The sequence below is a fragment of the Streptomyces sp. NPDC087263 genome (assembly GCF_044744645.1).
Classification (GTDB): Bacteria; Actinomycetota; Actinomycetes; order Streptomycetales; family Streptomycetaceae; genus Streptomyces.
Genome location: NZ_JBIUYT010000013.1, coordinates 121,567 through 233,629, shown reverse-complemented (window position 1 = coordinate 233,629; position 112,063 = coordinate 121,567). Strand labels below are relative to the sequence as shown.

Annotated in this window: 112 protein-coding genes and 5 pseudogenes (1 of these 117 cut by a window edge); 49 read left to right on the top strand and 68 right to left on the bottom strand. The window is 67.7% G+C overall.

Features of this window, described 5'->3' with window-relative positions; translation table 11 throughout:
- The first annotated feature begins 82 nt into the window (after positions 1-82).
- Positions 83-1,108: a chitinase gene (locus tag ACIPC1_RS35195; RefSeq protein ID WP_402524618.1), complete on the top strand. Its 1,026-nt coding sequence runs from the start codon at positions 83-85 to the stop codon at positions 1,106-1,108.
- A gap of 1 nt (position 1,109) precedes the next feature.
- Here ACIPC1_RS35195 and ACIPC1_RS35190 read toward each other — a convergent pair whose 3' ends face one another.
- The 4 genes from ACIPC1_RS35190 to ACIPC1_RS35175 form a co-directional block, all read right to left on the bottom strand.
- A complete protein-coding gene (locus ACIPC1_RS35190) occupies positions 1,110-1,556 on the bottom strand; it encodes an imidazolonepropionase-like domain-containing protein (RefSeq protein WP_402524616.1) in 447 nt (148 codons plus the stop codon).
- 7 nt (positions 1,557-1,563) lie between these two features.
- Positions 1,564-2,763 carry a cyclic dehypoxanthinyl futalosine synthase gene (mqnC, locus tag ACIPC1_RS35185; protein ID WP_402524614.1) on the bottom strand — a complete coding sequence of 400 codons (1,200 nt, stop codon included), beginning with the start codon at positions 2,761-2,763 and terminating at the stop codon, positions 1,564-1,566.
- 99 nt (positions 2,764-2,862) lie between these two features.
- Positions 2,863-3,756, bottom strand: coding sequence for a prepilin peptidase (locus ACIPC1_RS35180; RefSeq protein ID WP_402524611.1), 894 nt, complete (start codon positions 3,754-3,756; stop codon positions 2,863-2,865).
- Positions 3,753-6,737 (bottom strand): BTAD domain-containing putative transcriptional regulator, encoded by a 2,985-nt coding sequence (locus tag ACIPC1_RS35175; protein ID WP_402524608.1) that lies wholly within the window; start codon positions 6,735-6,737, stop codon positions 3,753-3,755. Before ACIPC1_RS35175 ends, ACIPC1_RS35180 begins: the two co-directional genes overlap by 4 nt.
- A 339-nt stretch (positions 6,738-7,076) precedes the next feature.
- On the opposite strand from ACIPC1_RS35175, the gene ACIPC1_RS35170 reads away from it, so the two are divergent.
- Complete coding sequence (locus ACIPC1_RS35170) at positions 7,077-7,733, top strand: hypothetical protein (RefSeq protein ID WP_402524606.1); 657 nt, start codon at positions 7,077-7,079, stop codon at positions 7,731-7,733.
- Complete coding sequence (locus ACIPC1_RS35165; RefSeq protein ID WP_402524603.1) at positions 7,733-8,788, top strand: hypothetical protein; 1,056 nt, start codon at positions 7,733-7,735, stop codon at positions 8,786-8,788. Before ACIPC1_RS35170 ends, ACIPC1_RS35165 begins: the two co-directional genes overlap by 1 nt.
- Positions 8,789-8,839: 51 nt before the next feature.
- On the opposite strand, the gene ACIPC1_RS35160 is transcribed toward ACIPC1_RS35165, so the two are convergent.
- Complete coding sequence (locus ACIPC1_RS35160) at positions 8,840-9,013, bottom strand: hypothetical protein (protein WP_402524600.1); 174 nt, start codon at positions 9,011-9,013, stop codon at positions 8,840-8,842.
- Between the two features lie 161 nt (positions 9,014-9,174).
- Complete coding sequence (locus ACIPC1_RS35155; protein WP_402524598.1) at positions 9,175-10,206, bottom strand: LuxR C-terminal-related transcriptional regulator; 1,032 nt, start codon at positions 10,204-10,206, stop codon at positions 9,175-9,177.
- A gap of 102 nt (positions 10,207-10,308) precedes the next feature.
- Here ACIPC1_RS35155 and ACIPC1_RS35150 point away from each other — a divergent pair, with 102 nt between their 5' ends.
- The 3 genes and pseudogenes from ACIPC1_RS35150 (at position 10,309) to ACIPC1_RS35140 (ending at position 11,460) form a co-directional block, all read left to right on the top strand.
- Positions 10,309-10,770, top strand: a complete 462-nt coding sequence (locus tag ACIPC1_RS35150) for a cupin domain-containing protein (protein WP_402524595.1) — start codon at positions 10,309-10,311, stop codon at positions 10,768-10,770.
- A gap of 109 nt (positions 10,771-10,879) precedes the next feature.
- Positions 10,880-11,248: pseudogene (locus tag ACIPC1_RS35145) on the top strand (Scr1 family TA system antitoxin-like transcriptional regulator); the annotation flags it as partial.
- A gap of 8 nt (positions 11,249-11,256) precedes the next feature.
- Entirely contained in the window at positions 11,257-11,460 is a 204-nt protein-coding gene (locus tag ACIPC1_RS35140) for a DUF397 domain-containing protein (RefSeq protein ID WP_402524593.1), read from the top strand.
- Positions 11,461-11,783: 323 nt separating this feature from the next.
- Here ACIPC1_RS35140 and ACIPC1_RS35135 read toward each other — a convergent pair whose 3' ends face one another.
- From ACIPC1_RS35135 to ACIPC1_RS35125, 3 genes are all read right to left on the bottom strand, one after another.
- Positions 11,784-12,269, bottom strand: a complete 486-nt coding sequence (locus ACIPC1_RS35135; protein WP_402524591.1) for a hypothetical protein — start codon at positions 12,267-12,269, stop codon at positions 11,784-11,786.
- A gap of 92 nt (positions 12,270-12,361) precedes the next feature.
- A complete protein-coding gene (locus tag ACIPC1_RS35130; protein WP_402524588.1) occupies positions 12,362-12,679 on the bottom strand; it encodes a hypothetical protein in 318 nt (105 codons plus the stop codon).
- Between the two features lie 415 nt (positions 12,680-13,094).
- Positions 13,095-13,994, bottom strand: a complete 900-nt coding sequence (locus tag ACIPC1_RS35125; RefSeq protein ID WP_402524586.1) for an alpha/beta fold hydrolase — start codon at positions 13,992-13,994, stop codon at positions 13,095-13,097.
- A gap of 57 nt (positions 13,995-14,051) precedes the next feature.
- On the opposite strand from ACIPC1_RS35125, the gene ACIPC1_RS35120 reads away from it, so the two are divergent.
- Positions 14,052-14,660 (top strand): TetR/AcrR family transcriptional regulator, encoded by a 609-nt coding sequence (locus ACIPC1_RS35120; RefSeq protein ID WP_402524583.1) that lies wholly within the window; start codon positions 14,052-14,054, stop codon positions 14,658-14,660.
- A gap of 292 nt (positions 14,661-14,952) precedes the next feature.
- On the opposite strand, the gene ACIPC1_RS35115 is transcribed toward ACIPC1_RS35120, so the two are convergent.
- Entirely contained in the window at positions 14,953-15,567 is a 615-nt protein-coding gene (locus tag ACIPC1_RS35115) for a TetR/AcrR family transcriptional regulator (RefSeq protein ID WP_402524581.1), read from the bottom strand.
- Positions 15,568-15,673: 106 nt separating this feature from the next.
- Between ACIPC1_RS35115 and ACIPC1_RS35110 the strand changes: the two genes are divergently transcribed.
- Positions 15,674-16,096: an ester cyclase gene (locus ACIPC1_RS35110; RefSeq protein WP_402524579.1), complete on the top strand. Its 423-nt coding sequence runs from the start codon at positions 15,674-15,676 to the stop codon at positions 16,094-16,096.
- Between the two features lie 86 nt (positions 16,097-16,182).
- Positions 16,183-16,380: pseudogene (locus ACIPC1_RS35105) on the top strand (IS701 family transposase); the annotation flags it as partial.
- A gap of 124 nt (positions 16,381-16,504) precedes the next feature.
- Here the strand turns inward: ACIPC1_RS35105 and ACIPC1_RS35100 are convergent.
- Positions 16,505-16,837 (bottom strand): type II toxin-antitoxin system PemK/MazF family toxin, encoded by a 333-nt coding sequence (locus ACIPC1_RS35100; protein ID WP_144314455.1) that lies wholly within the window; start codon positions 16,835-16,837, stop codon positions 16,505-16,507.
- A 209-nt stretch (positions 16,838-17,046) separates the two neighbouring features.
- Between ACIPC1_RS35100 and ACIPC1_RS35095 the strand changes: the two are divergent.
- The 3 genes and pseudogenes from ACIPC1_RS35095 to ACIPC1_RS35085 all read left to right on the top strand — a co-directional run.
- Positions 17,047-17,930, top strand: a pseudogene (locus ACIPC1_RS35095) (IS701 family transposase); the annotation flags it as partial.
- Positions 17,931-17,963: 33 nt separating this feature from the next.
- Positions 17,964-18,107: a hypothetical protein gene (locus ACIPC1_RS35090; RefSeq protein ID WP_402524733.1), complete on the top strand. Its 144-nt coding sequence runs from the start codon at positions 17,964-17,966 to the stop codon at positions 18,105-18,107.
- Between the two features lie 57 nt (positions 18,108-18,164).
- Positions 18,165-18,503, top strand: coding sequence for a hypothetical protein (locus ACIPC1_RS35085; protein ID WP_384374309.1), 339 nt, complete (start codon positions 18,165-18,167; stop codon positions 18,501-18,503).
- A gap of 15 nt (positions 18,504-18,518) precedes the next feature.
- On the opposite strand, the gene ACIPC1_RS35080 is transcribed toward ACIPC1_RS35085, so the two are convergent.
- The 23 genes from ACIPC1_RS35080 to ACIPC1_RS34970 all read right to left on the bottom strand — a co-directional run bounded on the left by ACIPC1_RS35080 (position 18,519) and on the right by ACIPC1_RS34970 (position 39,238).
- Positions 18,519-19,193 carry a hypothetical protein gene (locus ACIPC1_RS35080; RefSeq protein ID WP_402524576.1) on the bottom strand — a complete coding sequence of 225 codons (675 nt, stop codon included), beginning with the start codon at positions 19,191-19,193 and terminating at the stop codon, positions 18,519-18,521.
- 1 nt (position 19,194) lies between these two features.
- Complete coding sequence (locus ACIPC1_RS35075; RefSeq protein ID WP_402524574.1) at positions 19,195-19,866, bottom strand: hypothetical protein; 672 nt, start codon at positions 19,864-19,866, stop codon at positions 19,195-19,197.
- Positions 19,863-20,225, bottom strand: coding sequence for a hypothetical protein (locus ACIPC1_RS35070; RefSeq protein WP_402524572.1), 363 nt, complete (start codon positions 20,223-20,225; stop codon positions 19,863-19,865). Before ACIPC1_RS35070 ends, ACIPC1_RS35075 begins: the two co-directional genes overlap by 4 nt.
- A gap of 44 nt (positions 20,226-20,269) precedes the next feature.
- Positions 20,270-20,944, bottom strand: coding sequence for a hypothetical protein (locus ACIPC1_RS35065; protein ID WP_402524570.1), 675 nt, complete (start codon positions 20,942-20,944; stop codon positions 20,270-20,272).
- Between the two features lies 1 nt (position 20,945).
- Positions 20,946-21,617: a hypothetical protein gene (locus tag ACIPC1_RS35060; RefSeq protein WP_402524568.1), complete on the bottom strand. Its 672-nt coding sequence runs from the start codon at positions 21,615-21,617 to the stop codon at positions 20,946-20,948.
- Positions 21,614-22,978 (bottom strand): putative T7SS-secreted protein, encoded by a 1,365-nt coding sequence (locus ACIPC1_RS35055; protein WP_402524566.1) that lies wholly within the window; start codon positions 22,976-22,978, stop codon positions 21,614-21,616. The genes ACIPC1_RS35060 and ACIPC1_RS35055 overlap by 4 nt, the downstream gene beginning before the upstream one ends.
- On the bottom strand, positions 22,975-23,286 hold the full coding sequence (locus ACIPC1_RS35050; RefSeq protein ID WP_402524564.1) for a hypothetical protein: 312 nt from the start codon (positions 23,284-23,286) through the stop codon (positions 22,975-22,977). The genes ACIPC1_RS35055 and ACIPC1_RS35050 overlap by 4 nt, the downstream gene beginning before the upstream one ends.
- Positions 23,287-23,339: 53 nt before the next feature.
- Positions 23,340-23,807, bottom strand: a complete 468-nt coding sequence (locus tag ACIPC1_RS35045; RefSeq protein WP_402524561.1) for a pilus assembly protein TadG-related protein — start codon at positions 23,805-23,807, stop codon at positions 23,340-23,342.
- Positions 23,804-24,274 carry a TadE/TadG family type IV pilus assembly protein gene (locus ACIPC1_RS35040; RefSeq protein ID WP_402524559.1) on the bottom strand — a complete coding sequence of 157 codons (471 nt, stop codon included), beginning with the start codon at positions 24,272-24,274 and terminating at the stop codon, positions 23,804-23,806. Before ACIPC1_RS35040 ends, ACIPC1_RS35045 begins: the two co-directional genes overlap by 4 nt.
- Positions 24,274-24,729: a TadE family protein gene (locus ACIPC1_RS35035; protein ID WP_402524557.1), complete on the bottom strand. Its 456-nt coding sequence runs from the start codon at positions 24,727-24,729 to the stop codon at positions 24,274-24,276. The genes ACIPC1_RS35040 and ACIPC1_RS35035 overlap by 1 nt, the downstream gene beginning before the upstream one ends.
- Before the next feature lie 83 nt (positions 24,730-24,812).
- Positions 24,813-25,064 (bottom strand): hypothetical protein, encoded by a 252-nt coding sequence (locus ACIPC1_RS35030; RefSeq protein WP_365439153.1) that lies wholly within the window; start codon positions 25,062-25,064, stop codon positions 24,813-24,815.
- Between the two features lie 49 nt (positions 25,065-25,113).
- Complete coding sequence (locus ACIPC1_RS35025; protein WP_384374329.1) at positions 25,114-26,043, bottom strand: type II secretion system F family protein; 930 nt, start codon at positions 26,041-26,043, stop codon at positions 25,114-25,116.
- Entirely contained in the window at positions 26,040-27,023 is a 984-nt protein-coding gene (locus ACIPC1_RS35020; protein WP_402524729.1) for a type II secretion system F family protein, read from the bottom strand. Before ACIPC1_RS35020 ends, ACIPC1_RS35025 begins: the two co-directional genes overlap by 4 nt.
- Before the next feature lie 2 nt (positions 27,024-27,025).
- On the bottom strand, positions 27,026-28,339 hold the full coding sequence (locus ACIPC1_RS35015; RefSeq protein ID WP_384374332.1) for a CpaF family protein: 1,314 nt from the start codon (positions 28,337-28,339) through the stop codon (positions 27,026-27,028).
- The gene (locus ACIPC1_RS35010) at positions 28,336-29,199 is read right to left on the bottom strand and encodes a hypothetical protein (RefSeq protein WP_384374335.1); all 864 of its coding nucleotides are present in this window, start codon (positions 29,197-29,199) and stop codon (positions 28,336-28,338) included. Before ACIPC1_RS35010 ends, ACIPC1_RS35015 begins: the two co-directional genes overlap by 4 nt.
- A 20-nt stretch (positions 29,200-29,219) precedes the next feature.
- Positions 29,220-29,924 (bottom strand): hypothetical protein, encoded by a 705-nt coding sequence (locus ACIPC1_RS35005; protein ID WP_402524552.1) that lies wholly within the window; start codon positions 29,922-29,924, stop codon positions 29,220-29,222.
- A gap of 1,140 nt (positions 29,925-31,064) precedes the next feature.
- Entirely contained in the window at positions 31,065-31,388 is a 324-nt protein-coding gene (locus ACIPC1_RS35000; RefSeq protein ID WP_402524549.1) for an SMI1/KNR4 family protein, read from the bottom strand.
- 412 nt (positions 31,389-31,800) lie between these two features.
- The gene (locus tag ACIPC1_RS34995; protein ID WP_402524547.1) at positions 31,801-32,340 is read right to left on the bottom strand and encodes an SMI1/KNR4 family protein; all 540 of its coding nucleotides are present in this window, start codon (positions 32,338-32,340) and stop codon (positions 31,801-31,803) included.
- A 59-nt stretch (positions 32,341-32,399) separates the two neighbouring features.
- Positions 32,400-32,786, bottom strand: a complete 387-nt coding sequence (locus tag ACIPC1_RS34990; protein ID WP_402524544.1) for a hypothetical protein — start codon at positions 32,784-32,786, stop codon at positions 32,400-32,402.
- 212 nt (positions 32,787-32,998) lie between these two features.
- Entirely contained in the window at positions 32,999-33,364 is a 366-nt protein-coding gene (locus ACIPC1_RS34985; protein ID WP_402524541.1) for an AHH domain-containing protein, read from the bottom strand.
- A 280-nt stretch (positions 33,365-33,644) separates the two neighbouring features.
- Positions 33,645-33,857: a bacteriocin immunity protein gene (locus ACIPC1_RS34980; protein ID WP_402524539.1), complete on the bottom strand. Its 213-nt coding sequence runs from the start codon at positions 33,855-33,857 to the stop codon at positions 33,645-33,647.
- Between the two features lie 27 nt (positions 33,858-33,884).
- Entirely contained in the window at positions 33,885-38,504 is a 4,620-nt protein-coding gene (locus ACIPC1_RS34975) for an RHS repeat-associated core domain-containing protein (RefSeq protein WP_402524537.1), read from the bottom strand.
- An 86-nt stretch (positions 38,505-38,590) separates the two neighbouring features.
- A complete protein-coding gene (locus tag ACIPC1_RS34970; RefSeq protein ID WP_402524535.1) occupies positions 38,591-39,238 on the bottom strand; it encodes a hypothetical protein in 648 nt (215 codons plus the stop codon).
- Between the two features lie 129 nt (positions 39,239-39,367).
- On the opposite strand from ACIPC1_RS34970, the gene ACIPC1_RS34965 reads away from it, so the two are divergent.
- Positions 39,368-39,694, top strand: a complete 327-nt coding sequence (locus ACIPC1_RS34965; protein WP_402524532.1) for a type II toxin-antitoxin system RelE/ParE family toxin — start codon at positions 39,368-39,370, stop codon at positions 39,692-39,694.
- A complete protein-coding gene (locus ACIPC1_RS34960; RefSeq protein WP_402524530.1) occupies positions 39,694-40,002 on the top strand; it encodes a helix-turn-helix domain-containing protein in 309 nt (102 codons plus the stop codon). Before ACIPC1_RS34965 ends, ACIPC1_RS34960 begins: the two co-directional genes overlap by 1 nt.
- 63 nt (positions 40,003-40,065) lie before the next feature.
- Here the strand turns inward: ACIPC1_RS34960 and ACIPC1_RS34955 are convergent, their stop codons facing one another.
- Positions 40,066-41,358, bottom strand: coding sequence for a multidrug effflux MFS transporter (locus tag ACIPC1_RS34955; RefSeq protein WP_402524528.1), 1,293 nt, complete (start codon positions 41,356-41,358; stop codon positions 40,066-40,068).
- A gap of 65 nt (positions 41,359-41,423) precedes the next feature.
- Between ACIPC1_RS34955 and ACIPC1_RS34950 the strand changes: the two genes are divergently transcribed.
- Positions 41,424-41,918: a MarR family winged helix-turn-helix transcriptional regulator gene (locus ACIPC1_RS34950; protein ID WP_402524525.1), complete on the top strand. Its 495-nt coding sequence runs from the start codon at positions 41,424-41,426 to the stop codon at positions 41,916-41,918.
- Between the two features lie 261 nt (positions 41,919-42,179).
- Here ACIPC1_RS34950 and ACIPC1_RS34945 read toward each other — a convergent pair whose 3' ends face one another.
- From ACIPC1_RS34945 to ACIPC1_RS34930, 4 genes are all read right to left on the bottom strand, one after another.
- Positions 42,180-43,145 carry a hypothetical protein gene (locus tag ACIPC1_RS34945; protein ID WP_402524523.1) on the bottom strand — a complete coding sequence of 322 codons (966 nt, stop codon included), beginning with the start codon at positions 43,143-43,145 and terminating at the stop codon, positions 42,180-42,182.
- A 53-nt stretch (positions 43,146-43,198) separates the two neighbouring features.
- On the bottom strand, positions 43,199-43,858 hold the full coding sequence (locus ACIPC1_RS34940; protein WP_402524521.1) for a hypothetical protein: 660 nt from the start codon (positions 43,856-43,858) through the stop codon (positions 43,199-43,201).
- 95 nt (positions 43,859-43,953) lie between these two features.
- Positions 43,954-44,367: a hypothetical protein gene (locus ACIPC1_RS34935; protein ID WP_402524519.1), complete on the bottom strand. Its 414-nt coding sequence runs from the start codon at positions 44,365-44,367 to the stop codon at positions 43,954-43,956.
- A 79-nt stretch (positions 44,368-44,446) separates the two neighbouring features.
- Entirely contained in the window at positions 44,447-44,674 is a 228-nt protein-coding gene (locus ACIPC1_RS34930) for a GntR family transcriptional regulator (RefSeq protein ID WP_384374378.1), read from the bottom strand.
- 470 nt (positions 44,675-45,144) lie between these two features.
- Here ACIPC1_RS34930 and ACIPC1_RS34925 point away from each other — a divergent pair, with 470 nt between their 5' ends.
- Positions 45,145-45,492 (top strand): hypothetical protein, encoded by a 348-nt coding sequence (locus ACIPC1_RS34925; RefSeq protein ID WP_402524517.1) that lies wholly within the window; start codon positions 45,145-45,147, stop codon positions 45,490-45,492.
- 244 nt (positions 45,493-45,736) lie between these two features.
- On the opposite strand, the gene ACIPC1_RS34920 is transcribed toward ACIPC1_RS34925, so the two are convergent.
- The gene (locus ACIPC1_RS34920; RefSeq protein WP_402524514.1) at positions 45,737-46,402 is read right to left on the bottom strand and encodes a hypothetical protein; all 666 of its coding nucleotides are present in this window, start codon (positions 46,400-46,402) and stop codon (positions 45,737-45,739) included.
- A 557-nt stretch (positions 46,403-46,959) separates the two neighbouring features.
- On the opposite strand from ACIPC1_RS34920, the gene ACIPC1_RS34915 reads away from it, so the two are divergent.
- The 14 genes from ACIPC1_RS34915 to ACIPC1_RS34850 all read left to right on the top strand — a co-directional run bounded on the left by ACIPC1_RS34915 (position 46,960) and on the right by ACIPC1_RS34850 (position 57,411).
- Entirely contained in the window at positions 46,960-47,367 is a 408-nt protein-coding gene (locus tag ACIPC1_RS34915) for a hypothetical protein (protein WP_402524512.1), read from the top strand.
- A gap of 36 nt (positions 47,368-47,403) precedes the next feature.
- Positions 47,404-47,562: a hypothetical protein gene (locus tag ACIPC1_RS34910; protein WP_402524510.1), complete on the top strand. Its 159-nt coding sequence runs from the start codon at positions 47,404-47,406 to the stop codon at positions 47,560-47,562.
- 284 nt (positions 47,563-47,846) lie between these two features.
- Entirely contained in the window at positions 47,847-48,353 is a 507-nt protein-coding gene (locus ACIPC1_RS34905; RefSeq protein WP_402524508.1) for a hypothetical protein, read from the top strand.
- Between the two features lie 277 nt (positions 48,354-48,630).
- On the top strand, positions 48,631-49,305 hold the full coding sequence (locus ACIPC1_RS34900) for a hypothetical protein (protein WP_402524506.1): 675 nt from the start codon (positions 48,631-48,633) through the stop codon (positions 49,303-49,305).
- Entirely contained in the window at positions 49,293-50,345 is a 1,053-nt protein-coding gene (locus ACIPC1_RS34895; protein WP_402524504.1) for a hypothetical protein, read from the top strand. Before ACIPC1_RS34900 ends, ACIPC1_RS34895 begins: the two co-directional genes overlap by 13 nt.
- 60 nt (positions 50,346-50,405) lie before the next feature.
- Positions 50,406-50,708 carry a hypothetical protein gene (locus tag ACIPC1_RS34890; protein WP_402524501.1) on the top strand — a complete coding sequence of 101 codons (303 nt, stop codon included), beginning with the start codon at positions 50,406-50,408 and terminating at the stop codon, positions 50,706-50,708.
- Position 50,709: 1 nt separating this feature from the next.
- Positions 50,710-51,981, top strand: a complete 1,272-nt coding sequence (locus ACIPC1_RS34885; RefSeq protein WP_402524499.1) for an enoyl-CoA hydratase/isomerase family protein — start codon at positions 50,710-50,712, stop codon at positions 51,979-51,981.
- Positions 51,982-52,052: 71 nt separating this feature from the next.
- Positions 52,053-52,967: a hypothetical protein gene (locus ACIPC1_RS34880; protein WP_402524496.1), complete on the top strand. Its 915-nt coding sequence runs from the start codon at positions 52,053-52,055 to the stop codon at positions 52,965-52,967.
- A gap of 52 nt (positions 52,968-53,019) precedes the next feature.
- A complete protein-coding gene (locus ACIPC1_RS34875; RefSeq protein ID WP_402524494.1) occupies positions 53,020-53,766 on the top strand; it encodes a hypothetical protein in 747 nt (248 codons plus the stop codon).
- Entirely contained in the window at positions 53,763-54,137 is a 375-nt protein-coding gene (locus ACIPC1_RS34870; protein ID WP_402524492.1) for a hypothetical protein, read from the top strand. The genes ACIPC1_RS34875 and ACIPC1_RS34870 overlap by 4 nt, the downstream gene beginning before the upstream one ends.
- Before the next feature lie 360 nt (positions 54,138-54,497).
- Complete coding sequence (locus ACIPC1_RS34865; protein WP_402524491.1) at positions 54,498-55,124, top strand: hypothetical protein; 627 nt, start codon at positions 54,498-54,500, stop codon at positions 55,122-55,124.
- Positions 55,121-55,423 (top strand): hypothetical protein, encoded by a 303-nt coding sequence (locus ACIPC1_RS34860; protein WP_402524489.1) that lies wholly within the window; start codon positions 55,121-55,123, stop codon positions 55,421-55,423. The genes ACIPC1_RS34865 and ACIPC1_RS34860 overlap by 4 nt, the downstream gene beginning before the upstream one ends.
- Positions 55,420-56,805, top strand: coding sequence for a putative T7SS-secreted protein (locus tag ACIPC1_RS34855; protein ID WP_402524486.1), 1,386 nt, complete (start codon positions 55,420-55,422; stop codon positions 56,803-56,805). Before ACIPC1_RS34860 ends, ACIPC1_RS34855 begins: the two co-directional genes overlap by 4 nt.
- Positions 56,806-56,811: 6 nt before the next feature.
- Positions 56,812-57,411, top strand: coding sequence for a hypothetical protein (locus ACIPC1_RS34850; RefSeq protein WP_402524484.1), 600 nt, complete (start codon positions 56,812-56,814; stop codon positions 57,409-57,411).
- Here the strand turns inward: ACIPC1_RS34850 and ACIPC1_RS34845 are convergent.
- Positions 57,394-57,945 carry a hypothetical protein gene (locus ACIPC1_RS34845; protein ID WP_402524482.1) on the bottom strand — a complete coding sequence of 184 codons (552 nt, stop codon included), beginning with the start codon at positions 57,943-57,945 and terminating at the stop codon, positions 57,394-57,396. The genes ACIPC1_RS34850 and ACIPC1_RS34845 overlap by 18 nt on opposite strands.
- A gap of 221 nt (positions 57,946-58,166) precedes the next feature.
- On the bottom strand, positions 58,167-58,472 hold the full coding sequence (locus tag ACIPC1_RS34840) for a WXG100 family type VII secretion target (protein ID WP_210881912.1): 306 nt from the start codon (positions 58,470-58,472) through the stop codon (positions 58,167-58,169).
- 246 nt (positions 58,473-58,718) lie between these two features.
- On the opposite strand from ACIPC1_RS34840, the gene ACIPC1_RS34835 reads away from it, so the two are divergent.
- Complete coding sequence (locus tag ACIPC1_RS34835; protein ID WP_402524479.1) at positions 58,719-63,278, top strand: FtsK/SpoIIIE domain-containing protein; 4,560 nt, start codon at positions 58,719-58,721, stop codon at positions 63,276-63,278.
- A 56-nt stretch (positions 63,279-63,334) separates the two neighbouring features.
- Here ACIPC1_RS34835 and ACIPC1_RS34830 read toward each other — a convergent pair whose 3' ends face one another.
- Positions 63,335-65,185, bottom strand: coding sequence for a protein kinase (locus tag ACIPC1_RS34830; protein ID WP_402524727.1), 1,851 nt, complete (start codon positions 65,183-65,185; stop codon positions 63,335-63,337).
- 65 nt (positions 65,186-65,250) lie between these two features.
- Positions 65,251-66,099 carry a menaquinone biosynthetic enzyme MqnA/MqnD family protein gene (locus ACIPC1_RS34825; protein ID WP_402524477.1) on the bottom strand — a complete coding sequence of 283 codons (849 nt, stop codon included), beginning with the start codon at positions 66,097-66,099 and terminating at the stop codon, positions 65,251-65,253.
- A gap of 357 nt (positions 66,100-66,456) precedes the next feature.
- Here ACIPC1_RS34825 and ACIPC1_RS34820 point away from each other — a divergent pair, with 357 nt between their 5' ends.
- A complete protein-coding gene (locus ACIPC1_RS34820) occupies positions 66,457-66,660 on the top strand; it encodes a cold-shock protein (protein ID WP_037627265.1) in 204 nt (67 codons plus the stop codon).
- A 116-nt stretch (positions 66,661-66,776) separates the two neighbouring features.
- On the opposite strand, the gene ACIPC1_RS34815 is transcribed toward ACIPC1_RS34820, so the two are convergent.
- Both ACIPC1_RS34815 and ACIPC1_RS34810 read right to left on the bottom strand, forming a co-directional pair.
- Complete coding sequence (locus ACIPC1_RS34815) at positions 66,777-68,870, bottom strand: acyltransferase family protein (RefSeq protein WP_402524475.1); 2,094 nt, start codon at positions 68,868-68,870, stop codon at positions 66,777-66,779.
- A gap of 271 nt (positions 68,871-69,141) precedes the next feature.
- The gene (locus tag ACIPC1_RS34810; RefSeq protein WP_402524473.1) at positions 69,142-71,046 is read right to left on the bottom strand and encodes an AMP-dependent synthetase/ligase; all 1,905 of its coding nucleotides are present in this window, start codon (positions 71,044-71,046) and stop codon (positions 69,142-69,144) included.
- Positions 71,047-71,515: 469 nt separating this feature from the next.
- Here ACIPC1_RS34810 and ACIPC1_RS34805 point away from each other — a divergent pair, with 469 nt between their 5' ends.
- Positions 71,516-72,808 (top strand): DUF6716 putative glycosyltransferase, encoded by a 1,293-nt coding sequence (locus ACIPC1_RS34805; RefSeq protein WP_402524470.1) that lies wholly within the window; start codon positions 71,516-71,518, stop codon positions 72,806-72,808.
- A gap of 222 nt (positions 72,809-73,030) precedes the next feature.
- Positions 73,031-74,029, top strand: a complete 999-nt coding sequence (locus tag ACIPC1_RS34800; RefSeq protein WP_402524468.1) for a hypothetical protein — start codon at positions 73,031-73,033, stop codon at positions 74,027-74,029.
- Positions 74,030-74,250: 221 nt separating this feature from the next.
- On the opposite strand, the gene ACIPC1_RS34795 is transcribed toward ACIPC1_RS34800, so the two are convergent.
- The 6 genes from ACIPC1_RS34795 to ACIPC1_RS34770 all read right to left on the bottom strand — a co-directional run bounded on the left by ACIPC1_RS34795 (position 74,251) and on the right by ACIPC1_RS34770 (position 78,395).
- Positions 74,251-74,910, bottom strand: a complete 660-nt coding sequence (locus tag ACIPC1_RS34795; RefSeq protein WP_402524466.1) for a TetR/AcrR family transcriptional regulator — start codon at positions 74,908-74,910, stop codon at positions 74,251-74,253.
- Positions 74,911-74,957: 47 nt separating this feature from the next.
- Positions 74,958-75,263, bottom strand: coding sequence for a DUF4229 domain-containing protein (locus tag ACIPC1_RS34790; protein WP_402524464.1), 306 nt, complete (start codon positions 75,261-75,263; stop codon positions 74,958-74,960).
- A 114-nt stretch (positions 75,264-75,377) separates the two neighbouring features.
- Positions 75,378-75,923 carry a GNAT family N-acetyltransferase gene (locus tag ACIPC1_RS34785; protein WP_402524462.1) on the bottom strand — a complete coding sequence of 182 codons (546 nt, stop codon included), beginning with the start codon at positions 75,921-75,923 and terminating at the stop codon, positions 75,378-75,380.
- A 13-nt stretch (positions 75,924-75,936) separates the two neighbouring features.
- Complete coding sequence (mqnE, locus tag ACIPC1_RS34780) at positions 75,937-77,100, bottom strand: aminofutalosine synthase MqnE (protein WP_402524460.1); 1,164 nt, start codon at positions 77,098-77,100, stop codon at positions 75,937-75,939.
- Positions 77,101-77,172: 72 nt separating this feature from the next.
- Positions 77,173-77,628, bottom strand: coding sequence for an Lrp/AsnC family transcriptional regulator (locus ACIPC1_RS34775; protein WP_384374448.1), 456 nt, complete (start codon positions 77,626-77,628; stop codon positions 77,173-77,175).
- Between the two features lie 83 nt (positions 77,629-77,711).
- On the bottom strand, positions 77,712-78,395 hold the full coding sequence (locus tag ACIPC1_RS34770; RefSeq protein ID WP_402524457.1) for a UbiX family flavin prenyltransferase: 684 nt from the start codon (positions 78,393-78,395) through the stop codon (positions 77,712-77,714).
- A 91-nt stretch (positions 78,396-78,486) separates the two neighbouring features.
- On the opposite strand from ACIPC1_RS34770, the gene ACIPC1_RS34765 reads away from it, so the two are divergent.
- The 4 genes from ACIPC1_RS34765 (at position 78,487) to ACIPC1_RS34750 (ending at position 82,287) form a co-directional block, all read left to right on the top strand.
- Positions 78,487-79,113, top strand: a complete 627-nt coding sequence (locus tag ACIPC1_RS34765; protein ID WP_402524455.1) for a rhomboid family intramembrane serine protease — start codon at positions 78,487-78,489, stop codon at positions 79,111-79,113.
- 117 nt (positions 79,114-79,230) lie between these two features.
- The gene (locus tag ACIPC1_RS34760) at positions 79,231-80,181 is read left to right on the top strand and encodes a helix-turn-helix domain-containing protein (RefSeq protein ID WP_402524452.1); all 951 of its coding nucleotides are present in this window, start codon (positions 79,231-79,233) and stop codon (positions 80,179-80,181) included.
- A 240-nt stretch (positions 80,182-80,421) separates the two neighbouring features.
- Complete coding sequence (locus tag ACIPC1_RS34755; protein WP_402524449.1) at positions 80,422-80,799, top strand: hypothetical protein; 378 nt, start codon at positions 80,422-80,424, stop codon at positions 80,797-80,799.
- Between the two features lie 156 nt (positions 80,800-80,955).
- Positions 80,956-82,287, top strand: coding sequence for a hypothetical protein (locus tag ACIPC1_RS34750; RefSeq protein ID WP_402524447.1), 1,332 nt, complete (start codon positions 80,956-80,958; stop codon positions 82,285-82,287).
- Positions 82,288-82,386: 99 nt separating this feature from the next.
- Here the strand turns inward: ACIPC1_RS34750 and mqnP are convergent, their stop codons facing one another.
- Together mqnP and ACIPC1_RS34740 are read right to left on the bottom strand one after the other, a co-directional pair.
- Positions 82,387-83,289: a menaquinone biosynthesis prenyltransferase MqnP gene (gene mqnP / locus ACIPC1_RS34745; protein WP_402524444.1), complete on the bottom strand. Its 903-nt coding sequence runs from the start codon at positions 83,287-83,289 to the stop codon at positions 82,387-82,389.
- 31 nt (positions 83,290-83,320) lie between these two features.
- Positions 83,321-84,772: a menaquinone biosynthesis decarboxylase gene (locus ACIPC1_RS34740; protein ID WP_402524442.1), complete on the bottom strand. Its 1,452-nt coding sequence runs from the start codon at positions 84,770-84,772 to the stop codon at positions 83,321-83,323.
- 88 nt (positions 84,773-84,860) lie between these two features.
- On the opposite strand from ACIPC1_RS34740, the gene ACIPC1_RS34735 reads away from it, so the two are divergent.
- Both ACIPC1_RS34735 and ACIPC1_RS34730 read left to right on the top strand, forming a co-directional pair.
- Positions 84,861-85,259, top strand: coding sequence for a PLD nuclease N-terminal domain-containing protein (locus ACIPC1_RS34735; protein WP_402524440.1), 399 nt, complete (start codon positions 84,861-84,863; stop codon positions 85,257-85,259).
- A 38-nt stretch (positions 85,260-85,297) separates the two neighbouring features.
- Positions 85,298-86,185 (top strand): annotated as a pseudogene (locus ACIPC1_RS34730) (LysR family transcriptional regulator); the annotation flags it as partial.
- Here ACIPC1_RS34730 and ACIPC1_RS34725 read toward each other — a convergent pair.
- Positions 86,088-87,092, bottom strand: coding sequence for a DMT family transporter (locus tag ACIPC1_RS34725; RefSeq protein WP_402524438.1), 1,005 nt, complete (start codon positions 87,090-87,092; stop codon positions 86,088-86,090). The pseudogene ACIPC1_RS34730 and the gene ACIPC1_RS34725 overlap by 98 nt on opposite strands.
- Before the next feature lie 156 nt (positions 87,093-87,248).
- The gene (locus tag ACIPC1_RS34720) at positions 87,249-87,668 is read right to left on the bottom strand and encodes a CoA-binding protein (protein WP_402524435.1); all 420 of its coding nucleotides are present in this window, start codon (positions 87,666-87,668) and stop codon (positions 87,249-87,251) included.
- A 90-nt stretch (positions 87,669-87,758) separates the two neighbouring features.
- On the opposite strand from ACIPC1_RS34720, the gene ACIPC1_RS34715 reads away from it, so the two are divergent.
- The 7 genes from ACIPC1_RS34715 (at position 87,759) to ACIPC1_RS34685 (ending at position 95,082) form a co-directional block, all read left to right on the top strand.
- The gene (locus tag ACIPC1_RS34715) at positions 87,759-88,415 is read left to right on the top strand and encodes a class I SAM-dependent DNA methyltransferase (protein WP_402524431.1); all 657 of its coding nucleotides are present in this window, start codon (positions 87,759-87,761) and stop codon (positions 88,413-88,415) included.
- Positions 88,415-88,633, top strand: coding sequence for a hypothetical protein (locus ACIPC1_RS34710; protein WP_402524428.1), 219 nt, complete (start codon positions 88,415-88,417; stop codon positions 88,631-88,633). Before ACIPC1_RS34715 ends, ACIPC1_RS34710 begins: the two co-directional genes overlap by 1 nt.
- A gap of 133 nt (positions 88,634-88,766) precedes the next feature.
- On the top strand, positions 88,767-89,459 hold the full coding sequence (locus tag ACIPC1_RS34705; RefSeq protein WP_402524425.1) for a carbon-nitrogen hydrolase family protein: 693 nt from the start codon (positions 88,767-88,769) through the stop codon (positions 89,457-89,459).
- 300 nt (positions 89,460-89,759) lie between these two features.
- The gene (locus tag ACIPC1_RS34700; RefSeq protein ID WP_402524725.1) at positions 89,760-90,257 is read left to right on the top strand and encodes a nucleoside deaminase; all 498 of its coding nucleotides are present in this window, start codon (positions 89,760-89,762) and stop codon (positions 90,255-90,257) included.
- The gene (locus ACIPC1_RS34695; protein ID WP_402524423.1) at positions 90,250-91,254 is read left to right on the top strand and encodes an isopenicillin N synthase family dioxygenase; all 1,005 of its coding nucleotides are present in this window, start codon (positions 90,250-90,252) and stop codon (positions 91,252-91,254) included. The genes ACIPC1_RS34700 and ACIPC1_RS34695 overlap by 8 nt, the downstream gene beginning before the upstream one ends.
- Positions 91,255-91,382: 128 nt before the next feature.
- Positions 91,383-93,491 carry a hypothetical protein gene (locus ACIPC1_RS34690; protein ID WP_402524420.1) on the top strand — a complete coding sequence of 703 codons (2,109 nt, stop codon included), beginning with the start codon at positions 91,383-91,385 and terminating at the stop codon, positions 93,489-93,491.
- 46 nt (positions 93,492-93,537) lie between these two features.
- Positions 93,538-95,082: an ABC transporter substrate-binding protein gene (locus ACIPC1_RS34685; protein ID WP_402524417.1), complete on the top strand. Its 1,545-nt coding sequence runs from the start codon at positions 93,538-93,540 to the stop codon at positions 95,080-95,082.
- Between the two features lie 145 nt (positions 95,083-95,227).
- Here the strand turns inward: ACIPC1_RS34685 and ccsB are convergent, their stop codons facing one another.
- From ccsB to hemL, 7 genes are all read right to left on the bottom strand, one after another.
- Positions 95,228-96,319 carry a c-type cytochrome biogenesis protein CcsB gene (ccsB, locus tag ACIPC1_RS34680; protein WP_402524415.1) on the bottom strand — a complete coding sequence of 364 codons (1,092 nt, stop codon included), beginning with the start codon at positions 96,317-96,319 and terminating at the stop codon, positions 95,228-95,230.
- Complete coding sequence (locus tag ACIPC1_RS34675; RefSeq protein ID WP_402524413.1) at positions 96,316-98,217, bottom strand: cytochrome c biogenesis protein ResB; 1,902 nt, start codon at positions 98,215-98,217, stop codon at positions 96,316-96,318. Before ACIPC1_RS34675 ends, ccsB begins: the two co-directional genes overlap by 4 nt.
- Positions 98,218-98,220: 3 nt before the next feature.
- A complete protein-coding gene (locus ACIPC1_RS34670; protein ID WP_402524723.1) occupies positions 98,221-98,967 on the bottom strand; it encodes a cytochrome c biogenesis CcdA family protein in 747 nt (248 codons plus the stop codon).
- A 111-nt stretch (positions 98,968-99,078) separates the two neighbouring features.
- Positions 99,079-99,702, bottom strand: a complete 624-nt coding sequence (locus ACIPC1_RS34665) for a TlpA family protein disulfide reductase (RefSeq protein WP_402524411.1) — start codon at positions 99,700-99,702, stop codon at positions 99,079-99,081.
- A 66-nt stretch (positions 99,703-99,768) separates the two neighbouring features.
- Entirely contained in the window at positions 99,769-101,046 is a 1,278-nt protein-coding gene (locus ACIPC1_RS34660; RefSeq protein ID WP_402524409.1) for a hypothetical protein, read from the bottom strand.
- 200 nt (positions 101,047-101,246) lie between these two features.
- Positions 101,247-101,894, bottom strand: coding sequence for a histidine phosphatase family protein (locus ACIPC1_RS34655; RefSeq protein ID WP_402524721.1), 648 nt, complete (start codon positions 101,892-101,894; stop codon positions 101,247-101,249).
- Between the two features lie 92 nt (positions 101,895-101,986).
- Positions 101,987-103,306, bottom strand: coding sequence for a glutamate-1-semialdehyde 2,1-aminomutase (gene hemL / locus ACIPC1_RS34650; RefSeq protein WP_402524406.1), 1,320 nt, complete (start codon positions 103,304-103,306; stop codon positions 101,987-101,989).
- Positions 103,307-103,891: 585 nt separating this feature from the next.
- Between hemL and ACIPC1_RS34645 the strand changes: the two genes are divergently transcribed.
- On the top strand, positions 103,892-104,329 hold the full coding sequence (locus tag ACIPC1_RS34645; protein ID WP_402524718.1) for a hypothetical protein: 438 nt from the start codon (positions 103,892-103,894) through the stop codon (positions 104,327-104,329).
- 77 nt (positions 104,330-104,406) lie between these two features.
- On the opposite strand, the pseudogene ACIPC1_RS34640 reads toward ACIPC1_RS34645, so the two are convergent.
- Positions 104,407-105,649: pseudogene (locus ACIPC1_RS34640) on the bottom strand (tyrosine-type recombinase/integrase); the annotation flags it as partial.
- A 274-nt stretch (positions 105,650-105,923) separates the two neighbouring features.
- Between ACIPC1_RS34640 and ACIPC1_RS34635 the strand changes: the two are divergent.
- Entirely contained in the window at positions 105,924-106,229 is a 306-nt protein-coding gene (locus tag ACIPC1_RS34635) for a hypothetical protein (RefSeq protein WP_402524403.1), read from the top strand.
- On the opposite strand, the gene ACIPC1_RS34630 is transcribed toward ACIPC1_RS34635, so the two are convergent.
- The 4 genes from ACIPC1_RS34630 to ACIPC1_RS34615 all read right to left on the bottom strand — a co-directional run.
- Positions 106,131-106,952, bottom strand: a complete 822-nt coding sequence (locus ACIPC1_RS34630) for a hypothetical protein (protein ID WP_402524401.1) — start codon at positions 106,950-106,952, stop codon at positions 106,131-106,133. The genes ACIPC1_RS34635 and ACIPC1_RS34630 overlap by 99 nt on opposite strands.
- A 615-nt stretch (positions 106,953-107,567) precedes the next feature.
- On the bottom strand, positions 107,568-111,110 hold the full coding sequence (locus tag ACIPC1_RS34625; RefSeq protein WP_402524398.1) for a hypothetical protein: 3,543 nt from the start codon (positions 111,108-111,110) through the stop codon (positions 107,568-107,570).
- Between the two features lie 23 nt (positions 111,111-111,133).
- Positions 111,134-111,643, bottom strand: coding sequence for a hypothetical protein (locus ACIPC1_RS34620; RefSeq protein WP_402524396.1), 510 nt, complete (start codon positions 111,641-111,643; stop codon positions 111,134-111,136).
- Between the two features lie 343 nt (positions 111,644-111,986).
- Positions 111,987-112,063: the 3' end of a WbqC family protein gene (locus ACIPC1_RS34615; RefSeq protein ID WP_402524393.1), read on the bottom strand. 661 nt of this gene lie beyond the right edge of the window; only the last 77 of its 738 coding nucleotides appear in the window; its start codon lies beyond the right edge, outside the window — the gene reads right to left on this strand; its stop codon occupies positions 111,987-111,989.

The window sequence follows — 112,063 nt, the reverse complement described above, 5'->3', positions numbered from 1 at the left end:
GTCGGATGTGACACCTTTCCACTGCGGAAACGCGCTTTGTTTCCATCCTGAGACAGAAACCACGAGAGCGGGTGCATGCGCAATGAGGAGTTTCCTGAAGCCGGCCGCCGGGCTCGTCTGCCTGGTGGCTCTGGCCTGTGCGGGGTGCTCCTCGGGCGGCAACGACGGTTCGGGCGCGGCGACTTCGGAGCCCTCAGGGGCCGCGTCGACCCCCGCGCAGAGCGAGTCGTCGTCCACCTCGTACGCCCCTTATGTGAGCGCCACCGACGCCTCCGCCACGGACTCCGCCGGGTCCCCGACGACGTACAACCTGGCTTTCGTGATCGCGAACGGCAGCGACTGCACGCCGACCTGGAACGACACGTCCGCGATCGACGACGCGGCCGTGAAGTCCCGGATCTCCGCGCTCACGGAGTCCGGCGCGGACGTGCGCGTCTCCTTCGGCGGGGCGTCCGGCAAGGAACTCGCCGAGACCTGCGACAGCGCGTCCGCACTCGCCGCGGCCTACGGCGCCGCCCTCGACGCCGCCGGGTCGACCCAGGCGGACTTCGACATCGAGGGCGACGCGCTGACCGACTCCGCCTCGGTCGCGCTGCGCTCGGAGGCGATCGCCCTGCTCCAGAAGGAACGCACCGACCTCCAGGTCTCCTTCACCCTGCCCGTGATGCCCTCCGGCCTCGACGCCGACAGCCTGGCACTGCTGGAGTCCGCCAACGACAACTCCGTGGCGGTCTCCACCGTCAACATCATGACCATGAACTACGGCAGTTCGTACGACGGTGACATGGGCGACTACGCGATCACCTCCGCCGAGGCGGCCCACACCCAACTGGCGGACGTCTTCGGCCTCTCCTCGGAGAACGCCTGGCACGGCCTCGCCCTCACCTCGATGATCGGCGTCAACGACATCGACAACGAGACGTTCACGCTGTCCGACGCGGCACAGGTCCGGACGTTCGCCGAGGAACAGGGGATCGCCTGGGTCTCCGCGTGGTCGAGCTTCCGCGACCAGCAGTGTGAGGACGGCTCGTCGAGCGACGACGCGGCCACGGACTGCAGCGGGGTCGAGCAGAGTGCGGGGGCGTTCGCGGAGGCGTTCGCCGGATGAGCTAACGGCGCCGGTGCACCAGACGCCCCGCGCACACGGTGGCGACACACGCCCCGTCCTCGTCGAACACCGCGAGGTCGGCACGTCCGGTGTCGGCGATCGCGGCCTTCTTCGTCCGCGGGAGTACGGCGATGTCGTTGCGGGAGGCGGCGGTACGCAGGTCGGGTGCGTCGGCGAACTCCGCCAGTACGGCGGTGGCGCCCGACTTCAGTACGGCGTGCAGGCGTTCGCGCGGTGACGGCGCCTCGGGCAGCGGCCCCTCGTGGACGAGGGCCGGCCCGAGGACCCCGGGCCAGTGCCGCACCCGCGCCCCCGGAAACCGCTCGCGCAGCTCGTCGAGCGGGCCGACACCCGCGACCCGGTCGCCCTCGACGGCGACCCCGGCGTCCTTGAGCGGCTCGCCGTCCCAGGCGCGCCGCACCTCGTCGGCGGCGTGAATCGTCAACACGGCGAGGCTAGTTGGACGCGAGCAGCTTCAACTCGGGGTGTGCCGTGCCGCCCTCGATCGCCGTGGACGAGATGTGCGAGGCGACGCGATCGTCGACCGGGTCGTTCGCCGGGTCGTCGTGGACGACGATGTGCTCGTACGTCGTGGTCCGCTGGGCGGGCACGCGCCCGGCCTTGCGGATCAGGTCGATGATCTCCATGCGGTTGGAGCGGTGCTTGGCACCGGCGGAGGAGACGACGTTCTCCTCCAGCATGATCGAACCGAGGTCGTCCGCGCCGTAGTGCAGCGACAACTGGCCGACCTCCTTGCCGGTGGTGAGCCAGGAGCCCTGGATGTGGGCGATGTTGTCCATGAACAGCCGCGCGATGGCGATGATCCGCAGGTACTCGAAGAGCGTGGCCTGCGTCTGGCCCTTCAGGTGGTTGTTCTCGGGCTGGTAGGTGTACGGGATGAAGGCGCGGAAGCCGCCCGTGCGGTCCTGTACGTCGCGGATCATCCGCAGGTGCTCGATGCGCTCGGCGTTGGTCTCGCCGGTGCCCATGAGCATCGTGGACGTCGACTCGACGCCAAGGCCGTGCGCGATCTCCATGATCTCCAGCCAGCGCTCGCCGCTCTCCTTCAGCGGGGCGATGGCCTTGCGCGGCCGCGCGGGCAGCAGCTCGGCACCGGCGCCGGCGAAGGAGTCGAGGCCCGCGGCGTGGATCCGCGCGATGGCCTCCTCCGCCGACACCTTGGAGATACGGGCCATGTGCTCGACCTCGGACGCGCCGAGGGAGTGGATGACCAGCTGCGGGTACGCGGCCTTGATCGCGGCGAAGTGCTTCTCGTAGTACTCGACGCCGAAGTCCGGGTGGTGTCCGCCCTGGAACATGATCTGCGTACCGCCCAGCTCGACGGTCTCCGCGCAGCGGCGCAGGATGTCGTCGAGGTCACGCGTCCAGCCCTTGGCGGTGTCCTTGGGCGGCGCGTAGAAGGCGCAGAACTTGCACGCCGTGACGCACACGTTCGTGTAGTTGATGTTGCGCTCGATGATGTAGGTGGCGATGTGCTCGGTGCCCGCGTACCGCCGCTTGCGTACGGCGTCGGCGGCGACGCCGAGCGCGTGCAGCGGGGCGTCGCGGTAGAGGTCGAGCGCCTCTTCCGGGGTGATCCGCCCACCCTCGGCGGCACGGTCGAGGACGGACTGAAGGTCGGCCTTCTCGGTCACCGGGAGTGTCCCTTTCATCAGGGTGTGGACGGACCAAGCCAGACTACGCCAGCCCTCTGACAAGCCCGACGTCAGGCCGCGTACGCCGCGATCCCGGCATCAGGCGGCGTACGCCCCGATCAGGAGCCCGGCGTACGCCCCCGCGATCAGAAACGGCCCGAACGGGATCGACGTCTTGCGCCCCGCGCGCCGCGCCACGACAAGACCCACCCCGTACAGCGCCCCGAGCAGGAACCCGGCGAAGGTCCCCAGGAACACCACGCTCCACCCGTACCAGCCGAGCACCGCCCCGAGTCCGAGGGCGAGCTTCACATCCCCGAACCCCATGCCGTTCGGGTTGATGAGGAAGAGCACGAAGTACGCGCCGCCGAGCGCGAGCGCCCCGAACAGCGCGGTCAGCCAGTCCCCCGCGTGCTCGGGGACGGCCGCGGCCACCCCGAGCAGCACCAGGGCCGCCGCCGCGAGCGGCAGGGTCAGGGCGTCCGGCAGCCGCTGCACCTTGAAGTCGACCACCGCGAGCAGCACCCCGAGCGGCACGAGCAGCAGCCATGCGCCAAGTTCGGGGCGGGTGCCGGTGGCCGACGCGAGGGCGGCGCAGAGGAAGGCGGTGACCAGGGAGACGAGGGGGGTGTGGGGGCCGTACGACGGCGGGGTCGCGGTTCCGTACGAGGACCCGCTCGCGGTTCCGTACGAGGACCCGCTCGTGGTTCCGTACGAGGTCCCGTCCGCGGAGGCCGCCCGTTCCGCGTCTCCGGGCGCCGCACCCGCGGAGGCCGCCCCGGTGCTGCCGGGCGCCGCCCCCGCCGTACAGGCACCGCATCGCGCGAAGCCGAGCCAGCCCTTCGCGAGGCCCGTGATCGGGTGCCCGGCGGGGCAGCTGTCCCGCCATGTCTCATCCGGGTCGACCGCGAGCCGGTACGCGGCTCGGGGCAGCAGCAGCCCCGCCGCCGCGCCCCACACCGCGGCGAAGGCGGCGAGCGCCAGTTCGCTCATCCCACCGCTGCCACGCCACTGCGCCAGGTCGGCAGCAGCTCGTCGAGGAGTGCCTCCGTACGCGGCGGCACCCCGCGGGCGCCGCTGCGGGAGACGAGGTCGGCGGCGAGGCGCTTGAGGCGGTCACTGTCACCGGTCGCGTGCGTCGCGCGCAGCAGTTCGTTCCAGAGGCGTTCGTCCGAAGGAGCCGAGTTCAGGGAGGCGTTGAGGGCCTCGATGGCCTTCTCGGCACGCCCCTTCTCCAGGTGGAACTCGGCGAGCGCGAGCCCGATGTCCGCCACGAGCAGCGGGAGTTGGGCGTCGATGATCTCGTGGCTGAGCCAGCCGTACCGGCCCTGCGGGCGGTCGGCGAGCAGTGGACCGCGTACGAGCACGAGCGCGTCCGTGAGCAACCGCCCGCGCACCGCACGGCTGTTGACGCCCTGCCCCTGCGTCGCCTCGTGGTACAGCGAACGCAGCACATCCAGGTCGGAGACGACCGCCTTCGCGAGCGTGAGCCGCCCGCTCGCGTCGGTGCCGAGCCGCGGCGTGCCGTCCGGGTCGCTGCCCAGCCAGCTCCGCAGCCGCTCGACGAGCGCGTCGCGTACGTCGTCGGTGACCCCGCGCGGCCACAGCGCGGAGGACAGCACCCGCGGGTGCACCCCCTCGCGGTGCAGCAGCAACAGCGCCAGCGCCTCGTGCATCAGCGGGCTGCGCTCACCGTCGGGCGTCTCAAGACCGATGATCTCGTACGGACCCACAAGCCGTGCGTACACGGCCGGCCGCCCCTGCTCGCTGATGTCGACGAGGAACGGCGGCGCGGCGGCGTTGGTGCTCTCCCGCTCCGGGTCCGCCTCGACGAACAGCTCCACGACCGCCTGCTGCAAGGCCAACGGCAGTGTCTGCGCGTCGAGTTCGAGCCCGAGCAGCGGGGCGAGCAGCTTGCCCCCGGCGGTGATCTCCATCTCCCAGGCGGCGCCCGGCAGATCGCCGCTCTCGGTGCCGACGAGGTATCCGATGCCCAACCGGCTGGCGTCGGCGGCGAGTTCGGCGAGCCTGATGGCGTCCTCGCCCTGCGGTTCGGCCGCGAGCAGTACGAGGTGGGGGGCCCAACGGGTGTGCTGGGCAGGGCCCGTACGCCCGGTGAGGACGGAGTCGTGACCGGCGGCGCCCAGCGCGCCGCGGCGCTGCCGGGTCTCCGCCTCCATGGTCTCAAGCAGCGCCTCGATGTCGTCGAGGTGGCGCAGCCGGTTGGGCGCGAGCGGTGTGAGGTCCTGCCCGAACCCGACGAGCGTGATCGTCATGCGGTCGGACCAGCCGTTGGTGGCCAACTCGGCGGCCACGGAGGCGAAGACACCGGCGCGGTCGCGGTCACTGCCGCTGAGGGAGACGATCCCGGGGACGGACTCGAGGTTGAGCAGCAGCCGGGAGTCGTCCATGGTCCCGAGGCTGACGAGCCCCGGGTACGGAGCGGCGGTGTCGACATCCTCGTACCGCTCGGCGTCCGTCCGCGCCAGCATCCAGAACGTCTGGTCCTGCCCGAGCTGCCACGGCGCGGGCGGCTTCCCGGCCGGCTGGGCGAGCTGGAGGTGCAGATCGCCGTTGCCGCTGAGCCAGGCCGCGTAGACGGTCGGCAGCGGCCGCGACTCGGCGGCGAGCGCCGCGGCGAGCCCGCGCAACGACAGGTCAAGAAGGCGTACGCCTTCGGGGTCGGCGCCCACGAGCAGCGCGTCCTGCGCGTCCGCGGCGGAGCCTGTCGGAGTCGGCGGCTCCATCCCGCGGCGCCCGCCGACGGCACCGAGCGCCGACTGCCAGAGCGCCTGGCGGCGCCGGCGCCCGAGCGCACCGAGCAGCCCGGCGGCGAGCAGGGGCGCACCGACGAGGGCTTCGGGCAGCCCGAAGGAGAAGCCGCTGTCGTCGGAGGAGGCCTGAGCGGCGGGCGCGTGCTGCTGGCCGCTGCCGCCCTGGTCAGTGCCCTCGGGCCGCTGCTGGGGCACGTGGATGTGCGCGGTGTCGCGGTCGCCGGAGCCCTGCTGAGCGCCCTGCTGAGCGCCTTGCTGTTGGTCCGCTGCCCCGGTCTCTGCGTACTCCTGGATCTGCCGCTGGGCCGGCTCCGCGGCCTTGGGCGCCTCGTCGGGCATCTCGACGAGGTCGCCGCCGCGGGCGTCGGCGGGCATCTCCAGGATCCAGCCGGGCCGGATGAGACTCGCCTCCGACAGCTTGGAACCGTCGGGCTGCGTACGGTCCTTGTTGAGCTCGTAGATCTCCTTGTACCGGCGCCCGTCGCCCAGATGCCGTTCGGCGACCTCCCACATCGAGTCGTGGTGACGGCCCTCGGGCGGCTGGATCCGGTAGTACTTGGTGTCGCCCGCCGTGGCGGTACTGGCCCCGCTCTCTACGTGCGAGGCGGCGTTGGCGGCCTGCTCGGCGATGGCGGCGGCCGCGTTCGAGGCAGCCTGCTCCTGCTGCTGCCCGAACAGCCCGCCCGGCGTCTGCTGAGCGGCGGCGACGGTCCCCCGCTGGTTCCCCTCCATGCTGTGCCCGAGCTGCGAGAGTCCCGGCGTGAAGCTGGCCGCGGTGGCGCCCACGAGCAGCAGCGCGGCGACGAGCTGGCGCGCGAGCAACTGGCTGGGCCCGGAGCCCGGTACGCGGTTCGGCAACCCCACGCCCGACAGCGCGGCCTTCACCTCGACGAGCACGCAGGCGGTGAACTGGGCCCAGGCGAACCAGACGAGGACAGTCAGCACGTTGAGGAACGTGTCGACCGTGATCTCCTGCTGCAACCAGTCCAGCGTCGGAGCCCCGCTCGGTAGCGGCCACCCCATCTGCGTCGCCAGCGCGCCGGGCACCCCGACCAGCAGCACGACCAGGGCGAGGAACGCCCCGAACGCCTTCCCGAGGTCCCCGAACGTCCGACGACGCCGGGGCAGGGGCTGCGGCGTCCGATTCCTCGGACCCGGCGGGCTTCCCGTGGAGCTTGAAGAAGTGGTACGTCGGGCCATGGCGGGTGTCCTGGGGTCGTGTGTGGAGGGGGTGGGATAAGGGGGGCGTACTGAGCCTACTGAGATCTTATGTTTGGCGCGGAAGACCAACCAGGGGGTGGGTACCGCCACCCGGTACGTTTCCTCACCTTCTGTCCACTAAGCCCGAGTTGCCCGTCCATTCGCAACCTTCGCGCCGCCCACCCTCCTCACCATTCGCAACCGTCACACCACACTTCTCACGGCCCTCACACAATCCCCCACCACCGCACTGATCCCCTCTACCCACCCTTGATAGTTTCGTTCTCTGTCGCACACAGCCTCTGTCACACACAGCCGAATCACTGGGGGAGCAGGCCCGTGGCCCGTCGCACCATGACCACCGCCGCCATCGCGTTCACCGCGAGCACGGCCCTGTTGCTCACCGCCTGCGGCGGAAGCGACGACTCGTCCTCGGACGACATCAAGGGGGCGGACACGGGGACGAGCAGCCCGTCCGCCTCGACCTCCGCATCAGCGTCAGCGGCGTCCGACGTCAAGCGCCCCGAGATCACCCTGCCGAGCGACTTCAAGCTGACCTTTGAGGGCTGGACTAGCGGCGACGCCGTCGAGCAGGCGGTTCTCGACGACGCCAAGGAACAACTCCGCGCCGGGTACGCGGCCATCATCGCGAAGCAGCCCGACGGCGGTCCGGCCCTTGCCTTCTACGACACCGAATCCGGCCTTTCCCAGGACCGACAGTGGATCAAGACCTACTCGGACAAGGACCTCACGGTGTTCGGCGACCTGCCCGCCTTCGACCCCAAGGTCACCTTGGGATCGAACAAGACCAGCGCGTCGCTCAATTACTGCACCGACGAGAGCAAGGCGTACTCAAGGAACCGCGGAACCGGCAAGGTCGCCGGAAATCCCGCGGGCACGGACCCGGAGGTCTTTTACATCGCCTCCCTGGCCAAGAATTCTCAGGGCGTCTGGCAGAACGTGTCGACCCGCTCGGAGAGGGGCGCCTGCCAGTGATGAACAGCCGCTGCGGATGGCCGTCCTTCACCATTGCCTCACTGGTCACGATCCTCCTCGCGTCGACACCGGCCCATGCCATCGGAGACGGCGGCGCCAACGGATCGGTCGATGACAAGGGAAACATCGCCGCCTCCGCCTCCTCCCACACCCGGATCAAGGTCACCCGGGTGAGCGGCCCCACCGGCGGAAAGCAGGGCTCGCTCTCGTCCACCAACGTGAACTGGAAGCCACCGCCCTGCTGGTACGAGCCCGTCTTCACTCCCGCTCAGCTGAAGGCCTTCTCGGAGACCGGTGCCGACGGTGACGTCAGCCTCCGGCAGGCCTGGGACGGAACGAGCCTGTGGACGGACCACTTCAGGGACGAGCAGGACGCCCCCAACTATTTCGCCACACCGTCGACCGCCAACGGCTACAAGGACTACAACCTCGGCAAGGACGGCTACTTCTGGCGCGGAGTCGCTCCGGACCTGGCGAACGTCGACGACACGTCGCTGTGCGGTCAGCTCATGTTCTGGCAGGGCGCCGGCCAGATCCCCGACGTGCCGAACGCCCCCACGCCCAAGACCCTCGCCGAGTACGCCTACGACAAGATCAAGGTCCCCGAGACCGAGATCGAACTGAAGCCCGCCACCAAGTCCACGGTGAACCTGCCCACTTGGGTCTGGCTCGACAAGGGCACGTTCCAGGAGGTCAAGGTCCGCGCCGAGTTGCCGAACACGGGCCTCTGGGCGGAGACCACGGCGAAGCCGGTGAGCCTCCACCTCCAACCCGGCACGGGTGACGCCGAGACCCTCCCCGCCTCCGGCGAGTGCAGGATCAACGACGACGGCTCCATCGGCACCCCGTACACGAAGGGCGACGCCGACAAAACCCCGCCCTGCGGCCTCACTTACCTCCGCGCCACCGACGGAAAGCCGTACGAACTGAAGGCCTCCGTCACCTGGCAGATCACCTGGACCGGCTCCGACGGCACCGGCGGCAACCTCCCCGACGGCACCTTCGAGACGACCCAGGACATGAACGTCCAGGAGATCCAGTCGGTCAACCGCTGACGCGACTGGCCTCACGTCAGCCCGAACAAGCTCCTACCGGTCCCTCCCCGCTCATGCGACCTCACGGCGGAAAGAGCCGGTGCCGTCCTTCGAGGTCGGCAGCCGCACCAGCTCGCCGGTCAGCTCCAGCAGCCCGCACCACTCGGCCAGGCGCGCCAGCGGCTCCAGCCCGCCGTACGCAGTCAGATTCGGATCATCGAACCGCGCGGAGATCCGCGCCGCCACATGAGAAAACTGCCTCTCAGAAGTGCCCTGCCGGTCGTGCGTGCTGGAAGCCTGGAGAACTCCCATCATCACAGGCCGCGGGGCACTTCCTCGTTCCCGGCAACGTTACTGCCGGACATCAACCGGTGGATCCGGGCTGAGCCGTCCGCCGTAATCAGGAGTCACGGGGCGAACACGCGGCCGACCAGCTCCCGCCTGCTGTGTACCCCGGTCTTGGCGAAGATCGACTTGAGGTGTGCCTGAACGGTGTGCGGTGAGATGAACAGGCGCTCAGCGACTTCGTGCGTCCCGCACCCCTGCACCACCAGCTCGGTGAGCTCCCGCTCCCGTGCCGTCAGCCCATAGATGGCCGAGATCAGCGGAGCGAGGGACGGGGAAGGCGCGGCCTGCAGGATGACCGCGATCCGCTTCGGCGCACCGGCCATGGGCGACGCATGCACCTGCACCCATCGCCCGGAAACCCCGAGCGCCCTGGCACTCGCGCTGCCCTCCGGGCCGCGGGCCCGCTCGGCGGCGGCGAGCAGGGCGAAGGGAAGCGCGTCCCGTCCGGACACCCCCAGATGGCTCAGCTCTTCCAGCCATGTCCTGGCCGGTTCGGTGACCGACTCGACCCGCAGGTTCTCGTCCAGCAGAACCAGCCCCGGCCACAGTGTGACCGGATGGCCCGTCGTGCACGCACGGATCCCCGCGGCCCTGAGTCCACGGCCCAACAGGGAAGACAGGTCGTGTGCGAAATCCTGATCCACCTCGGTGAAGTCAGCCGGAGCCATCCGGAACAGCGCGAGGCATCCCCAGGCTTGACCTTCCACGACGAACGACACCCGCAACTCGCCTCGGATATTGTACGGCGCCAGCAACTCCCGGTAGCGCAGGCTGCGTTCCAACTGTCCGCCGGTCGCCGCGCTGAGCACACCACTGTGCCGAGGTTCCCTGGCCAGCTTGACGAACGAGTTGAAGTCGCTGCTGAGATAGGCGAACTTGGCAACGTTGGCATCGGGCGGCGGCATGTCGTGCAGGAAGTATCCGGTCTCCACCAGCGTCGCCGGGTCCACTGTGTGCCAGCAGGCGCCGTCGTTGGGCAGCGCCCGCGCCACCAACCGGTTCACTTCCACGAACAAGGTCGCCAGATCCAGTTCGGCCTCGCTGAGCCGCGCTATGCCTTCGACCGCGCGTGCCCGAGTTGCGTGGTTCACACCTCGATGGTCGCACATCATGGCTCCGCATGGACCCCCATAAAAGTGGTATAGGCAGAGTTGTCGCAGATCAGTAGCGTTTCCGTCAGAAAAGGGGGAACCATGACGATCAATTACGTCCGGGCCGGTGCAGGGCCCGCGGCCTGGGTCGCCGGCGACACGTACACCTTCAAGGCGACCACCGAGTCGACCGGCGGCGCGTTCGCGTTGCTCGAGGCATCCATCCCGCCCGGCGGCGGCCCGCCGCCGCATGTCCACACCAAAGAGGACGAAGCGTTCTACCTGCTCGACGGAGTCCTTGAGATAACGGTCGGCGAGGAGAAGCACCTCGTCCGAGGCGGCGACTTCATCTTTCTGCCGCGCGAGATCGTGCACTGCTTTACCAACCCGTCCGTCAACGCGGCTCGTGCGCTGATCCTGATCACGCCGGGAGGCTTCGAGAAGTTCTTCGCCGAAGCGGGCATCCCGGCCCGGCAGGGTGAGCAGTCTCCGCCGTTCAATCCGGACGACCTCGAGCGCCTCGCCGGACTGTCCGAGCAGCACGGCGCGCGCATCCAGATCTGAGGAGCTCCACATGAGCAGCGCACAAGACGTATTCGACGTGATCGACGCGATGGACGTGCAGGCGATGGGCAACCTGCTCGTCGGCGACGCGACCATGGGGTTCGGCAACGGCGCCCAACCCATTCCCTACAAGGCAGTGGTGCACGAAGCGGCACTGCGCATCAGGGTCGGCGACCGCGCCGCATGACGTGCGCAGCTCGACCGGGTCCTAGAACTCTCTGAAGCGGACCACGTGACCGTACGGGTCATCCCCTTCGGCCTGGACCGTTTCATCGATGCCGGAAGCGCGATGGTGTACGCGGGCGGCGCCGTCCCCAAGCTGGACACCGTCGTACGGGATGCACCGCATGGCTCGGCCATCGTCGATTCCGAGGCTCAACTCAGCAGCTTTCGAACGCTCTTCCGTAGAGTGGAGGGTGTGTCACTCGAACCCGCACGGTCGCGTGACTTCATCCACAGGCTGACGAAAGAACTGTGAGGCGCACGATGACGAACCCGCACAACTGGCAGAAGTCATCCTTCTCCGGCGGCGGCGACGGCAACGCCTGCGTCGAACTCACCACCAGCCCCGCCGCGGTCCACCTCCGCGAAAGCGACACCCCCACCACCCACCTCACCACCACCGCCGTTCCCCTCGCCCACCTTCTCCGGGGCATAAAGACCGGCACCCTCATCACACCCCCGGCGTAAGTACCCCGGAACCGGCCGAACCGCAGTCGCCTTCCCGGGCATGGGCGTCCCGTTGACGCAGAGGATTGATCCGCATACGCCCGACGAGAAGCTTTCAGAAGCCCCTCTTCGTCAGCAAGCGTTCACCCTTCGACCAGCGCACACCACCACACTGCGCCCTCGCGTACAGGTCCTGTCCGGCCAACTGTTGCTTCACTCGTACCAGTTCGCACCGAACCGAACCAGGCTGCGCCCTGGGGTGGCGGCCGCGAACAGCCACCCGGAGCCACCGAGGCGGTGCCATCTCAGGCACTCCGCCCGCGCGCAGCGATCGTTCTGGCATCTCACTGTAGATCCGATGGAAGATTTTGCCTCACCGCTGCATGAAAATCCTCCAATCGGTTGGACTCACCTTCAATAAGTTCGAGCAATTCATACGCGTATGACGCCGCGTCGATATTACGGCCGGACGAGATCTCTTCATAAAGAAGCCATGCGCCACTTCGAATAGTCTCCTGGCATTCTTCGGCAACGTCATCCTGCTCGCCGTTGGCCAGTGCATGGAGGACCAGCATCAACTGGCGCCGATGCTCGGCGGGGACCCCCCTCGTCAAGGCAGCCATGACGATCGACGCCGTTGCGACAGCAGGCTGCATTAGATTCGACTGCACGAACGCATGATTGTCAGCCCATCCTTCCCCTTCTCGATCTGGCGGAGGGCCCTCCAGCGATCGGAGGAAGTCCACCGGAATGTGCTCGCCGGTCCCGAGGCATCCACACGTCATACGCCCCCAGTCATGCCGGGCGATCTCTATACTCAAAATGTTCATGAATCCCACGTTAGCGCCCCCAGCTCCCGCCTTGCTCCGCCTGTATGCCGGGTATGAACTGGGTCGGATCGCAGAAAGTAGGGCAAGCTAGCTCAGCACCTAAGCCTGGCTACATCTCCTTTGATGGTGAGGAAGTAGTTCTCCAAATGCTCTCCACTGTCCGCGTCTTCGAGGATGAGACCCAGGTCGAGGATTTTTTTGACGACCTGCGCTGTCCGCAGACCGTCCGCATCGGGACGTGGAACTTCCGACAAGTCGTCGAAGTACGGTTTGACTGTCGCCCACACTTCTGTGGGTTCGAACCTGCAAACAAAGACAGGTTGATCCACCGCGAATTCACGGAGCGTTCCGAGAAGCTCATCGTCTCGCCAAATTCTCCAGACTGCACCCATGGCCCCCCTCTGCATCATGCGACTCACACTCATCGGCCACTGGGGACCCATCGTTCATTATCTCATCGAAGCTCGTGCCGGTAGGCCAGTATTTGACTATGACATCAGAGTTGACTCCGTGTCTGACGAGGAACTCAGAGCGCGATAAGCCAACCTCAGAGCATTCGGATCGAGATACGTCGAAACGGATACCGCTGGATAGAAGAGGCCTTTCGAGCTCGTAACAGGATCATGGGTGGGCCTTCTTGAGGCCTCTCCAGCAGATGAGGCGGCATGCCAGGGAGACGAAGGCGTCGTGGAGTTCGAGGCGTCGTTCCCCTCGGATGGCGAGGCGTTTGAACTGGTGGAGGAGGGCGAGGGCCTGCTCGACGACGTAGCGGAGTTTGTGGAGCTCCGCCTGTCGTTCGCGAAGTTCAGCCGTGTGGCGTGCCTGCTACCGGTTGGCCACGAGGAAGTTCTCCAGGATCTCGACAAACCGCGCCGGCTGCTCCTCAGCCGGGTAGTGGCCGCAGTCGTCAAGGACGACGCCCGTGACATCGTCGGCCGCCAGCCGCATCGTCTGGGCGGCATTCGCGCCGCTCCACAGCGCGCCGCCGACGGCGAGCACCGGCAGCGTCAGCCGGGTCTTGCTGCGCTGCTCGTTCTGCGCGATCGTCTCGTCCAGCGCCCGGTAGTACGCGAAGCTCGCCCGCAGTGCGCGAGGATCCGCGGTGATCGCGTCGACGTAGACGTCGACGGCGTACGCGGGGATCGCGGTCTGCGTGGCGGCCTTGGTGGCGAACTGCCAGCCGAAGAAGAGCCGTTCCCGTCCCCGGACCAGTTCCTCGTTGAGGTCGGTGAGCCGGTTGAAGCCGAACTGCCAGAGCTTCAGGTTGGCCGCGGCCGGGCCGAAGAACGGCGGGGACGGTGTGAGGCCGGGGATCACTGCTTCGAGGATGGCGAGCCGGCCCACCCGCTCGGGGTGATCGGCGGCGAGGGCGTATCCGGTCCACGTGCCGATGTCGTGGCCGACCACGTCGAACCGGTCGTGCCCGAGCGCGGTCATCAACGCGACCAGATCGGTGGCGAGCGTGCCGGCGTCGTAGCCGTCGTCGGGCTTGTCGGAGAGCCCGGCCCCGCGCGAGTCGACGGCGACGACGGTGTGCCGGCGGGCGAGCGCGGGCATCACTTCCCGCCAGGCGTACCAGGTCTGGGGCCACCCGCCGATCAGCAGCAGCGCCGGGCCGTCCCCACCGGTGACCGCGTGCAGCCGCAGTCCGTTCACCTCCACGAGCCGGCTGGTGAAGACGTCAAGGAATCCGTCAGGCAGCCGCAGCGAACTCAAGGTTGTCATGCCGGCGACCCTACCCATCTTTGAACGATCGGTACAAGATGTGTAGGCTGACCGACCATGGCAGGCCGCAAGCAATTCGACGTGGACGAGGCGCTACGACGTGCGATGCACGTCTTCTGGCGCTGGGGTTATTCGGAAGCCTCGATCGATCGCCTGACCGAGGGCACGGGCCTGGGCCGGGGCTCGCTCTACGGCACCTTCGGCGACAAGAGTGCCCTCTTCCGGAAAAGCCTCCAACGGTACGCGCAGACCTACCACGCGCTGTACGAGCAGGCTCTGTCCGGCCCCCACCCGAGCCCGAGCGCCGTTGTGGCCGCCTACCTGCAGGTCGCCCTGAACCGTATCGCCGACCCGACGGTCCCGGATGGCTGCCTGCTCACGGTGTCGGCAACGCAGTTCCCGGCGCTTGACGCGGAGGGTCAGGCGATGGTCCGCGCCATGATCGACGGTTTGCGGGCGATGCTGGAGCAGGCGTTGCTGGCGGCGGGGGCCGGTGAGCAGGAGGCGGTAGAGCTGGCGTTGTGCACGCTGGCGACGAACAAATCTCTGGCGGTGCTGAGCCGCGCCGGCTTCTCGGGCGAAGACCTGGCAACCGTCGCGGCAGCCGCCGCCAAGAATGCCAAGGCTGTGCCGAATCGACCGGCCGAACCCTCGGGGCCGCGATAGGCGGGAACGACTCCGTCACCCATGGATCTGCAGAGACCTTGGGGCAGCCGGCGGCTCGGCAGGAAGTGACTCGGCCCAGCCCTCATAGGGGCTGAGCCGACCCTGGCGACGAAATCGTCCCACCGGGGGAAGAGGCTGACCTGAGCCGCCTCGGTCTTGGGGCACTTGAAAGCCCCCCAGTACTCCCGTCGTAGATCACGATCTTCATGCCTGAGTGGCTCGCAGGAGCGGTCCAGAGTGCGTGTTTCCGGACGAGCACGCAGCGCGGAAGCCGGCGTCGCGCTTGCCGCTTTCAGCGGATGCTGCCGTCCGGCGTCGAGGGAGTGTCGGTGCCCTGTCTGACCAGGAGGACGAGTCGCTCTGCTTGAGTGGCGTCGGTGGTGGTCAGGGCGATCCCGTTGGCCAGGGCGAGTAGTTCCGAGGCGTTGAGGTCGGCGCGGACAGCGCCGACGCTTTGCGCCCGGGTCAGCAGTGCGGACGCGGCTGTGTGCATCGAGTGGTGCCAGCGGTCGAACAGCGCGGAGCGCTGGCCGGTGCGGTCGTCGGTGATCGACAGCGCCAGTTCCCGCTTGGCCGCCACGTGTGCGATGAAATCCTGAAGCCAGTCGAAGAGGGCGTCGCCGGGAGGATCCTCGGCCAGCAGGGACTGGCTCCGGGCGCAGAGTTCGGCCACTTCCTCGGAGTAGACGGCGATGATCAGTTCGCGACGCGTCGGGAAGTGCCGATACATCGTGGCGTTGCCGACGCCGGCCCGGCGGGCGATGTCGTCAAGCGGGGCGTCGACGCCGTGGTCGTGGAAGACGTCCCTGGCCGCGGCCACGAGCAGGTCGTAGTTGCGCTGAGCGTCCGCGCGACGACGACGCTGGGGTTCCGAGCGCGGCGCAGGTTCGGCGCTCTGCGATGGCATGACCCTCCTTGTTAATCGGGGACTTCCCCGGTTACGGTAGCCGAACACGGCAAGCGGGGAGTTCCCCACTTGTCGCCTCACGCGTCCCCCACCCGAGGAGATCTGCATGCCGCAGGGAGTAAAAGACACCGCACACCCAGGGCCGGGAGAGATCCACCGGCGCATCGTTGAGAGCTACGCGCAGGTCCTGGAAGGCCGGCTCGAAGACGCCCTGACGCTGGTTGGCCCGGAGGTCGTCGACCATCGAGGAGGCACGGAAGGCGATCACCGTGGACGCGACGCCTGGCGACAGAAGTGGGAGTCGATGGGCGCGGGCAGTGCATTTCACGACGTCTCGGTGACGATCGAGCAGAACGTCGTCTCCGGCGACACCTCCGTCAACCGATACACCAGCCGGGGCACCCACACGGAATCCGGCCGACGCTACGAGGTCCTCGGCATGGACATGGTCCGCGTCCGCAACGGCCGAATCGTCGAGCACTGGGCCCTGCGTGACGCCGACGCGATGCGCGACCAGTTGGGCCGGTGAAAGAACCTCCTGCGTCCGGCGGCCGGATGGTGCCCGCCGCGCCCAACGGGAAGCTCGCCCGCTGGCGGGAGGCGTTCGACAAGCTCATGGACCGTGTCGCGGGTCGGTTCGCCCGGGTCGAACCCCGGCGCAGGATGAGGAAGTTGGTGCTTGGACTGCTGTCCGACCTGCCGCGCAAAGACTGCTGGACCATCGCCGAGTGGGCCGGCGACACCACCCTGGACGGCATGCAGCACCTGCTGGGCAGGGCCAAGTGGGATGCCGATCAGATCCGCGACGACGTACGCAGCTAGTACTCCAGCCGTAGATCGTGATCTTGTGAGTGGGGGCACCGCTGATATGGCGCGGCCACCATTGACCATCTCGACGAGACCGGCCGCGCCATCGGCGGCGTCCATCCCTCTCTGCCTACTTGAGTCCACCGAGACGAAGAGCATCCTCGATCTCGCTGAGCTTCGCGGACGGCAGGACGCCCGCCTGCCCGGTCAGGTCTTCCCTGGCCAGGGTGACCAGCCAAGTGCAAGGGATGAGGTCAGGACGTGGAAGTGCGACTCTCAGGACGCCTTCGAGAGGCAGTCCTTCGGGGGCACCTACTGCCACCTCAACGGCCACGCCGCTGAGATCGGTGCCCGCGGGAGCGACGACCTGCATCGCCAAGAAACCGGACGCCTCTTCTCCCGACAGCAGCACGACTGCCCGCTGCTCGTTGAAATCTGCCCACCAGACTTCGCCACGTCGCATATGTCCTCCTGACACGGGACGGTGCGCCTGCGTCGCCCCATCGACCGCCGCCTACTCCAGGCACAGATCGTAATGTTGGCTGGTCAGGGCCGACGATAAGACGCTGCGGCCACCGTTGATCATCGTGAGTTGTGTGGACTGACGAAGAGACGGTGGCCGCAGGTCACAGCATAGAACCCGCCCGTTGGCAGGACGCGTTCGAGGGTCTGATGGGCCGGATCGCGGGGCGCTTCGCGCGGGTCGAACCCCGGCGCAGGGCGGCGCGGTTGGTGCTCGGTCTATTGGCCGACCTGCCACGCAAGAACTGCTGGACAATCGCGGAGTGGGCCGGCGAGACCACTCCGGACGGTATGCAGCACCTGTTGGGCCGGGCCAAGTGGGATGCCGATGCGGTACGCGATGACGTACGGGAGTCCGTGGTGGAGCATCTGCGCGACGACCGGGCGGTACTGGTGGTCGACGAGACCGGGGACGTGAAGAAGGGCACCAGCACGGTCGGGGTGCAGCGCCAGTACACCGGCACCGCTGGCAGGATTAAGAACTCCCAAGTCGCTGTCTACCTGGTCCACGCAGGTCAGCACGGCCACGCCGCAGTGGACCGGGAACTCTACGTTCCGCGCTCCTGGACCTTGGACCCCGACCGCTGCCGGGCTGCGGGCCTTGCCGAGGACACCGTCTTCGCCACCAAGCCGGAACTGGCTGCTCGCATGGACGCCGGCCACCAGGCCGCATGAGTTGCCGGCGACGAGGTCTACGGCGGTAACCCGAAGCTGCGTAGGCGCACTGGCGGAACGCGGCACCGGCTACGTCCTCTCGGTGGCCTGCTCGCACGAAGTCACCACCGGTGCAGGGAAGTTCCGTGCGGACACCTTGGCCAAGAAGGGTGCCCAAGCGGGCCTGGCAGAAGCTCTCCGCCAGGCCCGGGGCCAAGGGCCACCGTTTCTACGACTGAGCAGTCATCGACCTCGCCGACCCCCGCCCCGGGAGTCGGCAGCTGCTGATCCGCCGTAACCGCAGCACCGGCGAACTCGCCTACTACCGCTGCTACTCGCCCGCACTGGTGCCGCTGACCGTGCTGGTCAGAGTCGCTGGACCCGGCGCGCAGGGCGACACGCGTATCCTTCGCATGGCGCTGACCCAGACGTACATCCCCGTCCCGGGAACCACCGACCAGGCCGTCCTCGTCTCCGGGGCCAGCCCCGTACTGGACCTGGCCGAGGCCTTCCACGACATCTTCGATGCGGTGACCGGAACGTTCCGCTTCGTCTGACGAGTGACGGGCACAAGTCTTGACGATGCTTAACGACCGACCTTGGGGGGACCCGACATGGGCAACGGCAAGAGTGACCTCGCGCTCCCGCTGAGTGAGCTGGAGGATTACGGAAGTCGGCTGCGGTCCATCAAGACCCGGATGAACCGCACCAAGAAGCTCTTCGAGTCCTACAAGGAAGACCTCGGCGACAACACCGTCTACGACGCCCTCGACGACTTCGAGTCCGGCTGGGAGGACGGCCGCGAGGACATCACCCAGGCGCTCGACGCCCTCGCCGACATGTCCGACGCCGTCGTCCGCGAGTTCAAGAAACTCGACGACCAGCTCGCCAAAGACGTCTCGGAGGGCGTGAAGCAAGGGGGCGAGGGAGGAGACAAGGGCGGCGGCGCGTAAGCCGTCCGGAACGTCTCACATCCCCGGAGTACCCGATGCCGCCGAGTGCGGATCGGGCACGTGGACCCCTGCGCGACGGGCGCGGTCGAGGGCCTGCGGGGTGGCTCCGGCGGCTTCGGCGGGGATCGCCCAGTTGTAACTGCTGAGCTGGTGAATGACGTAGAGGCGACGCGGGCCGGGGGCGGCGATGACGGCGGCGAAGCGGGGATCTCCGGCGAACCAGATCTCCCGGACCTGGGCCTTGCGCTCAGGTGTGGCGCGGCGCCCCAGGCGTCCTCCCCACCAGACGGACCGCACGTGCGAATGCATGACCATCGTCACCAGTTGGCCCGGCGCCTCGGGGTCGGGAAACCTCAGCCAGGTATAGCCGGCCCGGACACCCGGAATGTTGCCGACACCGCTCTCCGGAGTCTCATGAACCTGCCAGGGATAGTGCCGCAGGAGGCGGCGCGTTCGGAATGCACCAATGATGTATCTGGGCTGTAGGAAGGCCCGATAGAACGAGTAGAGCATCGGGACGAAGAAGAACCACAGTGTCCAGGTGATCGACATGACCACATACCACGCCAGAAGGCCCATCCAAGCCACCGGCCACAGGATCTGACAGGCGATCGCGCAGATGACGAGCTTGGTCCAGGCCCGACGCGTTGCCGGATCCTCCCAGGCTGTGAGGTGCTGGGTGGGGGGCATGTCATTCCTCATCGGGTGTGTCCGGGAGCGGGTTGTCGAAGCTGACCATACGGGCGATGTCGAGGAGCAGGCTCCGGTAGTGGCGGGCCCGCTCGACCGCGGTCGTGGCCAGCGTGAGGATCGCGATCCGCCGGCCGTCGGGGCACGGTACGTAGGCGGTGACCTGAAGCAGTTGGCGGTGGGCAGCCAGACCTGCTTCCAAGGGCCCGGTCATGCGCGACTGTACGAGCGAGGCCGGACCACAAGGCAGATCGAGTGTCTCGATGTGTTCGGCGTCGTCGGCGCCTGCGGCGGCGCGGGCCGCGAGGACACTGCGCGGCGCCCAGTCGGTCACCCGCCAGGCGAGGGTGAACAGGGACAGCAGCAGACCCCCGTCGCCCTCGTCGTCCGCGTGCAGTCCGAGCGAGCAGTGGATTGTTCCGGTTTCCAGAAGCATCTGAGCCATCCGCCGCACCGGAGCGATCTCGGCCAGCAGCCGTTGCCGGGATGCTGGGTCGGGAAACACGTCCAACAGCGAGCTCAGTGTGCCGCCCGGACCCAGCTCTTCCGGACCGTTTCCTGCCTTCATCAGCTCTAGGAGCGGGAGGGCAACGAAGCCCGGGGGAAGCGCGAACCAGACGTCGGCCTCTTCGGCCCGAGCGGAATCGTCAATCAGATACGGCGCGGTACTCACGATGTTCCACCAGTCCCGACCAGCAGGAAGTGCAGAGCTCCCGCTGTCGCCGGGAGATCGACTCCCAGGGTTCGGGGACCGTCCAGGAAACCGGTGACCGCGGTGGTTACGTCATTGTCCAGACTCCCCACAAGGCTTCCGGCCACGCCTACAACAGCGGTTCCGGCGCCCAGCAACGTCGCGGGCTTGTCGATCTTTTCGACAATCGGAGCCAGCCGCCCTCCGAACACCCTGGGATGGGCCAGGAGGCTCGCCGCCCCTTCGGCGGAAGCGGCCTCGGCCTTGATCGAGTTCCCGATCGTCTTCGCCGACGTCCCGATTCCCGTCCCGGCCTGGATGATCCTTTGCCCGAGTGTCAACGGGGGGAGACAAGGGCGGCGGCGCGTAAGCCGTCCAGAACACCTCACATCCCCCGAGTACCCGATGCCGCCGAGTGCGGATCCGGCACGTGGACCCCTGCGCGACGGGCGCGGTCGAGGGCCTGCGGGGTGGCTCCGGCGGCTTCGGCCGACATGCTTTTGCCGTAGCTCGGGCGCTGGTGAATCACGTAGAGGCGTCGGGGGCCCGGCACCGCGATGACGGCGGCGAAGCGGGGGTCGCCGGCGAACCAGACCGTCTTGGCCTGGGCGGTCTTCTCCGTGCTGAAACCGCGCCCGAGGCGTCGCCTCCACCATGCGGACCGAATGTGCACACGCAGGACAACCGGCACCATCTCATCCGATCGCTCGGGGTGAGGGAAACTCAGCCAGACGTCACCCGCGGTCGTGTCGGGAATCGTGCCGATGCCACTCTCCGGCGCCTCGAACACCTGCCAGGGATATTCCTGCAGGATGCGGCGGGTGCGGAGGGCCCAGGTGAAGTAGGCGGGTTGGAGGAAGGCCCGATAGAACGAGTAGAGCATCGGGATGAAGAAGAGCCACAGTGTCCACGTGATCGACATGATCACGTACGCCGCCAGGAGGCCCACCCACACGACCGGCCAGATGACCTGGCCCGCGATCGCGCAGGAGATGAGCTTCTTCCAGGCACGGCGCGTCTGCGGGTCGTCCCATGCGGTAGGGGGCTGCGTGGGGGGCATTTCATTCCTCGTCGGGTACGTCAGGGAGCGGGTTGTCGAAGCTGACCGTGCTGGTGATGTCCCGCAGCAGGCTGCGGTAGTCCCGGCTGTGTTCGACCGCCGTCGTGGCCAGCTTCAGGATCGCGATCCTCTCGCCGTCAAGGCAAGGAACGTATCCGGTGACCTGGAGCAGCTGTCTTCCAGTGGCCGTACCCACCTCCGGGGGTCCGGTCAGGCGCGTCTGTACGAGCGATGCGGGACCGCAGGGGAGATCGAGGGTCTCGATGTGCTCGGCATCCTCCGTGTCCGCGACGGCACGGAGCGCGAGGACACTGCGTGGCATCCAGTCGATGGTCCGCCAGGAGAGGGTGAACAGGGACAGCAACAGGCCGCCGTCGCCCTCATCGTCCGTGTGCAGTCCCAGCGAGCAGTGGATGGTTCCGGCCTCCAGGAGCACCTGGGCCATCCGCCGGACCGGAGCGATCTCGGTCAGGAGCTGCTGCCGGGACGAGGGATCGGGAAACGCCTCCAGCAGCGGACGCAGGGTATCCCCAAGGCGCGCCCCCTCTGAGCTGTCCCCCGCTTCCGTCAACTCCAGGAGCGGGAGCGCGACGAAGCCCGCGGGCAGTGCGAACCAGATGTCCGCCTCCTCACTCCGTGCGGACTCGTCAATCAGATAGGGCGCGTTGCTCATGACGCTCCCCTTGCGCCGACCAGCAGGAAGTGCAGAGCTCCCGCAGTCGCCGGAAGGTCGACTCCCAGGGTTCTCGGGCCGTCCAGGACACTGGTGACCACGCTCGCCGTGTCGTTGTCCAGGCTGTCCACAAGGCTTCCGGCCACGCCGTAGACAGCTGTTCCGGCTCCCAGGAGAGTCGCAGGTTTGTCGATACGCTCCAGGACCGGGGCCAGTCGTCCGCCGAACACTCTTTGGTGGGCCAGGATGCTCGCGGCGCCTTCGGCAGCAGCGGCCTCCGTCTTGACCGAGGTTCCGATCGTCTTGACCGAGGTCCCAACCTGGGCGATCTTCTGGCCGAGCGTCAGTACCTCACCGACCTCGCCCACCGTCCTGGAAGCCGCGACCAGCGCTTCCGGCGCCTTCATGAGGCCCTTGGTCACCGCCCCCAACCCCGGCACCATCCCCAGAAAATCCCCCGCGACCCCCAACGCGTTACCCCAGAAGTCGGCATCCAGCTCGCCGTTCATGATGCCGTCCTTCAATGACGCCATCACCTCGGGATCGCTGACTCGCAGGGCGAACGCCGCTCCGCTGAGCAGTCCCGCCGCGAGGAAGAGCATCCAGGGCGCGATCACGGTGAGTCCCAGGAGCGCGATCACGCCGAGTACGGCCGCACACGCGCTGAGGATGTCGGGCAGGTTCTCGCCCAGCCAGTCCGTGAACTTGTCCCACATACCGGGTTCGTGAGGCGCCAGCTTGTGGGTGGCATCCCCGATGAGACGGGCTCGCTTGCGCGCGGTGGTCTCGTGCTCGGTCGCGAGGGAGCGGGCACGGCGGAGTACGTCGTCCAGGTTCTCCTGGGCTGTGGTCACCGCGCTGTCCGCCTTGGTCAGGGCCGAGTGCGCGTCGTCGTAGGCCCGCCCCTTGTTCTTCTCCAGAGCTGGATCGTTCTCCGCCTTGTCCGCGTGGCCCTGGGCGCGCTCCAGTGCGGCGCGCGCGTCCTCCGCCTCGCCGTCGAGTTTCTTCGCACGGCGTTGGAAGTCCTCAAGTTCCCCGGCCCACAGGTCCAGTTGCTTGGCTGCCTTGCCGACGGAGTGGGCGCCGTTCTGGAGGTTGAGCGGCAGGGGACCGCCGTCGAGTTGCTCACGGAAGGCGACCGCGGCGTCACCCTCCCAGTAGCTGCCGTCCATCAGCTTCGTCACCTTGGAGTGGGCCTTCTCCATCTCCTTCACACAGCTGGTCAGCTTGTGGTGGAGGGCCCGTACGAGTTCCGTGGCGCCCGGCGCGGGATTGAAGCCGAGGTGGGTGTAGGGGTTCGTGACGCCGGGGTCGGATTTCAGACCCTGGGGCCGGTCCGCGTCCACGGTGGGAACGGTCACTTCTGCCGCCCCTTCTGCGCCGCCTTCTCCAGGGCCTTCTCCAGAGCGACGTCCACCTCGTGGAAGTCGTCCTTGGCCTTCTTCGTGATGTCGGTGAGGTCCTCGATCTGGTCGGCGATCTCCTTGGCGCCGTAGTGCCAGTCCTCCTGGAACTGGTCACACGCCTTGTCCAGATCGTCCGTGCCGAGGCCGGCGACGCCGGAGTCCCGCAGGGCTTTGTGCAGAGCGAGGAAAGAGTCCTTCGCCTTCGTCAAGTCTGTGTAGAACTTGTCCAGTTCGGTGCCGTCGACCTTCAAGTGGTCAGCCATCCGAGATCCCCGTCCTTGCCCTTCCTACCCTCGGGCACCGACCTGGGGCCGTCCTACCCAACCTCGTTCTCCGCGACCGCCCGCCCACGGACGACCACATCGCCGTCGTAGAACATCCCCGTGAAGATCGGGGAGTAGGTGAGCTGGACCTCGACCTCGACCTGGTCGGCGTTGGCGGCGACGCAGTGGGTTGCCGCTATGTCCGCGCCGGACATGCCCATTTCGCGGGCGAAGGCCTGTACTCGGGCGCCGCAGTTCGCGAAGTTGATGGGTGCGGGGCCGCCCGCGTTGTCGTACAGGGCTTCCTTGTCGATGTCCTGGGCGGCGTAGCGCGCGGCCTGTTCGGCTATGTCGGCGGCGCGTTCTCGTTTGGAGATGGACATGCCGCCGTCGATGACGAAGGCCGAGAGGGAGAGGAAGACGAGCGCGAAGATGATGACCGCGCCGGCGCCCGAGCCGCGGTCGTTCAGCGCCGCTCGCCGAGTGTCGAGCCAGTTCCGTACTAGCGGAGGGAAGTTCACGCCGTCCTCCGGAACGGGTCGAGCGGCGAGCTGAAGGTGGACGTCAGCGTCGTGGGTACGTCGAGGCCGAGCATCGCCAGCCCACGCACCTCACAGCTCACCTCGAGGGTGAAGATGGTGTCGGGTTCGAAGCCGGCGCTGGTCTGGTTCACCGTCACCGGGCCCGTACAGACGTCCCCGAGATCCGCCTCCGCGGCCTTCTGTGCTTCGACCATGGCGGTGGCGTGGTCCTTCTGGATCGATCCGGCACGCGCCGCGTCCCGTGCGGCGCCGTCCAACGCCCCGCGCCCGTCCACCAGTTGCCCGAAGGCCACCAGGACGAGGATGAAAAGGATCATCACCGGAGCGAGGATCACCACCTCGATCGTGGAGAGCCCCCGGTCCCGTCCGGCAGCAGCGCCGCGCTCGCGGATCCAACGGCTCCAGCGGATCCAACGGCCCAAGCGGCTCCTGGTGGGGAAACCCATCAGTTCCCATCCTCCGCTACGAATCTCTCCACCGGCCCCGAAGACTGCGCGTGCACGGTCAGGTCGAAGCCGGGGAACACCGTGGGCACCTTCGCCGTGATCTCCACCCCCACCGTGTTCTGCTCCGGCTGGAGCATCGTCACGTCCGGGGACAGCACGAGCTGCGGGCCGAGTTGCTGGATGTAGCTGTCGACTACGTCGCGGGCCTCGCCCCGCCACCCGCCCCGGTTTTCGTCGGCCGTGGCGCGGGCCTTGCGCGCGCCCGCCTGGGCCGCCGCCTGGGCCACGTGATCCGCGAAGAAGTACAGCGCGAACTGCACCGTCGCGAAGATCATGAAGAACAGCACCGGTGTGAGGAAGACGAACTCGATCGCGGTCATGCCGGAGTCACCGCGGGTGGAGGCGGCTTCTTTGGCGGCCTCCACCCTGCGGCGGACCCAGCGACTTACGCACACGAGCGGTTCTCGTTCTTCCGAAGTGGACGGGTGGGCGGATGGACTGGGGGGCGGATGGACGGGTGGACGAGTGGCCTGCTGGATCAGCAGGTACCGCTCTGATTGGCGCCCGCGATGCAGTCCCCGACCTTGTTGGCGCCGTCGCTCAGCGCGGTGTTGATGATCGCGGCGACCACGCCGACGATCGCCACGACGACGGCGGAGATGATGACCCACTCCACCGCAGACGCACCCCGGTCGAGTTCGCCGGAGCGGGCACGCTGCACCCGGCCCTGGAGGAAGGTGATCAGGAAGTCCACCCCCGGGATCCCGGTGTTGAAGTTCCGTCCGTTCATGGTGAGTTGTCCTCTCTAGTTCAAACGGGTAACGGGTAGGGAATGGACGTCAGACCTGGAACACGCGCATCGCGGCCGGGAAGATCAGGAAGACCAGGAATCCGGCGCACAGCAGCAGTTGCGCGACGAGCATGGACTGCGACTTCTCGCCCGCGCTGCCCTCGATCTCGGAGAGTTCACGGTGCCGCATCGTCTCGGCGCGCGAGGCGAGCGAGTCCCGTACCTTCGCGCCGTCGTCCGCGACCAGGGCCAGCGAGGCGGACAGGTCCTTCAGCTCCTCGATGCCCAGTTCCTCGCCGAGCGAGCCGAGGGCCTGCCACTGGCTGACGCCGGTGATCCGGGCGTCGGCCAGCGCGCTGCGGATGCGCTGGGTCGCCCAGCCGTCGGAGATCTCGGCGGCCGCCATCAGCGCCTCGGGGAGACCCCGGCCACCGGCCAGGCTCATCGACACCAGGTCCAGATATGCGCCGATCACACGCCGCAGGTCACGCCGTTTGTCGGCCGCGTCCCGCCGTACCTCCAGATCCGGGAGGAAGAAGAAGACGACCGCGAAGAGCAGAGCCAGCCAGACCGGGATGATCGGGCTGCGGCTGAAGCCGATCGTCCAGACCACCGCGAACAGGAGCGGGCCGAAGAAGACACCCCCCGCGGCCAGCAGGACCTTCGTCGCCAGGAAGTTCTCCCAACTCCGGTCCAGGACGGCCAGGTCGGCGCGGAGCGAGCGCAGCTCCCAGCCCTGCTGCAGATAGAACTCGGAGACGCGGACGCCCACGCGGGCCCGTGCGTCACCCAGCCGTCCGGCATCCTTACTGGCGGCGCCGTGGTGCGCGGACTCGTACGCCGCGCCCCTCGCCCGCATCGCGTCGATCCGCGCGACCTGCGCGACCGCGCTCTGCTTGGACGGCATGAGGGCGCGTACGAGGGCGTAGACGCCCAGGCCCAGGACGGCACCGATCAGGATCGGCATGGTCAGGTTCATCGGCGTACCGCCTCATCCCCAGAAACCGGCGTGCGAGGACGTACGAACCGCACCGACGACTCGTCCCGCACCAGGAACCGTTCCGGCGTCTCGATCGTCGACAGCTTGCGCAGCCACCAGAAGCCGAGCGCGAACAGGCCGCAGACGCAGGCCAGTACGACCTGTCCGACGGCGGTGCCGTACGGCTCGACGAAGTCGCGGTTGAAGATGGACAGGCCGAGGACGAAGGCGATGGAGACCGCGACGACGATCTGTACCGAACGCCGGGTCGAGGAGCGCTGGGCCATCACCCGCTGCCGCATGTCGACCTCCTCGCGCGCCGACTTGGCCAGCGCGCCCAGGACTTGGCGCAGTCCCGGTCCGCGCAGCCGCGCGTTGAGGATGAGCGCGGCGACGATGATGTCGGCGGACGCGTCGTTGATCTCGTCGGCGAGGTGCTGCAGGCCCTCGGGGAGCGGGGTGCGGGAGCGCAGCCGGTCCACCAGCGCGTCGAGATGCGGTCGCAGTACGGGAGCGGCGGCGCGGGCGGAGGCGGGGATCGCCTGCTCCAGGCCGACCGCGCCCGCGATGGTGTCGCGCAGCGATTCGGTCCAGGAGGCGAGGGCCTCCACGCGGCGCATGGCGGCCTTCTCCTCCGAGGCGCCGCCGAAGAGCTTGTCCCAGAAGAAGACGAGGATCGCGGTCGCGATTCCGGCGACGGCCCAGCGGGTGAGCAGGAGGACGACGACCCCGGCGATGGCGGCGATCGAGCCGCGCTGCCCGACGAACCGGATCAGCTCGCCCGCCCGTTCACTCGCCTTCTGCTTCTCGTGTTCGGGCTTGACGGGCAGTCCGCGTACGGCGACGGCGAGCAGCGCGATTCCGCCGCCGACGGCGACTCCGCACACGAGCGCGAACAGGACGGACGTGGAGAAGATCCCGCCCATGGAACCGAGCGAGTCGAGCGCGGCGAGTGAAGTGCTGTGCGTGTCCTGGGTCATGGTCATCCCCAACTCCCGCTGCCCGGGAGCCGATAGCCCTGCTGGATCAGGTCGTCGAGGCACGCTATGGGCGCGTGCGGGACGATCCGGCCGTCCGGGGCCTCGGCGAACACCTCGCTGGACAGCACGCGTCCGTCGACACCGTTGACCTCGCGGACGGAGGTCACCATGCGCTGGAGGCGGCCGCCCGTCTCGTAGTCGTTGCGCCGCTGGATGAAGACGACGAAGTTCACCGCGCCCGCGATCAGCATCTGGCTGGCCTCGATCGGCAGCCCTTCCTTGGCCTGGAGGGCGTACGTGGAGATGCGGTTGAAGACCTCGCTGGAGCTGTTCGCGTGGATCGTGGACAGCGAACCGTCGTTGCCCTGCGACATCGCGTTGAGCATCGTGACGATCTCGTCGCCGAGTACCTCACCGACGATGACGCGGGAGGGGTTCATACGGAGCGAGCGGCGCACCAACTCGGCCATGGAAATGGTGCCCTGGCCTTCGGAGTTGGGCAGCCGCTCCTCGAAGGCCACGACGTTCGGGTGCAGTTCGGCGAAGGTGTCGAGGCCGAGTTCCAGGGCGCGTTCGACGGTGATGAGGCGCTCGTGCGGCGGGATCTCGTTGGCGAGAGCGCGCAGCAGCGTCGTCTTACCGGAGTTCGTGGCGCCCGCGATCATGATGTTCTTGCGCGCGCGGACGGCGCACGCGAGGAAGTGCGCGACCTCGGGCGAGATCGTCCCGTTGCCGACGAGGTCGGACACGAAGACCTTGCCCATCCGCGCACGACGGATGGAGAGTGCGGGCCGGCGCGTCACGTCCATGACGGCCGACAGTCGCGAACCGTCCGGAAGCCGCAGGTCGAGCTGGGGGTTGGCGGAGTCGAAGGGCCGGGAGGACAGACCCGAGTACGCGCCGAGGATCTGGATGAGCTCGATCAGCTCCTCGTCGCTCTCGGCGACGGAGTCGCCCTTGACCTCGCTGCCGTCCGCGTACCCGACGAAGACCTGGTCGTACCCGTTGATGTCGATGTTCTCGACCTCGGGGTTGTCCAGCAGCGGCTGCAGGCGGCCGACGCCGAAGAGCGCGGCGTGCACGGCGGCCGCGTACTGCTCCTCGGTCTCGGCGTCGAGAGGTGTCCGGCCGAGGTTGATCTCGGTTCGGGCGTAGTCCTCAAGTATCTGAGCGATGACGGCGCGCGCGTAGTGCCGTTCGTCCTCGTTGGACATCGGTGTGACGCCGCGGACCTGGTCCTCGCGGCGCTGCTCGGAGATCCGGTCACCGGCGTCCTGCCGGAACCGCTTGACCAGCTGGTGGTCGACCGCGGTCATCGGCCGGCTCCGGCGGCGGGCTGTCCGTGGGGTCCGGGAACCTGACCATGGGCGGGTACGGCCCAGGCGGCGCCGTATTGCTGGTACAGGTCCGAGGTGACCTTGCGGGCGGAGCGGATGAGCAGCGACTTGTCGAGCCGCCCGCGCTTGCGCCCGGCCAACTGGTCGGCGCCGGAGGGGTCGTCGGCGAGCGTGCCGACGACCCGCGCACCGGTCTGCGCCGCTACGAGCATGTTGTTGACCTGGTGGACGAGCTTGGCGGAGTCGCTCGGCTCGGCGATCAGGATGACCCCGATGAGCGGGTTGGCGAGGGTGGCCGCGCCGCGGCCGCCGCCGTGCAGCTTGGCGGAGAGGGCGGCGGCCCGGTCCCGGACACGGGCGATCGCCTCCGGCTCCGTGCGCGACAGCAGCAGTACGAGGGCCGCGTGCGGGAAGAGCTCGACGGCGGGGGTGTCTCCGCTGATCCGGCCGCAGTCGGCGATGACGTCGGCGGGCGCGTGCGGGGAGTCGGCAAGCTGCGCGAAGGCGCGGCCCAGGGTGGGCCACAGCCCGGCGAGCCCGGTGGCCTGCTCGGCGACACCGAGCCCGACGAGGACTTCGAGCCCGCCGCTCAACGGCTGCACGTGGTCCCAGAGTTGATCCGGTACGAGGCCGCGGCGGGCCGTCGCCGCTATCGACAGCATGCCGGTGTTCGGGTTGAGCGGACCGCCGTGCGCGGCAGCACTGCGGTACACGAGGTCACCGCCGGCGGGGTCCGTCTCGGCGAGCAGAACCCGGCGGGGCCAGACGGCCGACAGGGCTACCGCGGCGGTGGTGACGCCGGGGGAACCCTTGTCGGCGGCGAGGGCGATGAGCGCCATGTCTCTTTACTCACTCGCCTTTAGTTGCCGGGGACGAGAACGAGGGCGACTTCGCCGGCCGAGGAGGCCTGAGCGACAGCGGCCGCGTCGTCACTGTCCACGGTGAGCGTGACCGGGAGGCTGGTGCTGCTGATCGTGCTGTCCGTCGTCGTCTTGACGTAGCTGACCTTGGCCGAGTCGACGATCAACGTGTTGCCGGCACCCGCGGCGCCCGACGAGTTGCCACTGCCGCTGTCGTCGCTGACGCGGTACACGGCCACGGTGTCGCCCGACTTGATGCCCACGGGGTACTGGCCTTCCTTGAGCGCGAGGCCTACGGAGGCCTTGCCCTCGGGGATGGCCGGGGTCTCTTCGAACATCCGGCCGATGGCGAGGGTTCCCTCGTAGATCGGTGACTTGGCCTTGAGCTTCTGGAGCGTTTTGACCTGGGCCCACCTGATGTAGTTGACGCCGGTGTCGTCCGCGACCATCACGGACTTCACGTTGTCGCCCACGGAGTCCCCGGCCTGGATGTCGGCCGTCACCTGGACGACCTCAATCCGATCCCCCGCACGCAGCACCAGCATGGTCGCGCCCAGCGCACCCACGAGGATCAGCAGCACCGCGAGAGCGGCGAGCGCGGGTTTGCGCTCGCGAGGCGGCGCGGGAAGGCGCTCGCCCATCGCCGGGTGGACCGGCGCAGCGGAACGGTTGTTGCCCGCCCCCGTACGCTCTTGGATCTTCACGCAACCGCTCCCCGTACACCCAAGAAGATTTCGACCAATTACCGCGCCAACCGGGACACTCCACCCCGGTCCGCCCTTGCTCGGACGTACCGCCCGACCTGGCCGAACAGCCAGCGCGGAAGCGAGTCTCAAGCCATGGCACCGTATCAGCCGCGCATGAGCCCCTCAAGGCGCGCTGATGCTCGCGAACCCCACAGAGCCCGACGTTATACAGCTGCAATGAGGAGCGCGGGATGCCGTGTTGAGTACGGGGATCCGGGAGGCGAGGTTGCTGTGCAGCAGCGAATCGTCTGGCGTGCGGCCGCGGGGGTTTCGTTACGAGGTGTGCACGATGCCTGCACGAGGTACTCACGGACGGGTCGGCCAGGCGTAGTGATCTTTCAGCCACACGGGGGACGATGCCTGAAAGTCGGGGTCGCCTCACCTCCTCCGACCCCTTGCCTCGGCACACGGAGCAGAGCGGGGCATCGCGCGGGTGCCTCGTCCAACTCGCGCTGGAAGTCGCCTACTTCACGCTTGCGACGGCCGCCTGTTCATCCTCTTCAACGGCGGGGAAGGGGTCAGGGCCAGGTTCTGCACACGATAGAAGCGGTGCATCTCGGGTGCGAGGCCCACGACGACGTCGAAGTCGACCCGCCGGGTGGCTTGAAGCCATTGGCCACACCAAGGCAAGGGTTCCGGGCGAAGATCGTCTCCTCATGCCCTCGCGCGAGTCCAGCGTCGCGACGGCCAACACCTCGTCGTACGGGGCACACCCGCTCAACTGCAACAACCGCTGCCCGTCGGCCGAGAGAGCACCGGCAAACTCGAAGTGGCCCGGCACCGGCGTCCAGTGCCAGGCGTCGACCAGCCCTGCGAGCGGTTCCACATCACGGAAGGCGACTCACGACAGCGCGTATGTCCATGCACTACCCGTTGAATCCCAGCTGTCCAAGTAGTTCGCCGTAACCACCAGCAAGCCCTCCAGTCCCACAGGTTATGCCCGCCCACTTCCGCTCCCGCGGAGAAAATCGGAAGTGACACTTACCCCACTACCGATACCAGTCCCCTCCATCGCTTTCCAGTGAACGGCGCAGATAGTTCTCCAAGCTCGAGGAAACGAGATTTCGACTGTCCGTTTCGTGATCCCACACAAACACTTCACCGCGTTCCGGTGTTCGCTCGAAAGCGAATTGATCCCCCCCCGCCATTATCGCCGAAGAAGATCAGTGAATCGAATGGCATATACAGAGACCGATACTGATCATTTTCACGGAAAGAGAGATTATCGCTCAGGATGCGCTCCGCAGGCCAGATGACGCCTGTCCCGTACTTACCCTCCATACCGTTGCTCTCCAAAAGGAAAAGGTGGAGATCTTGAGGGAGCCTCTGCCCGAGTGCCACCTCGATCCGGTCGAGCACACCAGGCTCCACCGGAAACTGCGGAGCTGCGGATGTGAATTCATTGACAATCTCACGCCACATGATATTGTCCTGCCTTTCTGGATTCTCCTCACGAATACCTCCTCCTCGGATCCCACGATCCGATCTTCAAGAGATGTCCACAGAAGAGGGCAAGCTCCAAGTTCCGTGTCGCCCTGGACCATCGACGACAATAACGGCATGGACCGGGTGGGGCGGATCGGTAAGGGGCTCGGCGAGAGTTGGTCTGCGCTGGCCAGGGAGATATTGCGCGGCCAGACCGCCGCCGAGGACGCGAAATGCCCCCACTGTGGCGCCAGGCGGTGACTTGTCGGGAGGCCGACCGTCCGGATAGTCCGACCGGATACGCGGAAGCCCAGTGCGAGGTGTGCGGTGAGGGGATCTACGTGGTGCGCGTTCCAGGCGTGGAGGGCTATCCGCCTCCCTCACGACACCCACGCGACCGGGGGGAGGATCAGCGCCGCCTCGCGCCGGGAGACGGATAACCTTCGAATACAGGCTCGGCCCTGACGAAGTCGTTCGGGAAGACATCCACTCGGTGCGCCCCCGACAACACGGCCACCAGGAAATCGACAATACCGCCATCGAAATGCGGCCACTTCATGTTGCGCGCACCATTCGCCACGACTGTCCAAGAATTGGGTGCGTCCTCCGGTCGCGTCACCCAGTAGACAATGTCACCATTGTCCGTCTTGCCGACAGGCAGCAACTCATTGGTCTCGTAGGGGATATTTCCTCCGCTTTCCCGGAGGTCATCAAGGATCTCTGCGGCTCGGTCAGCGGATTCCACGAGGCGCGTCGGATAAAACGGCGAGCTGGGCTGCAAGATGTAGAGAAATTCGTTGAATGAGCCCGGTCCATATCGTTCGACGAGCCACTTGTAGTCATCGGGCAGCACCACGCCCAGGGCGTCTTCGATCTGGGGCCAGTCGACATCCACTTCGACGTCGTCGATAGGCGGCATCAGCCGCAGGAGGTCGTCTTGCGCGGTCACGGCGTCCCCATTTCTCCGAAGCCGAACATCCATCAAAGATCGCATGCCATGAACAGACTTCAGAAGCCCCAGAGATTGGGATGCGGCGTGAGGGACGGATCCTCCGACCAGACCAGGCGGGCCTCGATGTCGTCGCCGAGCAGTTCGGCCAGGCAGTCGACCGCCCAGCCGTTCCAGTAGACGCCCCCGCAGTACTGCGGTACTCGGAACGCGGGTAGCTCGGCGGGGAGCGCGTCTGGGAAGAAGACCGCCTTGGTGATCTCGCCGGTCGTCTTCTTCGGTTTGGACGAGCGCCGCGTATCCAGGCAGTCGACGATCCGCTCTACGAGATAGACGAAGTAGTCGTCGGATTCGGAGGATTCGTTGCCGTCGATGACGAACGGCACAAGACGTCCCGCCGCCGACAGTTCGTCCGCCAGCGCATCGGCAACGCTTCGGCCGAGCACGGGAGCGCCCGGACATCCGCACGGGAACTCACCCTTCCGCCACCGAGAATTTCCATCCCAGGAACCGCTGAAGGACGTCGGGAGATCCGACTCTGATCCGCTGATCTGCCAACGGATGAGTTTCCTGAGGGAGCTGCCGAGAAGCAGGGTACGGAACTCACCCATGCGCGGCAACAATCGATAGACAGAAAGGTTCTGTTGTGGATTTTCAGTCAATACGGTGCCGTCCAGACTGCAGTCGGTGAAGGGACCCCGGTCGAAACTTCACCCTCGACCTCTCGTCCGATACCCCGCAACTCCCGTCGGAGCTCGGTGCGGAGGGCGCGTGCACCGAAGCCGCGGGCCGTCCTGTCCTCCACAACCTGCTCCAGACGCTGGTTGACTCGTTGCAGGAAGGGCTCGCGGTGGGTGAAGTTGTGCGGGCTCGGGTGCCCCAGAGGTATGCCGTTCGCCGCGTCGTTGACATCGACTCCATACCTTTCGCGAGGGAGCATCTCCGCGTACCTGGCCTCCGCTTCGGCGAGGCTCTCGCGCCGGAGAACTCGCAGGCGTACGCCGGGAAAGACGATGTAGGTCACGGCCGTGAGTTGCGGGTTCTGCGCCTTGTGATGCCCGTGCACCTCCGGAACGGCGTTGGTTCGTCTGCAGGAGACGCTTCCCGTCAACAGGTCAGGGCTCCTGCGAAGTGCAGCACGGGGTTGAGACTCCACTGCCAGGCCTGCTCCAGATCGCCAAGAGGTGCCACGGTGCGGAATCCGGCGATGGTGGACGGAAGATCCATGCTTCCTTCCCGAGATTGCCCCGGATGTCAGAGCGGGAGCAGTTCGGGCTAGTTGCCTGGTTCTGCGGAAGGCAAGTTCATAGTTCAACGGGGCGATAGGCCAGAGCCTGGTCCACTACTTCCTCTGCCGTGAGCTCGGGATCTGAGTAATAGATCAAGTCGGTTACCCGCGGATGCAGGACACTGTTCTTCAGTTCCTCCACGAGTGCGTCTTCCTCATCTTCCGGGAGAGTCGCGTCAATGAGCTGCTGCACCATTTGAATGAGCTCATCACGGGTCTTCGAGATCATGTAGCACATCCTCTCAACTTGATCCTGCTAACTGCCATAGTGATAGCCACCGTCAAGGATCTCTTTATGGTAGCGCGGTGTCACGACCACGAGGTTGTCAAGGTCGTACACACCTCCACCACGCCCGATTGGTTGTACGTGGTGCAGTACGTAACGCCCTTGACCTGGGATCGCCTGATTGGCGGCGACGAACGGGGCCTTGCCTTCGGCCATCGCTGTCTGTCCGGACTTCTTGAACTGTCCTGCCAGTTCCGGATGCTTCGAGACTTCTTCCCAGAACGCCGCTCTGAAGTGGTCGAAGCTCTTGAACTCCTGCCCTTGCAGGCCTCGAGCCACTTGTCCGGGGATCCGCCCAGCATTTCCCTCGCTTCCTCTGAGCCATTTTCCGCTGACATCCGCGAGCCTGTCGCCTCCTGTGACCATGCCGGGGGAGTTTCGAAGCTGGGTCGCGCTCTTCCTGGCTGCGATCTCGCACGGTGTCAGGCCAAGAGGGTCGCCCCATGTGTGAGGGTTGTCCACATACCCCGAGGGGTTGGGGGCGGGTTCGAGCCCGAGGGGGTCCTGGGTGAGGTAGCGGGCGGTTTCGGGGTCGTAGTGGCGAAAGTAGTTGTAGTGCAGCCCCGTTTCGGGGTCGTAGTACTGGCCTGGAAAGCGCAGTGGCGTATATGCGGTGCTGTTTGCCGCCCATGCGGTGGCACCCCAGAGGGTGCTGCGTGCACGCCAGGCAATGTCGCCGGTTTCGCCGATGAGTTCGGTCGGAGTGCCGACGAGGTCTGTGACGATGGCGAAGAAGCGGGAATCGATCTCGTGCCGAGGTGCGTCGGCGGCCGACACCCGCTCCGTCTGCGCGATGGGCGCCAAACCCTGGTGGTCCCACGTGAGGGTGACCGCGTTCGGGAACGACGTAGCCGTGGTCGTCTGTTCGCAGAGAACCGTGCCGTCCCAGGTGAAGTCGACCCGCTCCACCACAGTGACTCCGTCGGCGGCCAGGCGCAGCTTTGCTGTGCGACGGCCCAGAGGGTCGTAGGTGTACCGCCAGCACGTACCGTCGGGAGTGGAGACCGAGGTGAGTCGATCGTCCGCGTCCCAGGCGTAGTGCCAGGTGTCGGGCTTGCGGGACGAACGAGCCTTCTGCCGCAGGATGATGCGACCGAGGTCATCGTGTTCGTAGCGGACACGCCCAGCCCGTGTGATGCGGGTGCCGGTGTAGGCGCGAGGCCCGGTGGCTTCGTGACCGGGATGGGTGCGAGGCCAGTCGGACCGGGTCTGGTTGCCTGCGGCGTCGTAGGCATAGCTCTCGGTCCAGTTCGCCGCCTGTACGGCGACGACTCGGCCCACCGCGTCCAGATCGAAGCGGCGGCTTTCGTCGAACGGGCCATCGATGCCCGTCAGATTGCCGTCGGCCCGGTAGGTGAAGGACCGGTCGAGGACGGATCGGCCCGCGTTGCCGGTGACCGACTGTCTGGCGAGGCGCCCGCCTTCATCAAACGCTTGGGACAAGGCCATGTTGGCACCGATGTGACGAGTCACCTCCCGGCCCGCCTGGTCGCGCTCGAAGTCGATGGCGCGGTCGGAAGCGGTGAGCCGGGCCAGCTGCCCCACCTCGTCGTAGGTCCAACTGCTCATCGCGCCCGAGGGAGTGGTACGCCCCACACGCTGCCCTGCCATGTCGTACGCATGAATCAGGGTGCGCCCATTGACCGTCTCGGAGAGAAGACGGCCGGCTCTGTCCCGCTCAAGGGTGAGCGAAGAGTCCGGGCCGGTGGCTTGCGTGAGGTTGCCGAGAAGATCGTAGGCGCAGGTGGTGATCGCCCCACAGGAGTCCTTGCGAACCAACTGGCCGAGAACGTCGTACGCGAAGGTGATCGTCTGACCAAGGACGTCGGTGCGGGATATGAGGCGCGCCGCTGCGTCGTGGGCGTAGGTGAGGGCGCGGCCATCGAAGTCGGTCTCGGACACCAGGCGGCCGGCAGCGTCGTAGTCGTACCTCCAGGTCATGCCCAGAGGATTCGTGACTTGGACGAGACGCAGCGACGCGTCGTAGGAGAACTCGTAGCGGGCTCCGTCCGGGTCGGTGCGGGCCGCGAGCAGATCGAAATGGGTGTATTCGGAACAGGTTGTCTGGCTCAACTGATCAGTGTGGCTTGTGCAGTTACCCTCGCCGTCGTAGCTCCAGCCCTCCACGGCACCGTCGGGCGTGATGCGGCGGAGAAGTTGCCCCTCCGTCGACCAGTCCAGTCGGGTGGTGCGCCCCAGTTCATTCGTGAGGGCGACGGGGTGGCCGAACGCGTCACGTTGCCAGGTGGTGGTGCCCAATGGATCGGTGACCTCGACAGGTAGGCCCGCGCGATTGCAACGCACGGTAGTGGTGCGGCCCAAAGCATCGGTGACAGTGAGTGGATGGCCTTCCGATGTGTATGTGCTGTGAGAGCTGCCTCCGGCCGGATTTGTGAGGGACACGCAGTTGCCGCGTTCGTCATATCCATAACGCCACGAGGCGCCGTCCGGCAGGTGGATGCGGGTGGTGAGATGGAGGTCGTTGTACTCATAGCGGACCACTGCACCGTCGGGCCCGGTCATCTCTACGGGTCGGCCATGTTCGTCGTTGCTGATGCGCGTGGTGTGGCCGAGCTCGTTCGACGTAGAGGTGATGTGCTGGTCTGCGTCGTAGGCGGTACGCACCGTGCCACCCAGCGGGTCGATCTCGGCGACAACGAGACAGCGGTCGTCGACGACGAGACGGGTGGTAGCGCCCTCCGCAGTGGTGACCTCGGTGATGCGGCGGTCGGGCCAGGCAGGGTCAGTCTGATCGTAGGTGAAGGTGTTGGCCAGGTGCCCCGCTTCACCACCCTGAGAGACGCATCGGTCCCGCTCGTCGTACGTGTACGCGTAGCGGTGGCGGTTGGTGTCCTCCCACGACGCGATGCGCAGTTGCTGGTCGTAGGTGAACTTGGTCGGCAGACCTGACGAGTTGGTGACGGTGGCGAGATTTCCGTCGGCATACCCGTACTGCTTGATCCTGACGTCCAGGCCGTCTTCACCCGCTTCGGCCAGGTGCAGAGTGGTGACGCGTCCGTCATCGACAGTGAACCGGAGGTGATAGCCGCCGGAGTGGCGGATGGCTTGAGGGGTGCCCTCGTGGTCGAAATCGAAGTCGATGGTGTTGTGGTTCCGGTCTGCTATTCGCTCCAAGAGCGCCACACCGTCGGCCGGAGTGGCGAAACGGCGGCTGAGGCCCGTGAGCGGCTCGGTGACAAGGTAGCCGCCGGTGTCCGTACGGGTCAGCAACCAGCGTGGACCACTCTCCGGAAGCACCGGTGCCGCCGACTCTTCGGGGTGCGGATACGCCAGTAGCATGCCGTCATCCGTGACGAATACGACACCGTCTTCGTCGATCTCGAGGCGCTGGTCGACGGTGGAGGCCCAGGTGGGGCCGAACCACCGACCCGCGCGGTAGCCCGTGGAAACCCGGCGCGTGAAGTCGAAAGACAGGGTCCCTGGCAACGCGACGTCGGTCTGCGTCAAGTACATCCACCCGGTAGCCGGATCAACCGGGTCACCGCACCCCTTGAACAGACTCTTCAGCCTGTTGTACGCACCCTTCGTACCCTCCGCCAGCATGCCGCGGCCGGACTTCAGGCCTCGCAGGCCTGCGGCCATCCCTTTCAGGCCGCCCCTGAGGCCTTTGAGTCCCTTGGCGAGTCCGCCGAGTGTGGTCAGGCCCTTCATGCCGGGTATGCAGTCCAGCGCCGCGAATGCGACATCCCACAGGGACGCCTGGCCCTTCGCGTATTTGTTGAGGGTGTCGGCGAGCACGACGAGGGCCGCGATCAGCACAATCGCACCGAGGATCGGCCCCCCGATGATCATCGCGATGATTCCGACGACCGCCACGACGACCTTGCAGACCGTGACGATGGTGTCCCAGTTGTCGGAGAACCAGTCCCCGACCTCCTCCCACCACTTCCGGTTACGGATCCCCGCATCCGACGCCTCATCGATCTTGGTCTTCGCCTCGCGCGCGGCCTCCTCGCGCATGGTGCGCGCGTCCTCGGCCATCTTCTTCGCCGCGTCCAGCGCGTTCTGCGCCGAGCTCACGTCCGACTGGGCCGACGTCTGAGCCGACTTCGCGTGCTGCGCATCCCTCGTCGCGGCGCGGACCTTCGCCTCGTCCGGCTTCTCCGCACTCTTACTGCCGGTCGGATCGTCCTTGTACTTGTCCGCTTCCTTGCCGGCTTTCGTCACCCACGAATCGGCTGTTGTGAGGCGGGACTTGGCGGAGGTGAGGTCAGTCTGGGCGGCGCGGCCGTCGGCCAGCGCCCTGTCGGCCAGGGCCTGGGCGCGTTCCAGCTTCGGCCAGTACGCCGCCAGCGCGTCGCCTGCCATGTCATACGACGTCTTCAGCTTCTTCAGCTGCTTCGGCACACCCGAAAACTGATCCTGGAAGGCTTTGGCCGACTTCCCCGCCCACTCCAGGACCGCTTCCTCGTCCGCCATCCCCTTGATCAGACGCAGCCCGTCCCCGACATCGTCCGCGAAGTCCTGGAGATTCTTCGATAGTTGGCGCACCCGGTCCGGGTCGCCCGGGGTCGGGTCCTTGTCCAGGTCCAGGACATGCCAGTCCCTCGGCCGATTCACCACGTTCATCCCCCGTGACTGCAAGCACGTCAGCAACATCCGTACACATGAGCGAAGTTACTGGATTTGCCCGAGCCACCGAAAGACGGCGGCGCCTACTCCGCGAACCGGAACGTCGAAGTGATCGCGTCGAAGATGTCGAAGAAGGAGTCCGCGAGGTCGAGGACCTGGCTGCTCCCGGCGACGAGGGCGACCTTGCCCTCCTGTCCCGGCACGGGCACGAAGGTTTGCATGAGCACGGCGCGAATGGTGCGATTCAGTGCGTCGTCGGGTACGGCGATGTCCTCGATGCCGTACGTGCGCGCGGCCGGACCCACACCGGGGATGTCGACCGTCGTCACCTTGCGCCAGGCGTCCCCCTCCTTCTTGGCCTCGCGCGTGGAGAGTTGGCCGGCCATGGTCTGGGGGTCGGTGGAGAGCGGCTCCCCGGTCGCGGAGCGGCCGCCGACGATCGAGACGGTGACCGAGCCGGTGATCGGGGTGTCACCGCCGAAGGCCTCCGCCATGCAACCGCAGTACAGCGCACCGGACTTCCAGGCATCGGCCGCCGCCTTCTGTAGGAACGCGGCATACGTGTCGCGGTACTTGGCCAGCTCCGGCCGCTGCCGAATCCGCTCGTCGACCATCCGCCGTATCGAGTCGTCACGCGACTCGGGCCGCACGTCGAACTCCCACCACGACTCCGGCACCTTGATCCGAAACCCGCCGCGCTCGATGGTGAGCGTCTCCATGTACCGGGCCATTGGTGTGCCCCCCGTTCCTCTGCACCTGCGCAAGCCTGCTCACCGCACGCCTGCTCACCTGTTCGACTCGGGCCAGCCTACGAGGTACCGGGATCGGGGCCTGGCGCGGGCGCCGTAGCCACTGCGCCAGTGGAAAACCAGGGAAAACTCTCGCATTTTCCCGACCACCGGGCCGTCGAACGCTTTGCCGACCGACTCTCAGCCGAGGGCCCGGCGTTGCCCTTTCCCCTGGCCAGTCATCTGGGCGACGGTCTGCGGGAGTTGCGTATCGGTGCGATCCGGGTGACGTACTGGCTGGCACCTGGAAGGAGGGCGGTTCTACTCACCGTGTTCCGCAAGACGCGGATGCGCGAGACCGACGAGGTCCTGAAGGCACATCGGGCTCGGAAGCGGTGCGAGGCCGAGCACCCTCCAGCCGGTGAGCACGACGTCTACAGTAGAAACGAGGAGGCCTGATGAGCAGCGGATACCACACCAGCTGGAAGGTCCCGCCCGAGCACCGCGAAGACCCGGAGTACCGCGCCGCGGGGCGACGGATGGACTTCGCCCAGGCGGTCTACGACCGACGTTCCGTCCTGGGCTGGAGTATGGCTGAGCTGGCTCGACGGGCCGATATGTCCGAGGAGGACATCGAGTCCATCGAGGAGAGCGGCGTCGATCCGACTCTTGAGTTGATCGAGCGACTTGCCACCGCCCTTGAATCGGGGGCACGGATCGACCCGCGTACGATCCCCGAGTTCCGCTTCGAGGACCACGCGGCCTGAGATCCCGGTCGCGAGGACCGAGTACGAGCTAACCGGTCGCACGCCCCGCTCCCAAGGCCCGCCCTACTGCGCACCCTCCGCGCCGCCCGCCATCTCCCCCCGCCCCTCCCAGGGCCGCGCCAGCCCCACCAGCGCGACTCCCGCCCCCGCGACGGCGATCAGCATGATGACCGCCATGGGCAGGGAGCTGTCCTCGCCGAAGATCCCGACGAGCGGGGAGGTGAGGGCGCCGAACAGGAACTGCACGCCGCCGAGGAGGGCGGAGGCGGCGCCCGTGGCGGCCCGGCCCAGGGTCTGGCCGAGGCTCGTCGTCGACGGGTAGACCATGCCGATGCCGGTCATGGTCACGAACAGGGTGGCCCAGGTGCCCGCGAGGGTCTCGCCGAGGGTGGCGACCAGGACGACCTGGGCGAGCGTGCCGAACGCCGCCGTGCAGACGCCCGCCGTGAGCAGGGTGTTCAGGCGTACGCCGCGCGCCGCCAGCTGGGCGAAGAGGGCACCGGCGAGCAGCATGCCGACGGCGTTGGAGGCGAAGATCAGCGAGTACGTCGTCGCCGAGACCCCGTGCAGGCCCTCGAAGACGAAGCTGGATCCGCTGATGTAGGCGAACATCGCCGCCGAGCAGAGGGCGAGGACGAGGACGTACCCCATGAAGGTCCGGCGGCCGAGCAGCTCCCCCATCGCACGGAAGGTGTTCGTGAGGCCTCCGGTCTGCCGGCGCTCGGGCGGCAGGGTTTCCGGCACCTTCCGCAGTACGGCCAGCAGCATCGCGCCGCCGACGACGGCGAGGGTGACGAACACCGCGCGCCAGGTGGAGACGGAGAGGATCGCGCCGCCGAGTACGGGCCCCGCGATCGGTGCCACGCCGAGGATCTGTGAGAGCAGCGCGAAGTAGCGAGGGATGTCCGGGCCGTGGAAACGGTCGGTGATCACCGCGCGGGCCAGGACCATGCCCGCCGCTCCGGCGACGCCCTGCAAGAAGCGGGCGCCGGTCAGGACGGTGATGTTCGGCGCGACGGCACAGACGAGGGAGAAGACGGCGAAGCCCGCGGTTCCCGATACGAGGAGCCCGCGCCGCCCCAGACCGTCACTGATCGGGCCGATCACCAGCTGCCCGACCACGAGACCGGCCAGGAACGCCGTCATGGTCAGCTGCACCGCCGAACTGCTCGCGTGCAGCGAGGCGCCCATCGAGGGGAAGCCTGGGACGTACGTGTCGATGGCGAGGGGCGCGACGGCGGTGAGCGCGGCGAGGACCACCACGAGGACCGTGGCCGCGCGCTTCGACGGCTGGGCGGAAGAGGGAGTATCGGCGTCGCGGGAGACGGCCTTTTGACCGGAGGACAGGGCTACCATGGACTTAAAGGTAACTGATGGTTCACTGGTTAACAATTTCCTCCAGGTTAAAAAGGGCGATACGCATGTCAATCCCGACCACCGACGTTCGGGGGCAGTGGGCCGCGCACAACCCCGGCCTCGACACCTCCCCGATGGAACTCATCGCCCTGCTCAAGCGCATCACCGCGCTGCTCGACCGCGCCGTCGAGCCGCTCTACGAAGGCGCCCCGCTCACCGCGCCGGAAGTCGACATGCTCATCCCCCTCCGCCACGCGACCGAACCGGCCATCGCCCGCCGCCTCGCCCAACAGATGGGCCTCTCTCGCGCCGGCGTCAGCAAGACCCTCGCCCGACTGGAAAAACGCGGCTTCATCCAACGCACCCCCAACCCCGCCGACCGCCGCACCGCTCTGGTCACCATCACCCCGACCGGCGAGAAGGCCGTGGACAGCCTGTTCCCACGACAACTGGCCGCCGAGGTGGAGCTGTTGGCAGGGCTCGGGGAGGACCGGGACTGGGTCATGGGTGCGTTGGAGCGGTTGGCGGGGGTGATGGAGGGGCATTTGGGGCGGGGCTAGGGAACCGTGCGGATCACTCCGCCGGAGTCGGGGGCCCGGACGGGACCGGCGGTTCTGCCGGGAAACAACGGATGAAACACCTGGCCCCCGACACCGTAGGACGTCGGGGGCCAAGTGATCGTATTCAGCGAACGTACGGCGGAGTCGATGGCCCCGGCAGGCCTACTCGTCAGCGAACGTCTTAAGGCTCACCGCTCGCCTCCGCCCAGTGGACTCCACGGATCGCGCGTTCGCGGGGCGCTTCCATGTCTCGGTGAACCGTCAGCGGTTCACGGACTCGATCTCCTTGACCGTCACGTCCTGCTCGTACGTGGACAATCCGTCCGGCAGAGCCGGCTGCCGCGCGGGGCCGTCCGGGTCGGCGGAGTCGGTCCAGGTCACCTTCCAGGTGATCGACGCCTTGAAAGGATAGGTTCCGGTACCGGACGAGCGACGGTAGGTGACGTTGCAGCCCGCGTTCTTGCTGTCGACCGAATAGCCGTCCTCGCCCTTGACGAGGTCGTACGTGCAACTCTGCGGGTCCGCCTCGTCGGTGCCGGCCTCGACCCTGAGCGCGACCGGGGTCGCGACGGTGGTCGCGGCCATTTGGACACCCTTGTAGTTGATGCTCGCGGTCGTCCACACACGATCGAAGTCGCCCTTGAACGCCACCCGCGTGCCGAGATTGACGATCAGCCGGTCCTCGCTCGGGCTCAACTCGACAGGTGGCGTAGGCAACTTGGTTGAGTTGTAGGCCAGTTCGGAGAGGATCTCCGGAGTCAGCTTGTTGGGGTCGGGTTGCGGATCCGCCGGCGGGACCCAGATCTCCCAGTTGTCCGTGGTGACAGGACAGGCCTCGGTGTAGTTGTCGTCACGGAACTTCACCTGCCACCAAAGACCCTTGTCGTCCTTGTGGTACTTCTCTTCCGCCCGCGCCTTGGCGTAACTCGCCGCAGGCTCCAGCGCTCCCGTGTACGCGGACTTGATGAACTCCTCGTACTCCTCCGGCGTGTACATGGGCTCGTACCAGCAGACCGGCGGTTTCCAGTTCGCGTTCGATGACGTGGCGGTCGTGGTGGACTCGCCCGAGCCGGATTTGCTCTGCTTGATGCGGATGTTGGCGCCGATGGAGCCGTTGCCGGAGGTGGCGTTGGAGTCGGGGGTCGGCGGGTCGGGCTTGGTGGACCCCTGACCACCGCCGTACTGAGGATCACCCGCGTATGCCGGGTAACCCGTCCCCAGCGCCATGACGAGGCCTACGGCCGCGGCCGTCCGAAGTACCGGAAGTGTTGCCCTTGCCCTTATCCCCGCACGCATGACGCGTCCCCCTGCTTCCAGCTCTGCACCGTCACCTGCCAGTCACCGCGCGAATCCTTCGAGACCTGGAGCGTGTTCAGGATGAAGTCATCGTCGCTCGGCTCAGTGCGCTGTACCTTGCCCGTCTTGATCTCTTTGCCGTACGCCTTGCTCTGATCCTCGCAGTATTGGACCGCGGCCGTCTTGCCGTCCGCGGCGTCCGTGACCTCGAAACCGAAGAACCGGTAGTCGCCAGTGATGGTGAGCCCGTCCTTCTTGACCGTCGCGACCCGATCGACCCAGTAGGTGAGGGCAGAGACCGCGAAGTAGCGATTCATGTTTACGGTCTGGCCCTCCCCCTTGGCGAAGGCCTCGACGCGAGCCTGAGCCGCATACGCCGTGTCCCGCAGAATCGCGTCCTTCGTGACGTCCCCCGTCGTCCCTCTATCGACGGCCACCTTGACGTCCGAAGGAAGATCAAAGGTCGGCGCGCCCGCCTCGGCCGATGCGGAGGCGGAAGGCGACGCGGTATCCGATTCGCCCGAATCCGCTCCCGCGATCTTGTCGTTGCCAGTGTCGGATGAACCACCACTGCAACTAGTCACGGACAGGGCAGCAGCAACAATGAGACAGGCCGCAGCCGCTCTCCGTCGCATTGTCAGCATGGCAGGCGTCCTCAGAGGTAGATGACCAGCGTGCCAAGGGATGATGGCATCACGGGCGCGCCTTGCGCCAAGTGCGGCAGCAAAACGTGATCGCTTCATGGAGCACCGCACACCACGGCTTCACTGAATTGACACGTCGCGCGTTCCAGCGTCCACCACAGGGATTCAGCGATCGAGACGTACGGCCGCTGCACGGGCGGGCCCATGATCTCTTCGGTGGCTGAACACGGCGAACGCGGAACGAAGTAGCCGACGGCTCCGGGCACAGACGCGCAAATCGGCGCCCCCGCCGACCGCCCCAGCGCCGGAGCCGCGAACTCGCCGCCTCTCCCCACGAAGAACCACAGCACACCGACCCCGCCCGCCACGCTGACCAGCCCACAGAGAACACCGAATCCCCACGAGCCTCCGGACCCCTCCAGCAGAACCGGCACCGTCTGCCGAACCAGCCACTTCCAGGCACCCAGTACCCACAGCAGAACGCTGGCCGCGACAGTGAGCGCGATCACGCCGGTCGCGATCCATACCCCGTCAGCACGGTGAACTTGCCTTCGACCTGCCCTGTCGTCGCATCCGCCTGGCCGCCGGTCACCGGTCGGCGACGAAGGAGCCCATGCCGCGGGTGGTGGTGATCAACCCCTCTTCCCGCAGAGCAGCGGTCGCCTTGCGAACCGTCTCGCGAGCAACTCCGAATTCCTGTTCCAACTTCACTTCGGAGATCAGTCCGCGAACGGGGTACTCACCGCTGGCGATTCGCTGCCGAACCACCTCGGCGATCTGCTGCCACTTGGGCCTCGTGGGATCAAATTCGAACATAGGCGAACTGTACGTAGCACCCAGCATGAAGTCATAGAGACCTCTCACCCCCCATATGGGTAGACAACCCCCAGCAAGGGCCCCTACGGTTCTTATGACAGACCCCGGCAACGGATGCGAGCCGTCCCGGGGCATGGCCGAACGCTTCGAAGGAGCGCCAGCATGCAAAACCCTATCCTCCGACTCCTCACCTGGATCCTCACCGCCTTAACACCGCACCCGAGCGGCCAACACCGAGCAGCACACCTCACCCGACACCCCTCAGCCCCCCTCGCTCCCCAACTCCCCCACCACGCCGGCCTACTTGACGGCCTTGCATCACCCCTCGTACGTCCCTTCCTCCTGGGCAACGCCGAGTCATACCTGGAACGCCGCAGGCAACGCGAACGCCGCCGCGCCCTCTACCTCGCCACTCTCGGCATCGACGTCGGCCCGGCTCACATCCACGGCATCCCCGTGGGAGCCACCCGATGACCGCCCGCCCACCGGTCCGCATGTGCGCCCGCTGCCAATGCACCACCGACGAACCGGTCCTGGTCCACGAGGTGCACGCGGCCACCGGCCCCGGCTTCAACGTCTACGCCTGCCCGGACTGCGCCGACCACTACCCGCCCATGACGGACCCCCTGGAACTCCTCGAAGCGGAGGCCCCGAGACCGTCCCGGATGACCATGCGCGTCTACAAGGTCACGCCTGAGGGTTCGGTCGTCGAAACCCACGGCGAGATCCACACCTGGACGGGCAGCCGTATCGACCCCGCCCCCCAGACCTCCGCCTTCCCACCCTGCGGATGCCCCGGGTGCAGGGCAAGGCCGTAACCGCCCAAACCTGAGATAACGGGCGCCTGTAGGCGCCCCGTACCTTGGCATCGGCGTGCGGCAAGGCCGACCAGCGCCGGTGCCACGGGGTTTGGGAACCCAGGCCGGACTGGCCAGTGCGCACGGATGTTCCTGAACCCCGGCGGGCCTGGGCCCGGGCCTGGGTCAGCCAGTCGGGGCCGTGGGCTTTCCCAGGTCGGCGGAGGTCGGCGGCCGGGGGCCGGGGGCCGAGCGAAAACGACCTCTACCCAAGGAGAGCCACGATCCTCCGCGCACCGTCCGACGAAGTCGTCAGCCGGGCCCACGACCCATCCCTGAAGGAGATCTTGAAGTCGGACTCGGCCATGCTGAATCGCTTGATCTCCGCGCCGACGATCTCCTTCCGAGGCAACGACCAGAGGACGGCCTCGGATCCCTGAACCTTCCCGCCGCCGCCCCATTCGAGGAACTGGTTGCCCCGCGCCGTGTCCTCGTACGACGTAATGCGCACGAGCTCATCAGACTCGGTCAGTTCGATCTCGGTCACCGTTCGCCAGGATCGCCGGGAGGGATCGAGCTGCCAGGGCAGCGTACGAGCCATCTCGCCCACGCCCGCCCACATAACGGGGAAGTCGTCGACTTCGTTCTCACGCTCCTCCAGCCTCCCCCGCTTGTCGGGCGACGCGGGACCGCCGAGGACGCCAGCGATGATGTACAGCGGAAACATCAGGAGCGCGGTAACGACAGTCAGGGCGTGTCGGCCGAGCTTGCCGAAGAACCCCCGCACCGCGAAGGCCTGCCCAGGAGGCCAGCCGGGCAGGTCAGGTTCTATATCGTTGCGCTCGCGGTCGCGGAACGAGCGCCGCTTCTCCACCGAGGCGGCAGTACCACTCGCGAACTCGACCCGGTAGCGCTTCGGTTCCTCGTCCATGCCCTTCCTTCCCTGCCGCTCTGGCGGGGTCAACTATGCCAAGTGAGGGCACCGCACCCGCACCCCGTACCGACCTCGTCGTCTTCGCGTTCACGGGTACCGGCGTGCGCGCCCAGGACTCCCCCGTCTCCAGTGCCGCCAAGGCGAACGGGTCCATCGGAAATGTCTGGACACGATCAGGGCACAGAACCCGTCCAGAGAAATCCCTTATATCCAAAATTGCCCACACTCGTCGTCTCGGAGGCCCTCACCGGCCCAGGAGTGAACGTCTCCAGCGGCGAAATCGTCGCCCACCTGCTGGCGGACGGCGCGGGCAACGAGCCGGTGTGACCGTCGACAGCGCCGACGGTGTCCGCGTGGACAAGGTCGTCGCCGCCGCCCCGGATCGGGAGGTCGAGCACGCTTCCCGCCGTATCGACTACGTGCTTTCCCGTTCCGGGGAGCCAAGTCGCGCAGTGGGCGACCGTCTGCTTCAGCACCATCGCCGACGGGGACCCCCGCGGCGAGTTCGCCGACGTCCTGGTGGAACTCTTCGATGCCGTGATGACCACGTTCCGATGGAGCTACGAGTGATTTTCCTGGAGACGGATTCGGACCCCGCGGAGTGGCTGCTCATGCCGCTGAGGTGGGACAGCGTCGACGAGCGCCAGGAGTGGGCGTACAAGAGCGCCGACGTTCTCTGGCGGCTGCGCGAGAAGCGCCCGAAACGGCGCGAGATCCGCGCACTGGCGACGCGCCTGGACATGCTGGTCGAGGGCATCCCCGGCCGTGTCCCGGTCCACCAGGTCTTTCTCTACGCACCGGACCCGCGCCGCATTCCGCTGGCTTTCTACGCCCTCACGGTTCCCGTCGAAGGCGATCGCGGTGCACAGCTCCGCGAGGCGGTTCAGGCCGACCAGGAGAGCCCGGTGCGTCCGGTCGAGGTGGACACGTTCACGACGGAACGGCTTGGAGAGGGTCTGTGATCCCTTCGCTACTGGGGATCCCGCGAGGGCGCGCTGATGATGTCGCTCAACTTCGCCTGGCGTTCTGAGGATTTCGGGATCGATCTGTCCCTGCGCACTGTGGCCGATGATCCCGGCTGGCGGGCCGCTCATCTCGACGAAGTGGACGACTTCGCGAGGAGCCTGTGGCTGAGTGACGTCGTGGCCGGGGAGTAGGCCACGCTGCGGCATACTGACCGACTTCAGGGCCTCGCCCCGATGCAGGACTGAGGCGTTACAGCCGTGGACGGCCGTCGGCGAACGATCTCGCAACCTCGACAGCCGATAGCCGTGGCAGACTCTTCGCGCACCGCGACAGCAACACACGGGAGGGAAACAGCGACATGGGAGGGTCGACCAGGCCCCGCCGAGGGAAAGCAGCCGCTGCGTCTCTGCGGCACGAGACTCGGTCAGGGAAGCGTCCCGCGTCTGAGGGCGAGCGCTCGGGCGAAGGGAACAAGTTGTTCGGCTTCCTCATGTTCCTGTCCCTCGCGGCAGCTATCGCCTTCCTGGTTCTGGCGGACACGTTCTGGGGCGACGACACCTGGCAGTGGGCGGCAGACGCATGGCCGGGCGGCGCGTACGGTTTCGCGGTGTTCCTGGGAGCACTGGTGCCGATTGGTGTGACGCTTTTCGGGCTGTCACTGGCCCGGATGGACAGGAAGTCCTGGAGGGCACACAAGACCCGCACGTTCGGCCGCATCCTGCTGACCGTCGGGTGCGGTACGGCGATGGTGCAGCTCGTGGCGCTGGTCTTCAACGCCCAGAACACTGGTAAATGGGGCCGGGGTACCTCGGCCTCCCCCAGCTGGGCCTTCAGGAACTACCCCTGGCTGTGGGCTGTCGGCCTCGCGTCCACGCTCGCCACAGCCGCGCTGCTGATCTGCTTGTACGTGGCTTACAGTCGGCGGCGCCCAGGCGCACGGGACGCCGCGACCACCGCCTCCAGGGCTGGCGCGGAAGGCTGAACAGTCGCTCCACGGCACCTGCCCCAGCGCGCCATCTCATCGCTCAAGCAACGCACAAACCCTGACGGCCGACATCTTCCCGACGGCAGCCCCGAGCGAACCGTTGGCATTCCGGCCGCTGTGCACCTGGACACCATCGAGTCACAGACCCAGCCGAGCTGTCCTCATTTCTCCCTCTCTGCCCATCCCCACAAGGAAGTTCACTGTGGCGAAACCGATTGCCACATGGATACGGTCATTGCTCTTGACTGAACATCTGTCTCACGGGGAGTCCACTGTGAAGCGCCGCTCTTTGCCCGTTGCTGCCGCGCTCGCCGCGACCGCAGCCCTGCTGCTGACCGCGTGCGGCAGCGGGGACGACAGCTCGAAGGACAACGACAAGATCGCGGGGGCCGACACCAGCGAGACGGGGACGTCGGCTTCCCCGAGTGCCTCGGCAGGGGCGGACGCTATCGATCGTCCGAAGATGACTTTCCCTTCGGACTTCACCATGGTCTTCGACCGCACCGAGCCAGCGGAGCCCAAAGAGGCTGCCGCCCTCAACGACGCCGAGAACTTCGTCCGGGCAATCAACTACGGCGTCGTTCAACAGGACGCGGAGGATGCGGCGTACAAGTTCTACTCGGACCCGCGGGGCACCGCACAGGCGTACGCCAAGAAGCAGATCCAGCAGTACATCGACGGGGGATGGACTGTCACCGGAACCCAGAGTTACACCCGGGGCAAGGTTGACATGGCGAGCGGAGGGGAGCGCGCTTCCGTCTCCTTCTGCGATGACGACTCGAAGTTCTACGGCAAGGAAGTCAAGTCCGGGAAGGTCCTCAAGACCGAACCGAGTGACAAGGACTACTACTTCTTCGAAATCGTCATGACTACCTCCAAGGACGCCGAGGGACTGTGGACAGCCGAGGCCGTTCAGGTGCAGAAGGAGGCGACGCAGTGCAAGGCCTGAAGCGACGAGGAGTCGTTGTCGTCGGCCTGTTGGCTGCGGTGCTCCTGGCATCCGCGCAGAACGCCTTCGCGGGCGGTCCGACGGACAAGAGTTCAACAGACACGGAGACCGACACCGGCCTCGACGGCGATGATCTCTACGCCAAGGCGACCGCGATCTCGTACGACACCTCCAAGAACGGCTCCGGATCCTCAGTCGGCTCCGTCACGGTCAGCGGCAGCGACTGGACACCGCCGGCCTGCTGGTACGCCCCCCAGTGGACGGCGGAGCAGTTCGCCAAGGAAACAGAGGCCGGGTACAAAGAGATCTCCGGTGACGCCAACCAGCCGGCTCACGCACGGAGTGCCTCGTACGAATTTCGCCAGATGTACAAGGATGGCGAGTACAAGAACTACAACCTCGACAAGCAGGACGAGGGCATGTGGTGGGGCGCCGTCGAGAATCCGAATGCGCCCATTCTGCAGCGGACAGCATGCAACTCGAAGTTGCCGTTCTGGGTTGAAGACGGCGACACTCCCGACGTCGAGAACGCCATCACACCAGAAATCCTCGCCGGCCTCGCCTACGAGCAGATCAAGGTGCCCGGCACAGAGGTGACTCTGTCACCCGCAGGCATCACCAAGGTCAATCTCCCCACTTGGGCGTGGCTGGAGAAGGGCGAGTTCCAGCCTGTCTCAGTCACCGCCTCGCTCAACACACCCGGGCTGAACATCCAGGCGACCACCACCGCCACTCCCGTCGCCCTCAAACTTGAGCCCGGCACCGGCGACGCCACCACGTTCCCGGGCTCCGGCGAATGCCGGATCAACGACGACGAGTCCATCGGCGAGCCCTATGCCAAGGGCAAAGCGGACGAGACCCCACCCTGCGGCATCACCTACCTCCGCTCCTCCGGCGACGGAACGTACAAGCTCCGGGCAACCATCACCTGGGACATCACCTGGACAGGAACCGGCGGCGCGGGCGGAGACCTCCCCGACGGCACCTTCGGCAATGACCAGGAAGTCACCGTCCAGGAAGTCCAGTCCGTCAACCGTTGACCAGTAGCCACCATCCCGAGCTCCAAGCCGCCATCGCCCCCTCAGGAACCCGGACACCACATGAGTGACCTGCGCCTCGAAGACACCATCTTCGAAGATCTGAAGAAGACCTTCTCCACTATCAGCGACCGCATGGACGCAACCCGCCGCACCCTCCGCGGCACGGATGCCTCGGCCGTCGGCCAGAGCCAACTCGTTGAGGACGTACAGGACTTCGCCGACGAGTGGGGCTACGGCATCAAGCAGCTCGGCAAGCACACCCAGGGCGCCGTCAAGATGATCAACAAGATCGGCGAATCCTTCAGCCAACTTGACCTGGACCTCGCCGAATCACTCAAGGCCCCGAAGAAGAAGGGCAAGTGACGTGGCCGGCAAGCGCCCCGCCTTCCCGCACATAGGTTGGGACCCCACCCCCGGCGACGTGGAAGACACCCGGGAACTCGCCAAAAAACTCGGCGGCCTGGCCACCGAGTTGGGGACGGCCCTGAAGGAGCTGGAACGGATCGAGGCCGGGGCGTGGAAAGGCCAGACCGCGGTCGCCTTCACCGACTACATCGGGAGGGACGTCACCCCCCTCATCAGCAAGAGCCACGACTCCTTCAACAAGGCCTCACGCGCCCTGCACCAGTGGGCCAACGAACTGCACGACTTCCAGGACGAGGCCAACCGGCTCGAACAGTCCGCCGGGGAGAAGCTCGAAGCCAAGGAAGCGGCCGAGCAGAAGGCCGAGGGAAAAGGCAGCGAGGAACTCGGCAAGGCCTCCGGTGCGGTGGACGAGGTCACCGGCAAGGTCCACGACCTTGAGGAGCGATACAAGCAAGCCGCCGGGAGGATCAGCAAGGAGCTCGACAAGGCCGGCGACATCGCCCCGGACGAGCCCGGCTTCTGGGACAAGCTCACCAAGGGCGTCGCGGACGCGTGGGACGCCACCGGCCAGTGGATCAAGGACCACGCCGACATGATCAAGTTGATCGGTGACCTGCTGAGCGACCTGACCGCGATTCTGGCCCTGCTGGCCATCATCACGCTTCCGTTCCCGCCTCTCGCGGCGATCTTCGGTGCGGCCGCGCTCATCACCACTGGGCTAGCGCTGGTGGCGCACGGAGTGGCCAAGGCAGCGGGGGCCGATGTGAGTTGGATGCAGATTGGATTGGACGCTGTGGGACTGCTCCCTGGGATCGGGGCATTCAGCAAGGGGATCAAGGTGGTCGGCAAGGCCCCAGCGCTGGCCAAAGCCTCGGCGCTCGGCAACGGATTCAAGGCCACCAGGCTCGGCGACGCTCGCATGCTGATGTCCTTCGGCGAAGCTGCGACGAAGGTCACGGGCGGGCTACCGCTGCTGCCCGGCAAGGTGGTACTCGGCGGCACAGCCAAGAATGTGTACGAGGTCGCGCATGCCACCAGTGGCGCGATGTCGCGCATGGGAGGCATCGCCAACCAGGGCTACCACGCGGGCCAATGGCTCGGTTCCAAGGGAGCCAACCTCATTCCGGGGGTGAATATCAATCCCCTGGGAGCAGGCATCGCATTGGACGCCGGATTCAAGATCCTCCCCAAAATCCCGAGCATCCACGAGCACGTGGGAGAGGCACTCTTCCCTGGCGACCAGTTCGCAAAGTCAGCCTCGGGCAACTGAGCGTCCCGCGCAAAGTGACAGAGTGGAGCGCACAGGCCAACGGCCCCAGGCCACCACGCAGAAAGACGGATATGAACATCTGGCAGCCCGAACCGGGCGAGGCGCTCCTCGCCCGCACTCCCGTCGCCTTTGCGACGGGTGAGGTCATGCGTGTCAGAGGCATGCGATGGTTCCGCGATACCGAACGCAACGACATCCAGAGCGAGCTCCCGGGCTGGCCCGAAGGACCGGTGTACACGGCCCGTTCGACGGGCGACGCGCTGGTGCGGAACACCGTCAAGGGCGCGGCAATTACTCTGGGTGTCGCGGTCATGGCGGCCCTCACAGGCGGCGGAGGCAGCGGCCCCTCGAGTTCCAAATCCGGCTCAGGGAGTTCTGACGACCGCGCCAACGAGATCGACGATTTCCCCGTCATGTGGGCAGCGCCTGGCAGCATTGCCCGCACCCTGCCGTGGCAACTGGACCCAGGACGCTCCTCCGAAGAGCGCTACCGCACGCATGCGATCGTCACTGACCGCCGTCTGGTCATCGTGGGGCTGCCTTTTCACAAAAAGGACAGGATTGTCATCGAGGACGAGGTCCTATGGGAGACCGCACGGTCCACGATCAGCAGGGTAGAGCCAAGGAACTTCCGTCACGATAGGGACGTAAAGGTCGTCTTCACTGACGACTCCTGGTGCAGGCTGAGGACCTTCTCCAGGACAGAATTCACTCGACACCTGGTTCATCCTCTCGACCTCGTGCCTCTGGGATCGCTCACACCAGCACAGCGGAACACAGTCGACAGCTTCCTCGCGACAGCTCGGGCTGAGGCTCCGGACGCCGGACCTCCCGTAATCACTCGTCGTCCCTGCGGTCACTACAGGGTCGAGGTTCTGCCGCCGAGCAAGTTCGACTCGTTCTCCGGCGCCTCCGAGCTAGAAATAATCATGGACTCAGATGGCGCAGAGGTCGAACTCACGGCCCAGCACCCGGACGACTTCTGACCTCGGACTCTGCCCACGCTGCCTCTGAGCCTGACCAGAACGGCCCACCTCCATGACGCCCCCCGCCGATGCCACGAGCGTGCTTCCGCCTACTCCCACCGCTGGAGACCCCCCACCCCTCTCGTTCAACGTCCCCGACGGCTTCTTCGCCCTCCCCCTCGCCGCCACCCCCGAAGAACGCGCCGAGCGCTCTCAGTCCTTCGTACGGGAGCTCTACTCCCGCGGCGATGAGAACGTCTGGGAGCCCGCCGCCCCGTACTACGCAGCGATAGCCGAGCTCGTGGCGGACACCGGGGTTTCGTACTCGGCGATGGGACTGTTCTCCACGGCGGAGGAAGGAGAAGCGGAAGGCGAGAGCGTGGTCGGGCACAAAGGTTCCCAAGGTGTCGCCCAGTGCGCCTTCACCGTGGCGGCTGTCCCGACCGACCAGGACGACGACGACACCGACGTGGTGGCCCAGGGCATCCTCGCGATCCTCTCCAGCGACCCGTACAACGACGCCCGCTGGCTCGACCTGCCGTGCGGACCCGCGGTGTCCTGCGTCACGCTGCGCGAGTACAAGGTCAAGCCAGAGATGCCAGAGATGACGGAGAACGGCGAGCAAATCGATCTCCTCACAGGGCAGATCCAGGTCTATGTCCCCTTCCCTACCGGCCCGTTCACCGCGGTCTTCACACTTCACACGGCGTCCATGGGCTACTGGGCCGAGTTCTGCGACATGACCGTAGGCATTCTCCAAACCGTGTCCTTCACCGATCCGACCGCGGATACGGACGGCAACACGATCGACGCCGGGTGACCGAATCCGCGGTGGTGACCCGTCTCGGCGGTGGAGTCGTGGCGGCGGCACGCCTGTGCGTCATCGCTCCGCAGGTGTTCATCGTCGTGTACTTCCTGCTGGCCATCGTGACCCCGCATTCCCTCGTCCCGGTCTGGGTCTGGACGGAGCGGGCGGTGGTGTCCGCGGGCATTCTCGGCGTGCTGTGGATCTTCACGCGGTACCCATGGCACAGTCGTCGGCCGGCAGGCCTCACCCACGCCCTCGCCGTCTCCTGCCTCCTCGTCCTGCCGGCGGTCGTGACCGGCTTCTGGCCTGCTGTCTCCGGCGCCTTCGTCACCCCGTTGATGGTGGCCGGCTCTTCGATCGCAGAGAGGTTGCGCAGTGCCTGACCTTTCCGACGACGTACATGCGACTCCGGGGCCGGGCCCGGCTCGGAGCCCGAACCCCTGCACGTCCCGGGTTCCAGTCGGATACCGGCTCGTCCCCCCCGCCTGGCTGGGACATGATCCCCCTGCTGGATGGCACGGACGAGGCCGTACGGCGGATCGTCGCCCGCGGTGTGGACCAGCTGTCGGAGGAGATCCCGACGGAACGGCAATAGCCGAGCTCATACATCTCGCCCAGCAAGACTCGCCGTAGCGGAACCAGACGCATCACAGGTAGCGTCCGTGCCCGTGACACCGCGCTTGTCCCACGGGAGGGCAAGCGGTCACCCCCTCAGGGGCCCGTCGCAACCGAGAGCCACAAGCATGCAGCAGACCACGCCGCCCGACCGGACGACCGAAGCCGAGAACGTCTTCGGCCTGATCACCCCCGAGGACTGGTATCGCATTCCGCTTCAGCCCCCGGAGCACCGAGAGGCGTCCGTAAACGCTCTGATCAAACGGCAGTTCGCGGGTGTGGACGATCAGCCGGTGCTCCGCCGCAAGGCAGAGGAGCAGCTTCTGGGCGCCGCCGAGAAGGGGGCCGACGGGGGTGGTGTGGTGCTCTATCTGTCGTTTCTGGAGGCAGCCGGGATCCCGCTGTCCGCCTCTCTGCTGATTTCCCGCCTCCACCAGCGATTCGACAGTCTTGACGCTGTCGCCGCGCTGGCAGGCAAGGGTGAGGTGGCTCCGGTGCGTTTGCCTGCCGCCGGACGGGCAGCGCGTCGGCGACGAAGCGAGCGAACCCGGGAAGCCAGGCGGATGGGTACGGAGTTCGAGGACACGATCGTGGAGTACTTCGTGCCGGTACCCGATCGGGACGAGGTACTGATGCTGACGTTCAGCACCCCTCTGGAACCGATCGCGGACGCGATGGCGGAGCTCTTCGACGCGGTCGCCGGTACCCTGCGCTGGCGGAATCGGACTCAGGAATCACGGGGGCAACAGGGATGAGCGAGCGACTCAGGGTATCCACCGACGATCTGCACGCGGCCGGCACGGGCCTTCGGACCGTGGCCACGGAGTTCGAGGGCCTCGACAAGCTCATGGACACCTTCGACCGGCGAACGGTCGGGCACAACCTGCTGCAGGAACGGCTTCAGGACTTCTCCGACGGATGGAACGACAACCGCGAGAAGATGATCGAGGAGATCAAGGGCCTGGGCGAGGTGGCCAAGACAGCCGGCGAGGCGTACACCGAGATCGACACTCAGCTCTACAACGCCCTCGTCGGCAAGGACAAGAAGAAGTGACCCGCCCGGCCGATCAGCGCTGGGAAGTGTTGGGCGAGAGCGAAGACCCGGTACCCGGCGACGTGTACGACCTCAAGGCGCTCTCCAAGCGCTTCACCGCCACGGCGAAGACCATCTCGGACACCGCCGCCGCACTGCGCCGCCTGGGAGACCAGAAGAGCTGGGACTCCAAAGCGGGCCGCGAATTCGCCGAGAAGGCCGAAGACACCGCGAAGACCGTGAGCAAGGCGCACGGCCGCTACGAAGAGGCCGGCTCCGCACTCAAGGAGTACTACACCGAGCTCGAAAAGGTTCAGGACGAAGCGGATCGGCTTCTGGGGCAGGCGGAGACGAAGAGCGGTGATCTCTCCACCGCGAAGTCCCAGGCCGACAACCCGCCCGAAAAGACCGACAAAAAAGGCCAGAAGACGCTCGACACCAAGGTGACAGACCTTCAGGGCGACCTGGACGGTCTGCGGGGGCAGCTCACCCCGCTCAAGAACCGTCACAGCAAGGCAGGTGACGCGGCCGCGAAGCGCATCCATGAGATCACCGAGAGCGATGACCTCAACGACTCGTGGCTGGACGAGCTGCGCGACACCCTGACGATCGTCGCCGACATCGCGGGCGCCGTGGCGGCGGTGTGCGGGCTGGTGGCGCTTCTGGTCGGCTGGATCCCCATCATCGGGCAGGCGATCGCCGGTGTACTGGGCACCATCGCGCTGATCGCCACCGCCATTTCGCTCGTCTGTCACCTGCTTCTCGCCATCAACGGCGACGGGTCCTGGGGAGACGTCGCCCTGGACGTTCTCGGACTCGCCACCTTCGGTATCGGCCGCGTCTTCTCCGCCGGATCCAAGCTCGCCGCCACAGTCGGCCGCAGCCGCGTCTGGACCGCTGCGGCCCAGTACGTACGCGGTTGGAATCCTGCTCTCGGCTCGGCGGCACGACGCGCGCTTGTGGTGGAAATGGTGGGTGCGCGGGGCGGAGCGGCCTCAACCGCGCTGCCCAATGTCACTCTGGGCGCCGCCTTCAAGGGCCTGCCTCGTGCCTTCGCCGAAGACCTCGGCACGATCCGGAGCAATTGGGGTGACCTGTTCAAGGTCGGCGACAATCTCTCCGCGGTCCGCGGGGCGTGGAACGCCGGTGGTTTGCGCGGCCTCGGCAGCATGTACGTGGGCCCCGGGATGGTCGACGAACTGGCGCGCATCAAGAACATCAAACCCGCGGATCTGAACTTCATCGGAACGCCTGATGCTTTCAAGCAGGCCTTCCAGTACAACTCATGGGCTCTCGGGGCGACCGGTACCGGGGCGGCCTCGGACACCACGAGCTTCGTCGGGCTCTTCGGCAGCAACGACATCGATGTGACCGGCCCCGATGCCTCACTGGCCGAAAGGTAGCCGCTCATGCACAGCGCAGACCGCGCGGCCGCGGACTGGCACCAGTGCCGGGTCACGCTGCCCGCCCCGCACAACTGGCTCGTTCTCGACCTCGCGTCCCAGCAGCCGGACACATGGGCGCGATCCGCGGCCGACGAACACCTCACGATGGGCGCACCCGCCGAGTGGCGCGAGGCGTTCGCCGAGGATGTGCTCTGGTACTGGGCCGCCGCCGCACGGCAGAAAGCGCTCTGCGCGGCTCTCCTCACGCCTCAGGACAGCGGCGTCGTCGCGTTCTACTCCGTACGCGAGCTGACCGTACGGCCTGAGTCGCTGCGCCTGGATGTGCTGCGCACCGAGGCCGAGCGCGCCGAGGGCCCGTATTTCCGGCCCCCTGGCATTACGGAAGTCGAGCTACCGCTGGGCGCCGCGCTGCGGGTACATCGCCTGGAACCCACGGACCCCGACGCCCACAGCGGCTCGGTACGGGAGGGCGTGGCTCACTATGTCCTCCCCCGGGCGCACCCCACCGCCTTGGAGTGCCGACTCCTCTGGGGGGCACTGGGTCTCGGTGAGGAACTGGGGAAGGTTGCCGACGAGCTGGCGGCTTCAGTCCGACTTGTCTGAACCGCCCTGGCCGGGAGAGGTGCCGAGCAGCCCTCCCACACCCCCCAGTCCGAGCCGATCCCACGGGATGAGCGCCAGCGGCACCCAGCTGAAGCCGACGACGAAGACGCTCAGCAGAGTGACGAGCCCCGTGGGAAGAATCCAGCCGAGCTGTGCGGCAAGCAGGGAGACGACCAGGAGATAGACGCCGATGACAAGTACGCCAAGCATCTTGAGCAGGGCTTCGCCGGGGCCGATCCTGGGCCTTGCATCAGTCCCCCGGACCGCCGCGAACAGGAGCAGCGGCAACAACAGTCCTGCCAGGCCGCCCGCGCCGATGCCTCCGACGACCACCGCATTGCGCCCGTCGCCGGGGACCGCCGACGACAGGAACGAGTCGTCCGCCAGGCCGAGAGTCAGGGCAACGCCCGCATAACCTCCGAGCGTGATGGTCGCCAGAACGAGCAGCAGTCCGGCACCGAAGGCAACGTTCCCCGCGAGCGAGCGCCCAGGACTCTGCGCCCGGGCCGCCCCGGGCCCTGATCCAACAGACATGGGCTCTCCCATTCTCACGAGGTCGGTAGAGGATAACTGGCCGTTCGGGCGGGGGCAGATACCCGGAGGGGAACATGCGGGCGCGGTATCACTTCTTCACTCAACGTGAATCCGCCGAATCCACCGAACCAGCCATTCCACCAATTCACCCGGCACAGACCGGTGCGATGAGGCTTGGACGCACCCCACCGCACCGGAATGTCTGCGTGCCGAGGGCGGACTCAGCCCTTGACGCCCTTCGCCAGCTCGTCGTCCAGGTCCTGGTAGGCCTTGGCCGCGCTGGTCAGGAACTTGGACATGCCCGTGAGGCCGTCGATCGTGTCCTTGGCGCCCTTCTTGAACTCGGTGAAGGAGTCCTCGAAGGCCTGCGAACCCTTGCGGGTGGTGTAGCCGTCCTTGACGAGACCCTGGATGTAGCGCTCCAGGGCGTCGAGCTTCTCGTCGATCTTGTCCTTGGCGTCGGTCAGCTTGGTCGCCGCCTTGTGCATTTCGTCATAAGTGATATCTGCGTCTTTGCCGCCGGCCATGTGGCGTCCTCCGTAGCTCGACTTGCCGCAGGGCCAACCCCCGTGGCTCCCGTTGCGGATGATGCGATCGTCCGCTGAGTCTGCAGCCTACTCAGACCGCTTGCAGGAGCACACCCCAGATCTCTCAACAGCCTCCAGGGAACCAGCACACATGCCGTTGCCTGCGGGAAGGGGCAAGAGGCTATCGTCGTGGGCACTGTGGCCCGCGTTCCGAAGCGGTGTCGGGGGTTCCTGGGGAGGACGATCGTGCGCCTGACTCTGACCGTTGTCGATCCGCTCGGCGGCGCCGACGCCGACGTCGTGCTCGACGCGGACCCCGAGTCCACCGTGGGGGACATCGCCAAGGAGCTGGCCACTCATGTGGGGTACAGCGGCGGTGCGCAGATCATCCCCATCGGGCAGCATCACGCCTCCGGCGGCGGAGCGCCTGTCACCTACGTCGACGGGTATCCCGTCGATCCGTCGGCCACGATCGGGACCTCGCCGCTGCGCGAGGGCGCCATCGTCAGCCTGCACGATCCGGCCGGCTGTCTGCCGGGAGAGCCCACCGGCCTCGTCGAGCTGCGGGTGGCCGGTGGTCCCGCCGCCGGCGCCGTCCACCGGCTCGGCATCGGGCGCTACGACATCGGGAGCGGCGCCGCTTCCGCCCTGCGGATCGACGACCCCGAACTTCCGCAGCGAGCCCTCACCTTGTCGGTTGCAACCGACGGGACCTGCCAGGTCGCCGTACACGGGGACAAGGAGGGCGTCACGCTCGACGGGGAGCAGATCGACGGCGCCGAGTGGCCACTCGGCAGCCAGATCGCCGTCGGCAACAGCCTCCTGGGACTCGACCGGTACTCGCCTCCGAACGCCGCGCTCAAATGGTCCGAGGACGGCGCCGGGCTCGACTACAACCGGCCGCCCCGGCTCCGGCCGCCCGAGCGCCAGACCAGGTTCAAGCTGCCCGCACCGCCCCGCGACTTCGAGGCACGGCCGCTGCCCTGGCTGATGGCCCTGACCCCGCTCGTCGGTGCTGTCGTATCCGTGATGATCTTCGGGCGCTGGTACTACCTGATCATGGCTCTGCTGAGTCCGCTGATCCTCTTCGGCAACTACTTCATGGACAAGAAGCACGGGCGCAAGTCCCATGCGAAGCAGCTCAAGGAGTACAAGGAGCACAAGGAACGGATCGAGAAGGACGCCCAGGACGCGCTCGTCGCCGAGCGGCTCGACCGTCGGCAGGCCGTGCCGGATCCGGCCACCGTGCTCGGTCTGGGCACCGGACCCCGCACCCGACTGTGGGAGCGGCGGCGCACCGACGCCGATCATCTGCTGCTGCGCGTGGGGACCGGGCAGTTGGCCTCCGAGGTCGTGCTCGACGACCCCGAGCAGGACGACCACAAGCGCGAGGTCACCTGGCAGATCGAGGACGCACCGGTGGCGCTGCCGCTGGCCGAACGCGGCGTGATCGGCATCGCGGGGCCGGGCGATTCGCCGCAGGCGCTGGGGCGTTGGGCGGTGGCCCAGTGCGCGGCACTGCACAGCCCCATGGACGTCCAGTTCTACGTGCTCACCGAGAACGCCGCTCAGGACAGCTGGGACTGGGTCCGCTGGCTGCCGCACTCCAGGCCGTCCGGCGCCCAGGACACCAATGTCCTGATCGGCACCGACGCCGAGACCGTCGGCGCCCGCATCGGCGAGCTGACCCAACTGCTGGACGCCCGCCAGAAGGCGGCCAAGGAGAGCGGCCGCCAGGCTGCGTTCAGCGACCCCGACATCGTGGTCGTCTGGGACGGTTCGCGCAGGCTGCGGTCGATGCCCGGTGTCGTACGACTGCTGCGGGAGGGTCCCGCCGTATCCATGTACGCGATCTGCCTGGACGCCGAGGAGCGGTTCCTGCCCGGCGAGTGCCAGGCCATCGTGATCGCCGAGCCGAAGCCGCAGGAGCACGCCGCCGCGGGCGTCACCACCCACCACCCGGCCGCCGCGGCCCCGGCGGGCGGCTTCCCCTCTTTCCACGCCTGGCATGCCGCCGAAGCCGACGACTCCCGGTCCGGCGCGCAGCAGGTGCACGAACTGCGGCTGCGCGTCGAGCAGACGGGCACGGCCCGCGTGAAGAACGTACGGCCGGACTTCGTCTCCCCCGCCTGGTGCGCGCGCCTGTCACGGTCGCTGTCCCCGCTGCGTGACATCAGCGGCGAGACCGAGGACTCGGCGCTGCCCGGCTCCAGCCGGCTCCTCGACGTACTGCAGCTGGAACCGCCGACACGGGACGCGATCGCCGCCCGCTGGCGCATGGGCGGGCAGTCGACGATGGCCGTCGTCGGTGAGTCGTACGACGGCCCGTTCGGCATCGACATCCGGCGGGACGGGCCGCACGGCCTGATCGCCGGTACGACCGGTTCCGGTAAGTCGGAGCTGTTGCAGACGATCGTGGCCGCGCTGGCCGTCGCCAACACCCCCGAGAACATGACCTTCGTTCTGGTCGACTACAAGGGCGGCGCGGCGTTCAAGGACTGTGTGAAGCTGCCGCACACCGTGGGCATGGTCACCGACCTCGACGCACACCTCGTGGAGCGGGCGCTGGAGTCCCTGGGCGCCGAGCTGAAGCGCCGCGAGCACATCCTCGCCGCCGCGGACGCCAAGGACATCGAGGACTACCAGGACCTCGTGCGCCGCGACCCCTCACTCGCGCGTGTGCCCCGACTCCTCATCGTCATCGACGAGTTCGCCTCCATGGTGCGTGACCTGCCCGACTTCGTGGCCGGTCTGGTCAACATCGCCCAGCGAGGCCGCTCGCTGGGCATCCACCTGCTCCTTGCCACCCAGCGGCCGAGCGGTGTGATCTCCCCCGAGATCCGCGCCAACACCAACCTCCGCATCGCGCTGCGCGTGACGGACGGCGGTGAGTCCAGCGACGTCATCGACTCCCCCGAGGCCGGACACATCTCCAAGAGCACGCCGGGGCGCGCGTACGTCCGCCTCGGGCACGCCTCGCTCGTGCCGTTCCAGTCGGGCCGGGTCGGCGGTCGCCGTCCCGGCGCTGCCGACCCGCAGCTGCTCGCCCCGTGGGCGGGACCGCTCGGCTGGGCGGACCTGGGCCGGGCCGCGCTGGTGAAGCCGAAGGCCGAGGCGCGTGAGGAGGAGGAGATCACGGACCTCAAGGTCCTGGTCGACGCGGTGCGGGAGGCCAACCAGGCGCTCGGCATCCCCGCCCAGCACAGTCCGTGGCTGCCCGCGCTCTCCGAGACACTGCTGCTCGACGAGGTCGAGGTGGCGACCACCCAGCTGGGCCCGGGCAAACTGCCCCCGGCTCCCTACGGTGTCGAGGACCTGCCCGCCGACCAGGCGAGGCGCCCGGTCGTCATCGACTTCGCCTCGTTCGGGCATCTGCTGGTCGGCGGTGCGCCCCGCAGCGGCCGCTCGCAGATCCTGCGGACCATCGCGGGTTCGATCGCCCGGACCCACTCCTCGGCCGACGTGCATCTGTACGGCATCGACTGCGGCAACGGCGCGCTGAACGCGCTGACGCGGCTGCCGCACTGCGGGGCCGTGGTCGCACGTAACCAGACGGAACGGGCGGTACGCCTGATCACCCGCCTGAAGAGCGAGTTGACGCAACGTCAGGACCTGCTGTCGGAGAAGGGTTTCGCCGACATCGGCGAGCAGCGAGCCAGCTCGGCCGAGAACGAGCGCCTTCCGCATCTCGTCGTGCTGCTCGACCGTTGGGAGGGCTGGCTGCCGACCCTCGGTGAGTACAACCACGGTGAGCTGACGGACGAGTTGCAGACGATGATGCGCGAAGGCGCGAGCGTCGGCATCCACCTGGTCGTCACGGGTGACCGCCAGGTCCTGCTGGGCCGGATGGCGTCGCTGACCGAGGAGAAGTACGGCCTCCGGCTCGCCGACCGGTCGGACTTCACGATGCTCGGCATCAACGCACGCAAGGTGCCCGAGGAGATCCCTCCGGGGCGTGGCTTCAAGAACGAGACGGCGACCGAGACGCAGTTCGCGCTGCTGTCCCAGGACCTGACGGGCCAGGGACAGGCCGCCGCACTGGCGGCGATCGGCGAGACGGCGGCCACGCGCGACGCTCAACTGCCCCGCACGCGGCGCCCGTTCCGGGTCGACGTGCTGCCGAGCCGCATCGCCTTCGCGGAGGCCTGGGAGATGCGCGACCCTCAGACGTCCGCTTCCAAGCTGTGGGGTCTGGCCGGTATCGGCGGCGACGACATCATGGCCTTCGGCCCCGACCTCTCACAGGGCGTGCCGACCTTCGTGGTGGCGGGTCCGGCGAAGTCGGGACGCAGTACGACCCTGCTGAACCTGGCACGCTCCTACCTCCTCCAGGGAGTTCGCCTGGTCATCGCCGCCCCGCGCCCCTCGCCCCTGCGTGAACTCGCGGGCCAGGACGGCGTGTTGAAGATCTTCACGGACGACGACATCGAGAGTGACGACTTCAACGAGGCGGTCGAGTCGGCCTCGCCCGAGGAGCCCATCGTGTTCATCGTCGACGACGGTGAGGTCCTGGAGGACTGCGACGCCGAACGCGAGTTCAAGCGTCTGGTCCAGCGCGGCAGCGAACGCGGCCTCGCCCTGGTCATCGGCGGTGACGAGGAGGAGGTGTGCGGCGGCTTCTCCGGCTGGCAGGTCGAGGCGAAGAAGGGCCGCCGCGGCATCCTGCTCTCCCCGCAGGACTCCTCCGCCGGCGAACTGATCGGCATCCGTACGACCCGCAGCATGGTCGGCGGCCCGGTGACACCGGGCAAGGGGCTCCTGCACCTGGGCAACGGGGAACCGGTCACGGTCACCGTCCCGATGTGACGCGGGGAGTTGGGCGGACGGGCCGACGGGCCGGTCCGCCCAACAACGCCGAGGCGCTACTCGACCTTGGACATCCGAGCCACCGGATCCCCCGCCTTCGGGTTGTCCGTCTCGTACTTGAGGTCGTCCCCGACGGGAGTCAGGCGTACCTCGTGCTCGCCGGTCGTGCACACATCGCGGTTGGACTCCTTGGCGATGCTCGTGACGACGAGTTGCTTGGACGTCACCTGTTTCAGGATGAGTACGTCGTCACAGATGCCGCCGATCTGGTCGGTCTGGCGGAAGGTGCCCAACTCCTCGCCCACCGCGGCCTGATGGACGCTGACGCGGAAGGTGCCCATGGGCAGGGCGCCACTGAGCGCCAGGCCGTCGCCCTCCCAGGTGCCGAGGTAGGAGGCGGGGACCGACTGGTCGCCGGGGGCGGACGCGCTCGTCGTGGTGGAGGGGCGGGGGCTCGCCGGGGTGTCGCTCGAAGCGCCCGAATCGGTCGATCTGTCCCCGCCCGGCAGCAGGTCGAAGAGGAACGCCGAGCCCACGGTCACCGCCGCCAGCGCTCCCGCGACCGCCAGAGCGACCGTGCAACTCAGCCTGCGGCCACGGCCGTCCACACCGGTCGCGGAGACGGCGGCCACACTGACGGAGACCTTGCCGGGGCGGTCGGCGGGCGGTGGCGTCGCGTCGCGCGGCTCGCGTTGATCCGGGACGGGGACCTTACGGCCGTCCGGCGGGGAGATCTCGCGGCCGTCCGGCGGGTAGGTCTCGCGGCCACGGGACGAGTGGGCCCCGCTTTGATCCGGTACGTACATGGGGCCGGCCGGCGTCATGACCGGCGGCGGCCCGAACTCCCCTGCCACCGAAGGGCTGCCGACCCCCGCCGAAGGTTCACCGAACCCCACCGACGGACTGTTACTCCCCACTGAAGGACCACTCGTCCCGACTGAAGGACCACTCGTCCCCACCGAAGGACTGCTGAACTCCACCGGCCCCGAAGCCGGCGCCCACTCCGTCTCCACCGTGTCGAGGTTCAGCAGCCGCACCGCGCTGCGGCTGACCTGTTCCACCATCGGCCCCGGCAGCCACCCCGCGGTCACCAGCCGGGCCGTTCCCTCCGGGGCGAGGCGCCGGGACAGGTCCCCCGGAGCCGGCCGCTCGTCCGGGTCCTTCGCCAGGCACTGGGCCGTCAGGTCACGCAACTCGCCTTCCAGGGAGCCGAGTCGGGGTTCCTCGTGGACCACCTTGTAGAGGAGGGACGCGGAGGAGTCGCCGGGGAACGGCGGCTCACCGGTCGCCGCGTACACCAGCACCGCGCCCAGCGAGAAGACGTCCGCCGCGCCCGTGACCGCCTTGCCGAGGATCTGCTCGGGAGACATGTAGCCGGGGGAACCGACCGAGACGCCGGTCGAGGTCAGTGACGCCGTGCCGTCCGTGGCGCGCGCGATGCCGAAGTCGATGAGCAGCGGGCCGTCGAGGGTCAGCAGAACGTTCGACGGCTTGACGTCACGGTGGACGAGGCCCAGCGCGTGGACCGCCGAGAGCGCTTCGGCGAGGCCGGCGCCCAGGACCCGTACGGAATGGAGCGGAAGCGGGCCGCTGTCGGCGATGGCGGCCGCGAGGGACGGGCCTGCCGCGTAGCCCGTCGCGACCCACGGCACCGGCGCCTCCGGGTCCGCGTCCAGGACGGGAGCAGTCCATGCGCCGCCCACCCGGCGCGCGGCCTCGACCTCGCGGCGGAAACGGGCGCGGAACTCCTCGTCGAGCGCGAAGTGCGGGTGCACGATCTTGACCGCGACCGTACGGCCGCCCGCGCTGCGGCCCAGATACACGCGGCCCATGCCGCCGGCCCCCAGCCGGCCGAGCAGCCGGTAGGGCCCGACGACCGTCGGTTCGTCGACTCCGAGCGGCTGCATGGCGCTCATCCCTCTCCCCCGTACGCACTACTGCTAGCAGAGTAGTGCCGTGAGCCCCCGGAGCCTCAGGACCCCAGCAGCCGGACGTTCACGTCCGACGGGAATCCGGTGGTCGAGCCGACCCGGCGGGCGAACTCCCGTACGGCCGCCAGCTGCGGGCCGCCGAAGCGGAAGTCGAGGGTCGTGAAGTACCGCTCCAGGACCTTCTCGTCGAAGGCCTCCCAGCGGGCCGCCTGCTCAGCGACCTTGCCGACCTCGTCCAGGGATAGGTCCCTGGACGCCAGGAACGCCTCGTGGACCTTGCGGGTGACGGCGGGCTCGCGCTGCAGGTAGTCGCGGCGGGCCGCCCAGACGGCGAAGACGAACGGCAGGCCTGTCCACTCCTTCCACATCGCGCCGAGGTCGTGCACCTCCAGGCCGAGTTTCGGGCCCTCGGTCAGATTGGCGCGCAGCGCCGCGTCCCCGATGAGTACGGCGGCGTCGGCCTCCTGCATCATCAGCGAGAGGTCGGGCGGGCAGGTGTAGTACGACGGCTCGACGCCGACCTGCTCGGCCAGCAGGAGCTGGGCGAGGCGGACCGACGTACGAGAGGTCGAGCCGAGGGCGACGCGGGCGCCGTCCAGCCGATCCAGGGGGACCTGCGAGACGATCACGCAGGACATCACCGGGCCGTCGCAACCGACCGCGATGTCGGGGAAGGCGACCAGCTCGTCGGCGTGCTTGAGGAACTCGACGAGCGTGATGGGCCCGATGTCGAGGTCACCCTGCACCAGCTTCTCGCTGAGCTTCTCAGGGGTGTCCTTGGTGAGCTCGAAGTCGAGGAGCGTGCCTGTTCTCGCTAGCCCCCAGTAGAGGGGCAGGCAGTTCAGGAACTGGATGTGGCCGACGCGCGGCCGGTTGCGAGAATTGTCCACATCGCGAGGCTAGCCCCAGTGGGGTACGGTGCAGGCTTCGGGTCCCTGAGTGGCTTCGGAAACCATCCGGACCCCTTGTGTCAACCCCTGTGACAGATCTTGGTCCACTGCGACGTCAACCCCGACCCTTCGCTGGTCAAACCTCTGGGTGACGTGATCTTGCCCTCTATTGCTTTCAGCTGCCCGGGTGGCTAAGCTCGCCGCAAGTTGCAGTTTGGTTTCCCTTGCAGTACAGAGCCTGCGGAGCATGTGACCGCGGGCTCTCGTCGTTTTCAGATGAATGCAGTTGTTTACACGCAGATGTTTACACCTTGCAGGTTCTGGAGCAGGGCAACCCTTTGGGCCCAAGGAGGGCTTATGGCTACCGGAACCGTGAAGTGGTTCAACGCCGAAAAGGGCTTTGGTTTCATCGCCCAGGAAGGCGGAGGACCGGACGTCTTCGTCCACTACTCCGCGATCAACGCCAACGGTTTCCGTTCACTCGAGGAGAACCAGTCGGTCTCCTTCGACGTGACGCAGGGTCCGAAGGGCCCGCAGGCGGAGAACGTCACCCCGCTCTAAGCCTGCGGCTCCATGAGCCCAGTGCTTTGAACAGGATCGGATAGCAATACCCAAGGAGCCCCGCGACAGCCTGTCGCGGGGCTCCTGCCTTTGTACGTACGCGTCGACGGCGTCGCCTACCGGCCGGTCAGATCCTTGCCGAAGAGCTCGGTCAGCCGCTCGCCCAGAACGGGCGCCAGGGACTCCGAGAAGGTCTCGGCCATGTGGCTGTCGTCGCGGTAGACGATGGTGTTCCCGACGACCACCGGGCAGTAGCCCTCGGCGGTGCACAGCCACGGCTCCGGGTCGATGACCGGAACGTCGACCGACTTCGCGGCGTCCTTGAGCGCGTCGCGCCGGATCTGGTCGTGGATCGCCACCGGCAGGTAATTCGCACAGGCTTCGAGCTTCAGCGGATGTTGGGCCGCACAGTCGACGGCGTCGCTCTTCGGCCAGGGGGTGTCAAGGATGGTGGCCACCTGGGCGCCGGTGTCCTGGATGTCCTCAAGGGTGGCCCGGAACCCGTCGGTCCACTGCTTGAGGCTGTCGCCGTCGCCCCGCTTCTTGAGTGCGTCACCCTCCTCCGAGGACGAGACGATGACCAGTGCGGGATCGTAGTGCTTGATGGCAATGATCGCCTTGTGCCGCCAGATGTCACAGGACAAATACCCCGCACCCTCACGGACGATGGTGACCTCGGCCATCTTGCAGGACGCTTTGGTCATGGAGACCAGCTTCAAGTGGTGCTGAAGGGCAAGCCGGTCCAGGGCCGGGAACCACTGGGCGGCGTGGGAGTCACCCACGAGGACGACCGTCCGGTCCGAGGAGGTGTCACCGTAGACGCACTCCCGCGGCACCATTTCCGTGTAGTTGACGTGGCACCCGTCCTTGTAGACCGCAGACCTGAGGTCCTTCACCCCGGTGACCGGAGGTGAGAGGTTGTCCGGCAGTTTCGAGCCGGAGCTTTCCAGCAGTGCCGCCAGGCTGAGCTGCGGGTCGGGGGCGTCCGCGAGGGACACCGCCAGTGCGGGTGCGGACCCCCCGGTGCTGATCTGCGTCGGAAGGGCCGCCACGGCCTGCGAGGACAGGACGACTATCGCCGAGAGGCCGACACCGAGCACAAGGGCCCGGTTCGGCCGTCCGCGGAACGACGTGTGGAACCGCACCGGGTTCTCGACCAGCCGGAGCGTCGCCATCGCCAGCAGCAGGGCCCCCGCGGACAGCACCAGGGCGAGCCAGACGCTCTCGGGCCTGCCCAGCGCCGTCGGGCCGATGACCAGGATCGGCCAGTGCCACAGATACCAGCCGTACGACATCCCGCCCAGCCACACCACGGGCTTCCTCGCGAGCAGCAGCCGTGCGTCGAACCGGGCGGGCGAGAATCCACCGGCGAGGACGAAGGCGGTGCCGAGGACCGGCACGAGCGCGTGATATCCGGGGAACGGAGTGTTGTCGTTGAAGCGGAGGGCGGCCAGCACGATGGCGGCCAGGCCTGTCCAGGTCAACGGCGCCGAGAGCCAGGTGGGTATTCGCGCCGGCATCGGTGTCGTGGCCCACATGGCCAGCAGGGCACCGACGCCGAGCTCCCAGACGCGGGTGTGTGAACCGAAGTACGCCCAGGACGCCGAGCTTTCCGTCACGGTCAGGCTCAGCCAGAACGAGACCAGGCAGAGCGCGACCAGGGGCACCGCCAGCAGCGCGCGTCGCCGCTTCGCCAGTTTCCAACTGATGACGAGGAGCAGCGGCCACACCAGGTAGAACTGCTCCTCCACGGCCAGCGACCAGAAGTGCTGGAACGGTGAGGGCGGGCTGCCCTGCTGCAGATAGTCGGTACCGGAGATGGCGAGCCGGAAGTTCACCGCGTAGAAGGCGCTGCTCAGCGCGTCGCTCGTGTACTCGGCCAGGCGGATCTTCGACAGGAAGAGCCAGGCCCCGGCCAGCGTGGTGACCACCACCAGGGTCGACGCGGGCAGCAGGCGCAGCGCGCGGCGGGCGTAGAACTTCCGGATCGAGACCCGGCCGGTGTTGGACAGCTCGCGCAGCAGCAGCGAGGTGATCAGGAAGCCGGAGATTACGAAGAACACGTCAACGCCGACATATCCGCCGCTGAGTTGGGTCACCCCCGCGTGGGAGAGAACAACCAACGAGACGGCCAGGGCGCGAAGCCCTTGTATGTCGAGTCTCGGCGAAGGACTTCCACCGATTCCGTCGCGCGACGGGCTGCCGGACAAAGTGATCCCCTTGTCTTGTTTGTCGAGAGATGCACGAGGCGGCCGTGCCCGGGTCCCCCGGGGAGCCGAACGCAATCGGCTCGGCGTCGTGCCGGACGAGTCAATGGCTGAGACACGTCGCGCACAAGCATGGTTGTGAACCGGAAAGCGAACAGCGGATGTCTTCGCGGTACCAGGCCGGCGCGAGACCGATGCGCGAGCGTTGCGAGAACGTTGCGAGGGCAGTGCACAGCCAGTGAGACGGCTGAGAGCTCCGCCGTGGAGTGGCAGCCTACTTCTTGTACTCCGCGTACAAGTCCTCGATCTCCCGGGCGAAGTCGTGGGCGATCACGTCCCGCTTCAGCTTCATGGTGGGAGTCAGGTGACCCGCCTCCTCCGTGAACGCGCCGGGGAGGACGGCGAAGCGGCGGATGGACTCGGGGCGGGAGACGAGTTTGTTGCCCTCGTCGACGGCCCGCTGTAGGACGGCCAGCAACTCCTGGTCGTCCATGAGGAGTTCGGCGGGAACCGGGTGCTTGTGGTTCATCTGGCGCCAGTGGGTGAGGCCGTCGGGGTCCAGGGTGATGAGGGCCGTGACATAGGGGCGGCGGTCGCCCAGGACCATGCACTGGGCGATGAGGGGGTGGGCGCGGAGCCAGTCCTGCATGGGGGCCGGGGCCACGTTCTTGCCGCCCGCCGTGATCAGGATCTCCTTCTTGCGGCCGGTGATGGTGAGGTAGCCGCCGTCGTCCAGTTCGCCGATGTCGCCGGTCGCGAACCAGCCGTCCGGGGCCGCGTCGATCACGCCGTCCGCGTGGAGATCCCAGTAGCCGCGGAAGATCTGGGCGCCGCTCAGCAGGATTTCGCCGTCGGCGGCTATCCGCACCCGCGTGCCCGGAAGCGGCAGGCCCACCGTCCCCAGCCGGGGTTTGTTCGGAGGGGTGACCGTGGCGGCCGCGGTCGACTCCGTCAGGCCGTACCCCTCGTAGATCTCGATGCCGGCACCCGCGTAGAACGCGGCGAGACGGCGGCCCAGCGGGGAGCCACCGCAGATCGCGTAGCGGACCTTGCCGCCGAGGGCGTTGCGGATACGGCGGTAGACCAGGGGGTCGTAGAGGGCGCGGGCGGTGCGCAGGCCCCGGCCGGGGCCCGGGCCCGTGCCGTGCTGGTGGGCCTCCAGCGCCTCGCCGTACTTCTGCGCGATGCGCGCCGCCCGGTCGAAGGACGAGCCTCGGCCCATCCGTTCGGCCGTGGCCCGGCCCGTGTTGAAGACCTTTTCCAGGACATAGGGGATGGCGAGCAGGAAGGTCGGCTGGAAGGAGGCCAGGTCGTCGAGGAGGTACTCGGCCTTGAGGCTCGGCGCGTGGCCGAGTTTCACGCGGGCACGCAGGCAGGCGACCGCGACCATCCGGCCGAAGACATGCGCGAGGGGCAGGAAGAGAAGCGTGGAGGCGGGTTCCCGGGTGCCGGCCCGGAAGATCGGGTAGAGCAGCTCGATCGCGTTGTCGATCTCGTCGAAGAAGTTGCCGTGGGTGACGGCGCAGCCCTTGGGGCGGCCCGTCGTGCCCGAGGTGTAGATCAGGGTGGCCAGCGTGTCGGGGCCCAACACCCCCCGCCGTACGGTGACTTCCTGATTCTGGATGTCGCTGCCCAGCTCGGCGAGCCGCTCCACGTGCCCCTTCTCGAAGACCCACATGTGGCGCAGATCGGGTATCCGGTCACGTTCCGGACCAAGGGCGGCGGCCTGCGCCACGGACTCGGTGGCGAGCGCTACGGCTCCCGAGTCCTGGAGGATCCAGCGGACCTGATAAGGGGAGGAAGTGGGGTATATGGGGACGGTTACCAGGCCCGCCGCCCAGGCGGCGAAGTCGAGGAGCGTCCACTCGTACGTCGTCCGCGCCATGATGGCGAGGCGGTCGCCGGGGACCAGGCCCTCCGCGATCAGGCCCTTCGCCACCGCCTCCACCTGCGCCGCGAACTCGGCCGCGGTCACGTCCGTCCACTCGCCGCCGGGACCCTTGCGGCTCAGGACGGGCTCCTGCGGGGCCACGCTCGCGTTGTCGAACGGGATGTCCGCGAGGGAGCCGTGCGTCATCGGGCCGGCCAGCGGTGGCAGGTACACCTCGCGTACGACCCCGTCCAGCCGCTTGATCTCGGGCTCCAGGCGCGCAGGTTCAGAGGGGTGCTGACTGGACACGGGGTGGCTCCTTGTCGGCCGGGGGCCGGGCGGGGCGGGGGGCACATCCTCATACGGCCCTGGAGGTCGTGGGGTTCAAGGTGGAGGGGCGGCACGGCAGGCCGACCGAGGTGGGATCGTACGACTCCGGAGTGTGGGGTTTGTGGGGCCGACGGGCGGGTGACGTGCGGGTTTCCGGTGCGTTCAGGGGCAGACGCGGCGTTCCGCCGGGCCCCTCATCCACGGGACGCGCCTGCCCCGAAATGAACAACGGGCAAATTTTTCTCGCACAATCACACCTTGGCGATATGCCCGCTTTACACCGACTCTCGCGTGAACCAGCAGGTCAGCCAGCCGAGTTCGGCACCTCGGACAGTAAATCCTTGGCCATACCAAGGTTCTCGCAATGCTTCACTTATTCCACCCTCAGGCATCCTTTCTAGCCTCTGTCCACGTGCTGGATCCACGCCAGGAAGGCGCTCCTCAAGACATGCCCCACGCACCCAGACGTATCGCCGTTCTCGCCGATTCGGATACCCGCTGGAAGTGGGGCGCCTCCGTCGCACGGCAGATCGCACCGGAGCACGCTCTCGACGCGTACTTCCTGCGCACGCGGGCCACCCCGACGGAGCGTCAGCTCGCCGAGGTCGGCATCGTGCCGGACACCCAGCGCGAGGTCACCGCGGCCGAGCTGGTGGACGACGAGGAGTTCGCGAGCGCCGACATCGTGGTTCTGTCGGTCATCGGCGGTACGGCTCTCGCACTCGTGCACAGCCTCGGCCTGGCCTGGCAGTTGCGCCCCCAGCGGCCCGTCACCGTCACCGGCTACGTCGGAGTCGTCTACGAGAAGATGGTCGACGGCCTGCTCACCCGGGCCGGCGCCGATCTCGTCCTGGCCAACAGCGGCTACGACTGCGGGCGGTTCCGGACCGTCTTCGCCAACGTGGGCATCGACCCGGAAACAGTCGTCGAGTGCGCGCTGCCCTTCCTCGGCGGCGCCCCGTACGTGCCGTCCACCGAGCGCCCCTTCACGCTCACCTTCGCCGTGCAGCCGTCGGTGCCCAGCAAGAAGGAACGGCTCCTGCTCCTGGAGCGTGCGGCGACCCACGCCCGCCGGTATCCCGAGCGCCGGGTCCTGATGAAGCTGCGCAGTCTGCCGGGCGAGCAGACGACCCACGTCGAGGCGAACCCGTACCAGGAACTCATCGAGAACCTGGCCGAGCCGGCCCCGCCCAACCTCGAGCTCGTGTACGGAAACATGGGTGAAGTCCTCGACCGCACCGACCTGTTGGTGACGGTCAGCTCCACCGCCGCACTGGAGTCGATGCACCGGAACATACCCACCGCGATACTCACCGACTTCGGTGTCCGCGAGGCGCACGGCAACCACTACTTCGTGGAATCGGGCTGCCTCGCCTCCTGGGACGATCTCGACGGGGGCGCGTTGCCTCGCGTGAACCCGGAGTGGGCGGCCGCGCAGGGCATCGGCAAGAGCGACCCGTACGCCGGCGCACGCGCACGTATCGCCGCGCTGCGCGCCGCGGGTCCGCTTCCGCAACTGCGGCCGTACTACACACCCCAGCGGGCCGGCATCTACCTGGGCGGTCTGCTGGCGCGCAACGGCTTCGACGAGAAGGGCAGGCCGCTGCCCGTGCAGCCGGCAACGTTCGACCGTTCCCTGAAGGCGGCCGTCCGCGGGGTCACCCGCCGCGGTGCCAGGCGGCTTTACCGCATGGGCCACAAGCGAGTCGCACCGACCCTCCGCCGCTGGGGACAGGCCTGAGCCGCCGCCCCGGGAACAGCACGTCGTGCACGCCGGGCACAACACGTCAGGCACGTCCTCGCACAACACCGTCAGGCACGTCCTCGCCACAACGCCGTCGTGCACGTCCTCGCCACAGCACGCCACAGGTGTCCTCACACCGCACCGTCATGCACACCCTGCGCTGCTCCGTGATCCGCGCCCCCGCCAGAACTTCGTGATCCGCGACACCGAGGGAAGACCATGACCCGCACTCTCGCGCTCGTCGAGAACCCCTTGCAGCTCCTCAACGTGCTGGAGTGGGCCCTGGGCGAGCACGACGGTGCGCCGGATCCCGAAGGGTGCGAGGCGGCGGTCCTGTTGCCGCGCGACCCGGCCACCCGCCACCAGCTGGGCGTGATGGCGCGGTTGGCCCGCGCGGAGGGCATCGGCGTCGGTCTGTACGACATCCGCAGGGTCCCGGTCGGCTTTCCGCGCGTCCCGGCGGCGCTGGTGTCCAAGCTGGCCGGGGCGGAGCGCCTGGTGATCGGCGACCCGTTCTCGCGGATGCTCCAGCGGCTGCTACCGGCGGCCAGGACACGGGACTTCGTGCTCGTCGACGACGGCACGGCGACCCTGGAGCTCTCCCGCCGCCTGCTCGCCGGCAGCCCACCGCCGGTCCGTTGGCACCGCAGGAGACCCGCATCGGCGGCCGCTGCCCGCGTCGCACGCCGGATGGCCCCCGAAGACGGGGGGCACCTCGAGGTCTTCTCCTGCCGGACGTCCGAACTCGAGTTGCCGCCCGGCTCGATCACCTCGGCCAACACCTACAGCTGGGCGCGGCAGCGGTACGGGCCGCCGCAGGTCCACCCCGGCGTCGACCTGATCGGCAGCTCGCTCGCCGAGAACGGCCTGATCGGCTTCGAGCGGTACATACGGGGGATCATCTCCCTCGCCGACCAGGTGAACGCGGAGCGCTACTTCGCGGACCGCCGCGAGGACCCGGACAAACTGCGGCTCATCGCCGAGCATGCCGAGCTGGAAATCGTGCAGCCCGAACTCCCCGTGGAACTGGCGCTGTTGAAGGGCCCGGTCGCCAACACCCTGATCAGTCTGTCCGCCACAGTGCACACTCTGTCCCTCGCCCTCGCCGGTACCGGGGTGGAGATCACCGTCTGCGCGGACCTCGCCGACCGGCTCGAACCGGGACCGGGCAGGTCCGAGCGATCGGCAGCCTTCCTGGCGGAGATCATGCACGAATGACCTGGAACAGAGACCTGAAGGGGACGGGAAAGACCTGAAGGGGACGGCGAAGACCTGAAGCGGACGGCGAAGTCCGCGTTCGAGATCCGATCACACCCTCCGCTACCAGGATCCCGACCGCCGCCCCGAATCGTCCACCCGCGGCCGGGTGAGCTCCCGCAGGGCCCGCAGCCGATGGCGCGGGTACGGGCGCGGGCAAGGGCGTGGGCACGGGCATGGGGCTACCCGGGCTGAGGTTCCTTGACCGGTGGTGACCAGGGCCGCCCCTCCATGAGGTCGCCGAGGCCCGCCCAGGCGAAGTTCATCAAGGTCGCCGCGGCCTGCTTCGCCGAGACGCCCGGCGTGGCGTTGGCCCAGGCCGCGAGCGACTCGGCCGCGCCGACCAGCGCCTCGGCGAGCCCGGCGACCTCACCCTCCGGCAGGGACGGGTCGCGGTGTGCCTCACGGGCCGCGACAAGGATCAACCGCGTGACGAACGCGACGAGTTCCTCGCGCATCGCGCCGGCCTCGGCGGCGAACGGCTCGCCGTGCGTACGGGCCTGGAGGTGCAGCACGGACCAGCCGTCAGGGTTCTCCGCGGTGTGCGTGAAGAACGCCCGCAGCCCGTCCCAGAGTTGGCGGTCGGCCGACAGCTCCGGCTGGACGCCCGCCATGACGGCGCGGGTGAGCGCCTTGGCCTCGCGTCGGATGCAGGCGGTGAAGAGCTCTTCCTTCGAGTTCAGGTACAGATACACCAACGGCTTGGACACGCCCGCCAGTTCGGCGATCTCGTCCATCGACGCGGACCGGTACCCCAACTGCCCGAAGGTCCGTACGGCCGCGTCCAGCATCTGCTGTTCGCGTACCGCCCGCGGCATCCGTTTGCTCTTCACAGCACCCATGCGGGCAAGCGTACGATCGGCTGCCGCCGACCGTGCACAGGGAACTTTCAGGAAGGCTGGCCCTGCGCGCCGCCGCGGGCCGCTTCGTCCACGCTGTCCTCCTGGCTGCGGTTCTGATCCAGGTTGGTCTTGATGCGGTCGACTCGTGCGACGACCTGGGCAGAGGCGCGGTCGCGCTCCTTGCGGAGTACGACGAAGCTGATCGGGGCGGAGATCAGCAGGGAGAGCAGGACGATCCACATGTAGTTGGAGTCACCGAAGCCGCGCGGGGCGAGACCAAGGGAGACGAGGCCCCAGACGACCAAGAGGCAGCCCGCGAAGACTCCAAGACGCATCAGCGTGTAGCGGCCCATGTCAATCCACTCTTCCGATCCGAATCCGTTTGGAACATCCCAAAGGGCACCGTCCAGTGAAGCACGGCGGGACACGGATCTTGCAGGGGGGCCTCGGGCGGCGGAGACAGCTCCTCAGCCATGGGCGCCGAGCGTCAGCAGCATCGTGATGTCGTCCCGGTCATCGCCGGGCGCGACCCGGATCGCACCGGGCACCCGGCCGACCTCCTTGTAGCCACAGGAGCCGTAGAAGTGCTCAAGGCCCTCGCCGCCCCGGCAGGTGAGCCGTATCGCGTCGATCCCCTCGAAGCCGGCGGCGGCCTCCTCGGCGGCGGCCAGCAGCTGCCGCCCGTACCCCTTGCCCTGGTGCCTGGGATGCACCATCACCGTGTACAGCCACACCCAGTGCCTCATCAGCCGGTGCGTGTTGAAGCCGAAGAACGCGGTGGCCGCGACGGCGCCGTCGCCGTTGTCGTTGTCGTCAAACCCCACGAGCAGCCGGATGCGGCCGTCCGCCATCGCCGTGAGGTGCTTGCGCCACTCGGGCCGGACGTCCTCGACGTCCACCGGCGGTACGAAGCCGACGGAGCCGCCCGCGTTCGAGACGTCCGCCCACAGACCGATCACGCCGTCACGCAGCTCCGGACCGACGGACGGGTCCAGTTGAAAGGTCAGTGCCATCGTGCGCGCCCGCTCAGACCCGCATGGGTTGGGGGGACTCGCGGCGGGCCGGGTCCGGACCGTCGTACTCGCGGATGATCTCGTACCGCGTGTTCCGCTCGACCGGGCGGAAGCCGGCGTCGCGGATCAGGTCGAGGAGGTCCTCGCGGGTCAGCTTGTTCGGGGTGCCGTAGTTGTCGGCATCGTGCGTGATCTTGTACTCGACGACCGAGCCGTCCATGTCGTCGGCACCGTGCTGGAGGGCGAGCTGCGCGGTCTGGACACCGTGCATGACCCAGAAGACCTTGACGTGCGGCACATTGTCGAAGAGCAGCCGGGAGACCGCGAAGGTCTTCAGGGCCTCCGCACCCGTCGCCATCTGCGTACGCGCCTGGAGGCGATTACGCACCTTGCCGTCCTTCACGTCCACGAAGTCGTGCTGGTAGCGCAGCGGGATGAAAACCTGGAAACCGCCGGTCTCGTCCTGCAGTTCACGCAACCGCAGCACGTGGTCCACGCGGTGGCGGGGCTCCTCGATATGGCCGTAAAGCATCGTGCACGGGGTCTTGAGACCCTTCTCGTGCGCGAGCCGGTGGATCCGCGACCAGTCCTCCCAGTGGGTGCGGTGGTCGACAATGTGCTGCCGGACCTCCCAGTCGAAGATCTCCGCACCACCGCCGGTCAGGGACTCCAGACCGGCGTCGATCAGCTCGTCGAGGATCTCGGACGCCGACAGCCCGGAGATCGTCTCGAAGTGATGGATCTCCGTCGCCGTGAAGGCCTTCAGCGAGACCTCCGGGAGGGCCTTCTTCAGCTCGCTCAGGGACCGCGGGTAGTACCGCCACGGCAGGTTCGGGTGCAGGCCGTTGACGATGTGCAGCTCGGTGAGGTTCTCGCCCCGCATCGCCGTGGCGAGGCGGACGGCCTCCTCGATGCGCATCGTGTACGCGTCCTTCTCGCCCGGCTTGCGCTGGAACGAGCAGTACGCGCAGGACGCGGTGCAGACGTTCGTCATGTTGAGGTGGCGGTTGACGTTGAAGTGGACGACGTCGCCGTTCTTCCGCATCCGCACCTCGTGGGCGAGACCGCCGAGCCAGGCCAGGTCGTCCGACTCGTACAGCGCGATGCCGTCCTCGCGGGTCAGCCGCTCACCGGCCCGGACCTTGTCCTCCAGCTCGCGCTTGAGCCCGACATCCATGCGTGTACCTCTCCCTTTTGACGAACCCTGTCAACCGTACGCCTAGCCGTCCGGCCTTCCTGAAGCAGGCGGCTACTCCTCTTCGGGCAGCTCTCCCACCCGGTTCTCCCACTTCGTGGAGAGCACGATGGTCGTACGGGTCCTGGAGACGCCCTTCGTTCCCGACAGCCGCCGGATGGTCTTCTCCAGGCCGTCCACGTCACTGGCGCGCACCTTGAGCATGAACGAGTCGTCGCCGGCGATGAACCAGCAGTCCTCGATCTCGCCCAGGTCCCGCATCCGGCGCGCCACGTCCTCGTGGTCGGCGGCGTCGGAGAGCGAGATACCGATCAGGGCGATCACGCCCAGACCGAGCGAGGCCGAGTCGACGGTCGCGCGGTAGCCGGTGATGACACCGGCCGCTTCCAGCCGGTTGATGCGGTCGGTGACGCTGGGTCCCGACAGACCGACGAGGCGCCCCAGTTCCGCGTAGGAAGCCCGGCCGTTCTCTCTCAGGGCCTGGATGAGCTGCCTGTCCACCGCGTCCATGCGATCGATAGCCTTCCGCTGAAGAGTTCCTGAAAGTGCTGAATGGGTCCTGCTTGGTGCCCAGGTGGTGCCGAACGCCGTACTCAATCGGTGCGCGAACCCCCGCCGAGTTCGCCCTCCCACCGCCGGTACAGGTCGTGCTCGACGCCCGCCGCGTCGAGAACCCTCCCGGCGACGAAGTCCACCAGGTCCTGGATGTGCGTGCCCCCCGCGTAGAACCCCGGCGAGGCCGGCAGCACCGTCGCGCCCGCGTCGTCCAGGGCGACCAGCTGCCGCAGTGTCTGCCCGCTCAGCGGCGTCTCGCGGACCGCGACGACCAGCTTGCGGCCCTCCTTGAGAGTGACGCTCGCGGCGCGCTGAAGCAGGTCCTTCGAGAGACCGAGGGCGACACCGGCCACGCAGGCCGTGGAGGCGGGCACGATGAGCATGCCCTTCGTGGGGTACGAGCCGGAGGACGGCCCGGCCGCCAGGTCACGCGCGCTCCAGTGCCGTACGGCATCGATACGTCCTTTGAAGGCGCTGAAGGTGTCCGGCTTCCCGTCGGCGCCCCTGGCCAGCCACTCGCGCAGGTCCTGCTGCCAGTGGGCGTCCCGGAAGGCGAGCCCCGTCTCGTCGAGCAGGGTGAGCCGGGAGGCGCGCGAGACCACCAGGTCCACGCTCTCCCCCGCATCCAGAAGCGCACGCAGCACGGCGGCGGCGTACGGGGTACCGGACGCGCCCGACACCCCCACGATCCAAGGCCGGCGCTGCGTCTGTCCTGGGTTCATGGTGCTGAGCCTATCCGGCGTGGCGGGGTGGGAACCGGCCAAGGGGGCCGGAGCGTTCCCTGGAAGGGACGAGTTGACCGTGGGGGTTGCCATGTCTGGTGCGGGGTCGGGTACGAGATCGGGTACGGCACTTGAGTGGACGCGGGGCGACCGCGCGCGGTCCGCCGCCAAGCTGATGGTGGGCTGGGTGGCCCTGCTGTGGCTGCTCGAAGTGGTCGACGTGGTCAGCGGTCACGCCCTTGACGGTCTCGGCATCGTCCCGCGCAGGGCCTCCGAGCTGGTCGACGTCGTGCCCGCGTCCTTCATCCACTTCGGCTTCGGCCATGTCGCCGCCAACAGCGTGCCGCTGCTGGTCCTCGGCTTTCTCGCGGCCCTCGGCGGACTGCGCCGGTTCACCGCGGTCTGCGCGATGATCATCGTCGCGGACGGCCTGGGCGTCTGGCTGATATCCCCGGCGAACACCAACACCGCGGGCGCCTCCGGGCTGATCTTCGGCCTGTTCGGCTTCCTCCTGGTCGGCGGCTTCATCGAGCGCCGCCCGCTGGGTGTCCTCGTCGGCCTGCTGGTCGGCGCGGTCTGGGGCAGCTCGATCCTGATGGGCCTGGCCCCGACACAGACGGGCGTCAGCTGGGAGGGCCACCTGGTCGGCCTGGTGTCGGGGGTGGCGGCGGCGTTCCTGTTCCGACGCCGGGCGGACCGACGGGCCGTCACCGCGTAAGTACCGCTGCCGCTGCCGCTGCCGCTACAGCTACAGCTACAGCTACAGCTACCGGGATGTACCGCCTGACCACGGAAAGTTGATCGCCGCCGACAGCTCCTGTGATTGACTACGGCCGTGTTACAGGAGTCGATCTTTCACACCATGGATCTGCCGAGGGAAGACCGATTCGAGGCGTGGGTCCAGCGAATGGGGCGGACTCACGCACCCATGCAACTGTCCAGCGACCGCGCGGCGAACTACCGCGGACGCCAGCGGCTGATCGAGCTCGCGGACGTGACGGTCTGGCCGGCGACCTTCGACTCCCTGGTCTTCCGCCGGACCCAGAGGCTCATACGCCAGTCCGATCCCGAGGTCTATCACCTCTCTTTCCTGGTGCAAGGGAATGGATCGGCCACCTGGGGCAGGCAGGAAGTCGCGTATCGGACCAGCGACATTCACATCAGCAGTTCGTCGCGGCCGTTCGAGATAAGTGCCGGACCCGAACCAGTGACCATCATCGGAGTGGAGATCCCCCGGGCTCTGGTGGCGCTCCCCGCAAGCCGGGCCGATCTGGTGATCGGGCGCCAGACATCGGGCCGTGAGGGAGTCGGCGGGTTACTGGCGCAGTTCCTCGTCCAGCTTGCCTCCAACACCGGCCCATACCAGCCGCAGGACGCGCCCCGGCTGGGAACCGTCGTCGCCGATCTGGTCACCGCCGCCTTCGCGCACACCCTGGACGCCGACCTCCTCATGCCACCGGAGGCCCACGGCCGGGTACTGCTCCTGAGTATCAAGGCGTTCATCCGTCGGCATCTCGGCGACCCGGAGCTGACGCCCGCCCTGGTAGCCGCCGCGCACCACATCTCGCGCAGCCGCCTGTACCGCCTTTTCCAGGCCGAGGGCATCACCGTCGCCTCGTACATCCGCGACCAGCGGCTGGAACACGCCCGCCGCGACTTGGCCGACCCGGCACTGCGCGCGATGCAGATCAATGCCGTCGCCGCCCGCTGGGGTTTCTCCCGCGCCGCCGACTTCACGCGAGCGTTCCGGACCGCCTATGGCATCCCTCCGAGCGAAGTGCGCTGAGCTGACGCCGTAAGCGGTGGGAAGGCCTTGGGACTCTCCGCTCAGTGGGTGGGGACCGTCCGCTAACGACAGGCGGGCGGCCTGCCGGGCATCGTTGTGATCACCGCGGGTGACGTACAAAACGACGGCGCGCGTTGCTCTTGTACCGGACGAGTGGCCAGAAAACGCTGCCCTTCGGGTTGAGCTCGTTTCGGCTGCTCGCGCCCGACGGATCCTGATCCACTCTACGGAGGAGAAAACATGAAGTTCCGAGTGACCGGAGCCCTTGCCCTGGCGGCAGCCAGCATCCTGATCGGCGGAGGAACTTCGTACGCCGCCGACGGGGGTGTCTACACCGTCGGCAGTGGCGGCTGGGCTGGATGGACGGAAAGCGGCGACACTCTTCAGGTCTGCGACATCAGTTCGGACGGATACGGAGTTCGCGGTTACATCTACACCCCCAATTCCAGCAGTGATCCCGGCAACGGCACCGTCCTCATCAAGGGCAACGACCCGAGCAACGACGGAGACTGCGCCACGTTCGCGAAGGACCTCAGCGAGAGCATCCACATCTCCATAAAGGTCTGCCAGTACGCGGGAGACGTGGTCACTGCCTGTAGATACGGCACCCTTCGGTAGTCGCGCTCCCCGGGGCCCGGCGCCGAGTGCGCCGGGCCCCGGCCTGTCTCGTTGCCCTGAAAGCCCATCGTCGGTCGCTGAGAGTCGCGGTCAACCTCGCCTCAACATCTGTCACGTGAGGATCCAGGGATGCGCAGAAATGGCTTAAGACCTGCTGTGGCCACCGTGTACTTGGCGGTGGCCATGTTGTTAGTACCGGCGGGCACCGCTCAGGCGGCCCCCGGCGACAACCCCGGGGCGCTGACCCCGATCACCTCCTCCTCGGAGCTGTCGAAGCTCCAACTGGTCGAGCACCGGGTCTCGACGGTCTCTCTCGACAAACTGGCGAGCGAGATGGGCACGTCCCGCCGGGTCGACCAGGTCCTCGCCAGTGCCAACCACCCGATGCGGAACGCGGCGAACTGCCGCGCGACCGAGGCCGCCGCCCTGCCGGTGAAACCGACCGCTGAGTCCTCGTACTGCTGGGACACCGGTGACGCGGTGACACAGGACTGGCTGCCGCAGTCCGTGACCTCCTCCGGAGACGCGGAGGACGACGGTGTCTGGGGCACCGACAAGGTCATCCTGTCCGGGTGGGGACAGAACGGCACCACCACCACCGAGCACATGGGCCGTATCGCCTTCATCGACGCCAACGACCCGAGCAACTTCAAGTACCGCTGGGTGCTGCCGGTCATCCCGCTCAACGGCGGCACCGACTACCGGGCGCTCAAGTCCCACCTGGGCGGCATGGTCTGGTACCAGGACAAGCTGATCGTCACGTCGTGGGCGGGGGACGCCGACAACAACGTGATGTACGTCTTCGACATGGACCGCATCCTCCAGGCGACCGTCAACAGCTCCGCGGTCGGCAAGGTGAGCGGCGGATGGTCGGCGGACGGCAACCAGTACGTGATGCCGGCCATCGGCTCCTACAGCCTCGCCGGCGGGGCCTGCAACTCGGCCAACGACAACTCCCGGCCGTGCTTCGGCTCCATCTCACTGGACCGCAGCAGCGCGCCGGACAGTCTGGTCGCCACCGAGTGGTTCTCCTCCGGCGGCACGCAGCCCGCCCGCATCTGGCGGTACAACTTCAGCTCCGAGCCCGGCTACCTCGCCACGGACAGCAGCGGCTACGTGAACGCCTCGAAGGCGTACGAGACGAAGGCCGTCGGGCTGCAGGGCGTGCTCTCGCACAGCGCCACCAGTGGCGGCACACCGAACTTCTACGTCGACGACGCGCGCGGCGGTGTCGGCCAGCACGGCATCCTGTGGCGGCAGAACACCACCGGAGCCAAGGCGGCCGCCAACTGCGGGCAGGACATCACGTACGCCTGCTGGGGCCAGCACACCGAGAGCATGTCCTATTGGTGGAGCACGGGCCGGGTGTGGACGCTCACCGAATGGGCGGCCGACAGCGCGGGGCACTGGACAGGTACCGACACCGCGATTCCGCAACGGGTGCTGTACTCCGTGCCACTGTCCTCAATAGACAGCTCCCTCAGCTGACGAGTAGCGCCGGGCCGCGGTGAGGACGACCGGGGGCAACCGCGGTCGGCCGTACATACGAGAAGGCCGGACTCCTCGGGCTTGAGCCCGAGGAGGAGGTCAAACGCTGAGCCCGCGCACCAGCAGATCCAGCAGCGCACAGACGAACAGCGCGATCCCGATGAACCCGTTGACGCTGAAGAACGCACGGTTCAGGCGGGACAGGTCATGCGGCTTGACGATGGAGTGCTCGTAGAGGAAGGCGCCCGCGACGATCACCAGGCCGACCCAGAAGAACGTTCCGGCGTCGGTGGCGAGGGCGTACCAGACCAGCAGGGCCGTGGTGAGGGCGTGGCAGACGCGCGCGCCCTGGATCGCGGCGGGGATGCCGAAGCGGGCCGGCACCGACATCACGCCGACGGCGCGGTCCGTCTCGACGTCCTGGCAGGCGTAGATCAGGTCGAAGCCGCCGATCCAGATGCCGACCGCGAGCCCGAGGATCACCGCGTCCCAGGACCACTCGCCGCTGATCGCCAGCCAGCCGCCGATCGGGCCCATGGACTGGGCGAGACCGAGGATGGCCTGCGGGAAGTTCGTGAACCGCTTGCCGTACGGGTACACGACCATCGGGATGACCGCGAGGGGCGCGAGGGCCAGACACAGCGGGTTGAGCAGGGCCGCGGCGCCGAGGAAGAAGACGAGGGCGACGAGCGCGCCGGTCCAGGCGTGCTTCACGCTCATCGCGCCGGTGACCAGTTCGCGATGGGCCGTACGGGGATTGCGGGCGTCGATCTCGCGGTCGATGATCCGGTTCGCGGCCATGGCGAACGTACGCAGCCCGACCATCGCGACGGTGACGAGCAGCAGCCGTCCCCAGTGGACGTTGTCGTCCCACTGGAACATGGCGGTCAGCGCGGCGATGTACGCGAAGGGCAGCGCGAACACCGAGTGCTCGATCATGACGAGACGCAGGAACGCCTTGGTGCGGCCCGGCTGCGGGAGTGCCGCGGAAGCGCTGCTCACCGGCCTCCCGCCTTTCCGTTGTCGAGCGACCTCACAGGCCGTACTCCTTCCAGCGGCGGTCGACCTTCGACGCCGTCTCCGGGTCGGACAGCACCATCTCGGGCCAGCCTCCGTCCCGGGTGTAGCCCTCCTCGGGCCACTTCCTCGTGGCGTCGATGCCCGCCTTGCCACCCCAGAACTGCTGGTACGAGGCGTGGTCGAGGTGGTCGACCGGGCCCTCCACGACGGTGAGGTCGCGGGAGTAGTCCGTGTTGCCGAGCGCCCGCCACGCGACCTCGTGCAGATCGTGGACGTCGCAGTCGGAGTCGACGACCACGATCAGCTTGGTGAGGGACATCATGTGGGCTCCCCACACAGCATGCATCACCTTCTGGGCGTGCTTGGGGTACTTCTTGTCGATCGCGACGATCGCACAGTTGTGGAAACCGCCCGCTTCGGGCAGGTGGTAGTCCACGATGTCCGGCACGATGATCTTGAGCAGGGGGAGGAAGAACCGCTCCGTCGCCCGGCCCAGGGGTCCGTCCTCCGTCGGAGGGCGGCCTACGACGATCGACTGGATCAGCGGCCGCTTCCGCATCGTCACGCAGTCGATGGTCAGCGCCGGGAACGGCTCCTGCGGCGTGTAGAACCCGGTGTGGTCGCCGAACGGCCCCTCCGGGAGCATCTCGCCCGGCTCCAGCCACCCTTCGAGGACGACCTCGGCGTTCGCCGGCACCTGCAACGGCACCGTCTTGCAGTCGACCATCTCGATCCGCTTGCCCTGGATGAACCCGGCGAAGAGGTACTCGTCGATGTCACCGGGCAGCGGGGCGGTCGCGGCGTACGTCACGGCGGGCGGACACCCGAAGGCGATCGCGACCGGCAGCCGCTCGCCGCGCCGGGCCGCCACCTGGTAGTGGTTGCGGCTGTCCTTGTGGATCTGCCAGTGCATGCCGATGGTGCGCTTGTCGTGACGCTGGAGGCGGTACAGCCCGAGATTGCGGATGCCTGAGTCGGGGTCCTTGGTGTGGGTCAGCCCGAGGTTGAAGAAGGACCCGCCGTCCTGCGGCCAGGTGAACAGCGCCGGAAGCTGGTCCAGGTCCACGTCCTCACCCCGGAGCACGACCTCCTGGACCGGCGCGTCCTTGACCTTCTTCGGCGGTACGTGGGCCATCGCGCCGAGCTTCCCGAAGGCCTCGCGCACCCCGACGAACCCGTGCGGCAACTCGGGCTTCAGCAACCCGCCGATCTTCTCGGAGATGTCGCCGTACGACTTCAGGCCCAGGGCCTTCAGCAGTCTCCGGTCGGTTCCGAAGACGTTCATCGCGAGCGGCATCGCCGACCCGCGGACGTTCTCGAAGAGCAGCGCCGGGCCCTGGGCCTTCTGCACCCGGTCGACGATCTCCCCGACTTCCAGATACGGGTCGACCTCGGCCTTGATGCGCTTGAGGTCACCCTCGCGCTCCAGGGCCCGCAACAGGGAGCGAAGATCGTCGTAAGCCATGCGTCCCAGTATCGGCCACCCGATAACCTGTGCCCGTCACCGGGGCCCTTCACCGCCCCGCCACCGCTCACTGGGGGAACGTCCGCCCATGCTCAGGTATCTGCCCTTCCTGCTGGTCCTGGCGCTGTGGATCTACGCCTTCATCGACTGCCTGAACACGCCGGAGGAGGAGGTGCGGGGCCTGCCGAAGGTGGTGTGGGTGATCATCATCCTGCTCTTCGGCGAGGTGCTGGTCGGCCCGGTCGCCTGGCTGGTGGCGGGCAAGGCGCGCAGGGCGCCCGGAGACGGCGCCGCGCCCTCCGCGTGGCGCCGCGACCAGCGCACGGGCTTCGTCGCGCCCGACGACAACCCCGAGTTCCTCAAGTCCCTCAAGAAGGACGACCAGGGCGGCGGCAAGGACGACGAAGCGCTCCTCAGGAAGTGGGAGGCCGACCTCCAGCGCCGCGAGGACGAACTGAAGCGGCGTGAACGCGACGACGAGGCCTGAGCCGCAAATGTACGAGATGCGGGCCCGCCATGGCTGACCTGGAACTGCGGCTGCTCGTCACCTTCGAGAAGGTCGCGACCGTGCTGAGCTTCACGCAGGCCGCCGCCGAGCTGAAGTACGCGCAGTCCAGCGTGACGGGTCAGATCCGCGCCCTGGAGTCCTCGCTCGGGACCGAGCTCTTCGACCGGCTGGGGAGCAGGATCCGGCTGACCGAGGCGGGCGAGCGACTTCTCCCGTACGCCCGGCAGCTCATCGAGCTGAGCGAGGAGGCGCGGGCGGCGGTCGTCGGCGCCGCGGAGCCGACCGGTGCGCTGACCGTCGGCACGATGGAGTCGCTGACCGCGTACCGCCTGCTGCCCCTCCTTGAGCTGTTCCACCACCGCTACCCGGGCGTCCGGCTGTCGCTGCGTACGACTGTCGGTGACGAGACCCGGCAGGCGCTGCGGCAGGGCACGTACGACGTGGGTTTCCTGATGGAGCGGGAGACCGAGCACGCGGGTCTTGAGACCGTGGTGCTCGCGGTCGAGCCGCTGGCGCTCGTCACGGCGCCGGGCCATCGGCTGGCCTCCGCCGCGGTGTTCACGACCGATCTCGTACGGGAGTCCCTCCTCGGCACCGAACCCGGCTGCGCCTACCGGGACTTGTTCGAGCGGGAGCTCAACTCCCTTGTCCAGGAAGGCTCCCCTGTGGCCTTCCTGGAGTTCGGGACGATCGAGGCGACCAAGCGTGCCGCGGCGGCGGGGCTCGGGATCGCGCTGCTGCCGGAGGTGACGGTCGCCGCGGAACTGGCGGCCGGCACTCTCCTGCGGTTGCCGTGGGAGGCGCCGTTCACCCTTCGGACTCAGCTGGCGTGGCGGGCCGGGAAGCGGCTTCCGGCACATGTGCGGCTGTTCGTGGAGCAGGCGAGGCGGCTGGTGCGGGAGCAGGCGTCGGAGTCGTCGGAGTCGTGACCTCCACCGGCTTCGCCAGGGTGACGCGCAGGCTCGCCAGCACGATCAGCGGGACGCCGAGCGCCTGGACGAGGCCGATGTGGTGGCCGTACACCGCCCAGTCGGCGACCATCGCCACCGCCGGGTAGGTGAAGGCCAGTACGGCGATCTTCGCGGTCGGGAGTTTGGCGTACGCGGAGTACAGAAGGACGTACATCAGGCCCGTGTGGATGAGTCCCAGCCCGACCAGCCAGCCCCAGTCCGCTCCCGTGCCGCGCATCGCGCCGAAGTCGGCGAGCGGGAGCAACAGCGGTATGCCGATGAGGACTTGGACGAGGGCGATGAGGTGGGGGCGTACGCCCGTGATGCGCTTGGTGACGAGGGTGGAGAGGCCGTAGAGGACGGCCGCCAGGAGGGCCTGGCCGATGCCGAGGAGGTAGGTGGTGTCCGAGCCGGTGAAGTCGCCGGGGCCGATCCCGGAGACCAGGATCAGGCCGATGAAGGCGACGAGGACCCAGCCGACCTTCGCCGCGGTGAGGCGTTCGCGGAAGAGCAGGGCGCCCAGCAGGACGACGTAGAACGGCTGCGTGTGGTAGACGACCGTCGCGACCGAGATCGACGTGTTCTCGTACGACTGGAAGAGCAGCACCCAGTTGAAGACGATGAACACCCCGCCCAGCGCGGCCAGTCCGAGTTTGCGCGGCGTGAGGCCGTGGTCGCGGAAGTAGCCGCGGGCCAGGGCGTAGCCGCCGAGGGCGACGGCGCCGAAGAGGACGCGGAAGAAGACGACGTTGAACGGCGAGGCGCCGGACTCGACGACGAAGATGCCCAGCGTTCCGGAGAGCACCATCGCGGCGGTGAGCTGGACGGTGCCCTTGTGCTCGGGGCTGCTTTCGTAGGCCATGCTCCGAAGCTACGAGCGGGGGCCACGGCCGGTCCACGAGCCAGTGGGGGGTCCTGCCGATGGGGGGATCGGCGTGAGCGATGGCGCGGATCGATCAGCCGATGGCGCCGATGACTCAGCCCAGTAGTCCCCAACCGGGTGATCTCCCGTTGTGGCTCAGCCCAGTAGTCCCAGCCGGGTGATCTCCCGTCCCGCGGAGCGGTCCATCACCATCCGCAGGCCGGCCTCGCGGGTCCTGTCGTAGGCGGCCAGGTCTATGACGCCCAGCTGGAACCAGACCGCTTTGGCGCCGAGCGCAACGGCCTGGTCGGCGATGTCGCCGGCCAGGGCGGAGTTGACGAACACGTTCACCACGTCCACCGGGAAGGGGATCTCCGCGAGCGAGGCGTAGCCCTGCTCGCCGTGCACCGTCTCGGCCTTGGGGTGCACGGGCACCACCTTCTTGCCGATGCGCTGCAGCTTCTCGGCCACGCGGTGGGCGGCCCGTTCCGGGTTGCTGGACAGTCCGACCACGGCCCAGATGTCTCCGGCGCCGGTGAGGATGTCGCTGATTGTCGCGTCGTCGCCATAGGTCATCGCCACAGGATGGCATACAGGATCCAATATGGCGACGGTGCTGCCGGATTGGCGACTGCACTGTCAGATCCTGGCTCTAGCCTTCCGGCCATGACCTCTCACCCGGACGCCACCCGGACGTCGTACGACACCGTCGCCACCGACTACGCCGAGCTCCTCAGGGACCAGCTGGAGAACAAGCCGCTGGACCGGGCGATGCTCGCCGCTTTCGCCGATCACGTACGGGCGGGCGGGGGCGGGCCCGTCGCGGACCTGGACTGCGGACCGGGGCGCGTGACCGCACACCTGGAGGCGCTCGGCCTCGACGCGTTCGGAATCGACCTGTCCCCCGGGATGGTGGCGGTGGCCCGGCGCGACCACCCGCACCTGCGGTTCGAGGTCGGCTCGATGACCGCTCTGGACAGCATCAAGGACGACTCCCTAGCCGGAGCCCTCGCCTGGTACTCCACCGTGCACACACCGGTGGACGAACTACCGCTGTTCTTCAGCGAGTTCCACCGCGTCCTCGCCCCCGGCGGTCATCTCCTCCTCGCCTTCAAGGTGGGCGACGAGCACGTGCATCTGGACCACGCGTACGGCCATGACCTGGACCTCGACGTCCACCGCTTCCCACCCGAGCGCGTCGCCGAACTGCTGCGCGCGGCGGGGTTCGTCGAGGTGGCGCGGCTGGTGCGCGAGGCTGAGGCACCGGAGAAGACAGCTCAGGCGTTCATCCTGGCCCGGAAGCCGGAGGCTTCGTCCTCGTGATGAGTGCGCTGCCCACCGAGGTGCGTCGCGTTCTGCCCGATCTCGTGCGTGAGGTGCGGGACGCGGTCGGGGACCGGCTGGTCGGTGTCTATCTGTACGGGTCCGCTGTTGGGGAGGGCTTCGACGGGGGCGAGGAGACCGACGCAGACGTGCTGCTGCGCCGGCATCTGCGGAGAGACCACGGTGCGTCGGGCAGTCGCCGCCAGATCTCCCGCTAGGTGCCGCAAGCGTAGATTCCGGGCAGCGGTGATGCGCTGGTGGACGGCTGCAGGCTTCTGCGGCAGGTGGGCAACGGCGCGCTGTGCGGCCGATCTGTAGGCTGATCGTGAGATTAGATGAGGGGGGTTCCGGGTGGCGCAACAGCTGAGCATCGCAGTGGCGCAGCCGAGGTGCACGGCTTACGACGTGACGGCCAACGCGGTGGCTCACGCGGAGGCCATTCGGGCGGCGGACGCGCGGGTGGTCCTGTTCCCGGAGATGTCGCTGACGGGATACGAACTGGACGCGGTGCCGGTCACGCCGGACGATGAACGGCTGGCTCCGATCGTCGCCGCCTGCGCCGAGACCGGGTCGCTTGCCCTGGTCGGCGCACCTGTGCCGGGCCCGCGTATCGGCATCCTGGCTGTGGACGGAGACGGCGCGCGCGTGGCTTATGGCAAGGTGCACCTCCACGGCAGCGAGGCCGCCCACTTTGTGCCTGGGGAGCCCGCCGTGCTCGTAGTGGACGGGTGGCGGCTGGGGCTTGCTGTCTGCCGCGACACGGGTGTCCCCGAGCACGCCGCGAAGACGGCCGCGATGGGTATCGACGGGTACGTGGCTGGGGTTGTCCACGCCGATCACGAGGCCGACGTCCACGGCGAGCGTGCCCGCCGGGTCGCCGCCGACATCGGCGTATGGGTCGCCACGGCGGCCTTCGCGGGTCCGACCGGTGGAGGCTTCGACCGAACGTCCGGCCGTTCGGGCATCTGGTCCGCCGACGGGAAACTCCTCGCGGAGGCTGGCGCCGCCCCCGATGAGATCGCACGGGCGGTTTTCGTCAAGTGAGTCCGGGTCAGAGCGCGGGAGCCGCGACTGACAGACATGGCGGGTGGCCAGCCGGAGCTGTACCCCACGGGTCTCTCCGTCGCCGGGTTCTCCATCCTCAGCCTGACCGGAACGGCGCCCGGCGAGCTGCCGAGGTCGCCGACGTTTCGGACGGTGGACGAGGGGGCGGTGATCCTGCCGGTGACCGCGGAGTCCGGCCTTGCGGAGTCCTGGGAGGCTCATCGGCTGATGGGGCGCGGACGCGCCGCTTCCCGGACTGGGGGCCGGGGCATGGATGAGCCCATGGATATGGACCAGCCCATGGGCCAGGCTCGGGCACGGGCAGAGCCACCGGAGCCGACAGGGACGCGCGCCCCGGCGCAGGCCCGCGCCTGGCTCGCCAGCGCCCTCGCCGAGGCCCGCGCCGGGCTCGCCGAGGGCGGTGTCCCCATCGGGGCCGCGCTGTACGGCGCGGACGGCACCCTCCTCGGGCGCGGCCACAACCGCCGCGTCCAGGACGGCGACCCGTCCATGCACGCGGAGACGGCGGCCTTCCGGAACGCGGGACGGCAGCGCTCGTACCGCGGTACGACGATGGTGACGACCCTCTCCCCCTGCTGGTACTGCTCCGGTCTGGTCAGGCAGTTCGGGATCTCGCGGGTCGTCATCGGCGAGGCCGCCACCTTCCACGGCGGCCACGACTGGCTCGCCGAACACGGCGTTGAGATCGTGGTCCTCGACGACCCCGACTGCACCGCCCTGATGCGCGACTTCATCAAGAACCACCCCACCCTTTGGAACGAGGACATTGGTGACTGACGCCACACAACAGGCCGGCCCCGGGGCCACCCCCGCCGCCCCCCGCATCCCCACCATCGACCTGCGCCCCTGGCTCTCCGGCGACCCGGCCGCCCGCGCCGACATCGCCCGCACCGTCGACCAGGCCCTCCGGACCGCCGGTTTCCTGCTCGTCACGGGACACGGCGTGGCCCCGTCGCTGCGCAGCGGCATCCGCGAGGCGGCCCGCCGCTTCTTCGCCCTTCCCACCGCGGCGAAGGAGCCGTACACCGCCCGGGTCGGCGGCCGTGGCTGGCTCGGTCCGGGTGCCGAGGCGAACGGGTACTCGGAGGGTACCGAGACCCCGCCGGACCTCAAGGAGTCGCTGACGTTCGCGACGCACGAGGCGTTCGATGACCCGGAGACCAACGCGGAGTGGTACGCGCCGAACGTCTGGCCCGCCGAGGCGCCGGAGCTGCAGAAGCTGTGCGAGGAGTACCTGACGCGGATGGGCGAGCTGGAGAACCATCTGCTCGCGCTGCTCGGCGAGGCCCTCGGTCTGGAGCCGGACTTCTTCACGAAGCACATGGACCATCCGACGTACGGCTTCAACATCAACTGGTATCCGGGTACGGAGATCATCGGCGAGCCGCAGGAGAACCAGTTCCGCATCGGCCCGCACACCGACTTCGGGACGGTCACGATCCTCGACCGGCAGGCCGGCAAGGGCGGGCTCCAGGTCTTCACGGACGAGGGCGGCTGGGAGGACGCGCCCTTCGATCCGGCGGCGTTCACCATCAACATCGGGGATCTGATGGCCCGTTGGACGGGCGACAGGTGGCGCTCGGGCCGGCACCGGGTGCTGCCCCCGCCGGCCGACGTGCCCGCCGAGGAGCTGATGTCGCTGGTCTACTTCGGCGAGTGCACCCCGGGGACGCTCGTGGAGTCCGTACCGGCGCCGGTGGGCCGGGTCGCGTACCCGCCCGTGGACTCTCATGTCTACCTGCGGGAGAAGCTCGACTCGATCACAGTCCACTGACAGACAGCGAACTTTCGTAACCCAACGGTCACCAGGCGCCCTATCCCGAATCAAGTCCCCCTTTTTACACTGGTGTTGATACACCTCACAGCAGCACATCGGATCGGACCGCCCCGGGGGGAGTTGCGGTGCACAGAGGGCTGCACGGCCGAGGGGCGCTGTTCGACAGCGATCCGCCCGGTCTCGCTCCACGGCTCGTCGGCCTGCGTCCGTACCAGCACCGCTCGACGCCGCAGGAACACCCGAAGGAACTGCCCTTCGTGGTGTTCGCGGGAGGTCGGGGTCTCGGCAAGAGCGCGCTGCTCACCGAGCTGCGCAACGCGTGCAAGGGGCATACGCCGGTCGCGCTGGTGGACGGCGAGGAGGCACAGTTCTCGGGGCCGCCGCAGGAGCGTCCCGCCGAGGCCTGGTCGCCCCTCGCGCAGGCGCTCACCACGATCGCCGAGCAGCTCGCGGAGCCGGTGACGGGGGCCAAGCGGATCAGTTTCCCGCGGCTCGCGGCCGGGCTGCTGGCCGTCGCGGCGAGCGGCTGGAGCGACCGTGACCTGCCGCGCATCCGCCAGGAGGCGGAGCGGATCCTGCTGCTGAACGAGTCCGGTTCCTGGCTCTCCGGCTTCGCGAACCGCTGGGTGAACAAGGTCGTCGCCAAGCTGGTCGCCTCCATGTCCGGTACGGGACCGGTACTTGAGCCGATCATCGAAGCGACCCTGGAGGCCTTCTCGGAGGGCGTCTCCCCCACCCACCATCGGCTGCGCAGGGCGGCGGCCTGGTACCGCGACTACCCGAACGCGGGCGGCAACCCGAAGCTGGGGCTGATCCTCCTCTCCCGGCATTTCCGAGCGGGCGGCAACTCCCGTACCCACGCGGAGCGTTATCTCGTACGAGCCCTGCTGGCGGACCTCGACGACGCGTACACGGGGGCCTTGCAGCGCTCGCACCGGCTCGGCCGCCCCGTCGTCCTCGTCGACAACGTGCAGGCACCCGCGGGCCTGGGCCTCATGGAGTCGGTGCTGCGGGACCGCGCCGACGGCATCGCCGACCAGGTCGTCTTCTTCACCTCCCTACGGGGATACAGCCATCCGGCGCTCCGCAACGCCGTCCGCCGCACCCTGCCCGACGTCGCCCGGCGCAGCGACTGGACGCCGGACACCTCGCCCTCCTCGCGCGCGCTGCTCGTGTCGCTGCCGCCGCTGACGCCGGACGACACCCTGCACATCGTGGGCGCCACCTGCCTCGACGTCCCTGTCCCACCTCAACTCCCGCATGCCACTCACCGGTTGACCGGCGGCAACCCGCTCGGCATCGCCCTGCTCGCCGAGTCCGCCCACCAGAACCTTCCCGAGGCCGCAACCCTGGGCGCCCTGCTCACCACCGACGTCGCCCTGCTGGACGACCACGACGGACGGGCCGCCTACCAGGAACTCCTGGACAAGCTGGTGCCGGGCGACAGCCTGGACGAACTGACCGTGCTCGCCGCCGCCCACGATCCCGACTCGGCGCGTGCGCTGGCTCAGGCCCAACTCCCGGACGACTTCGGCGCGTCGGGCGTACTGGGTCTGGAGGCGCGGCTCGCCGAGGAGGGCTGGCCGGTGGCGGCGGACCAGTTCGTCGGCGACCCGTTCCTGCGCGCCCTGCTGCTGTTGCGCCTGCACCACCGCGACCCCGGCCACGAGCAGTGGAAGGCCGCGCACCGCACCCTCATCGACCACTACACCGACGTGCCCGGAAGCGACGACAACCCCGGCCGCGCCCAGTACCGGCTGCACCACGAACTCGCCCTGGGGAAAGCGGACTTCGCGGTCGCCTACCTCCGCGACACCTTCCACCGCGTCGACACGCGCGCCTGGTTGTCCGCGCTGGTCTTCATCGCCTCGGCGCCCTACTACCACGCGCACGATCCGGACGGCCACGACTTCGACGGCCACGACCACCGGGCAGCCGTCGCGCTCGGCCGCACGGACGCCGCGCAGTCCCCGCCGGACAGCGTGGACGCCGTACTGCATCTGCGGGTACGCCGACTCCTGCACGCCGTCTGGCAGTTGACCGACCCGCTGGTGCTGCCGGACCCGAAGGTGACCGAGCGGCTGCGGTTCGAGCTGGAGCAGCTGTCGAATCTGCGGCCCGCGGGCAACGCCCTGCTGTGGCGGGCCTCCAGGGACTGGCCGGCGGACGCGCTCGCGGGCCGGCCCTTCCGGGTCCCGGGCGACGAGGACGACGAGGGCGAAGCCGACTCATGACGCGAGACGGCGAAGCCAACTCATGACTCAGGACGGGGGCCGGTAAATGGCGCGCTGGTGGGTGTGGTTGCGTGAGGACGTCTGGGAGATCAGGTTCCGGCGGTACATCGCCCTGCTGCTGGCGGCCGTCCTCGTCGCCTTCGGCGTCTGGGGCGGTACGACACTGGCGCAGGAGGACCGTTCCTGTGCCCCCGGCGTCGAGCGTGCCGAGGGCAGTGACGAGTGTGTGGGCGTCTCGGCGAGCTCGTACAACTGGGGCCGCTCCCAGTTCACCGAGGCCGTACGGGCGATCGACGCGGAGAACAAGAGGCTCAAGCCCGGCAGTTGGGTCACCGTCGCCCTGTTCGAACCCTTCACGGCGACCGACGCGGACAACCTGGGCGACGCGCTGCACGAGCTCCAGGGCGCCTATCTCGCGCAGTACCGGGCCAACCACGACTCGAACGACCAGACTCCGAAGATCCGGCTCGTGCTGGCCAACCCCGGGACCACCGGCGAGCAGTGGCAGCACACGGTCGACCAGCTGGCGGGGATGACCACCGGGCCCGATCGGCTGCGCGCGGTGACCGGCGTCGGCCTGAGCACCGAGAACAACAAGAAGGCCGTCAAGGAACTCACCCGGCTCGGCATCCCGGTGATCGGCTCCTCCATCACGGCCGACGACCTCGCCAACGGGCAGGACGGCAAGGACCCTTACCCCGGGCTCGCCCGCGTCTCCCCCACCAACACCGACGAGGCCCGCGCCCTGGCCTCCTTCGCCGACGTCTCGCCCGGCAAGGCGCTCCTGGTCTACGACAAGCCGGGTGACCCGTACTCGCGCACGCTCCAGCAGTCCTTCGAGAAGCTGCTGGAGGGCTCGCCGTACCAGCCGCAGCCGTTCACCCCGCCCGCCGACCGCAGCGAGGAGGGCACCACCGCCAACACCTTCCGGCAGATCACCCACCTCGTGTGCGACACGGCGCCCGCCACCGACACCATCCTGTTCGCCGGCCGGCACACCCAACTGCGCCAGTTCATCAACGCGTTGGGCGACCGCGGTTGCCAGGACCGCAGCTTCACCCTCCTCACCGGCGACGAGGGCTCCTACCTCACCGGCGACAAGGACCTCGACCGCACAGCCCTCACGCACCGCATCTCCGTGCGCTACACGGCACTCGCCCACCCGGACGCCTGGCTCGCCAAGGATGCGCCGAAGAGCGGGGGAAGCGCCGCCGACGCGAAGGTGCTCGACGAACTGCTCGACGCCGGCGAGCGGAAGCCGGTCGGTCCCATCGGCGACGTCTCCCTCGAAGACGGGCAGACGATCATCGCGTACGACGCCATGACCCTCGCCGTCCAGGGCATCCGCGAGGCCACGGCCGACGGAAAGACGGTCCCGCCCATCGCCGACGTCGCCAACCAGTGGACGCTGACGAAGGGTTCCCAGCGGGTGAGTGGCGCGAGCGGCTGGATCTGCCTGGACGTCCACGGCAACCCGTACGACAAGGCCGTCCCCATCGTGGAACTGACCCCCGAGGGCAAGGCCCGCTTCGTCGAGATCGCCTGGCCGGAGGGCAAGCCCCCGGCGAAGGAGTGCCTGCCGCCTGCCTAGCCGCCGCGGACGGGGGCGCGGCGCCTTGCCCTGGCGGCCGAGCACGAGGTCCCGCCCGGCACTCCGTACGACAAAGGCCGGTTCCCGTGACCCGCGTCACAGGAACCGGCCTTCGCCGCAAGGGACTTGGATGCCCGCGAGGGACTTACACGCCGGCGTACGAGTGCTTGCCGGTGACGAAGATGTTGACGCCGTAGTAGTTGAAGATCCAGCAGGCGAAGGCGGCGAGCGCGATGTACGCGGCCTTGCGGCCCTTCCAGCCGGCCGTGGCTCGGGCGTGCAGGTAGCAGGCGTAGGCGACCCAGGTGATGAACGCCCAGGTCTCCTTGGGGTCCCAGCCCCAGTAGCGGCCCCAGGCGTCGCCCGCCCAGATCGAGCCCGCGATGATCGTGAAGGTCCACAGCGGGAAGGCGGCCGCGTTCACGCGGTAGGAGAACTTGTCGAGCGAGGCCGACGCGGGCAGCCGCTCCATGACGGAGGTCGCGAAGCGGCCCGGCTTGCCGCCGGTGACCAGCTTGTTCTCGTAGCTGTCCTTGAAGAGGTACAGCAGTGTGCCGACCGCGCCCACGTAGAAGACGGCGCCGCAGAAGATCGCGGTCGAGACGTGGATGTACAGCCAGTACGAGTGGAGCGCGGGAACCAATTGGTCACTGGCGGTGTACAAGACAGTGACGGCGAGACCGAGATCGAGGAGGACCGTGGTGATCAGGGGGAGGCCGAGCCATCCGACGTTCTTCTTCAGCGCGAGCATCACGAGGTACACCGTGACGGCGACGGTGGAGAAGGTGATGTTGAACTCGTACATGTTGCCCCACGGCGCCCGCTCCACCGACAGAGCGCGGGCCACGACGCCGGCCGTCTCGACAGCCCAGGCGACCACGGTGAGAGACACCGCGATACGTCCGTAGAGGTCGCCCTGTACGTCCCCGCCGTGCGCGCCGGGACCGTCGGGCACGTCCCGGGCGCCGGCCGCGGACCGGGTGACGACCTGGGGGCGCTCCAGGACGGCGGTGCCGCCCGCGTTCTTCACCGTGACCGCCGGAGCGGCCTTCTGAGGGGCGGTCAGCGCGGCGGCCGTGCGGGCGACCTTGCTGCGGCTGCCGAAGAGCCACTCGGCGATGTGCGCGAAGAAGGCCAGCGTGTAGACGGCCATCGCGGAGTAGATCAGCGTGTTGCTGATGTTGGCGAGGTGTTCGTTGGTGGCCGTGGCCAGAGTGGTTGCGGTGGCGAGAGTCATTGCTTCTCAGCCTTTCCGGCGGCAGGTACGGGGGGTTCGGCGTCGGGATCGGGGTGGTCTGCTTCTACGTCTACGGCTTCGTGTGCGTCTTCGTGTGCGTCTTCGTCTGCGTCTTCGTCTGCGTGTGGCTTGGTGGGCGCCTGGTCGTGCACGAGCGCGGCCAGGTCGCCGAGTTCCTCGGGGAGCTTCGTGGACTCGCTGCGGCCCAGGCCCGCCATCTCGACGAGGGTGACGCCGTCGGCGCCCCTGGTGGCCCGCACCCAGACGCGGCGGCGCTGGATGAACAGCGACCCGACGAGACCGAAGATCGCGGTGAAGGCTCCGGCCAGCGCCCAGTCACTGCCGGGCTGCTGGGTGACCTGGAAGCCGGCCCACTCCTTGATGTCCTTCTCGAAGGTGATCGAGCCGGCGCCGTTCGGCAGCGTCATGGTCTCTCCGGGCGCCAGCCTCGACTTGAGGATCTCGCCCTTCGAGTCCTTGAACTGCTTCATCTGGGAGGTGTCCAGTTGGTACACGTTCTGCGGAAGGCCCGAGTCGACCCCCAGGCTGCCGTGGTAGCCGCTCAGCGCGAGCACGGGGGCCTTGAGCGCGGGGAACTGGGAGAACATGTCGCCCTTGCCCGCGCCCGCGAAGGTCGGCACGAAGAAGGCGGCGAAGCCGAGCTGCTCCTTGTCGCCCTTCGCGTTCCGGTAGCCGTCCATGACCTTGATCGCGCCCTGCGAGGTGACGTTCGAGTCGAGCGGCAGCATCGGCACGGGCTCGGAGTAGACGACCTTGCCCTTGCCGTCCCGGACGGTGACGACGGGCGCGTAGCCGTGGCTGACGAGGTAGACCTTCGAGTCGCCGATCTCCAGCGGCTCGTTGACCTTGACCGTGGTCTTCTGCTCCTTGCCCTCGGCGCCCACGCTGTAGGTGATGTCCGCCTGGTAGGTGCGAGGGGTGCCCTTGTTGGGGCCGGTCTCCTCGTAGGTGCCGGTGAACTTCTTCAGTTCGAAGCTGAACGGCGTGAGGTCGTCGGTGGAGAAGAGGTTGCCGGACTTGAAGTCGTCGTACGACAGGAGCGTGTTGGAGAAGCCGTCGCCCTCGACGACCAGCTTGTTGCCCTCGGACTTGAAGAGCTGGCCCCAGGCGAAGGCGACCAGCATCACGACCAGCGCGATATGGAAGAGCAGATTGCCGGTCTCGCGCAGATAGCCCTTCTCGGCGGCGACGGCGTCCCCGGCGAGATGCGCCCGGAAGCGCCGCTTCTTCAGCACCGTGAGGGCAACCTCGCGGACCTGCTCCGGCTCGGCGTCGGTGCGCCAGGTCGCGTACGCGGGCAGCCGGTTCAGCCGCTTGGGCGCGCCCGGCGGCCGGCCGCGCAGCTGCCCGACGAACTGCCAGGTGCGCGGCACGATGCAGCCGATGAGCGAGACGAAGAGAAGGAGGTAGATCGCCGAGAACCACACCGAGCTGTAGACGTGGAACAGCCCGAGCTTGTCGTAGACGGACCCGAGCAGGCTGTGCGCGTCCTTGAAGTCCTGCACCTTCACCGCGTCGGTCCCGGACTGCGGGATCAGCGAGCCGGGGATCGCCCCCAGCGACAGCATGAACAGCAGGAGCAGCGCGACCCGCATGGAGGTCAACTGCCGCCAGAACCAACGGGCCCAGCCGAAGATCTCACGCCCGGTCCATGCCAGCCATCCGACGGCACCCGCCTTGCGTACGCCGCCGAAGGAGCCGGGGACGACGGTGTCGACCGGGGCGGTGGACAGCTGGGACCCGGCGGCACCGAGTTCCCCGTCGGCGCTCACACCGACGTGCCGACTCGCGGGCACCGCTTCCGGCGCCTCATCGGTGTCCCGTGGGGCCCCGCCCGTGCCGTCGGTCGTCGTCTTGCCCGTGTCAGTGGTGCTCATCGATCAGATCCCTACCGTGAAGCCTTCGGACCAGACCTGCATCTGCTGCACGAGGCTGTCCCACGCGCCGGTCAGCAGAAGGAGGCCGGTCACGATCATCATGCCGCCGCCGATGCGCATCACCCACGCGTAGTGGGCCTTGACCCAGCCGAAGGCGCCGAGCGCCTTGCGGAAGGCGACCGCGGCGAGGACGAAGGGCACGCCGAGACCGGCGCAGTACGCGACGGTCAGTATGGCCCCTCGGCCGGCGCTCGCCTGCTCCATGGACAGCAGCTGCACGGAGGCGAGGGTCGGGCCGATGCACGGGGTCCAGCCGATCCCGAAGAGCGCGCCGAGGACCGGAGCGCCCACCAGACCGGCCACCGGCCGCTTGTGGAAACGGAATTCGCGCTGGGTGAGCCAGGGCATCATCCCCATGAAGAAGACACCCATGAGGATCATGAGGACGCCGAGCACCTTGCTCAGCGTGCCCGAGCTCTCGTAGAGGGTCGCGCCGAAGAAGCCGAACAGCGCCCCGCCGGAGACGAACACGGCGGTGAAGCCGAGCACGAACAGACCCGCGCCCGCCGCCATCCGCCCCCGTCTGGCCTCCGCCAGATCCGCGCCGCCGACCCCGGTGACGTACGACAGATAGCCGGGCACGAGCGGCAGTACGCACGGCGAGAAGAAGGAGACGAGTCCGCCGAGCATGGCGATCGGCAGGGCGAGCAGCAGAGCCCCGCTGTAGACCGTCTCGTTCTTGCCGGTCACGCCTTCGGCGAGGGTCGTGCCAAGGCCGGAGGCTGCCCCGGGATGCGCGGACGCGGCGAGGTGCGCGGACGTCGCGAGATCCGTGGACGCGGCGAGAAGGGACACGTCAGGTCACTTCTCCGCGAGGACGGGAGCGAGCATCTCGCGCAGCTTGTCCTCGCTGAGGGCCTGCAGCGTGCGGGCGGCGATGTTCCCGTCCCGGTCGATGATGAGCGTGGAGGGGATCGCCTGCGGGTTCAGCGTGCCCTTCTTGAAGCGGAGCATCAGCTTGCCCGTGGGGTCGTACAGACTGGGGTACGTGATCCCCTGCTCCTCCTCGAAGGCCTTGGCCGGAGCGGTGCTGGGGTCACGGGTGTTGATGCCGACGAACTGAACACCCTGGGCCGCGGTGTCCTTGGCGACCTTGACGAAGTTCGGCGCCTCGGCGCGGCACGGCGGGCACCAGGAGCCCCACACGTTGAGGACGACGACCTTGCCCTTGTAGTCGGCGACATCGAGCTGCTTGCCGTCGACGGTCTCGCCGGAGAGGTCGGGCGCGGCGCTCCGTTCGCCCTTGGCGACGGTGGAGATGCCGTCCTCGCCTGCGACGAAGTTGGTGTTGCCCGAGCCTCCGGAAGTACCCCCGGAACCGCACGCGGACAGCGCGAGAGCCACGGCAGCGGCCCCCGCGGTCAGCAGGGCGGCACGACTACGGGTGCGGTTCGAACGCTGGTCGGCGCGGCAGGCAGCACTCATGTGAAAAGTTTCGCATGTCCGTTCCGGGGATCTTGCGCGCCCCCCTTGCGGGCGCAAACCCGCATTTCAGGCGGCCTTTTCGGACCCCTTGGAGGACTGTGTCCCGACATCGCCGCGGAGCGCCTTCCAGCCGCCGGCCGGCTCCTGCCCCACGTCCAGCGACTGAAGGCCGGCCAGCACCTCGGGCCGCTGCACGTCCAGCCAGTCCACGAACTCCCGGAAGGAGACGAGGCGTACGTCCTCGCCCTTCTCCTTCTCCCGCGCGATGTACGTGAAGGCGTTCTCGACGGCGTCCATATAGATGCCGCCGTTCCACTCCTCGAAGTGGTTGCCGACGAAGAAGGGGGCGCGGTTCGTCTCGTATGCCCGCTTGAATCCGGCGATGTAGGACCGCGTCGCCTGGGTGCGCCAGGCCGGGTAGTTGTAGGCGGGGGCCCTGGTCGTGTTGACGGACTGGTTGGCGAGGATGTTGTAGTCCATCGAGAGCACCTCGAAGCTGTGCCCGGGGAAGGGCATCGCCTGGAGTGGCAGATCCCACAGTCCCTGGTTCTTCCGCGGCCAGCGCTGGACGCCGCCGGGCGAGGAGGCGTCGTAGCGCCAGCCGAGCTGCCTGGCGGTGGGCAGCAGATTGCTCTGGCCGAGCAGGCACGGGGTGCGGCCGCCGATGAGTTCCGTCTCGTAGTCGAAGGGCAGCGCGGGCAGGTCGGTCCAGCCGCTGTTGGTCCGCCACTCCTTGACGAAGGACTTCGCCTGGTCGATCTCGCTGCGCCACTGCGCGGACGTCCAGTCGGCGACGGTTCCGGTGCCGGCGCAGAAGTGGCCGTTGAAGTGCGTGCCGATCTCATGGCCTTCGAGCCAGGCCTGACGGACGAGTTTCAGCGTCGTCCTGATGTGGTCGTCGGTGAGGTAGCCGATGTCGGAGGCGCCCTGGGGATTGTTGGGGGGCGCGTACATGCGCTTTTTCGACTCGGGGAGCAGATAGAGCCCGGAGAGAAAGAAGGTCATGTGGGCGTCGTGGTCCTTGGCGAGATCGAGGAAGCGGGAGAAGAGTCCGGTCCCGACCTCTCCCGCACCGTCCCAGGAGAAGATCACGAACTGCGGCGGGGTCTCGCCGGCTTCGAGCGGGACCGGCTGCGCGGGGCGCCCCGGCTGCTTGCCCGTAAAGGCGGTGGACCCGTCACCGAGGGGTCGCACGGGGTTCTTCGGAGCCCCCGGCCGCCCACTCCCGGAACCGCGACCCTGCCCCGCACCCTCTTGCGGTGCGGTACCGCAGGCCGCGAGCCCCAGCGCGGCCGTGACACCGGCGCCCAGGCCGATCATTCCCCTGCGACTGATGTCCCGCATTCCGTCCCCGTCTCCTCGCGCCCTCTCGGCCGGCTCCGGCCGACATCCCATGAGAGGGCGCGAGAAAGACAGGGGTTCCGCCAAACTCGCGCACATTTAGCTGTTTTTACGAAGATACGCTCAGATGGCAGGACTCCCTACGCTATGTGACGGGGCGTACGCCCTGCGGGGACAAGCGGACACTCCCCCCGTACGAGCACTCACGCGCCGAACGCCTTGTCCTTCCCCTTCACCGGCTTGGCGCCCGCGAGGAGGTGGGCGGGGACGAGGTCGCGCGCGGGCTCGGTGTAGCCGACGGAGACGATCTTGTCGCCGCGGTAGGTGAAGGTCGTCAGGGACGCCAGCGTGCACTGCCGCTTGCGCGGGTCGTGCCACAGCCGCCGCCGCTCCACGTAGGAGCGCACGATCCAGATGGGCAACTGGTGCGAGACACACACCGCTTCATGCCCACGGGCCGCGTCCTTGGCGGCGTCCAGCGCCCCCATCATCCGTACGACCTGATCCACGTACGGCTCGCCCCAGGACGGCTTGAGGGGGTTGACGAGGTACTTCCAGTTCTCCGGCCGCCGCAGGGCGCCGTCCCCGACGCCGAAGGTCTTGCCCTGGAAGATGTTCTCGGCCTCGATGAGGCGCCCGTCGGTCGACAGGTCGAGTCCGTGCGCCTTGGCGATGGGCGTCGCGGTCTCCTGCGCCCGCTCCAGCGGCGAGGCGACGACATGCGTGACGTCCCGCGACGAGAGGTGCTCGGCGACCCGGTCGGCCATCTGCCGCCCGAGCTCGGAGAGGTGGTACCCGGCCAGCCGCCCGTAAAGAACACCGTCCGGGTTGGCGACCTCACCGTGCCGCATCACGTGTACGACGGTGATGTCGTCGGCCTTGTCGGAGGCGCCGCTGCTGCCGTTGCCGCGGGCGCTGCTGCCGTTGTTGTTGTCGTCGTAGCTCATGCCGCCGTGGCCTCCGCTGCTGCCCGTGCCGCCGCCGGAAGGGCGTCGGCGATCCGCTGAATGGCCCGGTCGTCGTGCGCGGTGGAGACGAACCAGGACTCGAACGACGAGGGCGGCAGATACACGCCCTGCGCCAGCATCGACTGGAAGAACGCGGTGAACCGGAAGGACTCCTGCGCCTTCGCGTCCTCGTAGTCGCGCACCTCACGCCCGGTGAAGAAGACGGAGAACATGTTGGAGGCGTTCTGCAGCCGGTGGGTCACGCCCTCCTTGCTGAGCGCCTCGGTGACGAGGGTGCGGATCTGCTCGCTCACCGCGTCGATCTTCTCGTACGCGGCGTCGTCGAGCAGTCGCAGCTGCGCGAGCCCGGCGGCGGTGGCCACCGGGTTCCCGGACAGCGTGCCCGCCTGGTACACCGGGCCGGCCGGCGCCAGGTGGCCCATCACATCGGCCCGTCCACCGAAGGCGGCGGCCGGGAAGCCACCGCCCATGACCTTGCCGAAGGTCATGAGGTCGGGCTTGACCCCGTCGATGCCGTACCAGCCGGCCTTGCTGGTGCGGAACCCGGTCATGACCTCGTCGGAGACGAAGAGGGCGCCGTTCTTCGCGCAGGCGTCCTTGAGTCCCTGGTTGAACCCGGGCCGCGGCGGCACGACGCCCATGTTCCCGGGCGAGGCCTCGGTGATCACGCAGGCGATCTCGCCGGGATGCGCGTGGAAGGCGGCGTGCACGGCCTCGAGGTCGTTGTAGGGGAGGACGATGGTGTCGGCGGCCTGGGCCCCGGTGACGCCGGGGGTGTCGGGCAGCGCGAAGGTCGCCACCCCGCTCCCCGCCGCCGCGAGCAGCGAGTCGACGTGACCGTGGTAACACCCGGCGAACTTGATCACCTTCGCCCGCCGGGTGAACCCGCGCGCGAGACGGATGGCCGACATCGTCGCCTCGGTCCCGCTGGAGACCAGCCGGACCTGCTCGACGGGCCCGACCCGGGCGACGATCTCCTCGGCGAGGACGACCTCGCCCTCGCCGGGCGTACCGAAGGACGTACCGCGGGAGACGGCGTCCTGGATCGCGGCGATGACATCGGGCTGAGAATGCCCGAGAATCATCGGTCCCCAGGAACAGACGAGGTCGACATACTCCCTCCCGTCGGCGTCGGTGAGGTAGGGACCGTTACCGGACACCATGAACCGGGGCGTACCGCCCACGGCACGGAACGCGCGCACAGGAGAGTTCACGCCACCTGGCGTGACAACGCCCGCACGGTCGAATAGAGACTGCGAGGCTGGGGCTTCATAGGGATAAGGCAGTTCGGTCATGACCTGCGACGTCTCCGACTCCGGGGGGCTAGTGACCTACTCAGGGTAGGCCAGCTGCTTCCGGCCGCCGCGGGCACGAGAACGCGCCGTCGCGGGTACGCGGTGGACACCTGAGTGGAGGTGTCGTGAACGCGGGCGCCCCGTTCCACGTACGGAAGATCCCAGCCATCGCACAGCCGACGGGCCCATGCTCGGTACGACAAACGGGCTGCGGCCGCCGGCCATCTGCGAAACTGGGACCTGGTACGGACAGCTCACATGAACGATGGTGTTCAGAGGCCGCGAAGATCCTGCGGACAGGTGTTTCAGCGCACGTTTCGGCGTGCGGCCGTGGGGGAGGTCACTGTCACGATGATCGGGTTGCGTGGCGGGGGTCGCGCGCCTTAGAAAAGCAGTCGGGTGGAGAATATGCATCGCGGTGGCGGACTGGGCGAGGGGACCGATGACCTCGGTCCTCGGCGTGCCCGCGGGGGAAAGCACCGACGCGAGGCGGAGGAAGCGGCCGGAGCCAGAGCCGGACAGGACCCCGAGCGTGCCGACCGCAGGATCGAGCGGCTGGCGGCAGGGAGCGGGAATGGTGGCCGGGTGGGGGTGACGTACAAATACTTCGGCGCGCCCGACGGTGCGACGGCAGCCCGGGTCCCGATCTCGATGCGTCCCGAAGAACTCGGCGGCGACGAACTCGGGATGAACGGCATGTTCACCAAGATCAAGCCGGAAACCATGGCCGCCATGGTCCTCACCGGCATAGAAGGCGTCCCCCTCCACAAAGTGCCCCCGCTCGAACTCGTCGTCCTCCACCCCGACTACGCCGTCGTCAAGCTCCCCATGACCGTCGTCGACCCCCTCCGGGGCATAGGCGAGGAGCAGGTCGGCGCGGCGGCCTTCATCTGGTCGACGGTGCCGGACCGGGGCGGGCCGCGAGATGCGTACAACGTGTACCAACTGCTGCACGAGTGGCAGGACTTCAGCCACCGGCTGCATGAGGCGGGGCATCAGCCGTACTGCTTGGTGTGGCCCTGACCTGGGGTTTCGTTGGTAGCGGGCGAGGTCTTCGGGCCTCGCCCTTTTGCGTGGCGGGGAGGGGCCGTCAGGCGGCCAGGGCACACTGGTTTTGCTGGGGGCACTGATGTGCCCTGGATGCCGGGCCGGTCGCCCTCGTCTTCCGCCTCGGCTTCTTCCGTGATGGCGTCGTCGATCCCTTTGCGGGTGCGGGTCTCGCTGGACGGCAGCAGGTGCGTGTACGTCCGCAGCGTGAAGCCCGGGTCCGAGTGGCCGAGCTACTCGGAGAGCGCCTTGATGCTCTCCCCCGCGTCCAGGAGCACGGAGGCGTAGGCGTGCCGGAGGGCGTGCATGCCGTCTTCCGGGGCCGCCTGGAGATACCTCGCACCGCGCTCGCGCGGAGGGATCACGCCGGCAGCGGCCAGGGCGAGCTTCCAGGCGCCCATGGTGAAGACGCTGCGATTGTAGGCCCGACTCTTCTCATCGACGAAGAGGAGGCGGAAGGTCTTCGGTTCACCGTCCGGCTTCGCCCAGGGCAGGGCGACGGCGACGGGCGGGAACTCCTTCATGTGGGGCCTTGAGGGCGGCGGCAAGTTGGGCCGACAGGGGCACTGACCGGATCTTGTTGCCCTTGGGCAGGGCGAAGACAGGCTTCGTACCGACCAGCCGCACCTGGCGGTTGACGTGGATCCAGCCGCCCTTGAAGTCGATGTCGTCGACTGCGAAGCCGAACACCTCGCCCTGGCGCAGGCCACAGCCGAAGGCGAGATTGCCACCGGCCTGGAAGCGCTTCGGGAGTCCGGCGACGACCGCACGTACGCGCTCCAACGACCAAGGGATGATCTTCTTCTTGGTCGCCGTCGGCAGCTTGACCGACTTCGACTTGCAGGGGTTCTTCGGCAGCAGCCCGTCCTCCACGGCCATCCCGAGGATGCTGGAGAGGATGTCGAAGATGCCCTCGATCGTCGACACTTCCAGTTCCGCGTCCTGGAGCGTGCGGATCCAACCCTGAATGATCGAGGGCTGGTTGAGGGACCGCAGCTCGCGCCGACCGAGGTGCTCCACGATGTGGTTGCGGACGGTCGCCTCGTAGCGGAGCGCGGTCGTCGGGCCGACGGAGTTCGCGTCGAGCCACTTCTCCGCGTAGGCGCCGAGCGTCTGCTTCGTCTCAGCAGGGACGACGTAGGAGCCGCGACGAATCTCGACGTCGACTTCGGCGGCGCGATTGTCGGCCGCAGCCTTCGTGTCGAAGTTCTCCTTCCGCTGATGGCCGTCCAAGTCGCGGTAACGGACCTGCCAGCGCTTGCCGATGCCGTGATCGGCGGTGGGGACCATCCGCTTCGGACAGCGTGATCTCCACAGCAGAAGGCCCCGGATGCGACATGCCAACAGGGTAGTAACTAACCTTCAGGATTTCTGGCGCATCACACTAGCAATGGCCAGAGTGTCGGGCGAGATGCCTTTCCAGCGTGGCTCGGTCGCCTTGATGGCGCAAGAGTTCCGCGCGGCTGTTGCCGCAGCGGACGCCTGACCCGACCCTCAGCTCAGCTGCTATGGAGGGCCTGGCAGAATCGACGGCCTGCCGGATGAACTCGCCGAGCCGGTCACCGTCGAGGTGCGCGGTGAAGTCCTGATGACCAACCGCCCAGTTCGAGCACAACAACGAGGTGCACACGGCGGGCAGCCGTTCGCCAATCCGCGCGACGCCACGGCGGGCACCCTGCGCGCCGTGGAGCGCATCTACACCATGCCTACGCGTTCTTCGGCTACGGCCTGCTGCCCCTACCCGAGACCGAGACGCCGGTCGAAGAGTAGCCGGCGATCACTCATCTGCGGTCCTGGCCATGGCCTTCAGTACCCGCCCGAGGGACTGATCCACTTCAGCAAAGGTGTCGCTCAGCTGTTGGAGGCAGTTGCGTAGCTCCCCAATGTCTCCTTCCTGTTGCTCCAAGACGCGTGCCAGGTCCGCCCTCGCGTCTGCAAGCTGAGAGCGCAAGATGAACATCTGCAGGTAGACGTTGGGGTCCGCCGTGACCTGTTGCCCGCCAGGAGCACTGGAAGCGCCGGACCGGCTGGCCTCCAACTTGTTGATCCGTCCTTCCAGCGACTCAATCTCCACCTTCAGTTCGCTGGCCCGTGCCGCCCCGGCTTCTATCCGTGCGAACGCTTCGTCGCACCTCCTCATTTCGAACTCGTACTTCTCCTGGGCGTTTCGGCGAATCTCATGCGCCTCAGTAAGAAGCTCCCGCCCCTCGGCCTGTAGTTCGACCTTGACAGGGCGACCCGATCCTTTTTCGATTGCCGGGATCAGCTTCTTAATGTATTCCTCTTCCTCTGGCAGCTTCTCAGCCTTCTCGATCCTTTTCACGCTGCTGGGGTGATAGTGCATCTCGTTGCACAGGGCCTGTCGCGTAACGCCTGGCACGTCTGCGGCTTGGTCGATGATCTTCGTAAAGATCTGACCGAACTTCACCGCCGTTGACTCCTCCTCCGGCGCGTGCTCCGTGGTTAGGATGAGGTGCAGAGCGTCCGCCTTCTCCTTGGCGCGTGCGCAGCCCTCCAGGACTCCGTCAACCATGCTCCAGTCGATCTCGTTGCGGCGCTTCTTTCCCTGCTCGTAAGAGCCGCTGAACTCCATGCCCATGGTCAGCCTCCTCTAGCTGCCGCGCACGGCCGATACCAGACCCGCGATCGCAGAGACCAGGGTCGCCAAACAGCACAGCAGCGCAGCAAGATCAGTTATGCGCGTGTGCTCAGTGCGGGACGGGTCGTCTTCGGGTGGCATCGCCGTTCCTCTGCTGTGAGAATGCCGCCGCATCTAAGCGGGCGACAACCGATGTCTTCTCAGCATCATGGCCCGGATTTCAGCGAGACTCTCTCCTGTACACGTCCTTCAAATCCTGCGCGGCGCGCGCAGAATCTGCGCAGTCGTCTTGCTTGACATCTTGACGGGGACTGGTAATTACCTAAACCATCAGGCCATGGCACTCCTCTGCGTACCCACTCCACACAGTGGTCGACGCCTGTGATTTCCTCAGAGGAGTAGGCGTTGTTCGACCCGCTCCCACGGCCTCTACTGACGCCGAAACAAGGCCAGATAGGTAATGTCCAGCCGAGTGGTGTAGCAGCGATCACCTCTCAGGTCGCGCCTGCACCAGCCCCCTGGCCCGTTCAACACAGAGACTCAGCAAGATCGCGCCACTACACCACTGCGCGGGACGTGATCGCCAGAGATGTGCGTTGTGCAAACCGGGTGCCTTTAGCTCCGGACAGTTGACACTATGCCTCCGTCTGAATACACCGCGTCACAGATCCGAATCACCTCGCGTGGGTAGAGCTGCGCCAGCACCGGCAGAGGTGTCAGCCAAGTTCCCAGGACGAATGCCTGCCCCAACAAGTGACTAGCCCGCGGCCGACCGGCTATCCGTGCCACCTCGGTTAATGCCTGCGTCTGCCGCCGCGGTTCGGTGATGGAGCGGGCAACTTGCTCGGCCTGCTCGTGATCACCGGCGAGAGCCATATACTCCGCAGCCCTGGCCACCGCCTGCATCTGATGGCGCGGGTCGGAGACGGATCGGGCTATGCGCTCAACATCGGTGGCTATCCTTCGTGCTCGCTGATGGTCGCCAATCGCAGCCGCCATCACGACTACTCTGCCCAGTGCGGCAACGTGCTCGTCCGAGTCGGAAATGGCCTGGGCAATCCGCTCGGCGTCTGTGGCCAGTCGTTGGACCTGTGCGCGGTCACCCCTGGCAGCCATCACCTCCGCCACTCTGGTCAGCGCCTGTATCTGCCAACGCGGGTCGGTGATGGCCTGGGCAATTCGTTCAACGTCGGCGGCCATCCTTCGTGCTCGCTGGTGGTCACCAGCAGCGTGCGCCGCCAAAGCCAAACTGCCCAGCGCCTGCGTCCGCTGATACCGGTCGGTGATCGTCAGGGCGATCTGCTCGGCCCGTTCGTGGTCACCAGCAGCAGCCAACACCCCCGCCACGACACCCAGCACCCACCTCTCTACGTCCCAATCGAAAGTGGTGCGGGCGCATTCCACAGTCTCGGCTGCCAGCCCAAGGGCTCGCTGATGAAGACCGGCGGCAGCCGCCGCCTGCGCCGCTGCGGCAAATGCCTGTGTTTGCTCGTGCGGATTGTTGATTGTGCGGGCGAGCTGCTCGGCCCGTTCGTGATCACCAGCAGTGGCCAGCACCCGCGCCACCACGGTCAACGCTTTCGTCTGCTGGTACGGATTGTCGATTGTGCGGGCGAGCTGCTCGGCCCGCTCGTGATCACCAGCAGTGGCTAGCACCCGCGCCACCTCGGTCAGTGCTTCAGTCTGTCGGTACTGGGTGGTGATGGAGCGGGCGATCCGCTCGGCGTCGGTGGCCAGCCGTCGGGCTCGCTGACGGTCACCCACGGCAGCTACAGCCTCCGCCACTGCAGTTAGCTCCCGCGTCTCCTGGTCCGGGTCGTTGGTGGTGCGGGCGATCCGCTCGGCGTCGGTGGCCAGCCGTCGGGCTCGCTGATGGTCACCCACGGCGGCTGCCACCTCTGCTGCATGCGAGAGCGGAACTGCCTGGTCCCGTGGGTTGGTGATGCTGCGGGCCGTTCCCTCGGCGTTGGTGGCTAGCTCTGTAGCTCGCTGGTGGTTACCAGCAGCGTGCGCCGCCAAAGCCAAACTGCCCAGCGCCTGCGTCTGCTGGTACCGGTCGGTAATCGTCCGGACGATCTGTTCGGCCCGCTCGTGGTCTCCAGTGGCGGCCACGGCCCTCGCTAACCGGTTCAGTGCAAAAGCCTTCTCGAGCGGGTCGGTAATGGCGTGTGCGATCTGTTCGGCCCGGATGCGATCACCGCCGGCCGCGACCGCCTTCGCCACCACACCCCATGCTCGCTGCTGCTGGTATGTGTCGGTGATGGTGCCAGCGATTGTCTCGGCGGCGGTGGCCAGATCTAGAGCCTGTTGATGTTCGCCAGCGGCAGCCAGCACCTCTACTACCAAGCCCAGTGCATTCACCCGCCCCTGCGGGTGAGCAACGGCGTGTGCGATCTGTTCGGCCCGGATGCGATCACCGCCGGCCGCGACCGCCTTCGCCACCACACCCAGCGCAACAGCTTGCCACCAAGGGTCTGTAACGGTTTGGGCGATCAGCTCGGCCCGGCCATGGTCACCGGTGATAGCTACTGCCTCCGCTACCGCGCCCAGCGCAGCCGCCTGCCGCTCCGGCATGGCAATGGTGCCGGAGATCTGCATGGCTCTCTGGTGGTCACCAGTCGCGGCCACTGCCCGCACCACTAGGGCCAGCGCAATGGTCTGCAGTTCTGGGTCGCTGATGGCGTGGGCGAGTGCTTCAGCCCGGTTGGGCTGGCCAAGGGTGGCCCATACCGCGGGAAGGCCGCTGGGGATGTGGGCGTTCCGGGACTCGAGTTGACCGCGGTGGTGAGACAGCCTGCCCAGCGTGTACAGATCTGGTTCCGGACACTGCAGGAGCAAGTCCTGGCAAATTCTGATCTCGGTGAGGGCTGCGATGTCTCCGCCGGACAAATCGAGCATTCGGTTGTGGCGAGCAGGGTCGGTGGCCAGGGCAGCCAAGCGGTTGGTGTCGCCGGAGGAGGACAGCATGCGTGAATAGCCGGTTAGCAGGTATTCGGGGGTGTGCGGCGGCCACGACGGCTTGTCGCCCGTGGAGGCGCTGTAGCCCTTGGCCCAGGCGTGCAATCGGTTTCGGTAGCCAGCCAGGCGATCGGAGCCCAGGTAGTGGCAGGCAGCGTTGTGTAGTTCTTCATGGCCGAGCAAGTACACCTGCGATCTGTTGTCCGGCCTCCAGGCTGCAACGCGACGGTTGAACGTGCGTCCGGCCACGGTGTGCAGAATTCTCTCGATGTGCACGAGGTCCGCGTCGGTTAGCTCGCGCAGGTCCGGGCCGGTCAAGCCGCCCCGGGCGGCGGTGAGCAGACCCAGCAAATCCTGCTCAACAGGAGTGCCGTCAAGCAGGCGTACGAGTTCGGACTGGCTGAGCCGTTGCAGATCCCGGGCCTGTGGCGAGTCGCTGAGCATGCGGATGATGCCTGGAGTGCGCAGCGGATGCCAGTCAAGCACGTCGCAGGGGATCGGCGGGTTGGGCCGCCCGGCGACGATGATTCGCATCCCTGCCGGCGGGTGGCCAGGCAGCAGTCCAGCGATGCTGTGTGTTCCCGGTCCGGTGGTCACTCCGCGGTCTTCGTCCAATCCGTCAACGACCAACACCAGTCGGCCGCCTGCATGCTGACACGCCGCCGCAGCCTGAGCGAGAAGATCCAGCAGGGCTGCCTCCTGAGTCGCCTCATTCACGCCGGCTGGCAGATCCAGGTCGAGCAGCGCACACAGCTGCTCCGTCAACAGGGTGACAAATGCCCCACGGGTGTCCTGCGCGGCCAGCCGGGCGGTGATGAAGAATGACACCAGCCGCACCTGGCCAACGGCAAGCGAAGCAGGTGGATTGAGCACGAAGGTGGACAACAGCGCGGACTTGCCGGCCCATGGCCCGGCTCGCCACCACACGTACGAACCGCGTTGTTCCTCCAGGCAGAAAGCAGCCAGCTCAGCCAGTTCAGCGTCCCGGTCCACCAACTGGGGTGGGGCGATCCGTTCTACCTGTCGCAAGTATGTCGAGTGCACCGGCCGTGCCGTAGGAAGACTGCGGTGCTGGTGAATGGTCACCGCTACATTCCCGGCGACATGCCTGAAGCTGGGCCCGCCCCTCTCTTCATGGGGGTCATCAGATGCCGGACCGACCGGACCATTTGGCGGCTGAAGATCCTCGGTGTCGGCCATGCCACCGGATACTCCGGGTGCGGTCAGTGGCGCGACCGGCCCGGCTCGGGAGGGTCCGGCCGCTGCCCATCCGCGGCAACGCCGTCCAGACTCACCGTCCCGGCAACCTGGCCGAAAGCGATATTGATCCCGTCACCGCTGGCGCGGAGGTGCGAGTCCCCGGTGAACACCGTCGACCCTGCGCCGGCCACCACGGACACGCCGCCGTCCTGCTTGGCAGCCCCCAGCTCGGCCACCATCTCGGTGACCTCCTGAGCGAACTCGTCGTCCTCACGTGCTGCATCAGCGACCGCCGACTCAACTTGCTTACGGGTCAGGTCGCTGATCTGTCCATCATTGGCCGCGGTCTCCGCAGCAAGATGATCTAGGGCAGGATGGGCGCCGAGTTTGGCGGTCACTACCGTGTGCAGCCGGTCCAGCCCCGCGTCCAACACCGCATCAGTCTCGGCATCCAGACGGCCAGCCGCTCGGCGTGCCTTGCCTACCGCCCACGCGATCACATATCCAGCCACTACCCCGGCCTCGATCACCACGCGAACACCCCCCTACGTGTGGTCAGCAAGCAAATACATCCTGCCTACACTCAGAATCAGGCGAAGACATACGCGGGCTGACTTGCCTCCCAAATCATCGTATTGTCCGTCCGCGATGGGGGGACCCGCCAGAGACCTGCACGGGGCACCAAGGACACTGGGTCCGCGCTCCGAGCGACCAGAGCCGTGCACTGCTACTGGCCACTGAGCCTCCGCCAACTTGAAGTCGCTGGTCAAAGGGCTGGTGTGCCGGTCTGTCGGGGTGCTCACGCTGATCGTGGGCGGCAGTCTGTGGGGAAGACCGTCCGTCGTGACCGTCACGAAATTCTGGCCAGACCCGTTTTCAAAGATCGTCATCAGCGTGGCCTCCAAGGAGGTGAGCTTCTCGTTCGGCCGTCAGCCTGGTGGCCAGTTCACTCG

Bases quoted from the DNA above. Each gene is read 5' to 3' on its own strand.
- ACIPC1_RS35040 (WP_402524559.1), bottom strand. From the start codon at position 24,274: ATGGGTTTCCCCACCAGGAGCCGCTTGGGCCGTTGGATCCGCTGGAGC.
- ACIPC1_RS34700 (WP_402524725.1), top strand. From the start codon at position 89,760: ATGGGCCAGGCTCGGGCACGGGCAGAGCCACCGGAGCCGACAGGGACG.
- ACIPC1_RS34845 (WP_402524482.1), bottom strand. From the start codon at position 57,945: ATGTCTGTTGGATCAGGGCCCGGGGCGGCCCGGGCGCAGAGTCCTGGG.
- ACIPC1_RS34840 (WP_210881912.1), bottom strand. From the start codon at position 58,472: ATGGCCGGCGGCAAAGACGCAGATATCACTTATGACGAAATGCACAAG.
- ACIPC1_RS35175 (WP_402524608.1), bottom strand. From the start codon at position 6,737: ATGGCCCGACGTACCACTTCTTCAAGCTCCACGGGAAGCCCGCCGGGT.
- ACIPC1_RS35135 (WP_402524591.1), bottom strand. From the start codon at position 12,269: ATGAACATTTTGAGTATAGAGATCGCCCGGCATGACTGGGGGCGTATG.
- ACIPC1_RS34925 (WP_402524517.1), top strand. From the start codon at position 45,145: ATGACCGCCCGCCCACCGGTCCGCATGTGCGCCCGCTGCCAATGCACC.
- ACIPC1_RS34790 (WP_402524464.1), bottom strand. From the start codon at position 75,263: ATGGGCCGCTACACGCTGATGCGTCTTGGAGTCTTCGCGGGCTGCCTC.
- ACIPC1_RS34955 (WP_402524528.1), bottom strand. From the start codon at position 41,358: ATGGTAGCCCTGTCCTCCGGTCAAAAGGCCGTCTCCCGCGACGCCGAT.
- ACIPC1_RS34710 (WP_402524428.1), top strand. From the start codon at position 88,415: ATGAGTGCGCTGCCCACCGAGGTGCGTCGCGTTCTGCCCGATCTCGTG.
- ACIPC1_RS34805 (WP_402524470.1), top strand. From the start codon at position 71,516: ATGCCCCACGCACCCAGACGTATCGCCGTTCTCGCCGATTCGGATACC.
- ACIPC1_RS35110 (WP_402524579.1), top strand. From the start codon at position 15,674: ATGCCGCAGGGAGTAAAAGACACCGCACACCCAGGGCCGGGAGAGATC.
- ACIPC1_RS34890 (WP_402524501.1), top strand. From the start codon at position 50,406: ATGAGTGACCTGCGCCTCGAAGACACCATCTTCGAAGATCTGAAGAAG.
- ACIPC1_RS34860 (WP_402524489.1), top strand. From the start codon at position 55,121: ATGAGCGAGCGACTCAGGGTATCCACCGACGATCTGCACGCGGCCGGC.
- ACIPC1_RS34830 (WP_402524727.1), bottom strand. From the start codon at position 65,185: ATGCAGCCGCTCGGAGTCGACGAACCGACGGTCGTCGGGCCCTACCGG.
- ACIPC1_RS34795 (WP_402524466.1), bottom strand. From the start codon at position 74,910: ATGGGTGCTGTGAAGAGCAAACGGATGCCGCGGGCGGTACGCGAACAG.
- ACIPC1_RS34960 (WP_402524530.1), top strand. From the start codon at position 39,694: ATGAGCAGCGGATACCACACCAGCTGGAAGGTCCCGCCCGAGCACCGC.
- ACIPC1_RS35015 (WP_384374332.1), bottom strand. From the start codon at position 28,339: ATGACCGCGGTCGACCACCAGCTGGTCAAGCGGTTCCGGCAGGACGCC.
- ACIPC1_RS35180 (WP_402524611.1), bottom strand. From the start codon at position 3,756: ATGAGCGAACTGGCGCTCGCCGCCTTCGCCGCGGTGTGGGGCGCGGCG.
- ACIPC1_RS34980 (WP_402524539.1), bottom strand. From the start codon at position 33,857: ATGATCTCGAAGACCCGTGATGAGCTCATTCAAATGGTGCAGCAGCTC.
- ACIPC1_RS34715 (WP_402524431.1), top strand. From the start codon at position 87,759: ATGACCTCTCACCCGGACGCCACCCGGACGTCGTACGACACCGTCGCC.
- ACIPC1_RS34665 (WP_402524411.1), bottom strand. From the start codon at position 99,702: ATGAGTGCTGCCTGCCGCGCCGACCAGCGTTCGAACCGCACCCGTAGT.
- ccsB (WP_402524415.1), bottom strand. From the start codon at position 96,319: ATGACTCTCGCCACCGCAACCACTCTGGCCACGGCCACCAACGAACAC.
- hemL (WP_402524406.1), bottom strand. From the start codon at position 103,306: ATGACCGAACTGCCTTATCCCTATGAAGCCCCAGCCTCGCAGTCTCTA.
- ACIPC1_RS35195 (WP_402524618.1), top strand. From the start codon at position 83: ATGAGGAGTTTCCTGAAGCCGGCCGCCGGGCTCGTCTGCCTGGTGGCT.
- ACIPC1_RS34660 (WP_402524409.1), bottom strand. From the start codon at position 101,046: ATGCGGGACATCAGTCGCAGGGGAATGATCGGCCTGGGCGCCGGTGTC.
- ACIPC1_RS35090 (WP_402524733.1), top strand. From the start codon at position 17,964: ATGGCGCTGACCCAGACGTACATCCCCGTCCCGGGAACCACCGACCAG.
- ACIPC1_RS35080 (WP_402524576.1), bottom strand. From the start codon at position 19,193: ATGCCCCCCACCCAGCACCTCACAGCCTGGGAGGATCCGGCAACGCGT.
- ACIPC1_RS34675 (WP_402524413.1), bottom strand. From the start codon at position 98,217: ATGAGCACCACTGACACGGGCAAGACGACGACCGACGGCACGGGCGGG.
- ACIPC1_RS34785 (WP_402524462.1), bottom strand. From the start codon at position 75,923: ATGGCACTGACCTTTCAACTGGACCCGTCCGTCGGTCCGGAGCTGCGT.
- ACIPC1_RS34630 (WP_402524401.1), bottom strand. From the start codon at position 106,952: ATGGGCATGGAGTTCAGCGGCTCTTACGAGCAGGGAAAGAAGCGCCGC.
- ACIPC1_RS35085 (WP_384374309.1), top strand. From the start codon at position 18,165: ATGGGCAACGGCAAGAGTGACCTCGCGCTCCCGCTGAGTGAGCTGGAG.
- ACIPC1_RS34735 (WP_402524440.1), top strand. From the start codon at position 84,861: ATGCTCAGGTATCTGCCCTTCCTGCTGGTCCTGGCGCTGTGGATCTAC.
- ACIPC1_RS34725 (WP_402524438.1), bottom strand. From the start codon at position 87,092: ATGGCCTACGAAAGCAGCCCCGAGCACAAGGGCACCGTCCAGCTCACC.
- ACIPC1_RS34655 (WP_402524721.1), bottom strand. From the start codon at position 101,894: ATGCGGCACGGTGAGGTCGCCAACCCGGACGGTGTTCTTTACGGGCGG.
- ACIPC1_RS34940 (WP_402524521.1), bottom strand. From the start codon at position 43,858: ATGCTGACAATGCGACGGAGAGCGGCTGCGGCCTGTCTCATTGTTGCT.
- ACIPC1_RS34875 (WP_402524494.1), top strand. From the start codon at position 53,020: ATGACGCCCCCCGCCGATGCCACGAGCGTGCTTCCGCCTACTCCCACC.
- ACIPC1_RS35140 (WP_402524593.1), top strand. From the start codon at position 11,257: ATGACGAACCCGCACAACTGGCAGAAGTCATCCTTCTCCGGCGGCGGC.
- ACIPC1_RS35020 (WP_402524729.1), bottom strand. From the start codon at position 27,023: ATGACCCAGGACACGCACAGCACTTCACTCGCCGCGCTCGACTCGCTC.
- ACIPC1_RS34820 (WP_037627265.1), top strand. From the start codon at position 66,457: ATGGCTACCGGAACCGTGAAGTGGTTCAACGCCGAAAAGGGCTTTGGT.
- ACIPC1_RS35000 (WP_402524549.1), bottom strand. From the start codon at position 31,388: ATGTGGCGTGAGATTGTCAATGAATTCACATCCGCAGCTCCGCAGTTT.
- ACIPC1_RS35065 (WP_402524570.1), bottom strand. From the start codon at position 20,944: ATGCCCCCCACGCAGCCCCCTACCGCATGGGACGACCCGCAGACGCGC.
- ACIPC1_RS35060 (WP_402524568.1), bottom strand. From the start codon at position 21,617: ATGAGCAACGCGCCCTATCTGATTGACGAGTCCGCACGGAGTGAGGAG.
- ACIPC1_RS34950 (WP_402524525.1), top strand. From the start codon at position 41,424: ATGTCAATCCCGACCACCGACGTTCGGGGGCAGTGGGCCGCGCACAAC.
- ACIPC1_RS34930 (WP_384374378.1), bottom strand. From the start codon at position 44,674: ATGTTCGAATTTGATCCCACGAGGCCCAAGTGGCAGCAGATCGCCGAG.
- ACIPC1_RS34720 (WP_402524435.1), bottom strand. From the start codon at position 87,668: ATGACCTATGGCGACGACGCGACAATCAGCGACATCCTCACCGGCGCC.
- ACIPC1_RS35125 (WP_402524586.1), bottom strand. From the start codon at position 13,994: ATGACAACCTTGAGTTCGCTGCGGCTGCCTGACGGATTCCTTGACGTC.
- ACIPC1_RS34740 (WP_402524442.1), bottom strand. From the start codon at position 84,772: ATGGCTTACGACGATCTTCGCTCCCTGTTGCGGGCCCTGGAGCGCGAG.
- ACIPC1_RS34625 (WP_402524398.1), bottom strand. From the start codon at position 111,110: ATGGCCGACACCGAGGATCTTCAGCCGCCAAATGGTCCGGTCGGTCCG.
- ACIPC1_RS34685 (WP_402524417.1), top strand. From the start codon at position 93,538: ATGGCGCGCTGGTGGGTGTGGTTGCGTGAGGACGTCTGGGAGATCAGG.
- ACIPC1_RS34910 (WP_402524510.1), top strand. From the start codon at position 47,404: ATGATGTCGCTCAACTTCGCCTGGCGTTCTGAGGATTTCGGGATCGAT.
- ACIPC1_RS35025 (WP_384374329.1), bottom strand. From the start codon at position 26,043: ATGAACCTGACCATGCCGATCCTGATCGGTGCCGTCCTGGGCCTGGGC.
- ACIPC1_RS34945 (WP_402524523.1), bottom strand. From the start codon at position 43,145: ATGGCGCTGGGGACGGGTTACCCGGCATACGCGGGTGATCCTCAGTAC.
- ACIPC1_RS34775 (WP_384374448.1), bottom strand. From the start codon at position 77,628: ATGGACGCGGTGGACAGGCAGCTCATCCAGGCCCTGAGAGAGAACGGC.
- ACIPC1_RS34975 (WP_402524537.1), bottom strand. From the start codon at position 38,504: ATGAACGTGGTGAATCGGCCGAGGGACTGGCATGTCCTGGACCTGGAC.
- ACIPC1_RS35150 (WP_402524595.1), top strand. From the start codon at position 10,309: ATGACGATCAATTACGTCCGGGCCGGTGCAGGGCCCGCGGCCTGGGTC.
- ACIPC1_RS35120 (WP_402524583.1), top strand. From the start codon at position 14,052: ATGGCAGGCCGCAAGCAATTCGACGTGGACGAGGCGCTACGACGTGCG.
- ACIPC1_RS35130 (WP_402524588.1), bottom strand. From the start codon at position 12,679: ATGATGCAGAGGGGGGCCATGGGTGCAGTCTGGAGAATTTGGCGAGAC.
- ACIPC1_RS34755 (WP_402524449.1), top strand. From the start codon at position 80,422: ATGAAGTTCCGAGTGACCGGAGCCCTTGCCCTGGCGGCAGCCAGCATC.
- mqnE (WP_402524460.1), bottom strand. From the start codon at position 77,100: ATGGATGTCGGGCTCAAGCGCGAGCTGGAGGACAAGGTCCGGGCCGGT.
- ACIPC1_RS34970 (WP_402524535.1), bottom strand. From the start codon at position 39,238: ATGGCCCGGTACATGGAGACGCTCACCATCGAGCGCGGCGGGTTTCGG.
- ACIPC1_RS34920 (WP_402524514.1), bottom strand. From the start codon at position 46,402: ATGGACGAGGAACCGAAGCGCTACCGGGTCGAGTTCGCGAGTGGTACT.
- ACIPC1_RS35050 (WP_402524564.1), bottom strand. From the start codon at position 23,286: ATGGCTGACCACTTGAAGGTCGACGGCACCGAACTGGACAAGTTCTAC.
- ACIPC1_RS35100 (WP_144314455.1), bottom strand. From the start codon at position 16,837: ATGCGACGTGGCGAAGTCTGGTGGGCAGATTTCAACGAGCAGCGGGCA.
- ACIPC1_RS34850 (WP_402524484.1), top strand. From the start codon at position 56,812: ATGCACAGCGCAGACCGCGCGGCCGCGGACTGGCACCAGTGCCGGGTC.
- ACIPC1_RS35115 (WP_402524581.1), bottom strand. From the start codon at position 15,567: ATGCCATCGCAGAGCGCCGAACCTGCGCCGCGCTCGGAACCCCAGCGT.
- ACIPC1_RS35030 (WP_365439153.1), bottom strand. From the start codon at position 25,064: ATGAACGGACGGAACTTCAACACCGGGATCCCGGGGGTGGACTTCCTG.
- ACIPC1_RS34915 (WP_402524512.1), top strand. From the start codon at position 46,960: ATGGAGCTACGAGTGATTTTCCTGGAGACGGATTCGGACCCCGCGGAG.
- ACIPC1_RS35010 (WP_384374335.1), bottom strand. From the start codon at position 29,199: ATGGCGCTCATCGCCCTCGCCGCCGACAAGGGTTCCCCCGGCGTCACC.
- ACIPC1_RS34880 (WP_402524496.1), top strand. From the start codon at position 52,053: ATGAACATCTGGCAGCCCGAACCGGGCGAGGCGCTCCTCGCCCGCACT.
- ACIPC1_RS34800 (WP_402524468.1), top strand. From the start codon at position 73,031: ATGACCCGCACTCTCGCGCTCGTCGAGAACCCCTTGCAGCTCCTCAAC.
- ACIPC1_RS34865 (WP_402524491.1), top strand. From the start codon at position 54,498: ATGCAGCAGACCACGCCGCCCGACCGGACGACCGAAGCCGAGAACGTC.
- ACIPC1_RS35165 (WP_402524603.1), top strand. From the start codon at position 7,733: ATGAACAGCCGCTGCGGATGGCCGTCCTTCACCATTGCCTCACTGGTC.
- ACIPC1_RS34765 (WP_402524455.1), top strand. From the start codon at position 78,487: ATGTCTGGTGCGGGGTCGGGTACGAGATCGGGTACGGCACTTGAGTGG.
- ACIPC1_RS34770 (WP_402524457.1), bottom strand. From the start codon at position 78,395: ATGAACCCAGGACAGACGCAGCGCCGGCCTTGGATCGTGGGGGTGTCG.